The organism is Escherichia sp. E10V5, from assembly GCF_004212315.1.
Classification (GTDB): Bacteria; Pseudomonadota; Gammaproteobacteria; order Enterobacterales; family Enterobacteriaceae; genus Escherichia.
Map to the genome: position 1 here is coordinate 343,447 of NZ_RHJM01000009.1, position 101,776 is coordinate 445,222.

At 49.4% G+C, this 101,776-nt stretch carries 86 protein-coding genes, 2 pseudogenes and 1 riboswitch; of the genes and pseudogenes, 30 read left to right on the forward strand and 58 right to left on the reverse strand.

What is annotated here, in order from left to right:
* Positions 1-17 precede the first annotated feature (17 nt).
* The 8 genes from hisG to hisIE are packed head-to-tail and all read left to right on the forward strand — an operon-like array spanning position 18 to position 7,051.
* Complete coding sequence (hisG, locus tag D9738_RS08730; protein WP_000131780.1) at positions 18-917, forward strand: ATP phosphoribosyltransferase; 900 nt, start codon at positions 18-20, stop codon at positions 915-917.
* Positions 918-922: 5 nt separating this feature from the next.
* Positions 923-2,227 carry a histidinol dehydrogenase gene (gene hisD, locus D9738_RS08735; RefSeq protein WP_130259985.1) on the forward strand — a complete coding sequence of 435 codons (1,305 nt, stop codon included), beginning with the start codon at positions 923-925 and terminating at the stop codon, positions 2,225-2,227.
* Positions 2,224-3,294, forward strand: a complete 1,071-nt coding sequence (hisC, locus tag D9738_RS08740; protein WP_130259986.1) for a histidinol-phosphate transaminase — start codon at positions 2,224-2,226, stop codon at positions 3,292-3,294. The genes hisD and hisC overlap by 4 nt, the downstream gene beginning before the upstream one ends.
* Entirely contained in the window at positions 3,294-4,361 is a 1,068-nt protein-coding gene (gene hisB, locus D9738_RS08745) for a bifunctional histidinol-phosphatase/imidazoleglycerol-phosphate dehydratase HisB (protein ID WP_000080136.1), read from the forward strand. The genes hisC and hisB overlap by 1 nt, the downstream gene beginning before the upstream one ends.
* A complete protein-coding gene (hisH, locus tag D9738_RS08750; protein ID WP_130259987.1) occupies positions 4,361-4,951 on the forward strand; it encodes an imidazole glycerol phosphate synthase subunit HisH in 591 nt (196 codons plus the stop codon). The genes hisB and hisH overlap by 1 nt, the downstream gene beginning before the upstream one ends.
* On the forward strand, positions 4,951-5,688 hold the full coding sequence (gene hisA, locus D9738_RS08755) for a 1-(5-phosphoribosyl)-5-[(5-phosphoribosylamino)methylideneamino]imidazole-4-carboxamide isomerase (RefSeq protein WP_130259988.1): 738 nt from the start codon (positions 4,951-4,953) through the stop codon (positions 5,686-5,688). The genes hisH and hisA overlap by 1 nt, the downstream gene beginning before the upstream one ends.
* Positions 5,670-6,446, forward strand: a complete 777-nt coding sequence (hisF, locus tag D9738_RS08760; protein WP_000880156.1) for an imidazole glycerol phosphate synthase subunit HisF — start codon at positions 5,670-5,672, stop codon at positions 6,444-6,446. The genes hisA and hisF overlap by 19 nt, the downstream gene beginning before the upstream one ends.
* A complete protein-coding gene (gene hisIE, locus D9738_RS08765; RefSeq protein ID WP_130259989.1) occupies positions 6,440-7,051 on the forward strand; it encodes a bifunctional phosphoribosyl-AMP cyclohydrolase/phosphoribosyl-ATP diphosphatase HisIE in 612 nt (203 codons plus the stop codon). Before hisF ends, hisIE begins: the two co-directional genes overlap by 7 nt.
* A gap of 96 nt (positions 7,052-7,147) precedes the next feature.
* Here the strand turns inward: hisIE and wzzB are convergent, their stop codons facing one another.
* From wzzB to wza, 36 genes are all read right to left on the reverse strand, one after another.
* Positions 7,148-8,125 carry an LPS O-antigen chain length determinant protein WzzB gene (wzzB, locus tag D9738_RS08775; RefSeq protein ID WP_130260050.1) on the reverse strand — a complete coding sequence of 326 codons (978 nt, stop codon included), beginning with the start codon at positions 8,123-8,125 and terminating at the stop codon, positions 7,148-7,150.
* 146 nt (positions 8,126-8,271) lie between these two features.
* Positions 8,272-9,438, reverse strand: a complete 1,167-nt coding sequence (gene ugd / locus D9738_RS08780; RefSeq protein WP_000704798.1) for a UDP-glucose 6-dehydrogenase — start codon at positions 9,436-9,438, stop codon at positions 8,272-8,274.
* Positions 9,439-9,686: 248 nt separating this feature from the next.
* Positions 9,687-11,093, reverse strand: a complete 1,407-nt coding sequence (gene gndA, locus D9738_RS08785; protein WP_000043483.1) for an NADP-dependent phosphogluconate dehydrogenase — start codon at positions 11,091-11,093, stop codon at positions 9,687-9,689.
* A 163-nt stretch (positions 11,094-11,256) separates the two neighbouring features.
* Positions 11,257-12,627, reverse strand: coding sequence for a colanic acid biosynthesis phosphomannomutase CpsG (gene cpsG, locus D9738_RS08790; RefSeq protein WP_130259990.1), 1,371 nt, complete (start codon positions 12,625-12,627; stop codon positions 11,257-11,259).
* A 13-nt stretch (positions 12,628-12,640) separates the two neighbouring features.
* Positions 12,641-14,077, reverse strand: coding sequence for a mannose-1-phosphate guanylyltransferase/mannose-6-phosphate isomerase (locus D9738_RS08795; RefSeq protein WP_088209945.1), 1,437 nt, complete (start codon positions 14,075-14,077; stop codon positions 12,641-12,643).
* Positions 14,078-14,079: 2 nt separating this feature from the next.
* Positions 14,080-14,901 (reverse strand): glycosyltransferase, encoded by an 822-nt coding sequence (locus tag D9738_RS08800; protein ID WP_088209944.1) that lies wholly within the window; start codon positions 14,899-14,901, stop codon positions 14,080-14,082.
* A complete protein-coding gene (locus D9738_RS08805) occupies positions 14,898-16,016 on the reverse strand; it encodes a glycosyltransferase family 1 protein (protein WP_130259991.1) in 1,119 nt (372 codons plus the stop codon). The genes D9738_RS08800 and D9738_RS08805 overlap by 4 nt, the downstream gene beginning before the upstream one ends.
* Complete coding sequence (locus D9738_RS08810; RefSeq protein WP_088238518.1) at positions 16,013-16,834, reverse strand: sugar polymerase; 822 nt, start codon at positions 16,832-16,834, stop codon at positions 16,013-16,015. The genes D9738_RS08805 and D9738_RS08810 overlap by 4 nt, the downstream gene beginning before the upstream one ends.
* A gap of 11 nt (positions 16,835-16,845) precedes the next feature.
* Positions 16,846-17,985 (reverse strand): hypothetical protein, encoded by a 1,140-nt coding sequence (locus D9738_RS08815; RefSeq protein ID WP_130259992.1) that lies wholly within the window; start codon positions 17,983-17,985, stop codon positions 16,846-16,848.
* Complete coding sequence (locus D9738_RS08820) at positions 17,966-19,231, reverse strand: oligosaccharide flippase family protein (protein WP_130259993.1); 1,266 nt, start codon at positions 19,229-19,231, stop codon at positions 17,966-17,968. The genes D9738_RS08815 and D9738_RS08820 overlap by 20 nt, the downstream gene beginning before the upstream one ends.
* Before the next feature lie 43 nt (positions 19,232-19,274).
* Positions 19,275-20,366, reverse strand: a complete 1,092-nt coding sequence (locus D9738_RS08825) for a glycosyltransferase family 4 protein (protein WP_130259994.1) — start codon at positions 20,364-20,366, stop codon at positions 19,275-19,277.
* A gap of 1 nt (position 20,367) precedes the next feature.
* Positions 20,368-20,907 carry a dTDP-4-dehydrorhamnose 3,5-epimerase gene (rfbC, locus tag D9738_RS08830; RefSeq protein WP_088209883.1) on the reverse strand — a complete coding sequence of 180 codons (540 nt, stop codon included), beginning with the start codon at positions 20,905-20,907 and terminating at the stop codon, positions 20,368-20,370.
* A gap of 4 nt (positions 20,908-20,911) precedes the next feature.
* A complete protein-coding gene (gene rfbA / locus D9738_RS08835) occupies positions 20,912-21,790 on the reverse strand; it encodes a glucose-1-phosphate thymidylyltransferase RfbA (RefSeq protein ID WP_130259995.1) in 879 nt (292 codons plus the stop codon).
* A 57-nt stretch (positions 21,791-21,847) separates the two neighbouring features.
* On the reverse strand, positions 21,848-22,747 hold the full coding sequence (rfbD, locus tag D9738_RS08840) for a dTDP-4-dehydrorhamnose reductase (RefSeq protein WP_130259996.1): 900 nt from the start codon (positions 22,745-22,747) through the stop codon (positions 21,848-21,850).
* Positions 22,747-23,832 carry a dTDP-glucose 4,6-dehydratase gene (gene rfbB / locus D9738_RS08845; RefSeq protein WP_130259997.1) on the reverse strand — a complete coding sequence of 362 codons (1,086 nt, stop codon included), beginning with the start codon at positions 23,830-23,832 and terminating at the stop codon, positions 22,747-22,749. Before rfbB ends, rfbD begins: the two co-directional genes overlap by 1 nt.
* Before the next feature lie 372 nt (positions 23,833-24,204).
* The gene (gene galF, locus D9738_RS08850; RefSeq protein WP_000183029.1) at positions 24,205-25,098 is read right to left on the reverse strand and encodes a UTP--glucose-1-phosphate uridylyltransferase GalF; all 894 of its coding nucleotides are present in this window, start codon (positions 25,096-25,098) and stop codon (positions 24,205-24,207) included.
* A 174-nt stretch (positions 25,099-25,272) separates the two neighbouring features.
* Complete coding sequence (gene wcaM, locus D9738_RS08855) at positions 25,273-26,667, reverse strand: colanic acid biosynthesis protein WcaM (protein WP_130259998.1); 1,395 nt, start codon at positions 26,665-26,667, stop codon at positions 25,273-25,275.
* A gap of 10 nt (positions 26,668-26,677) precedes the next feature.
* Positions 26,678-27,898, reverse strand: a complete 1,221-nt coding sequence (gene wcaL / locus D9738_RS08860; RefSeq protein WP_130259999.1) for a colanic acid biosynthesis glycosyltransferase WcaL — start codon at positions 27,896-27,898, stop codon at positions 26,678-26,680.
* Positions 27,895-29,175 (reverse strand): colanic acid biosynthesis pyruvyl transferase WcaK, encoded by a 1,281-nt coding sequence (gene wcaK, locus D9738_RS08865; RefSeq protein ID WP_130260000.1) that lies wholly within the window; start codon positions 29,173-29,175, stop codon positions 27,895-27,897. Before wcaK ends, wcaL begins: the two co-directional genes overlap by 4 nt.
* 179 nt (positions 29,176-29,354) lie before the next feature.
* A complete protein-coding gene (gene wzxC / locus D9738_RS08870) occupies positions 29,355-30,833 on the reverse strand; it encodes a colanic acid undecaprenyl disphosphate flippase WzxC (RefSeq protein ID WP_130260001.1) in 1,479 nt (492 codons plus the stop codon).
* Between the two features lies 1 nt (position 30,834).
* On the reverse strand, positions 30,835-32,229 hold the full coding sequence (wcaJ, locus tag D9738_RS08875; RefSeq protein WP_025670468.1) for an undecaprenyl-phosphate glucose phosphotransferase: 1,395 nt from the start codon (positions 32,227-32,229) through the stop codon (positions 30,835-30,837).
* Between the two features lie 54 nt (positions 32,230-32,283).
* Entirely contained in the window at positions 32,284-33,654 is a 1,371-nt protein-coding gene (gene cpsG / locus D9738_RS08880) for a colanic acid biosynthesis phosphomannomutase CpsG (protein ID WP_130260002.1), read from the reverse strand.
* Between the two features lie 192 nt (positions 33,655-33,846).
* Positions 33,847-35,283: a mannose-1-phosphate guanyltransferase gene (cpsB, locus tag D9738_RS08885; RefSeq protein WP_130260003.1), complete on the reverse strand. Its 1,437-nt coding sequence runs from the start codon at positions 35,281-35,283 to the stop codon at positions 33,847-33,849.
* A gap of 2 nt (positions 35,284-35,285) precedes the next feature.
* Positions 35,286-36,509, reverse strand: a complete 1,224-nt coding sequence (wcaI, locus tag D9738_RS08890; protein ID WP_130260004.1) for a colanic acid biosynthesis fucosyltransferase WcaI — start codon at positions 36,507-36,509, stop codon at positions 35,286-35,288.
* Positions 36,506-36,985: a GDP-mannose mannosyl hydrolase gene (gene gmm, locus D9738_RS08895; RefSeq protein ID WP_130260051.1), complete on the reverse strand. Its 480-nt coding sequence runs from the start codon at positions 36,983-36,985 to the stop codon at positions 36,506-36,508. Before gmm ends, wcaI begins: the two co-directional genes overlap by 4 nt.
* Before the next feature lie 2 nt (positions 36,986-36,987).
* On the reverse strand, positions 36,988-37,953 hold the full coding sequence (fcl, locus tag D9738_RS08900) for a GDP-L-fucose synthase (protein ID WP_130260005.1): 966 nt from the start codon (positions 37,951-37,953) through the stop codon (positions 36,988-36,990).
* 2 nt (positions 37,954-37,955) lie between these two features.
* Positions 37,956-39,077 (reverse strand): GDP-mannose 4,6-dehydratase, encoded by a 1,122-nt coding sequence (gene gmd, locus D9738_RS08905; RefSeq protein ID WP_000048207.1) that lies wholly within the window; start codon positions 39,075-39,077, stop codon positions 37,956-37,958.
* A gap of 26 nt (positions 39,078-39,103) precedes the next feature.
* Complete coding sequence (gene wcaF, locus D9738_RS08910) at positions 39,104-39,652, reverse strand: colanic acid biosynthesis acetyltransferase WcaF (RefSeq protein WP_130260006.1); 549 nt, start codon at positions 39,650-39,652, stop codon at positions 39,104-39,106.
* 15 nt (positions 39,653-39,667) lie between these two features.
* Positions 39,668-40,414, reverse strand: coding sequence for a colanic acid biosynthesis glycosyltransferase WcaE (gene wcaE / locus D9738_RS08915; RefSeq protein WP_130260007.1), 747 nt, complete (start codon positions 40,412-40,414; stop codon positions 39,668-39,670).
* A 125-nt stretch (positions 40,415-40,539) separates the two neighbouring features.
* A complete protein-coding gene (wcaD, locus tag D9738_RS08920) occupies positions 40,540-41,760 on the reverse strand; it encodes a colanic acid polymerase WcaD (protein ID WP_130260008.1) in 1,221 nt (406 codons plus the stop codon).
* Positions 41,735-42,952, reverse strand: coding sequence for a colanic acid biosynthesis glycosyltransferase WcaC (wcaC, locus tag D9738_RS08925; protein WP_130260009.1), 1,218 nt, complete (start codon positions 42,950-42,952; stop codon positions 41,735-41,737). Before wcaC ends, wcaD begins: the two co-directional genes overlap by 26 nt.
* Positions 42,949-43,437, reverse strand: a complete 489-nt coding sequence (gene wcaB, locus D9738_RS08930) for a colanic acid biosynthesis acetyltransferase WcaB (RefSeq protein ID WP_130260010.1) — start codon at positions 43,435-43,437, stop codon at positions 42,949-42,951. The genes wcaC and wcaB overlap by 4 nt, the downstream gene beginning before the upstream one ends.
* Positions 43,438-43,439: 2 nt before the next feature.
* Complete coding sequence (wcaA, locus tag D9738_RS08935; protein WP_130260011.1) at positions 43,440-44,279, reverse strand: colanic acid biosynthesis glycosyltransferase WcaA; 840 nt, start codon at positions 44,277-44,279, stop codon at positions 43,440-43,442.
* Positions 44,280-44,371: 92 nt separating this feature from the next.
* Positions 44,372-46,534 (reverse strand): tyrosine-protein kinase Wzc, encoded by a 2,163-nt coding sequence (wzc, locus tag D9738_RS08940; protein WP_130260012.1) that lies wholly within the window; start codon positions 46,532-46,534, stop codon positions 44,372-44,374.
* Positions 46,535-46,536: 2 nt separating this feature from the next.
* Positions 46,537-46,980 carry a low molecular weight protein-tyrosine-phosphatase Wzb gene (gene wzb, locus D9738_RS08945; RefSeq protein WP_130260013.1) on the reverse strand — a complete coding sequence of 148 codons (444 nt, stop codon included), beginning with the start codon at positions 46,978-46,980 and terminating at the stop codon, positions 46,537-46,539.
* A 5-nt stretch (positions 46,981-46,985) separates the two neighbouring features.
* Positions 46,986-48,125, reverse strand: a complete 1,140-nt coding sequence (wza, locus tag D9738_RS08950) for a polysaccharide export protein Wza (protein WP_000978094.1) — start codon at positions 48,123-48,125, stop codon at positions 46,986-46,988.
* Between the two features lie 658 nt (positions 48,126-48,783).
* Here wza and D9738_RS08955 point away from each other — a divergent pair.
* From D9738_RS08955 to D9738_RS08965, 3 genes and pseudogenes are all read left to right on the forward strand, one after another.
* Positions 48,784-50,367, forward strand: coding sequence for a TerC family protein (locus tag D9738_RS08955; protein WP_130260014.1), 1,584 nt, complete (start codon positions 48,784-48,786; stop codon positions 50,365-50,367).
* A gap of 74 nt (positions 50,368-50,441) precedes the next feature.
* Positions 50,442-50,780, forward strand: a pseudogene (locus D9738_RS08960) (type II toxin-antitoxin system RelE/ParE family toxin).
* Positions 50,770-51,060 carry a helix-turn-helix domain-containing protein gene (locus D9738_RS08965; RefSeq protein WP_130260015.1) on the forward strand — a complete coding sequence of 97 codons (291 nt, stop codon included), beginning with the start codon at positions 50,770-50,772 and terminating at the stop codon, positions 51,058-51,060. Before D9738_RS08960 ends, D9738_RS08965 begins: the two are co-directional and overlap by 11 nt.
* A 52-nt stretch (positions 51,061-51,112) precedes the next feature.
* Here the strand turns inward: D9738_RS08965 and asmA are convergent, their stop codons facing one another.
* From asmA to udk, 3 genes are all read right to left on the reverse strand, one after another.
* The gene (gene asmA / locus D9738_RS08970) at positions 51,113-52,966 is read right to left on the reverse strand and encodes an outer membrane assembly protein AsmA (protein WP_130260016.1); all 1,854 of its coding nucleotides are present in this window, start codon (positions 52,964-52,966) and stop codon (positions 51,113-51,115) included.
* 21 nt (positions 52,967-52,987) lie between these two features.
* On the reverse strand, positions 52,988-53,569 hold the full coding sequence (gene dcd / locus D9738_RS08975; protein ID WP_001234777.1) for a dCTP deaminase: 582 nt from the start codon (positions 53,567-53,569) through the stop codon (positions 52,988-52,990).
* A gap of 91 nt (positions 53,570-53,660) precedes the next feature.
* Positions 53,661-54,302 (reverse strand): uridine kinase, encoded by a 642-nt coding sequence (udk, locus tag D9738_RS08980; RefSeq protein ID WP_064529458.1) that lies wholly within the window; start codon positions 54,300-54,302, stop codon positions 53,661-53,663.
* 318 nt (positions 54,303-54,620) lie between these two features.
* On the opposite strand from udk, the gene D9738_RS08985 reads away from it, so the two are divergent.
* A complete protein-coding gene (locus D9738_RS08985; RefSeq protein WP_130206946.1) occupies positions 54,621-57,938 on the forward strand; it encodes a diguanylate cyclase in 3,318 nt (1,105 codons plus the stop codon).
* 96 nt (positions 57,939-58,034) lie between these two features.
* On the opposite strand, the gene alkA is transcribed toward D9738_RS08985, so the two are convergent.
* Positions 58,035-58,883, reverse strand: a complete 849-nt coding sequence (gene alkA / locus D9738_RS08990; RefSeq protein WP_130260017.1) for a DNA-3-methyladenine glycosylase 2 — start codon at positions 58,881-58,883, stop codon at positions 58,035-58,037.
* Positions 58,884-59,016: 133 nt separating this feature from the next.
* On the opposite strand from alkA, the gene yegD reads away from it, so the two are divergent.
* Positions 59,017-60,369, forward strand: coding sequence for a molecular chaperone (gene yegD / locus D9738_RS08995; protein ID WP_130260018.1), 1,353 nt, complete (start codon positions 59,017-59,019; stop codon positions 60,367-60,369).
* 12 nt (positions 60,370-60,381) lie between these two features.
* Here yegD and yegI read toward each other — a convergent pair whose 3' ends face one another.
* Positions 60,382-62,328, reverse strand: a complete 1,947-nt coding sequence (yegI, locus tag D9738_RS09000; RefSeq protein WP_130260019.1) for a protein kinase YegI — start codon at positions 62,326-62,328, stop codon at positions 60,382-60,384.
* 200 nt (positions 62,329-62,528) lie between these two features.
* On the opposite strand from yegI, the gene D9738_RS09005 reads away from it, so the two are divergent.
* Positions 62,529-62,990 (forward strand): DUF2314 domain-containing protein, encoded by a 462-nt coding sequence (locus D9738_RS09005; protein WP_130260020.1) that lies wholly within the window; start codon positions 62,529-62,531, stop codon positions 62,988-62,990.
* 64 nt (positions 62,991-63,054) lie between these two features.
* Here the strand turns inward: D9738_RS09005 and pphC are convergent, their stop codons facing one another.
* The 5 genes from pphC to D9738_RS09030 form a co-directional block, all read right to left on the reverse strand.
* Positions 63,055-63,816, reverse strand: coding sequence for a protein-serine/threonine phosphatase PphC (gene pphC / locus D9738_RS09010; RefSeq protein ID WP_130260021.1), 762 nt, complete (start codon positions 63,814-63,816; stop codon positions 63,055-63,057).
* Positions 63,813-64,472 carry a VWA domain-containing protein gene (locus D9738_RS09015; protein WP_130260022.1) on the reverse strand — a complete coding sequence of 220 codons (660 nt, stop codon included), beginning with the start codon at positions 64,470-64,472 and terminating at the stop codon, positions 63,813-63,815. The genes pphC and D9738_RS09015 overlap by 4 nt, the downstream gene beginning before the upstream one ends.
* Before the next feature lie 220 nt (positions 64,473-64,692).
* Complete coding sequence (gene ibsA / locus D9738_RS09020; RefSeq protein WP_010723109.1) at positions 64,693-64,752, reverse strand: type I toxin-antitoxin system toxin IbsA; 60 nt, start codon at positions 64,750-64,752, stop codon at positions 64,693-64,695.
* 272 nt (positions 64,753-65,024) lie between these two features.
* Positions 65,025-65,081: a type I toxin-antitoxin system Ibs family toxin gene (locus D9738_RS09025; protein WP_001386899.1), complete on the reverse strand. Its 57-nt coding sequence runs from the start codon at positions 65,079-65,081 to the stop codon at positions 65,025-65,027.
* Between the two features lie 271 nt (positions 65,082-65,352).
* Positions 65,353-65,409, reverse strand: a complete 57-nt coding sequence (locus tag D9738_RS09030) for a type I toxin-antitoxin system Ibs family toxin (protein WP_100249771.1) — start codon at positions 65,407-65,409, stop codon at positions 65,353-65,355.
* A 279-nt stretch (positions 65,410-65,688) separates the two neighbouring features.
* On the opposite strand from D9738_RS09030, the gene mdtA reads away from it, so the two are divergent.
* The 9 genes from mdtA to yegS all read left to right on the forward strand — a co-directional run bounded on the left by mdtA (position 65,689) and on the right by yegS (position 80,106).
* Entirely contained in the window at positions 65,689-66,936 is a 1,248-nt protein-coding gene (gene mdtA / locus D9738_RS09035; RefSeq protein WP_130206958.1) for a multidrug efflux RND transporter subunit MdtA, read from the forward strand.
* Positions 66,936-70,058 carry a multidrug efflux RND transporter permease subunit MdtB gene (gene mdtB / locus D9738_RS09040; protein WP_130260023.1) on the forward strand — a complete coding sequence of 1,041 codons (3,123 nt, stop codon included), beginning with the start codon at positions 66,936-66,938 and terminating at the stop codon, positions 70,056-70,058. Before mdtA ends, mdtB begins: the two co-directional genes overlap by 1 nt.
* Positions 70,059-73,136 (forward strand): multidrug efflux RND transporter permease subunit MdtC, encoded by a 3,078-nt coding sequence (gene mdtC / locus D9738_RS09045; protein ID WP_130260024.1) that lies wholly within the window; start codon positions 70,059-70,061, stop codon positions 73,134-73,136.
* Positions 73,137-74,552, forward strand: a complete 1,416-nt coding sequence (locus D9738_RS09050; protein WP_130260025.1) for an MFS transporter — start codon at positions 73,137-73,139, stop codon at positions 74,550-74,552. It abuts the gene before it with no gap.
* The gene (gene baeS / locus D9738_RS09055) at positions 74,549-75,952 is read left to right on the forward strand and encodes a two-component system sensor histidine kinase BaeS (protein ID WP_130260026.1); all 1,404 of its coding nucleotides are present in this window, start codon (positions 74,549-74,551) and stop codon (positions 75,950-75,952) included. Before D9738_RS09050 ends, baeS begins: the two co-directional genes overlap by 4 nt.
* A complete protein-coding gene (gene baeR, locus D9738_RS09060; RefSeq protein ID WP_130206968.1) occupies positions 75,949-76,671 on the forward strand; it encodes a two-component system response regulator BaeR in 723 nt (240 codons plus the stop codon). Before baeS ends, baeR begins: the two co-directional genes overlap by 4 nt.
* Positions 76,672-76,914: 243 nt before the next feature.
* A complete protein-coding gene (locus D9738_RS09065; RefSeq protein WP_130206970.1) occupies positions 76,915-77,247 on the forward strand; it encodes a YegP family protein in 333 nt (110 codons plus the stop codon).
* A gap of 343 nt (positions 77,248-77,590) precedes the next feature.
* The gene (gene yegQ / locus D9738_RS09070; RefSeq protein ID WP_130206972.1) at positions 77,591-78,952 is read left to right on the forward strand and encodes a tRNA 5-hydroxyuridine modification protein YegQ; all 1,362 of its coding nucleotides are present in this window, start codon (positions 77,591-77,593) and stop codon (positions 78,950-78,952) included.
* Between the two features lie 254 nt (positions 78,953-79,206).
* Positions 79,207-80,106, forward strand: a complete 900-nt coding sequence (gene yegS / locus D9738_RS09075; protein ID WP_130260027.1) for a lipid kinase YegS — start codon at positions 79,207-79,209, stop codon at positions 80,104-80,106.
* A gap of 191 nt (positions 80,107-80,297) precedes the next feature.
* Here the strand turns inward: yegS and fbaB are convergent, their stop codons facing one another.
* A complete protein-coding gene (fbaB, locus tag D9738_RS09080; protein ID WP_130260028.1) occupies positions 80,298-81,350 on the reverse strand; it encodes a class I fructose-bisphosphate aldolase in 1,053 nt (350 codons plus the stop codon).
* A 256-nt stretch (positions 81,351-81,606) separates the two neighbouring features.
* Between fbaB and D9738_RS09085 the strand changes: the two genes are divergently transcribed.
* The 3 genes from D9738_RS09085 to D9738_RS09095 are packed head-to-tail and all read left to right on the forward strand — an operon-like array spanning position 81,607 to position 84,847.
* On the forward strand, positions 81,607-82,884 hold the full coding sequence (locus D9738_RS09085; protein WP_130260029.1) for a nucleoside permease: 1,278 nt from the start codon (positions 81,607-81,609) through the stop codon (positions 82,882-82,884).
* Positions 82,881-83,885 carry an ADP-ribosylglycohydrolase family protein gene (locus tag D9738_RS09090; protein ID WP_130260030.1) on the forward strand — a complete coding sequence of 335 codons (1,005 nt, stop codon included), beginning with the start codon at positions 82,881-82,883 and terminating at the stop codon, positions 83,883-83,885. Before D9738_RS09085 ends, D9738_RS09090 begins: the two co-directional genes overlap by 4 nt.
* A complete protein-coding gene (locus D9738_RS09095; protein WP_130260031.1) occupies positions 83,882-84,847 on the forward strand; it encodes a carbohydrate kinase family protein in 966 nt (321 codons plus the stop codon). Before D9738_RS09090 ends, D9738_RS09095 begins: the two co-directional genes overlap by 4 nt.
* Here the strand turns inward: D9738_RS09095 and D9738_RS09100 are convergent.
* The 5 genes from D9738_RS09100 to rcnR all read right to left on the reverse strand — a co-directional run bounded on the left by D9738_RS09100 (position 84,821) and on the right by rcnR (position 88,583).
* The gene (locus D9738_RS09100; RefSeq protein ID WP_130260032.1) at positions 84,821-85,567 is read right to left on the reverse strand and encodes a GntR family transcriptional regulator; all 747 of its coding nucleotides are present in this window, start codon (positions 85,565-85,567) and stop codon (positions 84,821-84,823) included. The two genes, D9738_RS09095 and D9738_RS09100, sit on opposite strands and share 27 nt — an antisense overlap.
* 51 nt (positions 85,568-85,618) lie before the next feature.
* On the reverse strand, positions 85,619-86,437 hold the full coding sequence (locus D9738_RS09105) for a glycoside hydrolase family 25 protein (RefSeq protein WP_130206982.1): 819 nt from the start codon (positions 86,435-86,437) through the stop codon (positions 85,619-85,621).
* 65 nt (positions 86,438-86,502) lie between these two features.
* Complete coding sequence (gene thiD, locus D9738_RS09110) at positions 86,503-87,303, reverse strand: bifunctional hydroxymethylpyrimidine kinase/phosphomethylpyrimidine kinase (RefSeq protein WP_130260033.1); 801 nt, start codon at positions 87,301-87,303, stop codon at positions 86,503-86,505.
* On the reverse strand, positions 87,300-88,088 hold the full coding sequence (gene thiM, locus D9738_RS09115; RefSeq protein WP_130260034.1) for a hydroxyethylthiazole kinase: 789 nt from the start codon (positions 88,086-88,088) through the stop codon (positions 87,300-87,302). Before thiM ends, thiD begins: the two co-directional genes overlap by 4 nt.
* Positions 88,089-88,122: 34 nt before the next feature.
* A riboswitch (TPP riboswitch) is annotated at positions 88,123-88,219 on the reverse strand.
* Positions 88,220-88,310: 91 nt separating this feature from the next.
* The gene (gene rcnR / locus D9738_RS09120) at positions 88,311-88,583 is read right to left on the reverse strand and encodes a Ni(II)/Co(II)-binding transcriptional repressor RcnR (RefSeq protein ID WP_000019944.1); all 273 of its coding nucleotides are present in this window, start codon (positions 88,581-88,583) and stop codon (positions 88,311-88,313) included.
* A 120-nt stretch (positions 88,584-88,703) separates the two neighbouring features.
* On the opposite strand from rcnR, the gene rcnA reads away from it, so the two are divergent.
* Both rcnA and rcnB read left to right on the forward strand, forming a co-directional pair.
* Complete coding sequence (gene rcnA / locus D9738_RS09125) at positions 88,704-89,513, forward strand: nickel/cobalt efflux protein RcnA (RefSeq protein WP_130260035.1); 810 nt, start codon at positions 88,704-88,706, stop codon at positions 89,511-89,513.
* A gap of 217 nt (positions 89,514-89,730) precedes the next feature.
* Complete coding sequence (gene rcnB / locus D9738_RS09130; RefSeq protein WP_130206990.1) at positions 89,731-90,069, forward strand: Ni(II)/Co(II) efflux transporter accessory subunit RcnB; 339 nt, start codon at positions 89,731-89,733, stop codon at positions 90,067-90,069.
* 81 nt (positions 90,070-90,150) lie between these two features.
* Here the strand turns inward: rcnB and D9738_RS09135 are convergent, their stop codons facing one another.
* From D9738_RS09135 to apbC, 6 genes are all read right to left on the reverse strand, one after another.
* Entirely contained in the window at positions 90,151-91,185 is a 1,035-nt protein-coding gene (locus D9738_RS09135) for a putative fimbrial-like adhesin protein (protein ID WP_130260036.1), read from the reverse strand.
* A gap of 15 nt (positions 91,186-91,200) precedes the next feature.
* Entirely contained in the window at positions 91,201-93,681 is a 2,481-nt protein-coding gene (locus D9738_RS09140; protein WP_130260037.1) for a fimbrial biogenesis outer membrane usher protein, read from the reverse strand.
* Positions 93,682-93,696: 15 nt separating this feature from the next.
* Positions 93,697-94,371: a fimbria/pilus periplasmic chaperone gene (locus tag D9738_RS09145; protein WP_130260038.1), complete on the reverse strand. Its 675-nt coding sequence runs from the start codon at positions 94,369-94,371 to the stop codon at positions 93,697-93,699.
* An 87-nt stretch (positions 94,372-94,458) separates the two neighbouring features.
* A complete protein-coding gene (locus D9738_RS09150; protein ID WP_130206998.1) occupies positions 94,459-95,001 on the reverse strand; it encodes a fimbrial protein in 543 nt (180 codons plus the stop codon).
* 291 nt (positions 95,002-95,292) lie between these two features.
* On the reverse strand, positions 95,293-95,574 hold the full coding sequence (locus tag D9738_RS09155) for a DUF2574 family protein (RefSeq protein WP_130260039.1): 282 nt from the start codon (positions 95,572-95,574) through the stop codon (positions 95,293-95,295).
* A 259-nt stretch (positions 95,575-95,833) separates the two neighbouring features.
* Entirely contained in the window at positions 95,834-96,943 is a 1,110-nt protein-coding gene (apbC, locus tag D9738_RS09160) for an iron-sulfur cluster carrier protein ApbC (protein WP_130207002.1), read from the reverse strand.
* Between the two features lie 167 nt (positions 96,944-97,110).
* Here apbC and metG point away from each other — a divergent pair, with 167 nt between their 5' ends.
* Together metG and D9738_RS09170 are read left to right on the forward strand one after the other, a co-directional pair.
* On the forward strand, positions 97,111-99,144 hold the full coding sequence (metG, locus tag D9738_RS09165; RefSeq protein ID WP_130260040.1) for a methionine--tRNA ligase: 2,034 nt from the start codon (positions 97,111-97,113) through the stop codon (positions 99,142-99,144).
* A 140-nt stretch (positions 99,145-99,284) separates the two neighbouring features.
* Positions 99,285-101,663, forward strand: a pseudogene (locus D9738_RS09170) (WGR domain-containing protein); the annotation flags it as partial.
* Positions 101,664-101,776 lie beyond the last annotated feature (113 nt).

Sequence of the window (101,776 nt, forward strand, 5' to 3'; positions counted from 1 at the left end):
TAAAGAGGAAAAAGAAAATGACAGACAACACTCGTTTACGCATAGCTATGCAGAAATCAGGACGTTTAAGTGATGACTCACGCGAATTGCTGGCGCGCTGTGGCATTAAAATCAATCTTCACACCCAGCGCCTGATCGCGATGGCAGAAAACATGCCGATTGATATTCTGCGCGTGCGTGACGACGACATTCCCGGTCTGGTAATGGACGGCGTGGTAGACCTTGGGATTATCGGCGAAAACGTGCTGGAAGAAGAGTTGCTTAACCGCCGCGCCCAGGGTGAAGATCCGCGTTATTTTACCCTGCGTCGTCTGGATTTCGGCGGTTGTCGCCTTTCGCTGGCAACGCCAGTTGATGAAGCCTGGGACGGCCCGCTCTCCTTAAACGGTAAACGTATCGCCACCTCTTATCCTCACCTGCTCAAGCGTTATCTCGACCAGAAAGGCATCTCTTTTAAATCCTGCTTACTGAACGGTTCTGTTGAAGTCGCCCCGCGTGCCGGACTGGCGGATGCGATTTGCGATCTGGTTTCCACCGGTGCCACGCTGGAAGCCAACGGCCTGCGCGAAGTCGAAGTTATCTACCGCTCGAAAGCCTGCCTGATCCAGCGCGATGGCGAAATGGAAGAATCCAAACAGCAACTGATCGACAAACTGCTGACCCGTATTCAGGGTGTGATCCAGGCGCGCGAATCAAAATACATCATGATGCACGCACCGACCGAGCGTCTGGATGACGTCATCGCCCTGCTGCCAGGTGCCGAACGCCCAACTATTCTGCCGCTGGCGGGTGATCAACAGCGCGTCGCCATGCACATGGTCAGCAGCGAAACCCTGTTCTGGGAAACCATGGAAAAACTGAAAGCGCTGGGTGCCAGTTCGATTCTGGTCCTGCCCATTGAGAAGATGATGGAGTGATCGCCATGAGCTTTAACACAATCATTGACTGGAATAGCTGTACTGCGGAACAACAACGCCAGTTGTTAATGCGCCCGGCGATCACCGCTTCTGAAAGCATTACCCGCACTGTTAACGATATTCTCGATAACGTGAAAGCACGCGGCGATGACGCCCTGCGTGAATACAGCGCGAAGTTTGATAAAACCACGGTTACCGCGCTGAAGGTGTCTGCTGAGGAAATTACCGCCGCCAGCGAACGCCTGAGCGATGAGCTAAAACAGGCAATGGCGGTGGCAGTAAAGAATATTGAAACCTTCCACACTGCGCAAAAACTGCCGCCGGTAGATGTTGAAACTCAGCCTGGTGTGCGTTGCCAGCAGGTAACGCGTCCGGTGGCTTCGGTGGGTTTATATATTCCTGGCGGCTCCGCCCCGCTCTTCTCAACGGTATTAATGCTGGCGACTCCGGCGCGTATTGCAGGCTGTAAAAAAGTGGTGCTGTGCTCACCGCCGCCGATTGCCGATGAGATCCTTTACGCGGCGCAGCTGTGCGGCGTGCAGGATGTGTTTAACGTCGGTGGCGCACAGGCCATTGCCGCACTGGCGTTTGGCACAGAATCCGTGCCCAAAGTAGACAAAATCTTCGGGCCAGGTAACGCCTTTGTCACCGAGGCAAAACGCCAGGTAAGCCAGCGTCTTGACAGTGCGGCAATCGATATGCCCGCAGGCCCGTCGGAAGTACTGGTGATTGCTGACAGCGGCGCTACGCCGGATTTCGTGGCTTCTGATTTGCTCTCCCAGGCAGAACACGGCCCGGACTCACAGGTGATTTTACTGACGCCCGATGCTGATATGGCGCGTCGCGTTGCCGAGGCTGTCGAACGCCAGCTGGCAGAGCTGCCGCGTGCCGAAACCGCCCGTCAGGCACTGAGCGCCAGCCGCCTGATTGTGACCAACGATTTAGCGCAGTGCGTAGAGATCTCCAACCTCTACGGCCCGGAGCACCTGATCATTCAGACCCGCAACGCCCGCCAACTTGTCGATGGCATCACCAGCGCCGGTTCGGTATTTCTTGGTGACTGGTCACCGGAATCGGCAGGTGATTACGCCTCCGGCACCAACCATGTACTGCCGACTTACGGTTACACCGCCACCTGTTCCAGTCTCGGACTGGCAGATTTCCAGAAGCGTATGACCGTGCAGGAACTGTCGAAAGAAGGTTTCTCCGCGCTGGCTTCGACCATTGAAACACTGGCCGCCGCCGAGCGTCTGACCGCCCACAAAAATGCCGTTACTTTGCGTGTTAACGCCCTTAAGGAGCAAGCATGAGCACCGTGACTATTACCGATTTAGCGCGTGAAAACGTCCGCAACCTGACGCCGTATCAGTCGGCGCGTCGTCTGGGCGGTAACGGCGATGTCTGGCTGAACGCCAACGAATACCCCACAGCCGTGGAGTTTCAGCTCACTCAGCAAACGCTCAACCGCTACCCGGAATGCCAACCGAAAGCGGTGATTGAAAATTACGCGCAGTATGCAGGTGTAAAACCAGAGCAGGTACTGGTCAGCCGTGGCGCGGACGAAGGTATTGAACTGCTGATTCGCGCTTTTTGCGAACCAGGTAAAGACGCCATTCTCTATTGCCCGCCAACGTACGGCATGTACAGCGTCAGCGCCGAAACTATTGGCGTCGAGTGCCGCACAGTGCCGACGCTGGACAACTGGCAACTGGACTTACAGGGCATTTCCGACAAGCTGGACGGCGTAAAAGTGGTTTATGTTTGCAGCCCCAACAACCCGACCGGGCAACTGATCAATCCGCAGGATTTTCGCACCCTGCTGGAGCTAACGCGCGGTGAGGCGATTGTGGTTGCCGATGAGGCCTATATCGAGTTTTGCCCGAAGGCATCGCTGGCTAGCTGGCTGGCGGAATATCCGCACCTGGCTATTTTGCGCACACTGTCGAAAGCTTTTGCTCTGGCGGGCCTTCGTTGCGGATTTACGCTGGCAAACGAAGAAGTCATCAACCTGCTGATGAAAGTGATCGCCCCCTACCCGCTCTCGACGCCAGTTGCCGACATTGCGGCCCAGGCGTTAAGCCCGCAGGGAATCGTCGCCATGCGCGAACGGGTGGCGCAAATTATTGCAGAACGCGAATACCTGATTGCCGCACTGAAAGAGATCCCCTGCGTGGCGCAGGTTTTCGACTCTGAAACCAACTACATTCTGGCGCGCTTTAAAGCCTCCAGCGCAGTGTTTAAATCTTTGTGGGATCAGGGCATTATCTTACGTGATCAGAATAAACAACCCTCTTTAAGCGGCTGCCTGCGAATTACCGTCGGAACCCGTGAAGAAAGCCAGCGCGTCATTGACGCCTTACGTGCGGAGCAAGTTTGATGAGTCAGAAGTATCTTTTTATCGATCGCGATGGAACCCTGATTAGCGAACCGCCGAGTGATTTTCAGGTGGACCGTTTTGACAAACTCGCCTTTGAACCGGGCGTGATCCCGCAGCTGCTGAAGCTGCAAAAAGCGGGCTATAAGCTGGTGATGATCACCAATCAGGATGGTCTGGGAACACAAAGTTTCCCGCAGGCGGATTTTGATGGCCCGCACAACCTGATGATGCAGATCTTCACTTCGCAAGGCGTACAGTTTGATGAAGTGCTGATTTGCCCGCACCTGCCCGCCGATGAGTGCGACTGCCGTAAGCCGAAAGTAAAACTGGTGGAGCGTTATCTGGCTGAGCAAGCGATGGATCGCGCCAACAGTTATGTGATTGGCGATCGCGCGACCGATATTCAACTGGCGGAAAACATGGGCATTAATGGTTTACGCTACGACCGCGAAATCCTGAACTGGCCGATGATTGGCGAGCAACTCACTAAACGAGACCGTTACGCCCATGTAGTGCGCAACACCAAAGAGACGCAGATTGACGTTCAGGTGTGGCTGGATCGCGAAGGTGGCAGCAAGATTAACACCGGCGTTGGCTTCTTTGATCATATGCTGGATCAGATCGCCACCCACGGCGGTTTCCGTATGGAAATCAACGTCAAAGGCGACCTCTATATCGACGATCACCACACCGTCGAAGATACCGGCCTGGCGCTGGGCGAAGCGCTAAAAATCGCCCTCGGCGACAAACGCGGTATTTGTCGCTTTGGTTTTGTGCTGCCGATGGACGAATGCCTTGCCCGCTGCGCGCTGGATATCTCTGGTCGCCCGCACCTGGAATATAAAGCTGAATTTACCTACCAGCGCGTGGGCGATCTCAGCACTGAAATGATCGAGCACTTCTTCCGTTCGCTCTCATACACCATGGGCGTGACCCTGCACCTGAAAACCAAAGGTAAAAACGATCACCACCGTGTAGAGAGCCTGTTCAAAGCCTTTGGTCGCACCCTGCGCCAGGCCATCCGCGTGGAAGGCGACACCCTGCCCTCGTCGAAAGGAGTGCTGTGATGAACGTGGTGATCCTGGATACCGGCTGCGCCAACCTGAACTCGGTGAAGTCAGCCATTGCACGTCACGGCTATGACCCCAAAGTCAGCCGCGACCCGGACGTCGTGTTGCTGGCCGATAAACTGTTTTTACCCGGCGTTGGCACTGCGCAAGCGGCGATGGATCAGGTACGTGAGCGCGAGCTGTTTGATCTCATCAAAGCCTGTACCCAACCGGTGCTGGGCATCTGCTTAGGGATGCAACTGCTGGGGCGGCGCAGCGATGAGAGCAACGGCGTCGATTTGCTGGGTATCATCGACGAAGACGTGCCGAAAATGACCGACTTTGGTCTGCCGCTGCCGCATATGGGCTGGAACCGCGTTTACCCGCGGGCAGGCAACCGCCTGTTTCAGGGGATTGAAGACGGCGCGTACTTTTACTTTGTTCACAGCTACGCAATGCCGGTCAATCCGTGGACCATCGCCCAGTGCAATTACGGCGAACCGTTCACCGCGGCGGTACAAAAAGATAACTTCTATGGCGTGCAGTTCCACCCGGAGCGTTCTGGTGCCGCTGGCGCTAAGTTGCTGAAAAACTTCCTGGAGATGTGATGATTATTCCGGCATTAGATTTAATCGACGGCACTGTGGTGCGTCTCCATCAGGGCGATTACGGCAAACAACGCGATTACGGTAACGACCCGCTGCCGCGCTTACAGGATTACGCCGCACAAGGTGCCGAAGTGTTGCACCTGGTGGATCTGACCGGGGCAAAAGATCCGGCTAAACGTCAAATCCCACTGATTAAAACCCTGGTCGCTGGCGTTAACGTTCCGGTGCAGGTTGGCGGCGGCGTGCGTAGCGAAGAAGATGTGGCGACGTTACTGGAAGCTGGGGTTGCGCGCGTGGTGGTTGGCTCCACTGCGGTGAAATCACCAGAAATGGTGAAAGGCTGGTTTGAACGTTTCGGTGCCGATGCCTTAGTGCTGGCGCTGGATGTCCGTATTGACGAGCAAGGCAACAAGCAGGTGGCGGTCAGCGGCTGGCAAGAGAACTCGGGCGTTTCACTGGAACAATTGGTGGAAACCTATCTGCCCGTCGGCCTGAAACATGTGCTGTGTACCGATATCGCGCGCGACGGCACGCTGGCAGGTTCTAACGTCTCTTTATATGAAGAAGTGTGCGCCAGATACCCGCAGGTGGCATTTCAGTCATCCGGCGGCATTGGCGACATTAACGATGTTGCTGCCCTGCGTGGCACTGGCGTGCGCGGCGTAATAGTTGGTCGTGCATTACTGGAAGGTAAATTCACCGTGAAGGAGGCCATCGCATGCTGGCAAAACGCATAATTCCGTGTCTCGACGTTCGTGATGGTCAGGTGGTGAAAGGCGTACAGTTTCGTAACCATGAAATCATTGGCGATATCGTGCCGCTGGCAAAACGCTACGCCGAAGAAGGTGCGGACGAGCTAGTGTTCTACGATATCACCGCCTCCAGCGATGGACGTGTGGTAGATAAAAGCTGGGTATCTCGCGTGGCGGAAGTGATCGATATTCCGTTCTGCGTGGCGGGAGGAATTAAATCGCTGGATGACGCCGCGAAAATTCTTTCCTTTGGCGCGGATAAAATCTCTATCAACTCCCCTGCGCTGGCGGACCCGACGTTAATTACTCGCCTGGCCGATCGCTTTGGCGTGCAGTGTATTGTGGTCGGTATTGACACCTGGTACGACGCCGAAACCGGTAAATATCATGTGAATCAATATACCGGCGATGAAAGCCGCACCCGCGTCACTCAGTGGGAAACGCTCGACTGGGTACAGGAAGTGCAAAAACGCGGTGCCGGAGAAATCGTCCTCAACATGATGAATCAGGACGGCGTGCGTAACGGTTACGACCTCGAGCAGCTGAAAAAAGTGCGTGAAGTCTGTCACGTTCCGCTGATTGCCTCCGGTGGCGCGGGCACTATGGAGCACTTCCTTGAAGCCTTCCGCGATGCCGACGTTGACGGCGCGCTGGCGGCTTCCGTATTCCACAAACAAATAATCAATATTGGTGAATTAAAAGCGTACCTGGCAACACAGGGCGTGGAGATCAGGATATGTTAACAGAACAACAACGTCGCGAACTGGACTGGGAAAAAACCGACGGGCTGATGCCGGTGATTGTGCAACACGCGGTATCCGGCGAAGTGTTAATGCTGGGCTACATGAATCCGCAAGCGCTGGACAAAACCATCGAAAGCGGCAAAGTCACCTTCTTCTCGCGCACTAAACAGCGACTGTGGACCAAAGGCGAAACATCGGGCAATTTCCTCAACGTAGTAAATATTGCGCCGGACTGCGACAACGACACATTGCTGGTGCTGGCGAATCCCATCGGCCCAACCTGCCACAAAGGCACCAGCAGCTGCTTCGGAGATACCGCTCACCAGTGGCTGTTCCTTTATCAGCTGGAACAACTGCTCGCCGAACGCAAATCTGCCGACCCGGAAACCTCTTACACTGCCAAACTATATGCCAGCGGCACCAAGCGCATTGCGCAGAAAGTGGGCGAAGAAGGCGTGGAAACCGCACTGGCAGCAACGGCGAACGACCGCTTTGAGCTGACCAACGAGGCATCGGACTTGATGTATCACCTGCTGGTGCTGCTGCAGGATCAGGATCTGGACTTAACGACGGTGATTGAGAACCTGCGTAAACGGCATCAGTGAGTTGCGGGGTAAGCGGATGCGACAACAACATCGCATCCGGCAAAAAAAACGGGCAAGGTGTCACCACCCTGCCCTTTTTCTTTAAAACCGAAAAGATTACTTCGCGTTGTAATTACGCAGAGCGTTACGCCCCAGCACAATCCCCGCGCCAACCATGCCGCCCAGCAGCACCGCCAGAATCAAGGTGATTGCCTTTTTCGGACTATCGCGACGAATAGGTAACGTCGGTTTCATTACATAGCGGTAAGCATGAATATCAAGATCATCAACTTTTAAGCTTTCGATATCCAGCAGGTTTTGACGTGTCTGATAGTAGTTTGGTGAGAACACCAACGGACGGGTCGCTTCATGCTTAATCATCGACTCCAGCGCTTCGCTCCCCAAAAGGAACAACGTATCTTGCGTCACATCTTCAGTCTGCTGAACCTGTGGCTTTGTCACCTGCGCCTGATTCGCATACTGCAACGCTTCCTGAATCTGACGGATACGCAGATCTTTCTGCTCCTGCGCAACCACTTCCTGAGTTCTCAAAGAATCCTGCAAGTTTTTCATACGCAGCGCGATGTTGTCTTTCAGGTCTTTTTCCAGTTCTTCATTAACCTGGTCGTCAACTTGCTGGATATACTTCGCCAACTGTTTCTGCGAACCTTCAGGTGTTTCACCAACATAAGACACCGCCAATGGTAACGACTGGTTTTTAACGGTAGGCTCAATGGTCAGCTTCTCTGCTTCTTCCCGGTTATCCAGCGTTTCCGCCAATGCTGAGAATGCGGTGCTGTAACGTCCGATAAGCGAAGCCTGAATGTCGGAGACTTTCGGTACAGCCGGACCGTAAATCACATTCATCGCGTTGGTATAACCAGCGATTTGCCCCACATCAGGTTGAGTAACGATAGCTGTGGAAGTCCACTTTTCTTTGGCAACGGCCAAATACCCTATAGCCAGGGCAATAGCGACAATGACAGAGATGATAATTGTCATCTTGCCGCGCCACAACTGCACCAGTAAATCAATCAAATCAATCTGTTCCGGGTCATGGTTTTGCCCAGAGACATTATTATTTTCTACTCTCATCATTACCCTAACGGACGAAATAATTTTAAGTCGCCATAGTTTAGCGATAATCGCCATGAATGCTATAGGATAAATGATAAAAATAATGAATTATTACAAAGGGAACATAAGAGAATCAGGGCGAAAATCGCCCTGATAACAGGATGTTAGTCGCTGCCAAAAAGATCGCGGGTGTAGACTTTGTCTGCCACATCCTTAAGCTCTTCTGCCATACGGTTGGAGATAATGACGTCGGCTTGTTGTTTGAAGGTGGCGAGATCACGTTCCAGGCGAGAGTTGAAGAATGAATCTTCTTTCATCACCGGTTCGTAGATGATCACTTCAACGCCTTTCGCCTTGATACGTTTCATAATCCCCTGAATGGAAGACGCACGGAAGTTATCTGACCCGCTCTTCATAATCAGACGATAAATACCCACCACTTGCGGCTTGCGTGACAAAATGGCATCGGCAATAAAATCTTTACGCGTGCGGTTTGCATCGACAATTGCCGAAATCAGGTTATTCGGCACAGACTGGTAGTTCGCCAGTAACTGCTTGGTATCTTTCGGCAGACAATAACCACCATAGCCAAACGACGGATTGTTGTAATGGTTGCCAATACGCGGATCGAGACAAACGCCTTCGATAATCTGGCGAGTATTCAGCCCTAAACTTTCTGCATAGCTATCCAGTTCATTAAAGTATGCTACGCGCATCGCCAGATAGGTATTAGCGAAAAGTTTAATCGCTTCTGCTTCAGTGGAGTCGGTAAACAGGGTCGGGATATTTTGCTTAATCGCGCCTTCCTGTAACAACGCAGCAAAACGTTCTGCGCGTTCTGAACGCTCACCGATGACAATACGTGAAGGATGGAGATTATCGTAAAGGGCTTTACCTTCACGGAGGAATTCCGGAGAGAAAATAAGGTTATCGATACCCAGACGTTCTTTAATTGATTTGGTGAAACCTACCGGAATCGTAGATTTAATCACCATGACAGCATTAGGATTAATTTCTGTCACATCGCGAATGACCGCTTCCACGCTTGAGGTATTAAAATAATTCGTTTTCGGATCATAATCGGTAGGTGTGGCAATAATAACGTAATCGGCATTTTTATACGCGTCATACTTATCTGTCGTAGCGCGGAAATTGAGATCTTTAGTCGCCAGATACTCTTCAATCTCCTTATCAACAATCGGTGACTGCTTCTTGTTAAGCATGTCCACTTTGGCCTGAACGATATCCAGTGCAACCACTTCGTGATTTTGCGCAATCAGAATACCATTTGAAAGACCAACATAACCTGTTCCTGAAATTGTTATTTTCATTAGCTCTGACTTCTTCCGGTTAAACATTTAGAGTGGTCATTAATCCACCACCACAACTTCATCTACTGCGGGATTTTTAACGCTGATGTAGATGAACTGTCAAGGCAGCGATCCTGCTGTGCGGCGCTGTATTATATCGCGTTTTTAACTATAAATTATAAAAAAAGGCCATAACCTGCCGCTTTATATAATAAAAAAGCCCGGAGGTTTTCCCCGGGCCTTGCATTGATTAATTGATTTAAATCAGATTAATCCAGCCATTCGGTATGGAACACACCTTCTTTATCAATGCGCTTATAAGTATGCGCACCGAAATAGTCACGCTGTGCCTGGATCAGGTTTGCAGGCAGAACAGCGGCACGGTAGCTGTCATAATAGGCAACCGCAGCGGCGAAGGTCGGAACCGGGATACCGTTCTGTACTGCATAAGCAACGACATCACGCAGCGCCTGCTGGTAGTCATCGGCAATTTGCTTGAAGTACGGAGCCAGCAGCAGGTTAGCGATCTGCGGATTTTCGGCATAAGCATCGGTAATTTTCTGCAGGAACTGCGCACGAATGATGCAGCCAGCACGGAAAATCTTCGCGATTTCGCCGTAATTCAGATCCCAGTTGTACTCTTCAGACGCAGCACGCAGCTGAGAAAAGCCCTGAGCGTAAGAAACGATTTTGCCCAGATACAGCGCACGGCGAACTTTTTCGATGAACTCAGCCTTGTCGCCTGCTGGCTGCGCTTGCGGGCCAGAGAGAACTTTAGATGCGGCAACACGCTGATCTTTCAGAGAAGAGATATAACGTGCAAACACAGACTCTGTAATCAGCGACAGCGGTTCGCCGAGATCCAGCGCGCTCTGGCTAGTCCATTTACCGGTACCTTTGTTTGCTGCTTCATCCAGAATCACATCAACCAGGTAGTTACCGTCTTCATCTTTTTTAGTGAAAATGTCTTTGGTGATGTCGATCAGGTAGCTGCTCAGTTCACCGTTATTCCACTCGGTAAAGGTCTGCGCCAATTCTTCGTTGGTGAGATTCAGGCCACCTTTAAGCAGAGAATAGGCTTCAGCAATCAGCTGCATATCGCCGTATTCAATACCGTTGTGAACCATCTTCACATAGTGACCTGCACCATCGGCACCAATATAGGTAACACATGGCTCACCGTCTTCAGCCACTGCGGCGATTTTGGTCAGAATCGGTGCAACCAGTTCATAGGCTTCTTTCTGCCCACCGGGCATAATGGAAGGACCTTTCAGCGCGCCTTCTTCACCACCGGAGACACCGGTACCAATGAAGTTAAATCCTTCGGCAGAAAGCTCACGGTTACGACGAATGGTGTCCTGGAAGAAGGTGTTACCACCATCAATGATGATGTCACCTTTATCGAGGTATGGCTTGAGGGAATCAATAGCAGCATCCGTGCCTGCACCTGCTTTCACCATTAACAGGATGCGACGAGGCGTTTCCAGAGATTCAACAAACTCTTTCACCGTATAGTAAGGAACCAGTTTCTTGCCTGGATTTTCGGCAATCACTTCTTCCGTCTTTTCACGGGAACGGTTGAAAATAGAGACGGTATAACCACGGCTTTCGATGTTGAGCGCAAGGTTGCGCCCCATCACTGCCATACCGACGACGCCGATCTGTTGCTTTGACATTGTTTACTCCTGTCAGGGGGTGGTCACCGCCGAGTGTGCGGCTTAAATGTGGTATAGATGTTAACTCACTCATAGAGATGCTGAATAGCATTACCTTGGCTATACCACACTGGATATCTCATCTTTTCCGTCTTTTAAAACCCATTTATATGAAATTACTGGATTACTTACTCAGTAACTCAAGGATAAGTTTTGTTTTTTCTTCCATCAGCGGCACATCACCGCGCGATTCCACATTCAACCGTACCACCGGTTCGGTGTTGGAGGAGCGCAGGTTAAAGCGCCAGTCGGCAAAGGTCATGCTGATGCCATCGGTGCGATCCACCGCCAGCGCCTCGCGGCTAAAATGCTGTTCGACGCGGTTAATCGCCTCAACGGGGTGCGCCAGTTTGCTGTTGATCTCACCGCTTGCCGGAAACGCTGTCATCCGGTCGCGCACCAGTTCACCCAGCGTTTTTCCTTTCAGACACACCAGTTCGGCGACCAGCAGCCACGGGATCATGCCGCTGTCGCAGTAAGCGAAATCACGGAAGTAATGGTGGGCACTCATTTCGCCACCGTAGATGGCGTCTTCCTTGCGCATCCGTTCTTTAATAAAGGCGTGTCCGGTTTTCGACATTACCGGGGTGCCGCCTGCGGCGGTCACCACATCAACGGTATTCCAGGAGAGACGTGGATCGTGGATGATCTTCGCGCCGGGATTTTTTTCGAGGAACGCTTCTGCGAGCAGGCCGACAATGTAGTAGCCCTCGATAAACTGCCCTTTTTCGTCAAACAGAAAACAGCGGTCAAAATCGCCATCAAAAGCAATGCCCATATCCGCGCCGTGTTTGATGACCGCATTGCGGGTGTCGTCGCGGCATTCCGGCAGCAGGGGGTTAGGAATACCGTTGGGGAAATTGCCGTCCGGTGTGTTGTGTACTTTGATTAATTCCACGGGCGTGCCGAGGGCTTTAAAGCGGGCTTCGATAGCGTCCACCACCGGACCCGCTGCGCCGTTCCCGGAGTTGATCACCAGCTTGAGCGGCGTGAGGTTTTTGACATTGATATAACCGAACAGGTGATCAACGTAAGCGTCACGCAGGTTGATTTGCTGATAGCGACCGCGTTTGGTTTCATCGACGGGAGGAAAGTCGTTGGCTTCAGCCAGGCGCTGGACGTCGCGCAGTCCGGTATCACCGCTGATCGGGCGAGCCCCTTCGCGCACCAGCTTCATGCCGTTGTAATCCATCGGGTTATGGCTGGCGGTAACTTCGATGCCGCCATCCACACCGAGATGGAACGTGGCGAAATAGATCTCTTCGGTGCCGGACATGCCAATATCCAGCACATCGACGCCCGCATCCTGTAAACCTTTCGCCAGCGCCAGTTTTAAGGTTTCGCTGGTGAGGCGGACATCACCGCCTAACACAATGGTTTTCGGTTTGAGAAATTCGCCATAGGCACGCCCAATACGCCAGGCAATATCTTCATTCAGTTCTTCGCCTAATTTCCCGCGAATATCATAGGCTTTAAAACAAGTAAGCATATTCATTCTTAAGTAACCACTATTTATCTAAACTATGATAATTATCAAATCTAATAACATCATCTTCTCCAAAATACTCGCCAGTTCTTACTTCGATTATTATTAATGGTACTTCCCCAAAATTTTCCAAACTATGTTTAACTCCCGATGGAATAAATATTGATTCATTTTCACTAATAATTTTTTCTTCTGAGTTTATTTGGACTTTAGCTGTTCCAGAAATGACAATCCAATGCTCTACTCTATAATAATGCATTTGAAGTGACAGTGACTCTCCCGGATTAACTAATATATGCTTAACTTGGTATCCTACGCCTTCACAAAGATAATTATATTTACCCCATGGTCTATGAACTTCTCGATGTAAAGAATACTCTTTCAGATTTTCATTTTTAAGTTTATCAACAATTAGCTTTACTTCTTGAGATTTTTTTTTATCAGCAACAAGCAAAGCGTCTTTCGTTTGAACAACAATTAAGTTTTCGATTCCGAGTGTCGTTACCAGCGATGATTCAGCATATATATAATTATCATGGGCATCAAAACTAATAACGTTTCCTTTGCTAAAATTCCCATGTTCATCCTTGCTGCTAACATCCCATAATGATTCCCATGATCCGACATCACTCCATCCAACGTCCATAGGAACGACAACTGCATCACTTGTATTTTCCATGACTGCACAATCGATAGACTCTGATGGGCTTTTATTAAATTGAGATGCATTAATCCTAATAAAATCCAAATCATGCCCTATATTTTTTACAGAACTCAAACAAATCTGATATATTTCTGGTCTATATTTCTTCAATTCCTTTAAATAAATATCTGCGCGAAATAAAAACATACCGCTATTCCAATAATACTCTCCATTTTTCAAATATTTTCGTGCCAAAGTTAGATTTGGTTTTTCAACAAAATTAGACACTTGATAAGCGATAACGTCATTATTGTTTACTTTATTACCTCTATGAATATAGCCATAACCCGTTTCTGCATATCTAGGGGTAATTCCGAAAGTAACCAGCTTTCCTAATTGAGCTAACGAAATGGTTTTTTTTATAGTCTCAATAAAAACGCTTTCATTCTCTATAATATGATCTGCAGCCAGAACTAACAATATAGCTGATGATATATTTGTAATTTTCTCAGCGATAAACGCAGACAATGCAATTGCTGGCGCAGTATTCTTACCTTCAGGCTCCAGTACAATATTATTCGATAATTTACCGATTTTTTTTAGTTGTTCTGCAACGATAAAGCGATGCTTATCATTACAAACGACTATCGGTTCGGAGCACTTTAGATTAGCTAATCTTGAAATAGTGGCCTGTAACATTGACACATTCCCTTGCAAAGAAAGAAATTGCTTAGGGTATTGTTCCCTAGACAATGGCCAGAGTCTAGTACCATTTCCTCCACATAAAATTACTGGGATAATTTGTTTCTCTTTCATAGTTAGCTCCGAAGAAAGATTTTGTATAAACTCACACGAATTTTATTTGGAATGATTCTGACACTGGTACGACATATAGCATTTGAAACAAACCTTGGAAGAGAAATATAATTCAAAACATAAAAATTCCATTGAGTTCTTAATTCTGATAAAGCATATTTTATCCCTCCCCTGCGTTTCAATGCCTCATCAGAAAAACGCATATCAACTAATATTTCTTGTATATTGTCCCCTTTGCATCCGGAATTAAGCATTTTCATCCATAATGAGTAATCCTCATATAAATGCTCATTACCATAGCCACCGAGTGACAGTATAGTTTTTTTTCTAAAACATACAGCTGGATGATTAAATGGACATCTTTTCTTTGAAAAAATGTCTAATGATTGTTGAGGAGGAACTTTTCTCACTTTAGTTTTATCACCAGGTATCACTGAGAATTCCTCGACCCACGAACTTAATATATCAATATCAGGATTTTGCAATAAATAATTTAGTTGGCACTGAAATCTATTTGGTCGGTTAATATCATCAGCATCGGCTCGCACAATCACTTCATATTTACAATGTTTAAGCCCTTCATTAAGAGCAGCACCTAATCCAGAGTTTCTCTCTAAACCAATACTTTTAATATTTAAAACATTTGACCAACCGTTAATAACTTTTCTTAATTCTCGAGTAATAGGTCCATCTTCGACCAAGATTACCTCTGTAGGTTGTAGACTATTATTTGCAATTGATTTAAGTGCCTCAAACAAAAAGGTTGGATCATCTTTCTTACAGACAGCCATCAAAAGAGAAAAGAACATTGAATTTTCACTCATGAAATAGCCTTTTTAATTACAGAAGTCAGACATTCAATCTGCTTTTCACTTTCAAACCTATCTAACTCATGCTTAAATACTTTCTCTGACAGGTTCAAATTACATACATTTACCATAGCATTTGTTAAATCATTTAGATTCGAGTTAACAACGATTCCAGCATCACCAACTATTTCAGGTAATGCTCCCAGATCTGAAACAATTACAGGTTTGTTGTGGAACATACTTTCGATCACAGGAATCCCGAATCCCTCACTTTTTCCTAGTAATAGGCTAGCAGTACATGAACTATATAGTGAATTTTTTTCGAGTTCTGAAATATACCCTAAGAGAATAACCTTGCCGGATAAATTAAACTCATCAATTAGGTTACATAAGGATTTTTTTGCTCCTAAATCCCCACCAGCAATAAGCAATTTGTAATCTTTATACTGCTCATCCATTTGAATAAATTTATAGAAAGCTTTAATCATCAAATCATACTGTTTATCGGATTGCAATGCTCCAACAGAAAAAAAGTATTTACAATTAATCCAACAATTCATTGATGGATTCTCTATATGTATATTTGGTAACGTATTATAAGTCACTATAACTTTATCACCACTGGTACCAAGAAGACGCATAATCTCCATCTTGGAATAATTAGAAACAGTTATTATTTTATATGCAAACTTTGCAGATAGATAAGTAAATAGTTTCAAATATTGTCTCTGCAATAAACTAAATCTATTCTTTCTCTTGAATGGTAGCAAATCGTGGATAGTTATTATAGATTTTTTTGAAAAAGCTAATATTAATGGATTTATATTATTAGGACTATAAATTACATCATAATCTCTATGATACAAAGGTAACATTATTTGTTCGTAGAAAACTCTTGTGAGTTTACTATTAATTTTTTTTACAGGTATATATTTTATGTTTTCATTTTTTGAAAAAGTAAACATCTTTTGTATCGGAATATGTGCCAAATATAAAATACATATTTCGCATTCTAGTTCTTCAATAACCCTGTTAATACTTTTAATAGCAACATCTCTGAAATAAACTCCCACACCGTAATATTTTTCTTCAGAAAAACTCAATAGATTTATTAAAATTCTTTTTTTCATTTTGAACCAACTTTAAAATTTAGTATCGATAATAATTTTCTTTCCATTTTTGCGATTTGCTCATAAATAAAATGCTGAGTTTTTTGCTTCCACGTGGGAAAGATTGAAACCAATACTCCATGTTTAGAAATATTTCCTGATACATAATGTTCAAGAAAAACACACTTACCTTTAACATTCAATCTTTCTATATTTTTAATATTATTCTTGGATTGGTACCACACAGTAGCTGTGTCTGTATCTATCAGATGACTGATCACAAATTCTTTAAATCTTCTGTCTATATGAGTACTCCAGTTGAAAAGCTCAGTAACTGAATCAACAAATGGAAAAGTTGGGGATATATCAGATAGTAACTTCAAATATAGATCTCTTGCTGGTTTATTCATTATTATACAAAATGAAGATATATAACCAATGTCATTGCTCCATGGGTTTCTATAACAGATATTATTATATGGATCTATTCTTCCACCGATAGCCGGGATTGATAAGCGAGCAACTGTATTTTTATACTTTAATAAATGTTTTAAGAAAAATTTCGCATTATGCCTAGTGAACAAAGTATCATTCAACATCAATATTATGTCATATTCATCTTCAAATTCTTTTTTTAGTAGCTGAAGCCCTTCATTGTATGCTGAGAATTCATTAAGAGTATTTGTGCCAATAATAACAGTTGGATCTGTTATTTGTCTTCTTAAGTTGTTATCGACAATAATAAGTTTATATTTAGTATTATGCAAATGTAACTTAAACCATTTTTTTATATACGCTGGGGGCAGGGTATATACACAAACCACAATATACATATTCATTATATTTTCCTTTATTTTCTTAAACCAGGTACAGCTACACCCAATAAAAAAAACTCCAGAGCCATTATGTTAAAAAAACCATCAAATGCTAAATCTTGCATTAAAGCTATATTTAGAATTAGAAATATTGGAAAATAAAATTTTTCACGTTTCAGAATAACTAATCCTGCCATTAATAAAATGAACAGCCATACAAACATAGTATAGTAACCTGATACCCTAACTATATCTAATAACATATTATGGAACCAGATACCATCATAACCTTCACCATGAACAATTAAACCTCCCCATGGATAATTCATGAAATTCTTTAAACCATATTCAAGCATACTAAATCGAGGACTGCTTAGTCCTCGATTTTCAAACCCTCCAAAATCTAAATAATTTAAAAAATTAAAGTCATTTATATAAATAAATAATGTAACTATGAACGGGATAAAAATAATGAAAGATATTAACAAGTTAGTTTTATGTTTAAAGATTACAAAAATGAAATAAAAAATTAATAATAAGAAGGATGCTCGAGAGCCAAGATAAATAACACTAAAATAAAAAGATGTGATAATTAACAACCCAACCCATATTTTATTTATTTTCCCTGCATTGAGGTGAAGATATAAAATTGTAAATAGAATCAACTGTAATGCATATAATGGAGAATTTTCATCATTCCCATTGAACACATCATATATTCCATTATATCCTGGATAACCGCTAATCTTACTATAGATACAGACAGCATAGACATAAACCACGCTAAATAATGAAAAAAAAGATAAGAGTCGTTCTCTATTTTGAGTTCTAACACATCCCAACCCGTAAAAAAAAACGAAATAAAGATATATTACTAAAGTTCGTGATAAAAACTTATCAGCACCTCTTTCATAATTATCCAACCCCAAAAAAAGATATATTCCAAAAAAAAAAGTAATACTTCCGAACCAAAGCCAACCAGATATATTTTGCTTAAAAGTAGTACCTCTTATAATAATCGCACCTATAATAAATATAAGTGAGGGTATCTGAAGTCGAAATGAGATAAGTAATAGACCAAATACTGAGACATAGTAATAAAAGTTTGAGCCATTATATTTATTAATATGATCACTCTTTAACTCTTGTAGTGAATTATGTATATTTTCTATCATTTACTTTTGCCTGAAATAAAATATAAACTATCAAGACAGCATATGTGACTGCATTGGTTAATGAAAACATAATAATACAAATTATCGCATCTTTATATAAATAATAGCCTAACATTAGGCTTAAAATCCTCAATAAAAAAGAAATAACTTCATATAGAAGAAAGTAGTTTTGAATTTTCAATGGCGGTATAGTATCCATCGCGGGTCTAGCACTTAACCAAAAAATGCAATAAATAGCCATCCATTGAAAAAAAATGCTAGACGTAATCCACCCATCTCCAAAAATAATTTTAAATACAATGCCAGATAACAATATACATGGCAAATAGATAAATAAGGATACAATAAACAGTCCCAAAATTGTTTTTCTTAAGAAATTATAAATAGGTTTTTTTTTGGTAAATTTCTCTGCGATTGTAGGATAATATACATTACTTATCGAAGTGCTTAACAAAGTCACTGGAGCAGTTAGTAACGTTTGAGCAAGCACATAAAAGCCTACTATTTTAGAATCAAAATAATACCCCAACAAAAATATCGGCAAATTTTGAGACAATGCATTGATTAATACTTGCGGAGTTCTATATAGCGGAAAATCATAATAGCCGCGCGCAACCCTTATAAAATTATTCTTTTTTATTTTTGATAAAGGAATTCCAAGCCCTTTCTTATAAGATCGATAAAAGAACTGTAAGCATTGAAAAATTACTCCTGCACCTGTTGTATATATTATCATGATTTGTGTTGGTAAAATCCCGCCCCCGATTACCTTCAAACCATTCATAATTAATGCTTGACTGACAGATACTTTTGCTATTTCTTTAAACTGTTTTTTCCTTATTAGCCATTGCTGTCCACTTTGCTGTAGAGGTAGGAATGCCATGATAAATGGTAATAGTAATATATACCATTCAGGGTATTGACTGAAACTTCCATCTAAATATTCCAATCCCCCTATTACGATTAATAGAACTCCTGCACCCACCAAACCTATACAAATGCTAAGGTAAGCAATATAAATAGCGGTTTTATCAGACTTTGGTAACACAATTGCAATTGGAAAACTTAATGAAGCTATCGGAATCATAATGTTAATAAACGCCATTAAGCTTCCCATCATTCCATAAGACTCAGGACCATACAATCTTGTAATCAAAGGAATAAAACAAAAATTAATTAATTGAGCTACTGCGGTTCCAGAAATAAGCAAAGCAATGTTTTTAAAAACACCATTAATTATGGCCATTATTTTCAACTCATAAAGATAGACATTAAAAAGTTGTCATAAATTATTTGTGAATAACTTCCCTCCATTTATTTGATATATTTTTCTTTTCATAAAACTTTGCCTCAGCAATCGCACAATCCTTGTACTTTTGTAATAAAAATTCATCATTATTTAAATCTGTGATTATCTTCTGTGCCGACTCAACAAATTCATTCTCACTGAAAATGAGCTCTGCTAATAATTTATTCTTTAGTATGGTCCTAGGACCTTTGTGATCAGTAGTAATAGGTACTACCCCACAAGCCATTGACTCTATTAATGCGATTCCAAATAATTCTTCCCACCCGTTAATTTTAATTGATGGAAGTAATATAATATCAGTTTGCCGCAATTGTTCTGCTATTAATTTTTTATCCGATAGGTACCCTAAGTATTCAACATTAGTCTTTGACCTGCTTAACTCAGTTATTTTGCTTGAGTAACTTCCGCTGCCCATTATTTTAAAATTAACATTATCATTATTTTCAATAATATAAATAAGATTTTCAATTCCTTTGTTTTTTTCAAGTCGCCCTAAGTAACATATAGTTAATGTTTTTTTTCGATCTTGCCTTGGCGAAGGATAGAAAATATTTGAGTCATACGAATGATAAACAATGAATGTTTTATCTTTCATATTAAAGTTTGAAATTAAACTATGCGCAGAATCAGGTGTTACACATGCAACCGCTTTAGCATTATTTAAAAAAGTCTTCCACTCATCAATTAATACCTCAGGATTTTTATATGTTTTTTTAGGATAGTCACTGCCATCCCAATAAAGCCATGATGTGTGATAAATATAATCTTGTCCCTTCAATAATTTATTTATTAAAAAAACATATTTATCTAACGGGGCCATGCCTATAACAACCAACTTTCCATTATTCATTCTTGGAAAGAATGAGTATATCATCAATATCAAATAATCTTTGATCGCCTTTATAACGGCATTTATTTTCTTTTTTTTAATTGCAGCATAAATATTATGTAAAATACTGAATTCCAAAAAACGGACCTTAATTCCTCTCTCCTGAGCAATCTCTATTATTCCTTGGTAATGAGTTGGTTCTCCATATTCATGGATTATTAATAATTCACTATAATTTTTCATTTTATAAAATACCGTTGAATTTTGGATGCTTGGTATCTTTAAAAGATAGTATTAAATCTGTAGACAGAGGCCAATCTACCCCTATATTTTCATCATCCCATCTGATCCCTCGTTCACATTCAGGGTGATAATACTGAGTCGTCTTATAAACAAACTCCGCCGTCTCACTCAGCACCAAAAAACCATGAGCAAACCCCTCAGGGATCCACAACTGGCGTTTATTCTCAGCAGATAAAGTCACCCCAACCCACTTGCCAAAAGTAGGTGACGATTTACGAATATCAACCGCTACGTCAAAAACTTCACCAACAACGCAGCGCACCAATTTCCCTTGCGCATAAGGTTCTAATTGATAATGCAGTCCGCGTAAAACACCTTTACAAGACTTCGAATGGTTATCCTGGACAAATTCAACTTTGCGGCCTACAGCTTCCTCAAAAACCTTCTGGTTGAAGCTCTCAAAAAAGAAACCACGCTCATCACCAAAAACTTTCGGTTCAAAAATCAGTACATCTGGAATTTCTGTTTTAATTACGTTCATTTTATTAATAACCTTTAATCATTTTAAGCAGATACTGACCATAAGCATTTTTTTTCAGCGGATCAGCTAATACTTTCACCTGCTCAGAATCAATAAACCCTTTACGGTAAGCAATTTCTTCCGGGCAGGAAACTTTTAACCCCTGACGCTCTTCAATTGTTGCGATGAAGTTGCTTGCCTCAATCAGGCTTTGATGTGTCCCCGTGTCCAGCCATGCATAACCACGGCCCATCATGGCAACAGATAAACGCCCCTGTTCCATATAAATACGGTTAATATCGGTAATTTCTAGTTCACCGCGGGCAGAAGGCTTAAGATTTTTCGCCATTTCCACAACGTAGTTATCATAGAAATAAAGCCCGGTTACCGCATAATTACTTTTTGGTTGTAATGGTTTTTCTTCCAGGCTGATTGCAGTACCGTTTTTATCAAACTCAACAACACCATAGCGTTCAGGATCATTTACGTGATAGGCAAATACCGTTGCACCACTTTCTTTGTTAACAGCGGCATCCATTAACTTCGGCAGATCGTGACCGTAAAAGATATTATCACCAAGAATCAAAGCACAATCATCACCACCAATAAACTCTTCACCGATAATAAATGCCTGCGCAAGACCATCCGGACTCGCTTGCACTTTGTACTGAAGATTCAGCCCCCACTGGCTACCGTCACCCAGCAGTTGTTGAAAACGAGGAGTATCCTGTGGCGTACTGATAATCAAAATATCGCGAATACCCGCCAACATCAGTGTAGAGAGCGGATAATAGATCATCGGTTTATCATAAATCGGTAGCAGCTGTTTACTGACTGCCATAGTCACAGGATAAAGACGAGTACCAGAACCACCCGCTAAAATAATACCCTTACGCGTTTTCATTTCATCATTCCTTTTAATTCATCTTGCTCCACCATCACGAACAAGATGCAAAAACTATTAAATTGCTGTAGTCGTAAATAATTCGTTGAGCATTCGTTTCACGCCAACCTTCCAGTCAGGCAAGACAAGCGCAAAGTTCTGCTGAAATTTTTCTGTATTAAGGCGAGAGTTATGTGGACGATGAGCTGGTGTAGGATAGGCAGTTGTTGGTACTGCGTTGAGCTTGTTGAGTGCAAGGGGAATGCCTGCTTTGCGCGCCGCTTCAAAAACCAGCGCAGCATAATCGTGCCAGGTTGTTGTACCACCAGCAACCAGATGGTACAAACCAGCAACTTCTGGTTTGTTTACTGCCACGCGAATGGCGTGTGCGGTGCAATCAGCCAGCAATTCGGCACCTGTTGGTGCGCCAAACTGATCGTTTATCACAGCCAGTTCTTCGCGCTCTTTTGCCAAACGCAACATTGTTTTGGCGAAGTTATTTCCTTTACCTGCATATACCCAGCTGGTACGGAAAATAAGATGCTTCGCGCAATGTTCTTGTAACGCTTTTTCTCCGGCTAGTTTAGTTTCACCATAAACATTCAAAGGTGCTGTTGCATCCGTCTCCTGCCACGGTATTTCACCTGTCCCCGGAAATACGTAGTCAGTAGAGTAGTGAATAACCCAGGCGCCGACTTCATTAGCTGCCTTTGCAATCGCTTCGACACTTGTCGCGTTAAGTAATTGTGCAAATTCCGGTTCTGATTCAGCTTTGTCTACTGCGGTGTGAGCGGCTGCGTTGACTATAACATCAGGCCGAATGCTTCTTACGGTTTCAGCTACACCTTCGGGATTACTAAAATCACCACAATAATCAGTGGAGTGAACATCAAGAGCAATCAGATTACCCAGCGGTGCCAGAGCACGCTGCAATTCCCAACCAACCTGCCCTGTTTTGCCGAATAGGAGGATATTCATTACTGGCGGCCCTCATAGTTCTGTTCAATCCACGATTGATAGGCGCCACTTTTCACATTATCAACCCATTTTGTATTGGACAGGTACCATTCCACTGTCTTTCGAATCCCGCTCTCAAACGTTTCTTGCGGTTCCCAGCCCAATTCACGGCTAATTTTATCGGCATCGATTGCATAACGGCGATCATGCCCTGGGCGATCAGCAACATAAGTAATTTGCTCACGATAAGATTTCTCTTTCGGTACTATCTCATCCAACAAATCACAAATAGTCAGCACAACATCGATGTTTTTCTTTTCGTTGTGTCCGCCAATGTTATAGGTTTCCCCCGCTTTACCTTCAGTAACTACGGTATACAACGCTCGAGCATGATCCTCTACATACAACCAGTCGCGGATCTGATCTCCTTTGCCATAAATAGGTAATGCCTTACCTTCCAGTGCATTAAGAATAACCAGTGGAATAAGCTTTTCCGGGAAATGATAAGGACCATAGTTGTTCGAGCAATTAGTCACAATTGTCGGTAAACCATAAGTACGTTTCCATGCGCGAACCAAATGATCGCTTGACGCTTTAGAAGCAGAATACGGACTACTTGGCGCGTATGCTGTCGTTTCCGTAAATAACGGCAACGTTTCATTGCTATTTACTTCATCCGGATGGGGTAAGTCACCATACACTTCATCAGTAGAAATATGATGAAAGCGGAAGTTTTTTTTCTTTTCATCATCCAGACCAGACCAATAATTGCGCGCTGCTTCTAAAAGTACGTAAGTTCCTACAATATTAGTTTCAATGAATGCGGCCGGGCCAGTTATTGAGCGGTCAACGTGGCTCTCAGCCGCCAGGTGCATCACCGCATCTGGCTGGTGTTGTGAAAAAATACGAGCCATCGCTGCGGCATCGCAGATATCTGCATGCTCAAATGAATAACGTTCAGAATCAGAAATTTCAGCGAGCGATTCCAGATTTCCGGCGTAGGTTAATTTATCGACATTAACAACACTATCTTGCGTATTATTTATTATGTGATGAACAACAGCAGAACCAATAAATCCTGCGCCACCAGTAACAAGTATCTTCACTTTTTTATTCCATATAGCCAGAGAGCATGCTGTGAAATAGACTGCTCCAGATTTGATTAATAGATGCATTAATGCACGCTACCGCCCCTGGCTTAACAGCTACCAGAGCACTGCGTACATTTCCACGATGTGACGAGCGTAACCCACTCGTGCCAAATCCGAAAAATTCAAACGCTAATTGTCTTACCAAACAGCTGTAGAAACAAGGAAAATCCTGGAAAAATTTGAACTATGATTGCAAGCTAACATACTGTTTTTATTATATTTATAAAAACAACAACGGCAGTGAGATTCAATGAGCAAAACTTATGCTACGAATCTTCACTGCCGTTTTTAATTACTTACTGACCGACACTTCCAGTAAGGAATTTGTTACTCGCTTAACAACTTCTCAATGCCTTTGCGGAACTTAGCGCCTTCCTTCAGGTTACGCAGTCCATACTTCACAAACGCTTGCATATAACCCATTTTCTTACCACAGTCGTAACTGTCCCCAGTCATCAGCATTGCGTCAACTGCTTGTTTTTTTGCCAACTCAGCAATGGCATCAGTCAACTGAATACGTCCCCATGCTCCAGGTTGAGTACGCTCCAGTTCAGGCCAAATATCTGCAGAAAGCACATAGCGACCTACTGCCATGATGTCTGAGTCCAGGGTCTGCGGCTGATCCGGTTTTTCGATAAATTCAACAATGCGGCTAACTTTGCCTTCGCGATCAAGCGGATCTTTGGTCTGGATGACGGAGTATTCAGAGAGATCGCCCGGCATGCGTTTTGCCAGAACCTGGCTGCGGCCAGTTTCGTTAAAGCGCGCAATCATTGCGGCCAGATTGTAACGCAGCGGATCGGCACTGGCGTCGTCGATAACAACATCCGGCAGCACCACGACAAACGGGTTATCGCCAATGGCTGGTCTGGCACACAAAATCGAGTGGCCCAGACCTAAAGGTTCCCCCTGACGCACGTTCATAATGGTCACACCTGGCGGGCAGATAGATTGTACTTCCGCCAGCAGCTGGCGCTTCACGCGCAGTTCAAGGAGAGATTCTAATTCATAAGAGGTATCGAAGTGATTTTCGACTGCGTTCTTGGACGCATGAGTTACCAGGAGGATTTCTTTGATCCCTGCAGCCACAATCTCGTCAACAATGTACTGAATCATTGGCTTGTCGACGATCGGTAGCATCTCTTTAGGAATCGCCTTAGTTGCAGGCAACATATGCATCCCAAGACCCGCTACAGGAATAACTGCTTTTAAATTCGTCATTATTTCATCCACCTGTAAAATGGTTGCTGAATTATAGCTTGTTCGATTTTTTTCGCCAGCATCAATTCCCCTGAATTGATTACTGATTTACTTCCGATGTTACGCCGCTTCGCTCAAGATTGCAGTAGCGTTATTCCTAAGTATGGCTCTATTTTTCCAGGAATGGTCGCAAATCTACCTGCCCCGTTCCGGCAGCTTAAAGTTAATATTTTCCACATTAACGACATGGTGATTAATCCTGTCGATATCGACTGAACTTTGTCCTTTTTCATTCACCGCATGAACATTTACCAGCGACAGTAGCGTCTCGTTCTTTGCCATAAAGACACCACGAACGTCCTTTCGCAGGTCGAAATTCATGGTCAATGCCGGCCCCGCAGTGGATTCTTGCATTACGTTGATATTACGCATAAAAATGTGTTGCGGCTTGTTGTGAAGCTCCAGCGAAGAACGCTTTATTTCAATGTTGGTCAACGCCACGAATGAGACGGCATTCCCTGCGGAAATTTGGATTCCGCGCAATTTCCAGGCAATGTTAGTGTTATCAAGATGAATATTATTCAATCTGAAGTTTTGTGGTATTGAGAGATACTTACCTTTAATGACTCCGTAACCGATTAACATTCCGGCACTCTTTGTCATTTCTATATTGTCAATAACAAAGTTATCACATCCATATATCGCTACCGTGGCGTTATCAATACCCGCTTTCTTGCTGAAAGCTGGCGTAATATTATGAGCCTTGATATTACGAATGATGAAGTGTTTGCCGTTCTCAACATGAATCAGTTGCCGACAATCCGCTCCCGTGATATTCGCCACGACAAAGTTTTTAACCGACTGGTCTTCCGGGTAGTTATTATTGTAAGTACTTCCTGCCAGTCCTATGCCAATACCCCAGTTGATTTTGCCGTTAGTACAGTTGATGCGCTCGATGACATGGTCAGATATCAAAATGTCGCGATCATTGATTGCTACATTCCATTCAATAGCGTCGCCCTGTAAATCGCTGAACTTACAATTGGTGATGTTGGCACCGATAATCTGGTTATGAAATCCCTGGCGTAAAATGGCGTAATTAGCGTGGCTAACAGTCAGGTTATCGATAGTCAGGTTGCGCATGACACGTTTATTTTTGCCGCCGATATAAATCTGCGTTACCGGGCCAAAGCCGCTCATCGCCAACCCTTTAATGGTGCAGTCAGAACCGCGCACATCAAGGGTGATGTTATGCATACGGCCGCCCTCCTCCCCTGTCACCTGGCTGCCGTCCTGTAAGACAAATCGCCCTCTGCCGTTGCCGCGCAGGCTTCCAAGGATGTGTAACGTTTTGCCACGAGGAATGAAGATGCCGGTGTTGATATTGTCACAAACCAATCCGGCAGGCACGACGACCGTTTGCCCTTCGCTGAAAGCCTGTTTAAATGAGGCGATCCAGTCGTGTGGATTGTAGTCGTTGATATTAACGCTTTGTCGGGCAGGAAGTGCACGGGCGAAAGGGGTATGGAGGAAGGCAAGCGCGGAGCTTGCCGTCAGGAAGGTGCGTCGGGAGAGTTTTTTAAATGACATGCGTTCTCCTCTATAAAGCTTGCAACAAGCTGGCGAGTTCTCGGTTAATCACCTGCTGGTTAAAATCGTGTTCGACTTTTTCGCGCGCGCGTTTGACGACCGGAGCCAGTTCGTCGCTGTCCAGTTGGCTAAACGCTGTCAGACGTTGCGCCAGTGCACTGGCATCGTTCTCAGGCACCAACCAGCCGGATTTATCGGCCTCTACCAGTTCCGGAATTCCGCTATGCAGAGTAGAAACCACCGGAATACCGACCGCCATCGCCTCCATTAGCGCCACCGGAATGCCTTCCATATCGCCATCCGCACCCGTTACCGATGGCAGCAGGAAAACATCCGCGTCGTCGAGCATCGCCTTCACTTCGTGGCTCGGTTTAAAACCCGGCATCTCCACCACATCTTCCAGTTGATATTGTTCGATGAGGGTACGCAGCCGTCGTTCCCACGGGCCAATGCCGAGGATGCGATAGCGAAATGCCACGCCCTGCTCTTTCAACTGACGGCAGGCTTCAATCGCCACGTGCAGGCCTTTTTTCTCGGTTAAGCGTGCGACGGAAATGATTTCCAGCGGTGTTGCGGGGGCTTTTACCGGACGCGGGCTAAAGCGCGTCATGTCCACGCCCATGCGCGATACGGCAATTTTTTCCCTTGGGCAGCCCATTTTTTGCAGCCTTCCGGCCCATAGATCGCTTATCGGTAACATCAGGTCGCCACGGCGAAACAGTTGTTGATATTCGGGAGTGTAGTGGTTGAGCACTTCCCGACTGGAGATATCAATGCCATGGAAGATAGTCGCAATTTTGCCACGAATGACACCCAGTTCGCGTAGTTTTGCTGCGGTTACCCCCGCTGGGCCAAAATGAGCGATAAAGACATCGGCATGAAGCGGTGTTGCGACCTGGCCGCAAATAGCAGACAAAATCAGATTCCGCGACTCGGCGCCATAGCGTTTGAGGTTGAGCGCCTGCCAGGTATTTTTACGATGAATGCCGCGTAAGGTCTGGCTGGCGCGGTGGCGCAGTTTCGCTACTTTGCCTTGTGGTTCGTCCTGTAACCAGCGGGTTCTGGCGGCAAGGTTATATTTCGTCCATGCCGAGTGGGTGTTCTGGGTGTCGCCTTTTTGCAGCGCGACAATCTCCACCTCAAATCCCATATCAATAAACGCGGTAATTTGGTTGAGAACGAAGGTTTCCGACGACAGCGGAAATTTCAGTAAAAAGAAGCCGACCTTCATTTCGCCTCCCCGATGCGCTCAAGCACAGATTGCACCACCTGCATTCCTGTCTGACGCTCACGACTGACGGCTTCGCTAAGTCGCGCGTTCAGCGCCGGAAGCTGGCCTAAGGTATCCGCAACCATCGCTTGCAGGCTGCCGTCCAGTAAATGACGGATATCAATTGCCATCTCTGGCAGTCCCAGCTGCTGCATAATCCCGGCGGATTTATGTTCGTAGTTGATGGCAATCGCCGGAGTGGCAAAGTTCATTGAGATAATGGCAGAGTGCAGGCGCGTACCGACGGTGAGTTCACAGGCACCAAGAATTTTGCCCATTTCCAGGTCGTTGAGTTCATCCATCACCACGTGGTAACGAGCAGGATCGCTGATATGCTGGCGCAGATTGAGCGCCACCATGCGGTCGTCTTTGTTATAGCTGTCGATGCCCGTACAGGTGGAGAGCGCAATCACCTGATAGCCTTCGTCGAGAATGCGATTGACCACCCCGGCAAAGGCTTTTTCATACGCTTGCTGAGTGGTGCCGAGACGTTTGTCGAACGGTGCCAGTTCGCGCAGGGTAATTGCCACCGTTTTCTGTTGTGCGGCAACGTCCAGCCAGTGTTGAACAGCATAGCTGGCGGTGAAATCTTCTGTGTGGTGATCGACCAGCCACGCGGTATCGACGCCATGTTCAACTTTTGCGGTAGTGATATTGCTGCGTTTCATCAGTTCAAGACTGACCGATTCGCGCAGGATCAGCGCGTCGCAGTGACCAAAGACGTAGTTCGCCAGTTGGTTAAATTGCTCATCCTGGAATGGACCGACGCTATGACCAATCATAAACAGCGGCTTTTTTGCCATAAACGTGCAAAGTGCGTGTTCAAACTGCGGCACGCCGTAGAGATCGACAAAAAACGATCCGCCGACCTGGATAATGGCGTCGTAACCTGACAGCAGGCGCACGAAGTCGGTGAATCCCTGGGCGATAGCGATATTACGCAGCTTGCCAGTGTCGGTCACACGGGAAAGCAATACCTGATGCTGGTAGCGGCGACGGAGGACTTTTTTAACGCGCCCGACAACGCCCGCCGCGCTGTTGTGTTGTTTCATTTGCAGGAACAGCGGATCGCCCATTACCGGGCGATTGAGCAGCCAGGAAGAACTGACCGGATAGCGGCTCATCACGTCCACTTCGGCGTGTGGATTGAGGATGTTGATGGCATCAAGTAGGCCGCGCAAGATGGCGCTGTCGCCGCGATTGCCGCAAGTGTGGTTGCCCAGAATAAGTAATTTCATTTTTTCCTCATAAATTTGATGCCAGGTGAGGCTGTGTTTGTTGTGTTCGTTGCCGCTTTTTGCCTGATGCAACGCTTGCACGTCTTATCAGGCCTACAGGTCCCTAGCACAGAACCGTAGGACGGATAAGGCGTTTTACGCCGCATCCGGCAACCGTTGCCGGAACTGAAAACAACAATTCACCCCGCCCGTAAAAGCATTTTCATTTTTTCGCTGCGACAAAACTGACGCTTCACTTCCACCACCAGCGGATGGCGCGATAGCACAATCATCACCACAAACGCCAGCACGCCCGTGGCTATTTGCACCGCCAGCAGCATCCCCAGCGCCAGTTGCCCTTTCAGCACAATGCCCAGCACATAACTGACCACCAGCGTCGGCAGCGAGAGATAAAACGGCAGCCACAAACTCAGGATGTACTGGCGATAACTGGAACCAAGAACCGGTTTAATCATCACGAAGTAACTCAGAATGGTGTTGATAATCTGCACCAGCAGGAAGCCAAGCGTGACCCCGATCGCGCCCGCCATTTGCCCACCGATAACAATCGCCGGAATAAACAGAAATGTTTTGAATACGTTGAATTTAAAGCTGATATCGACCCGCGCTTTCGCCATCAGCAGCGAACCAATCGGGTTACCCACGGAGCGCAGAAGCCCCACGACACACAGCAATTGCAGCACCGGAATAATGCTGTTCCACTTATCACCAAAGACCAGCGGTACAAAATTATTCGACACCACCATCAGCCCCAGCAGCGCCGGAAAGTTGATAATCCCCACCACCGACAGCAGCTTGTAGAAGTTAATGCGCAGCTTTTCGGTGTCGTCCTGAATTTTGGCAAACGCCGGAAACAACACGCGGGTAATGATTGGGTTCAGCTTCATCGGCGGCACAACGGCCACGTTGTACGCCAGGTTGTATCCCCCTGCCACGCCCGCGCCAAGAATACGCGCCAGCACCAGCGTCGAAAGGTTGGTGTTGAGATAGTTGATGATGCTGTCCGCCGTCAGCCAGGCCCCAAAGCGTAAGTTCGGTGCCACCGACGCCAGCGAGAAATGCAGACCGGGGCGATAAATTTTGCGACCAAAGTAGCCAAACAGCAGCGTTCTTACCGCACTATTGACCAGATAACCGAGGATCGCGGTCATCGCCAGCGGCCAGAAATGGGCGCTAACCACCGTAAAAGTGAAGCCCGCCAGCACCGCGCTGGTTTCGATCATGCCGATTTTGTTGAACTCCAGCTCCTTCTGCATCAACGCGCGGAACTGCTGCCCGTGGGGGATCACCACAAACGCCAGCGACAATGTTTTAATCAACGGTGCCAGGTCCGGGTTATTCAGCACGTCACCAATGGCATCACTCAACAAAAACACCGCCACGCACACCACGATCCCCAGCCCGACGTTCAGCCAGTACAGCGTGGTGAGTTCCAGGTGGCTGATTTCTTTTCGCTGAATAATCGAGTTAGCGATACCGAAGTCAGAAAGCGTATCTGCCAGCGCGATGATCACCAGCGACACAGTAAGCAAACCGAACTGGTGGTTGTCGATAATCCGCGCCAGCACGGTCATCTGCACCAGCCCGAGGCCGATAATGATCACCGTGGCAATCGCCGACCACTTTGCGCCGCTGATGGTTTTTTCACGTAAGCTCATATCAATATGCCGCTTTGTTAACGAAGCCTTTGAATACCGTCAGGAAAACGATTTTGATATCGAACCAGACGCTCCATTCACGGATGTACTCAAGGTCGAACTCGACGCGTTTTTCCATTTTCTCCAGCGTGTCGGTTTCGCCGCGCCAGCCATTAATCTGCGCCCAGCCAGTAATGCCCGGTTTCACTTTATGGCGCAGCATGTAGCCTTCAATGAGCTGGCGATATTGTTCGTTATGCGCCACCGCGTGCGGACGTGGACCCACAATCGACATCCCCCCGGTCAGCACATTGATAAACTGCGGCAATTCGTCCAGCGAGGTGCGACGCAGAAAGTTCCCCACTTTGGTGACGCGCGGATCGTTCTGCGTCGCCTGAGTCACCACTTTGTCGTTCTCCATCACTTTCATGGAACGGAACTTCCACACTTTGATCGGTTTGCCATCCATGCCGTAGCGAGTCTGGCGGAAAATAACCGGCCCCGGTGAACTGAGTTTCACCGCCAGCGCAATGCAGCACAGCACCGGGGAGATCAGCAGCAGGATCAGCGTTGCCAGCACAATGTCTTCCGCACGTTTTAGCAGGCGGTTAACTCCGGAAAGCGGCGTGTCATATAGCGGCACCACCGGTACGCCGTTCATCTCTTCGATACGGGAATGAAGAATATTGAAGGTAAAAACATCAGGGATCAGCAGCACCGAACAGGTGGTATCCGCCAGTTGATGGACCAGTTTTTTCACGCGCGCGCCGTCGCACATTTGCATCGCAATATAGACGTTATGAATCTTGCCCGCTTTCGCATCCTCGACCAGCTGTTGCAGATTGCCCGCCCAGTCGTTAGAAACGCCGCCTGGTTTCGGGTCGTGGTATACGCCCACCACTTCAAACCCTAACCACGGCTGATTACGGAAGCTCTCCATCAGCATTTGTCCGGCGGCTAAATCCCCCGCCACCGCGACCATGCGCTTGTTATAGCCATGGTTACGCAGCCAGCCCGCCCCAATGCGAATACACGAACGGCAAACCACCAGTCCGATACTTGTCAGCGCATACCACGCCAGCCAGATTTTCAGTTGCGTGTCGAAATCATTATTGAACGCCACCAGTCCGGCGCTGAAAATCACGCTTAAGGTCCAGTTTTGTAGCAACAGGGCAAATTCTGTCGCTGCCCGAACACCGCGCCATGAGCGATAAAAATCGGTGATGCCGCCCAGCATCTGGAACACCACCAGCGTAATCAGTGCCACCAACAGGTGCATGTAGAGGAATGACAGTCCGCTGACTTCGCAAACCAGCCATAGTCCGGCAAACATGATGGTGATATCTGAAAAGCGTTGCACCATAGAGATTAACGATGCATTGGTTTTCGCTCGCTCGCGCTTTTTTAGATTTGTCATCGTTGTTCCTGTTATTAGCCCCTTACCCGCAATGGGGTAAGGGAAGATCCGACATTACTCGTTCAGCAACGTCAGCAGAGTTCGCGTTCGCGCTTCCATCAGCGGCACATCACCGCGCGATTCCACATTCAGGCGCACCACCGGTTCGGTGTTGGAAGAGCGCAGGTTAAAGCGCCAGTCGGCAAAGATCATGCTGATGCCATCGGTACGATCCACTGCCAGCGCCTCACGGCTAAAGTGCTGTTCGACGCGGTTAATCGCCTCAACGGGTTGCGCCAGTTTGCTGTTGATCTCACCGCTTGCCGGAAACGCAGCCATCCGGTCGCGCACCAGTTCGCCCAGCGTTTTCTCTTTCAGGCACACCAGTTCGGCGACCAGCAGCCACGGGATCATGCCGCTGTCGCAGTAAGCAAAATCACGGAAGTAGTGGTGGGCGCTCATTTCGCCACCGTAGATGGCGTCTTCCTTGCGCATACGTTCTTTAATAAAGGCGTGTCCGGTTTTCGACATCACCGGCGTGCCGCCTGCGGCAGTCACCACATCAACGGTGTTCCAGGAAAGACGGGGATCGTGGATGATCTTCGCGCCGGGATTTTTTTCGAGGAACGCTTCTGCCAGCAGGCCGACAATGTAGTAGCCCTCGATAAACTGCCCTTTTTCGTCAAACAGGAAACAGCGGTCAAAATCGCCATCAAAAGCAATGCCCATATCTGCGCCGTGTTTAATGACTGCATTGCGAGTGTCGTCGCGGCATTCCGGCAGCAGCGGGTTAGGAATACCGTTGGGGAAATTGCCGTCCGGCGTGTTGTGCACTTTGATTAATTCCACAGGCGCGCCGAGGGCTTTAAAGCGGGCTTCAATGGCGTCCACCACCGGACCCGCTGCGCCATTCCCGGAGTTAATCACCAGCTTGAGCGGCGTGAGGTTTTTGACGTTGATATAACCGAACAGGTGATCAACGTAAGCGTCACGCAGATTGATTTGCTGATAGCGACCGCGTTTGGTTTCATCGACGGGAGGAAAGTCGTTAGCTTCTGCCAGGCGCTGGACATCGCGCAGTCCGGTATCACCGCTGATCGGGCGAGCCCCTTCGCGCACCAGTTTCATGCCGTTGTAATCCATCGGATTATGGCTGGCAGTAACTTCGATGCCGCCATCCACACCGAGATGGAACGTGGCGAAATAGATCTCTTCGGTGCCGGACATGCCAATATCCAGCACATCGACGCCCGCATCCTGTAAACCTTTTGCCAGCGCCAGTTTTAAGGTTTCGCTGGTGAGGCGGATATCACCGCCTAAAACAATGGTTTTCGGTTTAAGAAATTCGCCATAGGCACGACCAATGCGCCAGGCAATATCTTCATTCAGTTCTTCGCCTAATTTTCCGCGAATATCATAGGCTTTAAAGCAGGTTAATTTTTTCATGTCGTTACCCTTTTTCAGGCAATAGTTGGCCCTGACCGAAGCGGCCAATTTTGTTTTTGTCGTTATTTACATCGTGGTTTCGCATTCATTGCCTGATGCGACGCTACCGCGTCTTATCAGGCCTACAAATCCGAGCCGTAGGTCGGATAAGGCGCTTACGCCGCATCCGACAAACTGCGCCTGATGCGACGTTTACACCCGTCCGTAGCGATCCGCGAAGCGCACCACATCATCCTCTTCGAGATAAGAGCCGGAGCGCACTTCAATTAAATCGAGCGGAATTTTCCCCGGGTTTTCCAGGCAGTGCGTCGCCCCCAGCGGAATATAAATGGACTCGTTTTCACCAAGCAGTTTGATATCACCGTTGATGGTGACTTTTGCCGTTCCCGCGACCACGACCCAGTGTTCCGCGCGGTGATGGTGCATCTGTACCGACAAGCCCTCACCCGGTTTCACGGTGATGCGTTTCACCTGGTAGCGATCGCCCGCGTCGATAGAGTCATATTTACCCCACGGGCGATACACTTCGCGATGCACCCGATGCTCATGGCGACCATCGGCTTTGATCTGCTCGACCACTTTTTTCACATCCTGCACCGCATTACGGTCGGCAATCAGCACCGCATCTTTGGTCTGTACTACCACCAAATCTTTCACCCCGACGGTGGTGACCAGGCCAGATTCGGCATACACATAGCTGTTTTCAGTTTTGTGATTAATCACATCGCCGTGGCAAACATTGCCTTCCGCAGTGTGAGCGCTGATCTCCCATAAAGAGGACCAGGAACCGACATCGCTCCAGCCCGCATCCATCGGCACCACAACGGCGTCTGCCGTGCGTTCCATGACCGCGTAATCCACCGACTCTTCCGGACAAGCGAGAAACGCCTCTTCATCCACACGAATAAAATCGAGATCCGGATCGACGGCGCTCATCGCTTTTTCACAAGCATCGAGAATATCTGGGCGATACTTTTTCAGTTCTTCGAGATAGCGTCCGGCACGGAACAGGAACATGCCGCTGTTCCAGTAATATTCGCCGCTTGCCACATAGGCCTGCGCGGTTTCCAGATTCGGTTTTTCGACAAACTGCGCCACTGCAAAGGCCACCGTATCCTGCTCACCCGCCGACACTTCACCGCGACGAATATAGCCATATCCGGTTTCTGGTAGATCCGGCACAATGCCGAAAGTCACCAGTTTGCCCGCTTCGGCATACGGCATGGCGTTACGCACGGCGGCGCGAAAAGCATCTTCATCGGCAATCACATGATCCGCCGCCAGCACCAGCATTAATGGGTCGCTCTCCGGGCTATGACGTTTTGCCGCCAGTGCTGCCAGCGCAATGGCTGGTGCAGTGTTTCGCCCTGCCGGTTCGAGAATAATGTTCTCGGTGAGTTTGTTCAGTTGACGTAGCTGTTCCGCGACAATAAAGCGGTGCTGCTCATTGCAAATCACCACCGGGCTTTCGCACTCCACGCCGTTCAGGCGGCAGATAGTGGTTTGCAGCATGGTGAGATCGCCTTTCAGGCATAAAAACTGCTTGGGGTAAAGTACGCGGGAAAGCGGCCATAAGCGGCTACCGGAGCCACCAGCCATCACAACTGGATAGAGTTTCGACTGCGCCATAATTATCCCCGAATATCATTTATAAATTGACGTAACACGTTCTCTTTATCGAGCGTGCGTTCGGCATATTCACGTGCCACCGTGTTGTGTTTGGGCAGCAGGAGCGCCTGACGAATCCCCGCCACCAGCGCCTCGACCGATTCCGGTTCTACGCAAACCGCGATCCCCGGAAAGGTTTTGCAAAGCTGCCCCAGTTCTGTGTGGGCTTCTGCGGTAATCACCGCGTTACCGCCTACCGCCAGAATATTGGTCAGTTTCGACGGCAATACGGCATCTGCCGCGCCGCGTTTTTGCACCACCAGATGGCAATCGCCCATCTTCAGCAGTGCGGGTAAAACGTCATACGATTGCAGCGGGAAAAATTGCATGTTGCGCAGTCCACGCTGCTGCGCCATTTTTTCCAGCCGCGCTTTGCCGCCGCCCTGCCCGACAATGGCAAAAATCAGCGGTTCATCGCGCAGGCGATCGGCAGCTTCAATAACGTTTTCCAGCCCCTGCTTTTCCCCAATATTGCCGGAGTAAAGAATGATTGATTTGTTATCCGGCAGGCCAAGTTGGTTACGAAGGGCATCAACATCGGCGTCTGCAACATGTTGAAAACGGGCGATTTCCGACCAGTTGGGGAAGAAGATGACGTTTTCCGCCGCCACGCCTTTTTCGATGGCTTTATTCATCATCGAACGCGAAATCGTGGAGACGTTATCAACGTGATGCAGTCCGCTACGTTCGAAGGCCGTCGCCAGCTGTGCCACTTTGCCGCCTTTGCCTTTTCCGGCAAGGCCCAGCCCCAGCATGGCGTCCACTTCGTAATCCTGAATATGCAGCACGGTACGCGCACCAGAGAGTTTCGCCAGCAGGCGCATTCCCGGCGTGCAAAACAGCGTTGGCACCACGCCAATAATGCGATCCGGCTTCCAGCGACGTTGCGCCATCAGCGGAAAGAAACTGCTGACGGCAAAACTGCCGAGATGCAACAGGCGTTTCAGGGTGCTCGGCTGTTTTGGCACGTACAGCGGGCAGCGCCACACCGTGGCGGCCCCCTCTTCTCGTTTGTACCACCAGGCGGAATAGTTCTCGCCCACCTGCCATTGCGGGTAGTAAGGCGGTGCGGTAATGACCCGCACCTCATGACCTTGTGCCGCCAGCCAGTCCACCATCTCGCCGGTGTATTTGCCGATACCGGTTAACTCCGGCGAGTAGTTAATGCCGTAGACCAGTATTTTCATAAGCCGGATACTCCGGCACGCTTCTCAGCGAGAAAATAGGCGCGGCTGTTAGCGTGAACTTCGTCACTGGCCAGCAGCGCATCCGGCGTCAGCCAGCGGTAATCGTCATGCTGCTCATCCGGCAGTAACAGCTCTTCTTCCGCGACTCTGAAGCGAAAACCGAGCACCACATAGTGAGTGGTGAAATCCGTGCCGGAGAAGTTATCGTCATAAAAGTGCTGCCAGACACCGTAAAACTGGCCTGCTGTTATCGGCAGACGCAGCCCCAGTTCCGCCATCGTCAGCCGCTCAAATGCGGCTTCCAGCGTTTCGTCTTTCTGCACGCGCCCTCCCGGCACAAACCAGTAACCCTGCGCCGGGCGGTTGGTTCTTTTGCCAAGCAGAAACTCGCCGCGACTGTTCTCGACGATGAAGTCGAGAGAGACAAGCGGAGTGGAGCGCACTACCGTGGCAAAGTCTTCCTGACGTAAAAACATCATTACCCCCGAAAGCGGTCTTGATTCTCAAGGAACCACTGGTAAGTGCTGGCAAGCCCCGCTTCCAGTGAGATTTCGTGATACCAGCCAAGCTGATGCAGGCGGGTCACATCCAGCAGTTTGCGCGGCGTGCCATCCGGTTTACTGGCATCAAAAACCACCCGACCTTTGTAACCCACCACTTTGGCGATGGTTTGTGCCAGCTCGCGGATAGTGCAGTCAACGCCCGTGCCGACGTTAATGTGCGACAGCATCGGCTGGGTGTTCTCCAGCCAGACTTCGTGCGCCAGCTCCATCACATGAATGCTTGCCGCCGCCATATCATCGACGTGCAGAAATTCGCGCATCGGTGTACCGCTGCCCCACACCACCACGTCCGGCGCATTCTGTGCCGTCGCCTCGTGGAAGCGACGCAGCAATGCAGGGATCACGTGCGAGTTACTCGGGTGGAAGTTGTCGTGCGGCCCGTACAGGTTGGTCGGCATGACTGAGCGGTAATCGCGTCCATACTGGCGGTTGTAAGATTCGCACAGTTTGATCCCGGCGATTTTGGCAATGGCATAAGGCTCGTTGGTCGGCTCCAGCGTGCCCTGTAACAGCTCGCTTTCTGCCATCGGCTGTTTTGCCAATTTCGGGTAGATACAGGACGATCCGAGAAACAGCAGTTTGTTCACGTCGTTCTGATGCGCGGCGTGAATGATGTTGCTCTCAATCATCATGTTCTGGTAGATGAAATCCGCCGGATACGTGTTATTGGCAACAATACCGCCCACTTTCGCCGCTGCCAGATAAACCTGGTCAATGCGCTCGCTGGCAAAGAAATCATGCACCGCGCAGCTGTCCAGCAGGTTCAGTTCGTCGCGGGTGCGTAATACCAGCTCCACATCACCGCGCTGTTCGAGCTGACGCTTGATGGCGGAACCGACCATCCCGCGATGACCAGCGATAAAAATGCGTTGTTTACTCATGCTTATGACTCCAGCGCGATCGCCACGTCGTAGCCGTGAGATTTCAGCAGAGAATGTTTTTTCGCCGCTTCGAGATCATTAGCCACCATTTCAGACACCATCTCTCTGAGAGTGATTTCCGGTTTCCAGCCCAGTTTTTCATGCGCTTTGGTCGGGTCGCCGAGCAGCGTTTCAACTTCAGCCGGACGGAAGTAGCGCGGGTCAACGGCGATAATTACATCACCCGGTTTAACGCCCGGCGCGTCATGCCCGGTGACGGAAACCACAATGCCCTTTTCTTCAACGCCCGTGCCTTCAAAGCGCAGTTTGATGCCCAGCTGTGCTGCCGCCATTTCCACGAACTGACGCACGGAGTACTGAACGCCGGTAGCAATAACGAAATCTTCCGGTTGTTCCTGTTGCAGCATCATCCACTGCATTTTTACGTAGTCTTTAGCATGGCCCCAGTCACGCAGGGAATCCATATTGCCGAGGTACAGGCACGACTCCAGCCCCTGGGCGATGTTGGCGATTGCGCGGGTGATTTTGCGGGTAACGAAGGTTTCGCCGCGGCGCGGGGATTCATGGTTGAAGAGAATACCGTTGCAGGCGTACATGCCGTAGGATTCGCGGTAGTTAACGGTGATCCAGTAGGCATACAGTTTGGCGACCGCATACGGAGATCGCGGGTAGAACGGCGTGGTTTCTTTCTGCGGAATTTCCTGCACCAGACCGTACAGTTCAGAGGTGGAAGCCTGATAGAAACGGGTTTTCTTTTCCAGACCGAGGAAGCGGATCGCCTCCAGCAGGCGCAGCGTACCCATCGCATCAACGTCTGCGGTATATTCCGGTGACTCAAAAGAAACCGCAACGTGGCTCATTGCGCCCAGGTTGTACACTTCATCCGGCTGCACTTCACGCAAAATGCGCGTCAGGTTGGAGGTATCACTCAGGTCGCCATAATGCAGATGGAATTTCGGGTTGCAGGTGTGCGGATCCTGATAAATGTGATCCACGCGCTCGGTGTTGAATGACGATGCACGACGCTTAATACCATGCACCTCGTAACCTTTTTCCAGCAGAAGCTCTGCCAGGTAAGAACCGTCTTGTCCGGTTACACCGGTGATGAGAGCGACTTTTGACATGTCTTATTCCTCTGTATTTTTTGAATTTATTCAGTTTCAACGCGTTCGCGTATCACCACTGCGGGATTCCCCCGGCAAACCACATTTGCCGGAAGCGATTTAAAAACACTGCTTCGCGCACCCACGACGGTGCCGTCGCCGATCGTGACGCCAGGCGCGACAAAGACATCTGTCGCCAGCCAGCATTTCTCGCCAATCACAATAGGCGTGGCGTTAATGGTGAAATGTCGACTTGCGTGGTCATGGCTACCGGTGCACAAATAACTTTTTTGTGAAATCACTGAATGTGCACCAATGGTTATTTCGCCGAGGGTATATAAATTGACGTCATCGCCGACCCACGCGTAATCACCTAAGGTTAATTTCCACGGATAGGTAATTTTTACTGACGGACGAATAACTACGTTTTTTCCTATTTTTGCGCCGAATAAACGTAATAAAAATGCCCGCCAGCGATACAATACTTGTGGCGACCAGGCAAATATTGTCGCCTGTACTGCCCACCACAATTGCACTTTAATAGCGTTGCCGCCCCGGAACCCTTTCGGCACCGAGAAACCGCTTAAATCTTGCATTGTTTTCCCTTATATTCAGCTTTTGTTATATAAGGCTTTCGTCTTTGAGGTAGTACGTTGGCGTAAATGCCAGGATAATTCTGCCCAGAAGCCAGGCACATGTAATATTTGTCGTTGGACTTTTTTCGCATCGGCACACAATTCCATATTATTGGTGGTAGATACCCCACCCATGGAAAATTCAGACACCAGGCCATTGAGTTTTTTAAATGCATAACCAGCTTTATACATTTTGGCCGCCAGCGCGTAATCGGAAGAAACTTTATATTCCAGGTCATAACGCCATTTTTTCAAGCCTGATACCGGGAAAAATATCGCCTGATGACTGGCGGGCAAGCTGTGATAAATATACCAACCCGGTTTGGCGCTACGTTTAATTTTATGTCCGTCGCCAAAATCCAGCAGCGCATCGCCGGTGATCATCACGTTATCTTTTTGCATTTTTAACTTACGGACAAAATGTGCGGCATCCTGATGGAAAATATCGCCCGAGTTGAGAAACAACGCGAACTTGCCTTGCGCCATTTCTATGCCTTTGTTCATAGCGTCATAGATACCGTTATCTGACTCGCTGACAAAGCGTAGGTTATAGATACCATTGAGATTTTGCAGATACTCACGGGTACCGTCGTTGGAACCGCCATCGACAACAATCCATTCGAAGCTGATATCGTCCGCCTGCGCCAGATGCGCCAGCGAGGCATGTGTTTTGACTATCCCTTCGAGGTTACGAAACGCGACAGTGATTATGCTAAGCAACATGTTTTACCTCGTTATCCCCGTCATACTTCAAGCTGCATGTGCGTTGGTTTTCCTCGCTCACCCCAGTCACGTACTCGTGTACGCTCCTGGGGATTCGCTGCGTTACCAACTTCCTGCAACTCGAATTATTTAGGGTGTATATTTAACGCTTTTCGCAAAATAAACGGACAGACGATTAAAAATGCATATTCCGGGCTAAATATCGATCCGGTAAAAAACAGCGATACCGGAGTAAAAAGATATAATTGCACGCGAAAATTGCGGTTATCACCAAAAGCGTTGATCATCATTTTCATTACTTTCCCCATGTACCACAGCGATAAAAACACTGCGAACCAGGAAAAATAAATAATCAGCAGATACAAACCATTGTCTATGGTTTTTCCAACATCCGCACCGTTAAATATTCCGAATGATGCGACATATTCATAAAGTGAGCCAAATCTGACTACACCGTCAATATGGGTCAAAGAATAACCGACCATCACCAGCGGACCGACAATACGATAATATGATGACGATCCTTCTGTGCCCAAATCTCCCAGACGGGTGGAAATATAAGGAAACGCGATTACCACACCAACCAGGAATACAGCCAGAGAAATCAATGCTAACGGTAACTTTTTCTTAATCGCCTCTTTATTCAGATATTGAAATGCCCACTCCAGCAAATAAAACAGGATAAAGGTCATAACCCCTGAAAACGATCCAGATAATATTATTCCTGCGAGAATCATAGCATCGGTTTTAGGCGTTTTGATACCAAACTGTTTGATGCTGAGCCAAATTGAGATTAATGCCAGAGCGAAAAATGCCGGTTCGAAATAAAGTGCTGTCGTGCGCTTGCCGCCGAATTTAATGAAATTCAGTACATAGCTGTTGCTGTAAATCAGATATTTCGAAATCGACTCCATAATACTGCTGCCGCCGGTGAGGATAATTTGCGCCATCTCCACCGCCGCCAGCGCCACCACCAGCCCGACCACCAGATAAAAGAAACGCAATATCTTGCGATGGTTGTGTGGCGAAATTGTTTTAAAACGAATACTCCACACCATACCAATAATGATCACAATATAGACAAACAGCATGGTTGAAGTGACGTATTTACTGGCATCCAACGACTGACCAAACAGGTAGTTAAACGCCGTGAGTCCCGCACCAATCCCCAGGGCAATCATCAATTTTTTAACGCTGATGCGCTCTAAAAACAGCAGTAACAAGACAGGTAAAAAAGTGACGATGGTGATGGGGAAACTTTCGCCAAGCTGGGCGATTTTGACGTTAACCAGCAGGTAAATCAGCGGCAGCAGCAGGTAGCTACAGATTCTGATAGACGTTGACATACTCCTCCAGCATCTGTTGTCCACTGTAGGCAGCGCGGCTGCGTTGGCTGAACCCGGCCAGCGTGGTACAAAATATCGCCTGCGCGATTTCCGGTTTGCTTAACTGCACCAGTTGCAGCACGTCTTCTTCGCTAACGGTTTTACCGCCGGATTTTTGCAGCACTTCCCGCGCCGCGTCGCTATGGGTAGCGATTACAGGCACACCAATCGAAAGCGCCTCACACAAAATCAGCGGGTAGTTATCGACGCGAGAACTGAACACCAGCGCATCCATCTGATTGAGCGCGCTCATTAACTTACGTTTGTCGGTTTCAAAGCCGTGATTGACCACGTTACCAGCGGTGAACGGCGAGAACTTACCGAAGGTATGCAGTTCGATTTTGTTGCCCAGCGCCATCATCTCGCGCACCAGTCGCTGGTTAGTTTTGCCGTCGTAACGCAGGTCATGCGCCACCACCGCGATTTTTGGCTTACCCTGAGTTTCGCGCACCGGAGGCAGATCCGCCAGAATCGCCTCGGTTGCCATATCAATGCCATTATTGATAATCCGACAACGCCCTGGACCGTACAGGCTATTGAAAGCATCAGCCACATGCTGGCTGGGGGAAATAAACTGACAGCCCAGTGCCAGCATCTCACGGAATAACCGGCGTTTGCCCGCCACCAGCTGGTGCGCGCGATCAATCTTCACCGGCGGATAGTTATTTAAGGTCGGGCATTTCTGGCAGCCCGTTTTCCAGCCTTCGCAACCGTCGGTAAAGGCGCAGCGCCCGGTAACACTCCAGTGGTCGTGCAGCGTCCAGACCAGAGTGACGTCCGGCTTATGGTTTTTCACCTTTTCGCAAAAGCGCACCACGCTGTTAAGATTCAACCAGTAGCTGTGCAGCACATGAAAATGCAGGACCACCGGCCCCGATGTGCGGGTAATGGTGCGATATAACTCATTGAAATTGCCAAACAGATCGCGATTAAACAGACGAAACAGGGCAATGTTCGCCATCGCGGTCATCCGCGGCGTATGTTTGATTACCTGCGGATAGTTTTGATGGCTGACGCTCTCTTTGCCGCCTTTGCCGTAGCCGTAGACAAAATGTGACGCCAGCCCCTGTTGCAGCGCGCGCTGGTGGAGATCTAACGCCACACCTGCCGCCCCGCCTTCCGCCAGTCGCACATTAAATTGCAGAATATTCATTTAATTACCTTCACTCGCGCTTTTTCTCCCACCACCAGCGCGTTGTCCGGGACAGAGTCGAGCACCACGCTGCCCGCACCCACGGTGACGTTGTTACCAAGCGTGATATCACCAAGAATAATGACGTTGGCACCGAGCTCGACGCCGTTGCCAATGTGTGGACATGCCATGTTATTGGCACCCCGATTGCCGATAGTGACGCCGTGGCGAATGGTGAAATCATCCCCCGCTACCACGTTTTTATTGATCACTACGGCGTAACCGTGATGGATAGTAAAGCGGCGGCCAATGGTTGCGGCAGCCTGGATTTCATAACCGAAAAAGCATTCGGTGATAATGCGATACAGCACCAGCAACGGGACCGCCCACAGATTGTTGAGGACGTTCTTTTTGCGCCACACCGAACAAAAATGAGCGACGCGATAGGCAAGAACCATGCAGCACGGGCGTAAACTCCAGCTGTTGGCGCGCAGATCTTCCAGCATCCTTAACGCCCCCGAATACCATCAGCCAGACGTTTGCCATTCCGCACCGACAGCAGTGTCAGCAAAGTGCGCCAGGTCATACGTTTATTGCGGATCTGGTAGAGGGTAAACAGCTGGTATTTTTTGCTGGCACGGTCGAATTTGTCTTTGTGCTTGCGGTAAAAGTGGAAGTATCCGGAGAATTTTTTCGGTGACGAGGTGATCTGCATTTCGCCGTGATTGATATGCAGGATCTGCGTCGCCTCTTCCACTTTCCACGGTTCGCCGTACTCCACCACCATCCGCAGGAAGATGTCGTAATCCTGTGCCGCTTTCAGTTCGGTATCGAACAAACACTCTTTGAAACGCCATGCCCAAGTAAAAACCTGATTGCCAATGATATTGCGTTTGTAAAACAGGCGGCGTGAATACGGCGATTTGGGATACAGCGGTAAGCTTGCCGGTTGGGAATAGACTTCGCCCTGGCAAACGTAGTCGTTAGCGTACAAAAAGGCGTGAGTGGCCAGTTGCTGTTTATGGGCGAGGAAGACGCTCAGGCGGTTGGGTGTCCATTCATCATCATCATCGATCCCGGTGATGTATTCCCCTTGCGCCAGCATAATCGCCTGGTTACGTACCGCGCACGCCCCGCTGTTAATGTCGTTGTGGATGTAAGTGATACGCGGATCGTTGAGGGCGGTGACGTACTGTTGCAGCTGTTCCCAGGAGGTGGAGCAATCATCCACGATGATCATCTCCCAGTTGTTGTAGTCCTGGCGCAGGACCGATTTTATCGCCCGAATCGCCAGTTGTTGGCGGTTCCAGGTCGGCATATAGATTGAGATCAGCGGATTGTCTTTCATAGTTTGTTCTCCCGGCTTATGAGCTGGTTTGCTTGCCGGATGCGGCGTGAACGCCTTATCCGGCCTACGGGGCGGTGCGAATGCAGGTGTCGTTATTTCGCGTCCGACTTATATTCGTATTCGTAATAGCCATAATCCTGATACGCGCTGGCGCGGCGGAAGATGGAGTTCAGAATCACCCCTTTCACCGGAATACCGTTTTGCTCAAAGCGGCTCAGACTGGTTTCCACTTCTTTCAAGGTGTTGACCGCATAACGCGCCACCATCAACGTGGTTCCGACATGACGCCCGACAATTGCCGCATCGGTCACTGCCAGAATCGGCGGCGTATCAATCAACACCAGGTCGTAGTTTTTACTCGCCCAGTTCACCAGTTCGGCAAAGCGTTCGCTCATCAACAGTTCAGAAGGATTTGGCGGCACCTGACCGCGCGGGATCAGGTCAAATTTGGCAATAGAGGTCGGTTTTGCAGCGGTAGTAATATCGCCCTGACCAATCAGAATTTCAGACAGGCCATTAACGTTATTGGTGCCCAACAGCTCGTGGGTGTAGCCTTTGCGCATATCGCAGTCGATCAACAACACCCGTTTATTGGTCTGGCTGATCACCGCCGCCAGGTTGGCGCAGACAAAGGTTTTACCGATTGACGGGCTAACCCCGGTCATCATCAACACATTGTTCTGCGCCTGCATCATCGCGAAGTGCAAACTGGTACGCAGACTGCGGATGGCTTCAATCGCCAGATCGGTTGGATTCCCCACCGCCAGTAGCTGGCTCTGTTTATAGCGTTTAATCCCTTTGATGGTTTTGACGCTATCGCGCGCTTTTTGCCATTCCGACAGCGGGATGCTGGCATAGACGCTGATACCGTGCTCTTCCAGCACCTGCGGGCTTTCGATACCGCGATTAAACAACGAGCGCAGCAGTACACCCACGATAGAGAGCATCAGGCCAAGGATAATCGCGCCGAGGATAATCAGCCCTTTCTTCGGTTTCAGCACGCCAGGCTGGGTGATTGCCGGGTCAACAATGCGCACATCGCCGACGGTGCTGGCTTCGGTGATTTTCAGCTCCTGCTCTTTATTCAGCAGTTGCATATAGACCTGCTGACCAGACTCGACATCGCGGGTCAGACGGACAATTTCCTGCTGGGTTTTCGGCATCGCCGTTACGCGACCGTTAAGTTTGGCCTTTTCATCTTCCAGCGCCTGACGTTTCTCCAGCAGCGTGCGATACGCCGGGTGAACTTTGGTGAACAGCTTGGAGATTTCCGCTTCTTTAAAGGTCAGTTCGTTCAACTGCGCGTCGATGTTCACCATCGAATCGAGCACCGCTTTCGCTTCCAGCGGCAGATCAACAGAATCTTTATCCTGACGGAAGGCATTCAGTTTGTTTTCGGCAACATCGAGGCGGCTACGTACTTCCGGTAACTGTTGCGCGAGGAAAGCGAGGCTTTTCGACGCTTCCGCCGATTTGCGCTCAATATTTTGTTCCTGATAGTTACGGGCGATGCTGTTAAGAATGTCGCGGATCTGTTCGCGATCTTCACCGGTATAAGTCAGGCTCAGTACGCCTGCGTCTTTGCCGTTCTCCGTTACCGTCAGGCTGTTTTGCAGTTGATTGATCATCCCCAGCGTGGAGTATTTGGTGACGGTAAACTCACTGCCCGGGCTGGCGTGAATAGCTTCAACCATCAGCGTGACGCCTTCTTTTGTCAGCATCTGGCCCGCTTGCCCACGGGCGCTAAAGCCGCCATCGCTGCTCAGAGTGTAGTTTTTATCGTCCAGCACATTAAGCGTAAACACCTGATCCGCCATCTCTTTCGGACGGTTAAAGGTAGTCACTTTCACCGTCTCGTTCTGACGACCCATCAGGCGATCCCAGCCCGCACCGAAAATCGGGAACGTGTTTTTGCTCACCGCAATATCGAGGTCGAGATCGTCCACCGTTTTACCAAGCACCAGACGCGAACGAATCAACTGGATCTCGGCATCCGATGCTGGCGGTTTGTTAGCTAATGCCGAGCCGATATCCTGCACCAGCGAATTGCCACCGCTTTGCTCGATTTGTACCAGTGCGTCGGCGCTATAAATCGGCGTAGCGAAGAAGGTGTAAACCACGGCACAGAGGGCGAATACGGCGGTGATGCCAATCACCCACCAGCGCGCTTCAATGACGGTGCCGACCAGGCGACCGATATCGATTTCATCACTGCCCGTTACCGGAGCGGCATGTTGTTTTACTTTTTCTGTCATTCTTATACCTGCTCTGCGTTCAATGCCTGCGCCCACTGGCGGGCAGACCGTTCAAGTAATGTGTACACCGCTGCAAACGTTTCCCGACTTTTGCGATACGGATCGGGGATTTCACATTCGTTATCCCAGTGACCAAACAGCATCACTTTGCCGCGCATCTCAGGTGCCATGTCACATAAGCGTTCGATATGGCGCTTTTCCATGGTCAAAATCAGGTCATAGTTGCGACACAGGCGGCGGCTGATTTGTCGTGCACAGTGGCCTTCCAGAGACAGTTGATGTTCTGCGGCGACGCTGATAGCGGTAGGATCAGCGCCCTTACCGACCAGCGCGCCGAGTCCAGCGGACTCCACTTTCAGCTCCGGGTGATAACGTTGCAGTAAGCGTTCCGCCGTCGGGGAACGGCAAATATTGCCGACACAGACAACTAAGATGTTGTTAAACATGACGATTACCAGTTATGAATGTCGCTGGCTGTATCCGTCATGTAACGGACACCGCTAATAGTTGGCAGCAACTGATTGATCAGACGGTTCCAGCGGGAAACCGGAGCAGTGGTGACATACACCACGTCATAAGGTTGCAGGCGGAATTCTGTCGCCATCACCAGCGACGTGGCATCGGACATATCCAGCTGGTAGATATTGGCAATCTTGCCGTTACGCCCCCCCTCGCCTTTCAGCGGACGAATGACAAAGATGCCGCTGGCGTTGGAGGTGGTCATGTCGATGCCTTCAGCATTGCCCAGGGCTTCAGTCAGGGTCATGCCGCTAAAGTCCATTTTCAGGGTGCTCTGTTTCTTCACTTCACCCATCACAAATACTTTCAGATCATCATTACGCGGCACGTAGAGAATATCGCCGGGGTAAAGCAATCGGTTCTGATTGAGGTCGCCGTTTTGCATCAGCGCCTGCAAAGAAATGCGTTCTTCACGACCATTGTGTGTTAGCACCACGTTGCGCCAGTCAGCGGTGTCGGTCAGGCCACCTGCGGCGTTGATGGCATCGAGAATGGTCAGTGGTACGTTGGTGATCGCCTGTTGACCGGATTTATTCACCTGACCGGAGATATACGCTTTTTGCGAGCGGAAGGCGGCGATATTAACGTCCACCTGCGGGTCAGCGATGTACGTCGCTAAGCGCCCGGTAATATCACTGCGGATTTCAGCGAGCGTTTTCCCCACTACGTGAACCTTGCCGATATACGGGTAGAACATGGTTCCGTCAGGCTGTACCCAGTTGCCGGTGTCGCTGGAGCTACGATACTGACCGGCTGGCGTGGTGAGTTCCGGGTGATCCCAGACGGTGACATTAAGAACATCGCCCGGCCCGACGCGATACTGGTAATTCGCGATCTCACTTTCCAGCGTCATATTGGGGCGCGCTACATTCGGGCGTGGGCGTAATTGATCAATCAGGCGCGGGGTCAACGGATAAACATTCACCATTTTGTCGAGATCAAAATCAGCGTCCTGCTGTTTGATGACGTCTTTCCCCATCGTCGACATATTGCTGCCCGGAAGTACTGTGCAACCGCTTATCAAGGTTACTGACACCAATAATGGCATCAATTTCATTTTGGATTTCATCATTGTTTATTTATCACTTTGGCAGATTAATTATCCTGTGCACTATTAATAGCAATGTCGCATGCACATTTACCTTGCAGTTAATTGAATAAGAATTTAACTGGCATCAGTCCTAAAAAAATTGATTTCATCCGCTGGCTATTGACAGAATAATTCAGACTGGTCTTTCAGGCATCCAGACACGCTACCGCCCCTGGCTTTTTAGCTACCAATACACTGATTTAGCTTATATTTTCCAACTCTCTCATCATGCAGTCGTTTATGAAAAAGCGTTATTCGGTGAATTAATTTTCCAGATATAAGGTGGCATTATGATATTTGAATATTGGCGCTCCAATAATGCAGGAGGAAGTGTTACAGCTAACGGAATAGCAGGCAAGGTAACAATTCGGCAATTGGCTATTTTTAAGAATTATATTAAGTGTCATTCGTGGTATTTTTTAGGAGTTTCTTTAGGTTGACAATATTTAATATAGCGTCTCTATATGCGATATTTCTTAAATAATATTTAATCATTCCCGCTTTTAATTCAGGGATAATGCGATGTTATAATCCTCAAATAATGTGAGATAAATAGTGCTGTGACATTGCATTTTTGCCCTGATTTATCCATGATCGAATTGTGACATTTGTCATACAACGAATAGGTTTTGTACTTACTATGGAATGGATTGCCGATCCGTCTATCTGGGCCGGGTTAATCACGCTGATTGTGATCGAACTGGTCCTCGGCATTGATAACCTGGTCTTTATTGCCATCCTCGCCGAAAAACTACCGCCGAAGCAGCGCGACCGCGCACGGGTTACCGGACTGCTGCTGGCGATGTTAATGCGCCTGTTACTGCTGGCGTCAATCTCCTGGCTGGTCACCCTGACCCAACCACTGTTCAGCTTCCGCTCGTTTACCTTTAGCGCCCGCGACTTAATCATGCTGTTTGGTGGTTTCTTCCTGTTGTTCAAAGCCACGATGGAGCTAAACGAACGGCTGGAAGGGAAAGACAGCAATAACCCCACACAACGCAAAGGCGCGAAGTTCTGGGGCGTGGTGACGCAAATTGTGGTGCTGGACGCTATCTTCTCACTCGACTCGGTGATTACCGCCGTCGGGATGGTTGATCATTTACTGGTCATGATGGCCGCCGTCGTTATCGCTATCAGCCTGATGTTGATGGCCAGCAAACCGTTAACCCAGTTCGTTAATAGCCATCCGACCATCGTCATACTCTGTTTAAGTTTCCTGTTGATGATTGGCTTTAGCCTGGTGGCGGAAGGTTTCGGATTCGCCATTCCGAAGGGCTATCTGTACGCTGCCATTGGTTTCTCGGTGATGATCGAGGCACTCAATCAGTTGGCTATCTTTAACCGGCGACGTTTTCTCTCCGCTAACCAGACGCTGCGCCAGCGGACTACCGAAGCGGTAATGCGTCTGCTTAGCGGGCAAAAAGAAGATGCGGAACTGGATGCCGAAACTGCATCAATGCTGGTGGATCATGGCGACCAGCAAATCTTTAATCCGCAGGAACGGCGGATGATTGAGCGGGTACTTAATCTTAACCAGCGTACTGTCAGCAGTATTATGACGTCACGCCACGACATTGAGCATATCGATCTCAACGCACCAGAGGAGGAAATCCGCCAGTTGCTGGAGCGAAATCAGCACACACGCCTTGTGGTCACCGACGGTGACGATGCGGAAGATTTGCTCGGTGTCGTTCACGTTATCGACCTGCTACAACAGTCACTGCGTGGCGAACCGCTCAACCTGCGGGTACTGGTTCGCCAGCCGCTGGTGTTCCCGGAAACCTTACCGTTGTTACCGGCTCTGGAGCAGTTCCGTAATGCCCGCACGCACTTTGCTTTTGTGGTGGATGAGTTTGGTTCAGTGGAAGGGATTGTGACATTAAGTGACGTCACTGAAACCATTGCCGGTAACTTACCGAACGAAGTGGAAGAGATTGACGCCCGCCATGATATTCAGAAAAACGCCGACGGTTCCTGGACGGCGAATGGTCATATGCCGCTGGAAGATCTGGTGCAATATGTGCCGCTGCCGCTGGATGAAAAACGTGAATATCACACTATCGCCGGGCTGCTGATGGAATATTTACAGCGCATTCCAAAACCTGGCGAAGAAGTTCAGGTAGGGGATTATTTGCTTAAAACGTTGCAGGTGGAAAGCCATCGCGTGCAGAAGGTGCAGATTATTCCGCTGCATAAGGATGGCGAGATGGAGTATGAGGTGTGATAAAACATCAAATGCGCAGGTTCAAACTGCGCATTTTATTTATACAAAATTTAGTATAATCTAAGGATGGAGTAATGAGAAAAAAGCTGGCTTTTCTTGATACCAGTCTTGACGATTTACGCGCATTTCCAGAATCGTCTCGACAGGAAATTGGCTATCAACTCGACAGGATCCAACAAGGGTTAAACCCATACGACTGGAAACCTTTTTCAACTATCGGCCCTGGTGTGCGAGAGATTCGTACTCGCGATGCTGATGGGATCTATCGCGTCATGTATGTCGCAAAATTTGAAGAAGCGGTTTACGTATTGCATTGTTTTTAAAAGAAAACACAGACTACCAGTCAATCGGATATTGATTTAGCCAAACGACGCTATAAAGAACTTGCTCAGGAGCGAAAAAATGAAAATTGAAACCTTTGATAGTGTGTGGGATGCGGTGAGTGACACCCCTGAACAAGCGGAAAATATGCGGATCCGTGCCGAGCTTGTAACGATCATTAATAACTGGATTGAACAACAAGGGTTTAGCCAGACTCAGGCAGCGTCTGCTTTAGGGGTCACTCAACCTCGCATATCTGAACTTGCCAGAGGTAAAATCCAGATCTTTAGTATCGATAAATTGATCACCATGATGGCTCATGCAGGATTGCATATTCAACGTATTGAAGTTCAATATCCACATGCTGCTTAGTGCTATAAATACAGATGGCGACAAATCGACGCCGCCATCTGCATAACTTGTCTTACATCTTCTCCAGCAACTTCTTCACATCTTTGCCATTGCGGGAATCTTTATTGCGCTCGGCCCAGTCGTTAAGACGGCGTTTGGCTTCGTCCTGTAAGTGTTTACGCAGTAACTGATCCACTTGCAGGCTGTAATTGAGTTGCTGCCAGTTGCCATAAACCCGCAGAGGAACCGGCGTTTCTTTGAGGAAATCAATCAGTTTGCTTTCCCCGTTCCAACCGCCTATCACACGAATGTCAAACTGGGTGTCGCAGGTTTGCTCCGCCAGATTCAACGTACCGGCGCCGGAAAGCGCCAGCACTGGCGATTGACCTTGCATGTCGTTTAACGTCACGACACCATCCATCAACGTCAGATCGGTGGTAAAGCTATCAAGCCGCGTCACGTTATCGAAGTTTTCAGCGGCCTTCACATCACCGCCATTACGTTCTACCGCTTGTTGGATCATCTGCTGGAAGTTCATGCCTTCCATGCGCGTATCGGCCATTTCGACATGCGCCGTCCCCTGCCAGGTGTGGCGGAATGCGTTGGCATCAATGTCAGCACCAGAGAAATCCCCCGCCAGCGACATTTTCCCCGTTAGTGATATGGGGTAGTTGAAGGCATTCAGGATGGTGCCAATCTCGACATTTTCCAGCCGGGGATGGAAAACTATACGCGGATGTGAGGCTGTGGCATCCAGCGTACCCGGTAACGACACGACACCGTCGTTAAGTTTGCCCTGCAACTGGATAATCTCCAGCAGCCCCGCCTTGTTAGTCATTTGCGCAGTGACATCGGCAAAATCCATTCCACGCCAGCGCACGTTATTGGCCTGCAACAAAATATCTGCCGCAAAGCCCTTCAGCCCCTGATACGCAGGTTCATCAATGCGTGAGGAAATGACCGGACGTGGCAGCGTCGGTTGGCTTTGCCCCTGTTGAGCAACACCATTTTGCTTAGTCATCACCTCATTCATCGGCAGCAAATTATCCAGATTTAACTGGGCAAATTGCAGTCTGAGCAGCCATTCTGGCTTCTCAAGCAGCGCTACCTGCGCCTGACCGGTCAGATTACTGTCGTTAGCGGTTAAATTGATTTGTTCAAAGGAGAGACGTTTTTGCGCTTCCTGCCACTGAGTCCTGAACTGACCATGGCCCTGAATCCCCTGCTTCGGGAGATCAGCGCCCTGCAGTTGCCAGTCAATCTGTTGAATATCTGCCGTTAAATCATGCGGGTAATCAGAAGCATCAACAGTCCCCTTGAGCGCTAACGTGAGATCGCGTTGGTCGCGATTTACCCGACCAGAGAATTCAAACGAACCGCGATGTTGTGGGTCCTGCTCCATTTGCAGGCGGATATCACGTACCGTAACCTGTTCGTCATTTTCATGCTGGAACACCAACACGCTGTCACTGACTCGCAGACTGGCGATATCGAACGACCAGCCACGATCTTCCGCATCATCAGGTAATGTATTGTCTTTCGGGGCTATTGGGGCGTCTTCACTGCGCACTGCTTCTGTTTCCGGCGTCAGTTGAATGACTGCCCCTTTGAGCATGACTTGCTTAACGCTGAGTTGATGACTCAATAAAGGCCACAAGGCCACATCAAGGCGCATATTATCGGCACGTACCAGCGGTTGGCTGGCCCCGTTGGCCGTTAATATCATGCGACCAGAGAGGATACTAAGCTGCGGCCAGACGTGCCAACGCAGTGGCCCGTCAAGCTGCAATTGATAACCGCTACGTGCAGCAACCTGCTTGACCATATAGTCACGGAAATCATTCGGATTCACCAGCAACACTAACGCAGATAGCCCAGCCACCAGCACGACCAGGAGTATCATCAGCGTCGTCAGAAATCGTCTCATGGTATCCTCAATGGGCCTGAATTAGTCTTTATCGATACGGCTAGCGACTGCGCCCTGCTGGTTGCGATATTTCGCATCTTCACGGCGGTTATACGGACGCGCTGCCGGACCTGAAAGCGGCTCAAAGCTCAGCGCGCCAATCAGCATACCCGGACGCAGGGCCAGCGGCAGCTTACCGGAATTGTAGAACTCCAGCACAATACAGCCAGACCAGCCCGGATCGATACGGTGCGCAGTGACGTGCACCATAAGTCCCAGACGCGCCAGTGAGGAACGGCCATCCAGCCAGCCCACCAGATCGGCTGGCAGCGTCACTGACTCCAGCGTCACCGCCAGTGCCAACTCCCCCGGATGAAGATAGAAAGCTTCGCTTTCATCAAGCACAATTTCATCGCTCATCACACGGTCAAGCGCGGCGCTCACTTCGTCTTTGGGACCGCTCAGATCGATAAACGCTGCCGTGTGGCCACGGAAGGTACGAAATTTATTGCCCAGGCGTACATCCACCGTCGCGCCATTAATACGCTCCACGGGTGGACGTGGGTTGATCGACAAACGGCCTTCATCAAGCCAGGCTTCAATATCTCGGTCACACAGACGCATGGCATTTTCTCCTTTCGCGCATCACTCCCTTAACGCCAGTTACGTCAAGGGCATACCAGGTTATCACTGAACGGTACACAATTTACCAAGCTTATTCAAAGAACTGACTTATTTTCGCTTTCAATATATCGATCGCGATGCGGTTTTTACCGCCGCGCGGCACAATGATATCTGCATACTGTTTAGACGGTTCAATGAATTGCAGGAACATCGGGCGCACGGTTTTTTGATATTGCGCCATTACAGAATCCATCGAACGACCACGCTCATTAACATCACGCTTAATGCGACGCATCAGGCAGATATCCAGTGGGGTATCCACAAAAATCGAGAAGTTCAGCTCGTCGCGCAGACGCGCATCCGTCAGCAGCAAAATGCCTTCGAGAATAATGACTTTCTTCGGTTCAACCTTCACCGTTTCTTTCATACGCGTATGTTCAACGTAGCTGTAAACCGGCAGGTCGATAGCCGAGCCACGTTTCAGCGCCTGCAAATGTTGCAGCAGCAGGCTGTGATCCATCGCGCTGGGATGGTCATAATTAGTTTTAACCCGTTCTTCCATCGACAGATGGCTTTGATCTTTGTAGTAACAGTCTTCCGGAATAACGCCGATGTGTTCATCACCGACTTGTTCACGTAATTCACGATAAAGGGTACTGGCAATGAGACTCTTGCCGGAAGCCGATGCGCCTGCAATACCGATAATGACGCACTGATGAGACTGATCAGTCATAAATTTAGCGACCTGAATAACCTGGATGTTAGGAAGGGGGCGCCGAAGCGCCAAACGCGGCAATTATAGGGATTTCATCCGCGTGATACCAGTCGAATAGCGTTGCCTTGCTCTCAGAGTTAATTGTTGACGATCAATTCCCTGATGCAAATTTAATTGCTCAGTTATGACGCAAGGTGAAAAATGTTATGCATAGTTGCGCAAATTATCCGCCATTACGTCACTTTATGAGCAATTTGCATATAAAATGTAAAACTTTTGTACTAGCATAAACACAGATACTAATACTGACGGCCTGGCCATGCGGAAAGAGCGGTAATGAGTAAACCATCACAGCGTGTTTTAATTACCTTGCCCCATCCTCTGCTTCACCTCGTCAGTTTAGGTTTAGTCTCGTTTATCTTTACCCTTTTCTCGCTTGAGCTTTCGCAATTTGGCACTCAGCTTGCGCCGCTATGGTTCCCTACTTCCATTATGATGGTGGCGTTTTACCGCCATGCCGGACGCATGTGGCCTGGTATCGCGTTAGCCTGCTCACTGGGCAACATAGCCGCATCCGTGCTGCTCTTTTCCACCAGTTCGCTCAATATGACCTGGACGGCTATCAACATTATTGAAGCCGTCGTGGGCGCAATGCTGCTGCGAAAATTATTACCGTGGTATAACCCGCTACAAAATCTGGCTGACTGGCTTCGTCTTGCATTTGGCAGCGCCATCGTTCCACCTCTGTTGGGGGGCGTTCTGGTTGTCCTGCTGACACCCGGAGACGATCCTCTCAGGGCATTTTTGATATGGGTACTTTCAGAATCCATCGGCGCCTTGGCGCTGGTACCGCTGGGCCTGTTGTTTAAACCGCATTATCTATTACGCCATCGTAACCCACGACTGTTGTTTGAAACGCTGCTGACGTTAGCGATCACATTGACATTAAGCTGGCTTTCGATGCTGTACCTGCCGTGGCCTTTTACTTTCATTATTGTGCTGCTGATGTGGAGCGCCGTGCGCCTGCCACGAATGGAAGCCTTTTTGATCTTCCTCACGACAGTGATGATGGTGTCGTTAATGATGGCTGCCGATCCCACCCTGCTTGCCACGCCGCGAGCGTACCTGATGAGCCATATGCCGTGGCTGCCATTTTTGCTGATTCTGCTTCCCGCCAACATCATGACCATGGTGATGTACGCCTTTCGCGCGGAACGTAAGCATATTTCCGAAAGCGAAACCCGCTTTCGGAACGCCATGGAATATTCTGCTATCGGCATGGCGTTAGTGGGTACTGAGGGACAATGGCTGCAAAGCAACAAAGCCCTGTGCCAGTTTCTCGGCTACAGCCAGGAAGAACTGCGTGCTCTCAGCTTTCAGCAGCTGACCTGGCCGGAAGACCTCAATAAAGATCTGCAACACGTTGAGAAGTTGATTAGCGGTGAAATCAATACCTACTCGATGGAGAAACGCTACTACAACCGCCACGGCGACGTAGTTTGGGCGCTGCTTGCCGTCTCACTGGTACGCCACACCGATGGCACGCCACTCTACTTCATTGCGCAGATAGAAGACATTAACGAGCTAAAACGCACCGAGCAGGTGAATAAGCAACTGATGGAACGCATCACGTTGGCTAACGAAGCGGGCGGGATTGGTATCTGGGAATGGGAGTTGAAGCCGGATATTTTCAGTTGGGATAAGCGGATGTTTGAACTTTACGAAATTTCCCCGCAAATCAAACCAAACTGGCAGGTTTGGTATGACTGCGTGCTGCCGGAAGATCGAGAACACACCGAGAAAGTCATCCGCGATTCGCTGCAGGCTCGCTTGCCTTTTAAACTGGAATTTCGCATTACGGTAAAAGACGGTATTCGTCATATCCGCGCACTCGCCAATCGGGTTCTGAATAAGGAAGGTGAAGTCGAACGCCTGCTTGGCATCAACATGGATATGACCGAAGTAAAACAGCTCAACGAGGCGCTGTTCCAGGAAAAAGAACGTCTGCATATCACCCTGGACTCTATCGGTGAAGCTGTGGTCTGTATTGATATGGCGATGAAAATCACCTTTATGAATCCAGTCGCGGAGAAAATGAGCGGCTGGAAGCAAGAAGAGGCGTTGGGCGTTCCGCTGCTGACGGTATTGCATCTTACAACTGGTGACACCGGGCCGTTAATTGAGAACATTTACAGTGCCGACACCTCTCGTTCTGCTATTGAACAGGACGTAGTTCTCCACTGCCGTAGCGGTGGCAGCTATGACGTTCATTACAGTATTACGCCGTTAAGCACCCTGGATGGTAGCAGCATTGGTTCGGTACTGGTGATTCAGGACGTCACCGAATCTCGCAAAATGCTACGTCAGCTTAGCTATAGCGCCTCTCACGATGCCCTGACGCATCTGGCGAACCGTGCAAGTTTTGAGAAACAACTGCGAATACTGCTGCAAACCGTTCACAGTATGCATCAGCAACATGCTCTGGTATTTATCGATCTTGATCGCTTTAAAGCGGTAAATGACAGCGCCGGGCATGCGGCCGGCGATGCTTTGCTGCGCGAACTGTCTTCGTTGATGCTGAGTATGCTGCGCTCCAGCGATCTACTGGCACGACTCGGTGGTGATGAATTTGGTCTGTTACTGCCAGACTGTAATGTCGAAAGTGCTCGTTTTATCGCGACGCGCATTATCAATGCGATTAATGATTATCACTTTATGTGGGAAGGTCGGTTACATCGGGTAGGAGCAAGCGCCGGGATGACGTTAATAAACGACAGTAATCACCAGGCAGCAGAAGTTATGTCCCAGGCCGATATCGCCTGTTATGCTTCGAAAAATGGTGGTCGTGGTCAGGTCACAGTTTATGAACCACAGCAGGCAACTGCACATAATGAACGGACAGTGATGTCGCTCGATGAACAGTGGCGGATGACTAAAGAGAATCCGCTTATGATGATTGCCCACGGCATCGCTTCACCACGAATCACGGAAACGCGGAATTTGTGGTTGATTTCGCTTAAGCTCTGGAGCAGCAAAGGCGAGTTGATTGATGAACAGGCATTCCGCCGTAGCTTCAGCGATCCGGCACTCAGCCACGCGCTTGACCGCCGGGTATTACGTGAATTTTTCCAACAAACAGCAAAAGCGGTTGCCAATAAAGGTTTAAGCATCGCCCTCCCCCTTTCCGTTGCGGGGCTAGGCAGCGTCACTCTGGTAGACGAATTGCTTGAGCAACTGGAACAAAGTTCATTACCACCACGGTTGTTCCATTTGGTAATTCCGGCAGAAGCGATTTTCGACCACGGACTGGCTGTGCAAAAACTGCGGCTGGCCGGCTGCCGGATCGTACTCAGCCAGGTAGGGCGGGACCTACAAATATTCAATATGCTCAAAGCAAATATGACGGATTATCTACTGCTTGACGCCGAGTTATGCGCCAGCGTACAGGGCAATTTAATGGATGAGATGCTGATTTCGATTATTCAGGGGCATGCCCAGCGGTTGGGTGTGAAAACCATCGCTGGGCCAGTAGCGTTGCCATTGGTATTGGATACGCTTTCTGACATTGGTGTTGATCTGATTTATGGCGATGTCATTGCCGAGAGCCAGCCTCTGGATTTGCTGGTTAATAGCAGTTATTTCGCGATTAATTGAGGGAGCGTTTCCCCATCGCCTGATGCAACGCTAACGCGTTTTATCAGGCCTACAATTCGTCCGTTCCGTAGGCCGCGCCGCATCCGGCAACCAGCGTCATACTTCTTCTGGTTGCCAGCCTTCCGTATACCAGATATGCAACAGCGCATAAGAACGCCAGGGCTTCCAGCGTTCGGCATAACGGCGGATTTGTGCCGGTGTCATTCCTGGAAATCGCTGTTTAATCAAATAATCATCCGGCAGAAAAACATCTTTCGCTTGCCAGCCACGCAATGCGAAATAATTCGCCGTCCAGCGCCCAACGCCAGGATATGTTTGCAGCGTTTTCATCGCTTGTTCTACGTCGTCCGGAATTGTCATCGGTAAGGTGCCATCCAGTGCTGCATTGGCTAAATGAATCAGTGCCTCTGCCCGTTTCAACGGCATACCCAACGCTTTTAATGCCTGCGGGTCGGCGGCTGCCAGCCGCTGAGGCGTGGGGAAGCAGACATAATCCGGAAAATCATCCAGCCGTTCGCCATAAAGCTGTGCCACTTTGGCGGTCAATTTTGCCGCCATCGCCACGCTCACCAGTTGGCCTAATATAGCGCGCACGCCCTGCTCAAAAGCATCAACACAGCCGGGTAAACGCAATCCGGGCCGGGCCGCGCCTAACTCGCCCAACGCCTCGTTCACAATCTGCGGGTTACATTGCAGATCAAATAAGCGGCTCATTTTCGCCAGGCACTCAGCGGCAACGGATTCTAAACCTGCACTTAAATTTATGTGCAGAGTATGGCGGGCTATATCCGGAATAGCAGTCACCACGCCGCGATATTCGCCCACCGCCAGACTACGGGCATAATAATCGTCAGCGATCGTTTCCACACCGCTCACCGCACGGGCGGCGAGAAATCCCAACATCCACGACCAGTCATACGGCGGCTGCCAGTTCAGGGTATACATCGCATCTCCTTATTCATCCGCTTTCAGCATAAACGTTATTCAGACGCTGCGCTTTGCTTTCATATTCCGGTTGTCGCGACGGCAACATTTCGCTAAAGTCACGCCCCTTCTTCACCGGCATGGGGATTATTTCGTGTTTATTGGTTTTGATTACGGTACAGCAAACTGTTCAGTGGCGGTCATGCGCGACGGTAAACCGCAATTACTGAAAATGGAAAACGACAGCACGTTGCTGCCTTCAATGCTTTGCGCGCCAACGCGTGAGGCGGTTAGCGAATGGCTGTACCGCCATCATGATGTTCCGGCAGACGACGATGAAACGCAGGCGATGTTACGTCGGGCGATTCGTTATAACCGCGAAGAAGATATCGATGTTACGGCGAAAAGCGTGCAGTTCGGTCTTTCCTCACTGGCACAGTACATTGATGATCCGGAAGAAGTGTGGTTTGTAAAATCACCAAAATCGTTCCTCGGTGCCAGCGGCTTAAAACCGCAGCAGGTAGCGCTGTTTGAGGATCTGGTCTGCGCAATGATGTTGCACATTCGCCAGCAGGCGCAGGCGCAACTGCCAGAAGCGATTACTCAGGCGGTGATTGGTCGCCCGATCAACTTCCAGGGTCTGGGCGGCGATGAAGCAAACACCCAGGCGCAAGGGATTCTGGAACGCGCAGCGAAGCGTGCCGGGTTTAAGGATGTGGTATTCCAGTACGAGCCGGTCGCGGCTGGGCTGGATTACGAAGCCACCTTACAGGAAGAAAAACGGGTGCTGGTGGTGGATATCGGCGGTGGTACGACTGACTGTTCATTGCTGCTGATGGGGCCGCAGTGGCGTTCACGTCTCGATCGTGAAGCCAGCCTGCTGGGTCACAGTGGTTGTCGTATTGGCGGTAACGATCTGGATATCGCACTGGCGTTTAAAAACCTGATGCCGTTACTGGGCATGGGTGGCGAAACCGAAAAAGGCATCGCCCTGCCGATTCTGCCGTGGTGGAATGCGGTTGCCATCAACGACGTACCTGCGCAAAGTGATTTCTACAGTAGTGCCAACGGTCGCCTGCTTAACGATCTGGTACGCGATGCCCGCGAACCGGAAAAAGTGGCCCTGTTACAGAAAGTCTGGCGTCAGCGTTTAAGCTATCGCCTGGTGCGCAGCGCGGAAGAGAGCAAAATTGCGCTTTCCAGCGCAGCGGAAACCCTCGCATCGCTGCCGTTTATCAGCGACGAACTGGCTACGCTGATTAGCCAGCAGGGTCTGGAAAGCGCCCTCAGCCAACCACTGGCGCGGATTCTGGAACAGGTGCAACTGGCGCTGGATAACGCCCAGGAAAAACCGGATGTCATCTATCTGACCGGCGGTAGCGCCCGTTCCCCGCTGATTAAAAAAGCGCTGGCAGAACAGTTGCCGGGCATTCCAATTGCCGGCGGCGATGACTTTGGCTCCGTCACCGCCGGGCTGGCACGCTGGGCGGAAGTGGTGTTTCGTTAATTGAAAAATGGCTCAGCAACGGCTTAAATCAGCCTGCGCCTGAGCCAGTTTTTCTGCCGCCTGACGTAACGGTTCCATCAACGGCATGGTCCGTGCAGAGGCATGGAGATGGAATCGCTGCAACTCTGTCGCGCCCTCTGTCAATGCGGCTTCCAGCCGATGTCGTTTGGCGGCCATTTTTGCCATTACCGCTTGTCTGTCTGCTGGCATTACCGCTTCATTCGGCCTGAACACAAAACGGCGTTCGCAACTCGCTTTCCAGTCGATAACTGCCTGGGTCAGATGATCACCAAACCCTTTCACTTGCTTAACGCCACGACGGGTAACATCTGCCGCCGTTTCAATACCAAAGGACCGTAACGCCGCTTTACGAGCAGGGCCAACGCCGGGAATAGAGGCAACATCAATAAAAAATCCCTCCAGAAACTTCTGCTTCTGCCGTTCCCTTGCGGTGTCCTGAAGTGCTGCCAGATCGCGCTTTTCTTCTTCCGGTAACCCCAGAATTTCGTCCTTCATTTTTTCGAGCATCGTCCGTTTGGCGATAAAACCTTCCAGTCCGCCCAACTGTTGGATCTGGCTGACTAAATGGTCATAATCCATTTTCGCACGATTAAAAGCCTCACGGCGTTGCTGGATTTCTGCTTTGTACGCTTTGCTTGTCAGACTGCCAATAATCCAGATAGCCGCCAGCACCGGAACCAAAATAATATAACGCGGTTCTGCCTGAAGGCCGCAAAGCAGTAGAGATAACGCTGACAGTGCGATCTCAATCAGAATGATGTATTCGCGCCGTAACAGGCCTAAAGGAAGCGGCCTGCCCCCAGGTTGGAAATGAGCGGGTAATGGTAACTTTAGCGGTGGCGGTGCTACTGACGACGTTACCATCGCCCAGACTTTCGCCAGCACAAAATCACCGCCGGTGGTAATGACCTCTTCGCCGAGATCAATAAAATAGATAACGCCTTGATTATCCAGCGCACACCACGGGCAGTCGGTCAAATGAGCGGGGTAAACATGCCTTGCCGAAACGGGACATTTCTTTAACTGTTGGCGTAGGGAATCAAGTGCCGCTACCCACGCTTTAGCCGTCGGACGCCCGGTTGCTACGCCACTTTCCGTGAATGCCTGCTGAAACATGGCTTCAACATCACCCGGTAACATCGATAGCGGAATAGATCGTGGCGGCGGTTTTAAACCACGTCGCTGATTATCTGACGCGTAGGCATAACGGAAATGGGCAATATCCGTCTCCAGCACATTACCCGCTTCAGAGATAAGCGGCACACCGGAATAAGGATGCCGACCACCAAACAAGACGTGAAAAATCAGCAAGGCAAGGCCAAAATTATCGTGATTCGCGGTGCGTTCAAAGCCGACAAATGATGGCAAGGTTTGTAGCTCTGGCGGCGTAAAATGCGACACGCCGACTTCGCATAAATGCAGTGTGCCATTGGCGTTAATCTGAAAGGAGTCGCTATCGATCAACACCACTTTGCTGTCACGGCCTACCATAAAGCTGTTCTGGTTTACGTCACCCACGACGTGCCCGTGCTCGTGAACCGTAGCAAAAGATGAAGCAATATTGCGGGCAACATAGAGTAGAAAATCCCACGCACAATGAGGGTAACTCTGGCGGCGATGTGCCGGGCTATAGATCATATGAATCGGTTCTTTACCAGAAACTTTTGGCATCATAAAACCGATAACTTTTCCGCCTCGTCCACCATGAAGCGTTGCCTGCGGCCAGGCGACATAATTCAGCAACTGTGCGTCAGCTGTCGCAGCCATAAAGGCAAGTTTGTCCTGTTTTAAGGCGGGTGGCGGTGTGTGATAAATCTTGGCGACGCTATCGACAAACTCCTCGATATCATAAACCGCGCCTTCACCACCTTTGCCCAGTTCACGGCCAAGAGTGGTCAATTCACCTGTCGATGTAAATACTTTTATATTTGTCTTCATAATATTTCGCAGGTAGCTATATTATATTTTAATGATTAACGATAACTAACCATTAAAGATATTTCTATGTAAGTGAGTTCGGTTCAAGAATAAAAAGGATAATGCACTTTTATCAGGATACAATTCAATTCCAACCTGATAATGATTAAGTCCCATAGGTTTTTGCTAACTTTTACTACACAGAGATTCTGGAGAAAAAAATGAAAAAGATATTACTTATGTTGAGCCTGCTATTTTTTACTACCGCAGGCTATTGTGAAGTTTCGGATACGTTAGTGACGGGAGGTTATGATAAACAAGCGATGTCTGACGCGATTAAACATGCGCGGAAAGAAACCGATCAATTCATCGAGGTTATGAATAAAAAAGATGCAGATTCTTACGCGGTTAAAGCACCGATAACCGATCACGGAAGAACCGAGCATTTCTGGCTAACAGAGATCTCTTATGCTGACGGTATGTTTACTGGAATAATAAACAATGACCCCGGTATTGTTACAAACGTAGAATATGGCCAGGAGTGGAAAATAAAGAAAGAAGATATTTCAGACTGGATGTATACCCGTGGGGATAAAATTTACGGTGGTTATACCATTGATCCTTTATTGGTCACCTATCCAAAAGAAGAAGCCGACGAGCTAAGAGCAAAATTAGTTCGCTAATCAGCCGTTATATTGATTGCTTAAACTGGCGGTTGATCTGTTGACTTCAACCGCCATGCGATGTTCATTCTGTCCACAGTGCCAGTGCTAACGTTTTATCATCATCGGTACGCTCATTTACCGCCGGGCTGGACAAAAACTGCTTTAGCAATTCAGGTAATAAATCGAGTTGTTCCCGCGTTGCTGACGCCAGTCCATTGAAAAACGGGGTAAAGAAAGGCACGTGCGGAGAATTATCCAGCATATTTAACGCCAGTCGCTGAATACCATCCGTAAATGCTGCAACTTTATGCGCACGCTCAGTGCTGGTGAAAGTTTCCAGTCTGGAAACGGCATCTTCATCGGTAATGAAGTGCGTCATATTGGCATATTCACCTACCATCGGCGTGAGAGGCAGTTGCAGACCATGCCCAAAATCTACCACCACGCCGCCATCGCCAATCTGCATAATCAAGGTGCCATTAGCCGATGAAATCAATCCCAAAAACGTGCAGGCAAAATCGCGAACCGCTAATTCTTTGGCTTCCGCCTCGGCAAAAAGCCGCTGACGAATGGTCAGCACAATATCCGTTGCGAGGACATCATTGAGCCCCAATTCCCCGCCCTGCACTTTTTGCGACATATAAGCCATCGCTTCATTGACGGCGAGCATCGCGCCTTCGCCCCCCTGCGAGACGCTGCCTGCACCATCAGCAAGAAACATCACCAGTAATGGTTGCTGGTCGTTTAACCAGGCAGCCTGCATCTGGCAGGCATCCTGACAAGGCAAATCAGCGCTGATGTGCGACGTTCCGACGGCTGATGCATAGACCAGACGCCAACTCACACTGACGTCCAGCCTTTTGGTGCGTCCAGTACAACTTCCGTTCCCGGCGTGGAGCGGGAAACCGAACGTAACGAACTGGATAACCAGCTAAACAGTTCACGGAATTGTAATCCCTGCAATGGCAAAGGCTGACGGACGCTGATTTGTGCCAGGGTCTTCATATCCGCCCCCTGAACACCGATGGTAAAGAAGGCAAACTTTTTATCTTCTTCCCCCTGAAACACTTTGTTGGCGGCAGCCTGCCACTCATCGGTTGGTGCGCCATCGGTGATCAGGAAAATCCACGGACGATAATACGAAATGCCATTGGCGCGGTACTCACGTTTCCGCTCTTCAACCATATCCAGGGCTTTGGTAATGGCGGCGCCCATTGGCGTATCGCCCTGAGCAAACAGGATAGGTGGGAAAAAATTAGCGGCGCTGGTAAAGGGTTGTTCCACATGCACCGGGCCGAACGTCACAATGCCGAGTTCCACTCTTTTTAAGGCCAGCGAATCGGCAAGCAGCTCATCGCGAAAGGTAACCAATCCGGCGTTAAGTTCATTAATGGGTCTGCCGCTCATCGAGCCAGAAACATCCAGCAGCAAAATGCAGGGGCAACGTGGTTCCGGGTTACTGGCAAAATCGCTGGTAGCAAACGTGATTTGTTCGCTCATAAGAGGTCCTTTCTTAGAGAGTTATTGAGGTCCGGTATCATACCGACTGCAATAATGAAATAAGAGCAAACGAAGACATTTTCAGAATTAGGCCCGGTGGCGCAGATAATTTTGCTATTCGCCTCGCAAGAACGGAGAGCCGTCGATTGACACTAAGGGCGGAGTGACATAATTTCAGGAGTGAGGGTTAGGGAGAGGTTTCCCCCTCCCCCTGGTGTTCTTAGTAAGCCTGGAAGCTAATCACTAAGAGTATCACCAGTATGATGACGTGCTTCATCATAACCCTTTCCTTATTAAAAGCCCTCTTCTCCGGGAGAGGGTTTCCCGTTTCAGCGTCCCGCTGAAATCGTCGGCTTACCTCCTTTCGCCCTGTATGCAGTCTATCGCTGACTTGCGGATAAAATAGTTTCCTCTGTGATTATTGCGTAACGACTCGCAAAGAATATTTGCTGGCAGGATCGCAGACTACAAAGCCTGCGGATTGACAATCTTATCGTGAAGGCATACTTTCAGGAGTGAGGGTAGAGCGGGGTTTCCCCCGCCCTGGTAGTCTTAGTAAGCGGGGAAGCTTATGACTAAGAGCACCACGATGATGAGTAGCTTCATCATGACCCTTTCCTTATTTAAGGCCCCTTCCTCGGGAGGGGCTTTCCCGTTTCAGCGTCCCGCTGAAATCGTCGGCTTACATCCTTTCGCCATGCACGTAGTCTATCGCTAACGCGTGAACAAAATAGTTTCACCCGTGATTATTGCGTAACGTCTCGCAAAGAATATTTGCTGGCAGGATCGCAGACGGCAAAGTCTGCGGATTGACAATCTGACCGTGAGGGCATACTTTCAGGAGTGAGGGTAGAGCGGGGTTTCCCCCGCCCTGGTAGTCTTAGTAAGCTGGGTAGCTAACGACTAAGAGCACCACGATGATGAGTATCTTCATCATGACCCTTTCCTTATTTAAGGCCCCTTCCTCGGGAGGGGCTTTCCCGTTTCAGCATCCCGCTGAAATCTTCGGGTTACCTCCTTATTGCCATGTACGCAGTCTATCGCTAACCTGCGTATAAAATAGTTTCCTGTGTCATTACTGGATGCATGCTCGCAAAGCGCACCGTCATTCAGACGATTCCCGAAACTGTTTCATAATTCCTCCATTTTTCTCCCTTATTGGCTGGCTACACTAGTATCATTCCGCGAAACGTTTCAGGAAGAGAAACTCTTAACGATGAAAGGCAGTTATAAATCCCGTTGGGTAATCGTAATCGTGGTGGTTATCGCCGCCATCGCCGCATTCTGGTTCTGGCAAGGCCGCAATGAATCCCAGAGCGCAGCACCAGGTGCGACGAAACAAGCGCAACATCCACCTGCGAGTGGTCGCCGTGGTATGCGTTCCGGCCCATTAGCCCCGGTTCAGGCGGCGACCGCCGTAGAACAGGCAGTTCCGCGTTACCTCACCGGGCTTGGCACTATTACCGCTGCTAACACCGTTACGGTGCGCAGTCGCGTAGATGGTCAACTGATGGCGTTACATTTCCAGGAAGGCCAGCAGGTCAAAGCAGGCGATTTGCTGGCAGAAATTGACCCCAGCCAGTTCAAAGTTGCATTAGCACAAGCCCAGGGCCAACTGGCAAAAGATAAAGCCACGCTTGCCAACGCCCGCCGTGACCTGGCGCGTTATCAACAACTGGCAAAAACTAATCTCGTCTCCCGCCAGGAGCTGGATGCTCAACAGGCGCTGGTCAGTGAAACCGAAGGCACCATTAAGGCTGATGAAGCGAGCGTCGCCAGCGCACAACTCCAACTCGACTGGAGCCGGATTACTGCGCCAGTCGATGGTCGCGTTGGCCTGAAGCAGGTTGATGTTGGTAACCAAATCTCCAGTGGCGACACCACCGGGATTGTGGTGATCACCCAGACGCATCCTATCGATTTAGTCTTTACCCTGCCGGAAAGCGATATCGCTACCGTTGTGCAGGCACAAAAAGCCGGAAAACCACTGGTGGTTGAAGCCTGGGATCGCACTAACTCGAAGAAATTAAGTGAAGGCACGCTGTTAAGTCTCGATAACCAAATCGATGCCACTACCGGTACGATTAAAGTGAAAGCACGCTTTAATAATCAGGATGATGCGCTGTTTCCCAATCAGTTTGTTAACGCGCGCATGTTAGTCGACACCGAACAAAACGCCGTGGTGATCCCCACCGCCGCCCTGCAAATGGGCAACGAAGGCCATTTTGTCTGGGTACTGAATAGCGAAAATAAAGTCAGCAAACATCTGGTGACACCGGGCATTCAGGACAGTCAGAAAGTGGTGATCCGCGCAGGTATTTCTGCAGGCGATCGCGTAGTGACGGACGGCATTGATCGCCTGACCGAAGGAGCGAAAGTGGAAGTGGTGGAAGCCCAGAGCGCCACCGCACCGGAAGAGAAAGCCACCAGCCGCGAATACGCGAAAAAAGGAGCACGCTCCTGATGCAGGTGTTACCCCCGAGCAGCACAGGCGGCCCGTCGCGCCTGTTTATTATGCGTCCTGTCGCCACCACGCTGCTGATGGTGGCGATCTTACTCGCCGGGATTATCGGTTATCGCGCCCTGCCCGTTTCGGCACTGCCGGAAGTGGATTATCCGACTATTCAGGTGGTCACCCTCTACCCTGGCGCCAGCCCGGATGTCATGACCTCCGCCGTTACCGCGCCGCTCGAACGCCAGTTTGGGCAGATGTCCGGCCTGAAACAGATGTCGTCGCAAAGTTCCGGCGGTGCGTCAGTTATCACTTTGCAGTTCCAGCTAACATTACCGCTGGATGTCGCCGAGCAGGAAGTGCAGGCCGCGATTAACGCTGCGACCAACCTGTTGCCGAGCGATCTGCCTAACCCGCCGGTTTACAGCAAAGTGAATCCGGCAGATCCGCCGATCATGACGCTTGCCGTCACCTCTACCGCCATGCCGATGACGCAGGTAGAAGATATGGTGGAAACCCGCGTCGCGCAGAAAATCTCACAGATTTCCGGCGTCGGACTGGTGACGCTTTCCGGCGGTCAGCGTCCGGCTGTTCGCGTCAAACTTAACGCCCAGGCGATTGCCGCACTCGGTCTGACCAGCGAAACCGTGCGCACCGCCATTACCGGCGCTAACGTTAACTCAGCTAAAGGTAGCCTTGATGGCCCTTCCCGTGCGGTCACGCTGTCAGCGAACGACCAGATGCAATCCGCCGAAGAGTATCGCCAGCTAATCATCGCCTACCAGAACGGCGCGCCGATTCGTCTGGGCGATGTCGCAACTGTAGAGCAAGGTGCAGAAAACAGCTGGCTCGGCGCGTGGGCGAACAAAGAACAGGCCATCGTGATGAATGTTCAGCGCCAGCCCGGTGCTAACATTATCTCCACCGCCGACAGCATCCGGCAGATGCTGCCACAGCTCACCGAGAGTTTGCCAAAATCGGTGAAGGTGACGGTACTTTCTGACCGTACCACCAATATCCGCGCATCGGTCGACGATACCCAGTTTGAGCTGATGATGGCTATCGCGCTGGTAGTAATGATTATCTACCTGTTTTTGCGCAATATTCCGGCGACCATCATTCCCGGCGTCGCAGTGCCGCTGTCGTTAATCGGCACCTTCGCGGTCATGGTGTTTCTCGATTTTTCAATCAATAACCTGACGTTGATGGCTTTAACTATCGCCACCGGATTCGTGGTCGATGACGCCATCGTGGTGATCGAAAACATTTCCCGCTATATCGAAAAAGGCGAAAAACCGTTGGCGGCGGCGCTCAAGGGCGCGGGTGAAATCGGCTTTACCATTATCTCGCTGACCTTCTCACTGATTGCGGTGTTGATCCCACTGCTGTTTATGGGCGATATCGTCGGGCGACTGTTCCGCGAATTTGCTATTACTCTGGCAGTCGCGATTTTGATCTCAGCCGTGGTGTCGCTGACCCTGACACCGATGATGTGCGCGCGGATGCTCAGCCAGGAGTCGCTGCGTAAACAGAACCGCTTCTCCCGTGCCTCGGAAAAAATGTTCGACAGGATAATCGCCGCCTATGGACGTGGACTGGCGAAAGTGCTGAATCATCCGTGGCTGACCTTAAGCGTGGCGCTCAGCACGCTGCTGCTTAGCGTTCTATTGTGGGTGTTCATTCCGAAAGGCTTCTTCCCGGTGCAGGACAACGGCATTATTCAGGGCACCCTGCAGGCGCCGCAATCCAGCTCCTTTGCCAATATGGCCCAGCGGCAACGCCAGGTCGCGGATGTGATTTTGCAGGATCCGGCAGTGCAAAGTTTGACCTCATTTGTTGGCGTTGATGGCACTAACCCGTCGCTGAACAGTGCGCGTTTACAGATCAACCTCAAACCGCTGGATGAACGTGATGATCGGGTGCAAAAAGTCATCGCCCGTCTGCAAACGGCGGTAGATAAAGTGCCGGGCGTCGATCTCTTCCTGCAACCAACGCAGGACCTGACCATCGATACTCAGGTCAGCCGCACCCAGTACCAGTTTACCTTGCAGGCCACGTCACTGGATGCGCTCAGTACCTGGGTGCCACAGTTGATGGAAAAACTCCAGCAACTACCACAGCTTTCTGATGTCTCCAGCGACTGGCAGGACAAAGGGCTGGTGGCGTATGTCAATGTTGATCGCGACAGCGCCAGCCGTCTGGGGATCAGCATGGCGGACGTCGATAACGCCTTGTACAACGCGTTTGGTCAGCGACTGATTTCCACTATTTATACTCAGGCTAACCAGTATCGCGTGGTGCTGGAGCACAACACCGAAAATACTCCTGGGATTGCGGCGCTGGATACTATTCGCCTGACCAGCAGCGACGGTGGCGTAGTGCCGCTAAGCTCAATTGCCAAAATTGAGCAGCGTTTTGCCCCGCTCTCCATCAACCATCTGGATCAGTTCCCGGTAACGACCATCTCCTTTAACGTGCCGGATAACTATTCGTTGGGCGATGCGGTGCAGGCGATTATGGACACCGAAAAGACGCTGAATCTGCCAGTGGATATCACCACGCAGTTCCAGGGCAGCACCCTCGCCTTCCAGTCGGCGCTGGGCAGCACTGTCTGGCTGATTGTCGCAGCGGTGGTGGCGATGTATATCGTGCTCGGCATTCTGTACGAGAGCTTTATTCACCCCATCACTATTCTCTCGACGCTACCCACCGCAGGGGTCGGCGCACTGCTGGCGTTAATGATTGCCGGTAGCGAACTGGATGTGATTGCGATTATCGGCATTATTTTGCTGATCGGTATCGTGAAGAAGAACGCCATCATGATGATCGACTTCGCGCTGGCTGCCGAGCGCGAGCAAGGCATGTCGCCGCGCGATGCTATTTACCAGGCTTGTCTGTTGCGTTTTCGTCCGATCCTGATGACCACCCTGGCGGCTCTGCTTGGCGCGCTGCCGCTGATGTTGAGTACCGGGGTCGGTGCGGAACTACGTCGTCCTTTAGGCATCGGTATGGTCGGCGGTCTGGTTGTCAGCCAGGTGCTGACGCTGTTTACCACGCCGGTGATTTATCTGCTGTTCGACCGCCTGGCATTGTGGACCAAAAGCCGCTTTGCCCGTCATGAAGAGGAGGCGTAAGTGAAGTTTTTTGCCCTCTTCATTTACCGCCCGGTGGCGACGATTTTACTGTCGGTTGCCATTACCCTGTGCGGCATTCTGGGCTTCCGTATGCTGCCGGTCGCCCCGCTGCCGCAAGTTGATTTTCCGGTGATTATGGTCAGCGCCTCGCTGCCCGGTGCATCGCCAGAGACAATGGCGTCTTCCGTTGCCACGCCGCTGGAACGTTCGCTTGGGCGCATTGCCGGAGTCAGTGAAATGACCTCCAGCAGTTCGCTCGGCAGCACGCGCATTATTTTGCAGTTTGATTTTGACCGGGATATCAACGGCGCAGCGCGCGATGTGCAGGCGGCGATCAACGCCGCGCAAAGTTTGCTGCCCAGCGGGATGCCAAGCCGTCCGACCTATCGCAAAGCGAACCCGTCGGATGCGCCAATTATGATCCTGACGCTAACCTCCGATACTTATTCGCAAGGTGAACTGTACGATTTCGCCTCAACACAGCTTGCCCCGACGATTGCGCAAATCGACGGTGTCGGTGATGTCGATGTCGGCGGCAGCTCGCTACCTGCGGTACGCGTCGGGCTGAACCCGCAGGCGCTGTTTAATCAGGGCGTGTCGCTGGACGATGTACGCTCCGCCATCAGCAATGCCAACGTGCGTAAACCGCAGGGGGCGCTGGAAGATGATACCCATCGCTGGCAGATCCAGACTAACGATGAACTGAAAACCGCCGCCGAATATCAGCCGCTGATTATTCATTACAACAACGGCGGCGCGGTTCGTCTGGGCGATGTGGCGACGGTGACCGACTCAGTGCAGGATGTGCGCAACGCCGGGATGACCAACGCCAAACCGGCTATTTTGCTGATGATCCGCAAACTGCCAGAAGCCAATATTATCCAGACGGTAGACAGCATCCGGGCGAAATTACCGGAGTTGCAGGAAACCATTCCGGCGGCAATTGATCTGCAAATTGCCCAGGATCGCTCCCCCACCATTCGCGCCTCGCTGGAAGAAGTCGAGCAAACGCTAATTATCTCGGTGGCGCTGGTGATTCTGGTGGTGTTTTTATTCCTGCGCTCGGGTCGCGCCACTATTATTCCCGCCGTTGCGGTGCCGGTTTCGCTGATTGGTACGTTTGCGGCGATGTACCTGTGCGGATTCAGTCTCAATAACCTTTCGTTAATGGCGCTCACCATTGCTACTGGTTTCGTGGTGGATGACGCCATCGTGGTGCTGGAAAACATTGCCCGTCATCTGGAAGCGGGGATGAAACCACTACAGGCCGCGCTACAAGGTACTCGCGAAGTCGGTTTTACGGTGCTGTCGATGAGTCTGTCACTGGTGGCGGTGTTCCTGCCGCTGCTGTTGATGGGCGGATTGCCGGGCCGCCTGTTACGCGAGTTTGCCGTGACGCTTTCTGTCGCCATTGGTATTTCGTTGCTGGTTTCCCTGACGCTAACGCCGATGATGTGCGGCTGGATGCTGAAAGCGAGCAAGCCGCGTGAGCAAAAGCGACTGCGTGGTTTTGGTCGCATGTTGGTAGCCCTGCAACAAGGCTACGGCAAGTCGCTGAAATGGGTGCTCAATCATACCCGTCTGGTGGGCGTGGTGCTACTTGGCACCATTGCGCTGAATATCTGGCTATATATCTCGATTCCGAAAACCTTCTTCCCTGAGCAGGACACCGGCGTACTGATGGGCGGGATTCAGGCTGACCAAAGTATTTCGTTTCAGGCGATGCGCGGCAAATTGCAGGACTTCATGAAAATTATTCGTGACGATCCGGCAGTGGATAATGTCACCGGCTTTACCGGCGGTTCGCGGGTGAACAGCGGGATGATGTTTATCACCCTCAAGCCACGCGACAAACGCAGCGAAACGGCGCAGCAAATTATCGACCGTCTGCGCGTGAAGCTCGCAAAAGAGCCAGGAGCGAATCTGTTCCTGATGGCGGTACAGGATATTCGCGTTGGCGGACGTCAGTCGAACGCCAGTTACCAGTACACGTTGCTGTCCGACGACCTGGCGGCACTGCGCGAATGGGAGCCGAAAATTCGCAAAAAACTGGCAACGTTGCCGGAACTGGCGGACGTGAACTCCGACCAGCAGGACAACGGCGCGGAGATGAATCTGGTTTACGACCGTGACACCATGGCACGGCTGGGAATCGACGTACAGGCCGCCAACAGTCTGTTAAATAACGCCTTCGGTCAGCGGCAAATCTCGACCATTTACCAGCCGATGAACCAGTATAAAGTGGTGATGGAAGTGGATCCGCGCTATACCCAGGACATCAGCGCGCTGGAAAAAATGTTCGTCATTAATAACGAAGGCAAAGCGATCCCGCTGTCATATTTCGCTAAATGGCAACCGGCGAATGCCCCACTATCGGTGAATCATCAGGGATTATCGGCGGCCTCGACCATTTCGTTTAACCTGCCGACCGGGAAATCGCTCTCGGACGCCAGTGCCGCGATCGACCGCGCAATGACCCAGCTTGGCGTGCCTTCGACGGTGCGCGGCAGTTTTGCTGGCACAGCGCAGGTGTTCCAGGAGACGATGAACTCGCAAGTGATCCTGATTATCGCAGCGATCGCCACGGTGTATATCGTACTGGGGATGCTGTATGAGAGTTACGTACATCCGCTGACGATTCTCTCCACATTGCCTTCGGCGGGCGTCGGGGCGCTGCTGGCGCTGGAGCTGTTCAATGCCCCGTTCAGCCTAATCGCCCTGATAGGGATCATGCTATTAATCGGCATCGTGAAGAAAAACGCCATTATGATGGTCGATTTTGCGCTTGAAGCCCAACGCCACGGTAACCTGACGCCGCAGGAAGCTATTTTCCAGGCCTGTCTGCTGCGTTTTCGCCCGATTATGATGACCACCCTGGCAGCACTGTTTGGCGCGCTGCCGCTGGTATTGTCGGGCGGTGACGGCTCGGAGCTGCGGCAACCCCTGGGGATCACCATTGTCGGCGGTCTGGTAATGAGTCAGCTCCTGACGCTGTATACCACGCCGGTGGTATATCTCTTTTTCGACCGTCTGCGGCTGCGTTTTTCGCGTAAACCTAAACAAACGGTAACCGAGTAAATGACAGATCTTCCCGACAGCACCCGCTGGCAATTGTGGATTGTGGCTTTCGGCTTCTTTATGCAGTCGCTGGACACCACCATCGTTAACACCGCCCTTCCCTCAATGGCGCAAAGCCTCGGGGAAAGCCCGCTGCATATGCACATGGTCATTGTCTCTTATGTGCTGACCGTGGCGGTGATGCTACCCGCCAGCGGCTGGCTGGCGGATAAAATCGGCGTGCGCAATATTTTCTTTACCGCCATCGTGTTGTTTACCCTCGGTTCACTGTTTTGCGCGCTTTCCGGCACGCTGAACGAACTGTTGCTGGCACGCGCGTTACAGGGCGTTGGCGGTGCGATGATGGTGCCGGTCGGCAGGTTGACGGTGATGAAAATCGTACCGCGCGAGCAATATATGGCGGCGATGACCTTTGTCACGCTGCCCGGTCAGGTCGGCCCGCTGCTTGGCCCGGCGCTCGGTGGTCTGCTGGTGGAGTACGCCTCCTGGCACTGGATCTTTTTGATCAACATTCCAGTAGGAATTATCGGTGCGATCGCCACATTGATGTTAATGCCGAACTACACCATGCAGATGCGGCGCTTCGATCTCTCCGGCTTTCTGTTGCTGGCGGTTGGCATGGCGGTATTAACGCTGGCGCTGGACGGCAGTAAAGGTACAGGACTGTCGCCGCTAACCATCGCCAGACTGGTGGCGGTTGGCGTGGTGGCACTGGTGCTTTATCTACTACACGCCAGAAATAACCACCGCGCTCTTTTCAGTCTGAAACTGTTCCGCACTCGTACCTTTTCGCTGGGCCTGGCGGGGAGCTTTGCCGGACGCATCGGTAGCGGCATGTTGCCCTTTATGACGCCGGTTTTCCTGCAAATTGGCCTTGGTTTCTCACCGTTTCATGCCGGATTGATGATGATCCCGATGGTACTCGGCAGCATGGGGATGAAGCGAATTGTGGTGCAGGTGGTGAATCGCTTTGGTTATCGTCGGGTACTGGTGGCGACCACGCTGGGTCTGTCGCTGGTCACCCTGTTGTTTATGACCACCGCGCTGCTAGGCTGGTACTACGTTTTGCCGTTCGTCCTGTTTTTACAAGGAATGGTCAACTCGACGCGTTTCTCCTCCATGAACACCCTGACGCTGAAAGATCTCCCGGACAATCTGGCGAGCAGCGGCAACAGTCTGCTGTCGATGATTATGCAATTGTCGATGAGTATCGGCGTCACCATCGCCGGGCTGTTGCTGGGACTTTTTGGTTCGCAGCATGTCAGCGTCGACAGCGGCACCACACAAACTGTCTTTATGTACACCTGGCTTAGTATGGCGTTTCTTATCGCCCTTCCGGCGTTCATCTTTGCCAGAGTGCCGAACGATACGCATCAAAATGTAGCTATTTCGCGGCGCAAAAGGAGCACTGAATGAAGTTCTGGCGGCCCGGCATTACCGGCAAACTGTTTCTGGCGATCTTCGCCACCTGCATCGTCTTGCTGATCACGATGCACTGGGCGGTACGTATTAGTTTTGAGCGTGGTTTTATTGATTACATCAAGCATGGCAATGAGCAACGGCTGCAAATGCTTGGCGACGCGCTTGGCGAGCAATACGCCCAGCACGGTAACTGGCGTTTTCTGCGTAATAACGATCGCTTCGTATTTCAGATCCTGCGTTCGCTTGAACACGATAGCAACGACGATAAGCCCGGCCCCGGTATGCCACCACACGGCTGGCGTACCCAGTTCTGGGTGGTCGATCAAAATAACAAAGTGCTGGTTGGCCCACGCGCACCCATTCCACCGGACGGTACACGGCGACCTATTCTGGTCAATGGTGTGGAAGTCGGCGCGGTGATCGCTTCCCCCGTTGAACGCCTGACGCGCAATACCGATATCAATTTTGATAAGCAACAGCGGCAAACCAGCTGGCTGATTGTGGCTTTATCTACTTTATTGGCGGCGCTGGCGACATTTCCACTGGCACGCGGTTTGCTGGCTCCGGTAAAACGGTTAGTTGACGGCACGCACAAACTGGCGGCGGGCGATTTCACCACTCGCGTGACGCCCACCAGCGAAGATGAACTGGGGAAACTGGCACAAGACTTCAACCAGCTTGCCAGCACGCTGGAGAAAAACCAGCAAATGCGCCGCGATTTTATGGCCGATATTTCTCACGAACTGCGTACGCCATTAGCGGTGCTGCGCGGTGAACTGGAAGCCATTCAGGATGGCGTGCGTAAATTCACGCCGGAGACGGTGGCGTCTTTACAGGCGGAGGTCGGCACACTAACCAAACTGGTTGACGATCTCCATCAGTTGTCGATGTCTGATGAGGGCGCTCTCGCCTACCAAAAAGCACCGGTAGATTTGATCCCACTGCTGGAAGTGGCGGGCGGCGCATTTCGCGAACGATTCGCCAGCCGTGGCCTGAAACTGCAATTTTCCCTGCCAGACAGCATTACCGTATTTGGCGATCGCGACCGTTTAATGCAGTTGTTCAATAATTTACTGGAAAACAGCCTGCGCTACACCGACAGCGGCGGCAGCCTGCAAATCTCCGCAGAACAGCACGATAAAACGGTGCGCCTGACCTTTGCCGACAGCGCGCCGGGCGTCAGTGATGATCAGCTGCAAAAACTGTTTGAGCGTTTTTATCGCGCCGAAGGTTCCCGCAACCGTGCCAGCGGCGGTTCCGGGCTGGGGCTGGCGATTTGCCTGAACATTGTTGAAGCGCATAATGGTCGCATTGTTGCCGCCCATTCGCCTTTTGGCGGGGTAAGCATTACAGTAGAGTTACCGCTGGAACGGGATTTACAGAGAGAAGTATGACCGAGTTACCTATCGACGAAAACACGCCGCGTATTTTGATCGTGGAAGATGAACCCAAGCTGGGGCAGTTGCTCATTGATTATCTGCGTGCCGCGAGCTACGCGCCAATACTTATCAGCCACGGCGATCAGGTACTGCCGTACGTGCGCCAGACGCCGCCGGATCTGATCCTGTTGGATCTGATGCTCCCAGGCACCGATGGTCTGACGCTGTGCCGGGAAATTCGTCGTTTTTCCGATGTCCCAATTGTGATGGTGACGGCGAAAATCGAAGAGATCGATCGCCTGCTGGGGCTGGAAATTGGTGCTGATGACTATATTTGCAAGCCGTACAGCCCGCGTGAAGTAGTGGCGCGCGTCAAAACCATTTTGCGCCGCTGCAAACCGCAGCGCGAGTTGCAGCAACAGGATGCCGAAAATCCGTTGATTATCGACGAAGGTCGTTTTCAGGCTTCATGGCGTGGCAAAATGCTTGACCTGACGCCTGCGGAATTTCGTCTGCTGAAAACGCTCTCCCATGAACCGGGTAAAGTATTCTCCCGCGAGCAATTGCTCAATCATCTTTACGACGACTACCGCGTGGTAACCGACCGAACTATCGACAGCCACATTAAAAACCTGCGCCGCAAACTGGAATCTCTCGACGCCGAACAGTCATTTATCCGCGCCGTTTACGGCGTCGGTTACCGTTGGGAAGCTGACGCCTGCCGTATTGTTTAGCCTGTTCCTTTTAATGGCAGTCTCAAACTACAACGCGTACCGTTCCGTCGCCCACTAAGTATTATTACCCTCTCTGAAAAAGAGAGGGATAAAGCCGTGCTCGTATTCAGATTTCAGCATATTTATCAGTAATCTCCCCCATGCATTAGAGGGTATTCCCCTGATTGGCAACCACCTGAATATCACCCATACTTAAATCGTTACATACTGTTTTCGATACGCAATTTCAAGCAAGGAGTCAATATGGCTGGTTGGTTTGAACTTAATAAGAGCAGTGATAATCAGTTCCGTTTTGTGTTAAAAGCGGGAAACGGAGAAATCATTCTCACAAGCGAATTGTATGCCTCAAAAGCCTCTGCGGAAAAGGGCATCGCCTCGGTACAAAGCAACAGTCCGCAGGATGAACGCTATGAGAAAAAGACGGCGAGCAACGGCAAGTTTTATTTCAATCTGAAAGCGGCCAATCATCAGATAATTGGCTCCAGCCAGATGTATGCTACCGCTCAATCACGCGAAGTCGGAATTGCCTCTGTAAAAACCAATGGCGTAAGCCAGACGGTGAAAGATAAGACTTAATCATTGTGCCGGGCGCGGATGACGCGCCCGGCTTTATTTCTAATAAACACTGGCTTATTGATGCTAAGGATCAATCCGCGCCATTAAAATAATGAGAGGATAAGTTTCATATTCGGTGAAAGAATTTTTGTTCTTCTTTTTGAACACCACGTTATTTATTTCCTGCAAGTGCCGAAGAAATTATCGTTATTCGCATCCTTACCAAAACCAGGAGACGACCAGACATTTACACTGGAGCCAACCCCACCGATTGCGCTACAATGCCCGCCCTTAAAGTGGGGACACTCCCCTAACCGCTTCATCAGGTGAAGCGGATCTGACCTGTCATCAGAACGAGAGAATTATGTTTAAACCGGAACTCCTTTCCCCGGCGGGAACGCTGAAAAATATGCGTTACGCTTTCGCTTATGGCGCAGATGCTGTTTATGCGGGCCAGCCGCGTTACTCCCTGCGTGTGCGCAACAACGAATTCAACCACGAAAATCTTCAGCTCGGCATCAATGAAGCCCATGCGCTGGGGAAAAAGTTTTATGTCGTGGTCAACATTGCGCCGCACAACGCTAAGCTGAAAACCTTTATCCGTGACCTGAAACCGGTAGTGGAAATGGGGCCGGATGCGCTGATTATGTCCGATCCTGGGCTGATTATGCTGGTGCGTGAGCACTTCCCTGAAATGCCGATCCACCTTTCCGTGCAGGCTAACGCCGTAAACTGGGCGACGGTAAAATTCTGGCAGCAAATGGGCCTGACCCGCGTGATCCTCTCCCGTGAACTATCACTGGAAGAGATTGAAGAGATCCGCAATCAGGTGCCGAATATGGAGCTCGAAATCTTCGTTCACGGCGCACTGTGCATGGCCTACTCCGGTCGCTGCCTGCTCTCTGGCTATATCAACAAACGCGACCCGAACCAGGGCACCTGCACCAACGCCTGCCGCTGGGAGTACAACGTCCAGGAAGGTAAAGAAGATGACGTCGGCAACATCGTACACAAATACGAGCCGATTCCGGTGCAAAACGTTGAACCGACGCTGGGTATCGGCGCGCCAACCGACAAAGTGTTTATGATCGAAGAGGCCCAGCGTCCGGGCGAGTATATGACCGCGTTTGAAGACGAACACGGCACTTACATCATGAACTCGAAAGATCTGCGCGCTATCGCACACGTTGAACGCCTGACCAAAATGGGCGTGCATTCGCTGAAAATCGAAGGCCGCACCAAATCTTTCTACTATTGTGCACGCACCGCGCAGGTTTATCGTAAAGCTATCGATGATGCCGCTGCGGGCAAACCGTTCGACACCAGCCTGCTGGAGACGCTGGAAGGTCTGGCGCATCGCGGCTATACCGAAGGTTTCCTGCGTCGCCATACGCATGATGATTATCAGAACTACGAATACGGTTATTCCGTTTCTGACCGCCAGCAGTTTGTTGGTGAGTTTACCGGTGAGCGTAAAGGCGACCTCGCGGCGGTAGCGGTTAAAAACAAATTCTCCGTTGGCGACAGCCTTGAGCTGATGACTCCACAGGGCAATATCAACTTTACCCTTGAGCATATGGAAAACGCCAAAGGCGAAGCGATGCCGGTTGCGCCGGGCGATGGTTATACTGTGTGGATCCCAGTCCCGCAGGATCTCGAACTGAACTACGCGCTGCTGATGCGTAATTTCTCTGGGGAAACCACGCGTAACCCGCACGGCAAGTGATTAATTTCAAGTATTTTTCCCAGATAGAAAATTCTTAGAAACCGATCACATACAGCTGCATTTATTAAGGTTATCATCCGTTTCGCTGAAAAACATAACCCATAAAATGCTAGCTGTACCAGGAACCACCTCCTTAGCCTGTGTAATCTCCCTTACGCAGGCTTATTTTTTTGCACCTGACCCGTCCTGTTCTGACTCCACCTTCTCTTTTCTGCTCTACACTTTCTAAAGATCAATAATAAAGGCATACGACGATGGCCGATTTTCCCGCCAGTTTGCTGATTCTTAACGGCAAAAGTGCTGACAATGAAACATTGCGCGAGGCGATTATGCTGTTGCGTGAGGAGGGAATAACGATCTATGTACGGGTCACCTGGGAGAAAGGTGATGCCGCGCGTTTTGTGACTGAAGCGCGCCAACTCGGCGTCGCGACAGTGATAGCAGGCGGTGGTGATGGCACCATTAATGAAGTCTCCACGGCGTTGATTCAGTGTGAAGGCGATGACATTCCTGCTTTGGGGATTTTGCCGCTAGGTACAGCGAATGATTTCGCCACCAGCGTGGGGATCCCTGAGGCGCTGGATAAGGCGTTGAAACTTGCGATTGCCGGTAACGCTATTGCAATTGATATGGCGCAGGTTAACAGGCACACCTGTTTTATCAATATGGCAACGGGCGGGTTTGGTACGCGCATCACCACCGAAACACCGGAAAAATTAAAATCCGCACTAGGGGGCGCCTCTTACATCATTCACGGCTTAATGCGCATGGACACGTTACAACCAGATCGTTGTGAGATCCGTGGTGAAAATTTTCACTGGCAAGGAGATGCCCTGGTTATTGGCATTGGCAACGGGCGTCAGGCCGGTGGCGGACAGCAGTTGTGCCCAAATGCGCTGATTAATGATGGCTTGTTGCAGTTGCGTATTTTCACCGGAGATGAAATTCTTCCGGCCCTCGTATCCACATTAAAATCTGACGAAGATAACCCGAATATTATCGAAGCCGCTTCGGCGTGGTTCGATATACAAGCACCACACGAAATTACGTTTAATCTTGATGGCGAACCGTTGAGTGGACAAAACTTTCATATTGAAATACTTCCGGCGGCGCTGCGTTGTCGATTACCACCGGATTGTCCGTTATTGCGTTAATCAAATTATTCTCTCTTGAATTAGGGAAAATCAGTTATGCCGGATGCGGTGTAAACACCTTATCCGGCCTACGGGGCTGTGCTGTGCGTAGGCATGATAAGACGCTTCAGCGTCGCATCAGGCATAGGTTGCCGGATGCGGCGAGAACGCCTTATCCGTCCTACGGGGCTGTGCTGTTCGTATGAAGCGTATCAGGCGATAGTAATTTTGCTATCGAGATAAACGTCCTGCACGGCGTTAATCAGTTTCACGCCGTCGGCCATCGATTTCTTGAACGCTTTACGTCCAAGAATCAGCCCCATTCCGCCTGCGCGTTTGTTGATAACCGCAGTACGCACCGCATCACTAAGGTCGGTTTCACCGCCTGCAGCACCGCCGGAGTTAATCAGCCCTGCACGCCCCATATAGCAGTTAGCTAACTGATAACGCACCAGATCAATCGGGTTTTCACTGGTCAGCTTGCTGTACACGCGATCGTCGGTATAACCGTAATTAATCGCTTTATAGCCGCCGTTATTTTCCGCCATTTTTTGTTTGACGATATCTGCACCGATGGTCGCCGCCAGATGGTTCGCCTGACCAGTCAGGTCGGCGGAGACATGGTAATCAACGCCATCTTTCTTAAAGGCGGAGTTACGCAAATAGGCCCACAGCACTGTCACCATGCCCAGCTCGTGCGCACGTTCAAAGGCCGCAGAAATTTCTTCAATCTGGCGACGTGACTCTTCCGAGCCAAAATAGATAGTCGCACCAACCGCCACCGCGCCCATGTTGAACGCCTGCTCCACGCTGGCATACAGCGTTTGATCGTAGGTGTTCGGGTAACTTAGCGTCTCGTTGTGATTAAGTTTGACGAGGAATGGAATGCGGTGCGCATAACGCCGCGATACCGATGCCAGCACGCCGTAAGTTGACGCCACACAGTTACAGCCCGCTTCGATCGCCAGTTCCACAATGTTCTTCGGGTCAAAGTAGAGCGGATTGGCGGCGAATGAAGCTCCGGCGGAGTGCTCGACGCCCTGGTCAACCGGCAGAATAGAAAGGTATCCTGTGCCGGCCAGACGCCCGGTGTTGTAGAGCGTCTGCATATTACGTAACACCGCTGGCGGACGATGATTGTCAATCATCACGCGGTCTACGTAATCATGTCCGGGGAGATAAAGCTGGTCAGAAGGAATAGTCATACAACGGTGCTGTAAAAGGTTGTCGGCGTCTTTGCCAAGCAACTGCGCAATATCTGTCATTACTATGCTCCCGTAAATTCCGATTGGATATCGGCTATGGATTGTCCTGGCCCACCTTTTGCGGGCAATCATAATCCTGGTCGTTACGGGCTGGTTTTGCCATCTTTTGGATGTTTTTTCAGCGTTTTCTGTTGGCACGATTCATCAGAAAAAATGTTACAGCGGTCAAGCTTTCACCGCAAAGGTATTTAAAAGGTATTGTTAAGTGGTATTGTCAGCGCGTACCTTACATTACCTGTCATGAAGGAATTAAAAGATGAAAACAACAGCAAAGCTGTCGTTCATGATGTTTGTTGAATGGTTTATCTGGGGCGCGTGGTTTGTGCCATTGTGGCTGTGGTTAAGTAAAAGCGGTTTCAGTGCCGGAGAAATTGGCTGGTCCTATGCATGTACCGCCATTGCGGCGATTCTGTCGCCTATTCTGGTTGGCTCCATCACTGACCGCTTTTTCTCGGCGCAGAAAGTGCTGGCGGTATTGATGTTCGCCGGTGCGGTGCTGATGTATTTCGCCGCGCAACAGACCACCTTTGCCGGGTTCTTCCCGTTACTGCTGGCCTACTCGCTAACTTATATGCCGACCATTGCGCTGACTAACAGCATCGCGTTTGCTAACGTGCCGGATGTGGAGCGTGATTTTCCGCGCATTCGCGTACTGGGGACTATCGGCTGGATTGCCTCTGGCCTGGTCTGCGGATTCTTGCCTCAGATGCTGGGATATGACGATATCTCACCGACCAATATTCCGCTGTTAATTACCGCAGGAAGCTCCGCATTGCTCGGTGCGTTTGCCTTATTCCTGCCAGACACGCCGCCAAAAAGCACCGGCAAAATGGACATTAAAGTCATGCTCGGCCTGGATGCGCTGATCCCGCTGCGCGATAAAAATTTCCTCGTCTTTTTCTTCTGTTCATTCCTGTTTGCGATGCCACTGGCGTTCTATTACATCTTTGCCAACGGTTATCTGACTGAAGTCGGCATGAAAAACGCCACTGGCTGGATGACGCTCGGCCAGTTCTCTGAAATCTTCTTTATGCTGGCATTGCCGTTTTTCACCAAACGCTTTGGTATCAAAAAGGTATTATTGCTTGGTCTGGTCACCGCCGCGATCCGCTATGGCTTCTTTATTTATGGCAGCGCGGATGAATATTTTACCTACGCGTTACTGTTCCTCGGCATTTTGCTGCACGGCGTAAGCTACGATTTTTACTACGTTACCGCCTACATCTATGTCGATAAAAAAGCGCCCGTGCATATGCGTACCGCCGCGCAGGGGCTGATTACGCTCTGCTGCCAGGGCTTCGGCAGTTTGCTCGGTTATCGTCTTGGCGGCGTGATGATGGAGAAGATGTTTGCTTATCAGGAACCGGTAAACGGGCTGACCTTCAACTGGGCCGGGATGTGGACTTTTGGCGCGGTGATGATTGCCATTATCGCCGTGCTGTTCATGATTTTTTTCCGCGAATCCGACAGCGAAATTACGGCTATCAAGGTCGATGATCGCGATATTGCGTTGACACAAGGGGAAGTTAAATGAAAACAGAACGTATTCTCGGTGCTCTTTACGGGCAGGCGTTAGGGGATGCGATGGGGATGCCCTCTGAGCTTTGGCCACGCAGCCGCGTTAAAGCACACTTTGGCTGGATTGACCGTTTTCTGCCTGGACCAAAGGAGAATAACGCGGCCTGTTATTTTAACCGCGCCGAATTCACCGACGATACCTCGATGGCGCTGTGTCTGGCGGATGCGTTGCTGGAACGTGAAGGCGAGATCGATCCGGATCTGATTGGGCGTAATATTCTCAACTGGGCGCTGCGTTTCAACGCCTTTAACAAAAACGTGCTTGGCCCAACCTCGAAGATTGCTCTCAACGCCATTCGCGACGGTAAACCCGTTGCAGAACTGGAAAACAACGGCGTGACTAACGGTGCGGCGATGCGCGTCTCACCATTGGGGTGTTTACTTCCGGCACGCAATGTTGATTCCTTTATTGATGATGTGGCGCTGGCGTCCAGCCCGACTCATAAATCCGATCTGGCGATTGCGGGGGCGGTGGTTATTGCATGGGCGATTTCTCGTGCCATTGACGGCGAAAGCTGGTCAGCGATTGTTGATTCTCTACCCTCGATTGCGCGACATGCTCAACAAAAACGCATCACCACATTCAGCGCCTCACTGGCGGCACGTCTGGAGATTGCGCTGAAAATTGTGCGCAATGCCGATGGCACCGAATCCGCCAGCGAACAGCTTTACCAGGTCGTTGGCGCAGGCACCAGCACCATTGAGTCCGTGCCGTGCGCCATTGCGCTGGTTGAACTGGCACAAACCGATCCGAACCGTTGCGCCGTCCTGTGCGCCAATCTTGGCGGCGACACAGACACCATCGGCGCCATGGCGACGGCAATTTGCGGCGCGTTGCATGGCGTTAACGCTATCGATCCTGCATTAAAGGCGGAACTGGATGCGGTAAATCAGCTTGATTTCAACCGCTATGCCACAGAGCTGGCGAAGTATCGCCAACAACGGGAGGCGGTATGAGCGGCGCTCGATTACACACGCTGCTGCCTGAATTAACCACGCGTCAGCCGGTTATGGTGATTGGCGCGGCGGTCATTGATGTGATCGCCGACGCTTACGCCCTGCCCTGGCGCGGGTGCGATATCGAGCTGAAACAGCAGAGCGTTAACGTTGGCGGCTGCGCACTGAATATTGCCGTGGCGTTAAAGCGCCTCGGCATCGAAGCGGGTAATGCCCTGCCGCTCGGTCAGGGGGTGTGGGCGGAGATTATTCGCAACCGGATGGCGAAAGAGGGGTTAATCAGCCTGATCGATAACGCCGAAGGCGATAACGGATGGTGTCTGGCGCTGGTTGAGCCGGATGGTGAACGCACGTTTATGTCGTTCAGTGGTGTGGAAAATCAGTGGAATCGCCAATGGCTGGCGCGATTAACCGTTGCGCCTGGCAGCCTGCTCTATTTTTCCGGTTATCAACTGGCCTCGCCCTGCGGCGAATTGTTAGTGGAATGGCTGGAAGGGCTGAAAAACGTGACGCCGTTTATCGATTTTGGCCCACGTATTGGCGATATCCCGGATGCATTACTTGCGCGGATCATGGCCTGTCGACCTTTAGTGTCACTCAATCGTCAAGAGGCTGAGATTGCCGCCGAACGTTTTGCTTTATCCGCAGAGATAACAACGCTTGGCAAGCAATGGCAGGAGAAATTTGTCGCGCCGTTGATCGTCCGTCTCGATAAAGAAGGCGCATGGTATTTCAGCAACAACGCTTCTGGCTGCGTTCCGGCATATCCAACGCAAGTTGTAGACACCATTGGTGCAGGCGACAGTCATGCAGGTGGCGTACTTGCCGGACTGGCCTCTGGTCTGCCACTGGCGGATGCCGTATTACTGGGCAATGCAGTGGCGTCGTGGGTTGTCGGGCATCGCGGCGGTGATTGTGCGCCAACGCGCGAGGAACTACTCCTCGCACACAAAAACGTATAGATCGCTGCGACAGTGGCTGATGCTGTACTCAATAGGCCGTTGCTGTTGGTCAAGTGCCACTTGCTTGATCACCAGCACCGGTATTTTGCTATCTAACTGAATATGTGACTGAAACTCAGCATCCGGCATTCGGGCGCTAACACGGGAACGGGTACGCTTAGGAAAAATATGCTGACTGCGGAAGTAGTCATAAAGAGAAATCCCGATGGCATCAACATCATGAATTAAATGCGCCGGAACCCACGATTCCTCAATGGATACCGCGTCTTCATCGACATAACGAATACGCTTCAATAAAAAGACATCACTTCCCGCTTCGACCGCCAGCTGCTGTGCGACTTCTTCAGGACATTTCACGACACGCTTGTGAACCCATAGCGTATCGGGCTTTTTCCCGCGCAACACCACCTGTTGAGAAAATCCTCGCGCTTCTTTCAACGAGTATTCAAAGATGTTGTTGATCTGCGTGCCGTAGCCACGCGAACGCGTCACCACGCCCTCTTCTTCCAGCGCCTGCATCGCCTTGCGCACCGTAATACGCGAAACGCCGGTTAACTGACTTAAATCACGCTCGCCGGGTAAAATATTGCCATGTTCCAGCACCCCGCTGCGCACGGCATTTTTTACCGTTTCGGCAAACTTAATATAAAGCGGCGTGTTGTCCGCCGCTAAAATACGCTCATTCAGTTGAGCGATAAGCTGGGTATGCGCTTGTTCCATTTGTCTTTTTCCTGCCGGGGAGTCTGGTAGGAGTATATCACTGCTGGTTATTTAAGGCGTTTCTTTAATGCCATCAACGAAAGCCTGCAACTCCTCCGCCTTGCCATTAAACACATTAAAATCCACCGGACCATTAATGCCATCTACCTGTCCACGGTCGGAATGCTGCCAGAAGCGCCAGGCCATGCCGTCATTGTCCGGGCGACGTTGGTAGTAGTGCGCTACCCACCACGGATACTCATTGAAATAGCCCGCCAGGTTCGTGTGATAAAACACGGCTCCGGAGTAAATAATCGGCTTTTTTCCCGTGCTTTTTTCGACCATTTTTAGCCACTGACTTACCCGCTTGCGCAATTCTTTTGCCGATAATTTTCCTCGCTCTTCTACGTCCAGCACGGCAGGGAAATCGCCGTGGGCAAAATCCACCGTTTGCAGAAATAATCTGGCCTGAACTGAAGCGGATACCGACGGAGAAAAATAGTGATACGCCCCACGCAGCAGGCCATTTTCACGGCTTCTTTGCCAGTTGCGCGAAAAATACGGGTCAACCAGCTTTTCACCTTCCGTAGCCTTAATAAAAGCAAACTGTAAGCGGATACCGTTGTCGCGCATTTTTGCGACACGCTGCCAGTCGATCCGCTCCTGCCAGCGTGAAACATCAATACCATGAATGGTGTAATTGGCAGGAATGCGAATAGCAAAAGATTTGACCGGGCGATAACCATAAAAGTGGATGTAGTCTTTAATCTGAATTGCTGTCGAATAGAAAAAATTCACCGTCTGACGGGGATGAATCGCAACGATGGAAATTAGCCCCAGAGCGCATATCAAAGCGGTGAATTTTTTTCGACTGGCGATTCTTAGCTGCATTGGTTTCATCCCTGAATTTCAGCGCGAAAAAGCTGAAAAATGCCAAAGCAGCTATACTACGGTGCTCACCACCAGGCGTGAAAGTGGTGAACCGGACCAATCCCGTGGCCAACTTCCAGCGTGTCTGCCTGCGCTAACGCCGCAGAAAGCCAGCTTTTTGCCTCCAGTACGGTGTCAGCCCAGTTTGTATGGCGCGGGCTTAGTGCAGCCAGCGCCGCAGAGAGCGTACAACCGGTGCCGTGGGTGTTTTTGGTCATAATACGCGGTGCGGTAAACCGTTGTTCACCTTCGCGGGTAAACAGCCAGTCCGGGCTTTGCTCGTCATCCAGATGACCGCCTTTCATCAGCACTGCACCGCAGCCCATCGCCAATAATTCACGTCCCTGTTCCAGCATTTCCTGTTCGTTACGCGCGTGTGGCGCATCGAGCAAGGCGGCAGCTTCGGGCAAGTTTGGCGTTATTAATGAAACCAGTGGCAATAATCGACCGCGCAGCGTGGCAACCGCCGAAGGTGAAAGCAGCGGCTCGCCACTTTTTGCCAGCATAACGGTGTCGAGTACCACGTTTTGGATCTGATAACGTTGCAGCCGTTCTGCCACCGCTTCAACAATATCGGTTTCCGCCAACATACCAATTTTAGTGGTGTCGATTCGCACATCGCTGAACACCGAATCGAGCTGGGCGGCGACAAAATCAGGCTCAATGCGATACACCGACTGTACGCCACGGGTATTTTGCGCCACCAGTGCAGTAATAACTGAGCAACCATAAGCGCCAAGTGCCGAGAAGGTTTTAAGATCGGCCTGAATCCCCGCACCACCACTCGGATCAGTACCGGCAATCGTCAGAGCGTTAATCCGTTTCATGCCTGCACCTCCTGCGTCAGCTGCCAGAGCGCGTCAAGGAAATGTGGAACAAAACTACCCGGCCCCTCGCTTCTGGCGACTGCGCGTTCTCCCGCTTGTTTCATCCAGTGACAGGTAGATGCGACATTTTCCAGCGTATCACCCGGTAATGCACAACTGGCGGCGACGACTGCCGATAATGCACAGCCAGTTCCTACCACTTTGGTCATTAACGGATCGCCGCCGTGAATGCCAACGGTGCGACGACCATCGGTAACATAATCTACTTCGCCAGTGACCACGACGACTGCGCCAGTTTCCCGTGCCAGAGTTTGTGCGGCGGGCAACGCGTTAGCTGCGGCGTCAGTGGTATCCACTCCCCGTCCGCCATTAGCAATGCCAGCTAATGCCATGATTTCCGAAGCATTACCGCGTATCGCTGCCGGTTTAAAAGATAAAAGTTCATGACAAAAATGGCGGCGATAATCGAGCGCACCAACCGCAACCGGATCAAGCGTCCAGGGCGTTTGTGATCGTGTTGCCTGCTCAACGGCGGCACGCATCGCCTGCGCGCGTGGCTGCGTCAGTGTGCCAACGTTAATCAACAAGGCACTGGCGATGGCCGCAAACTGACTGGCCTCTTCGGCTTCGATAACCATCGCTGGCGATGCACCGAGTGCCAGCAAGGTATTGGCAGTAAAGGTTTGCACCACATCATTGGTCATGCAGTGCACAAGGGGAGAGTGTTGGTGAAAGAGGTGTAACGCGTGCGCAGATTGCGCGGAACTCAGCAGGTCGACTTGCATAGTTTGCTCCTGCCATAACGTGAAGAAGCAATGACCTGATGGTCTGTGACTTCCCTACGCTGGCATTATCCAGATCAGGTGATACGGGTATTTCTCAGCCTTCACAAAGAAGGGCACCCCGAGTCGTTTGGTTGCGATGATAAATCGCAGAGGAGGATGGTAATGTCCAGCGCACGTGTTGTAAACGAGGAAAAACCGCAGTTTTACAATCGCGTTAATAAATTATTTGATATAAGAATCCAGCACCTTCAGAACGACATCCAGATCTTCTTCACGTTTTAGCTCATCCCCCTGGTGAACGATGTGTTCCGTCAGATGACCTTTAATCACTTCCCGCATCAGACCGTTTACCGCGCCACGGATAGCAGCAATCTGTTGTAAAACTGCAGCGCATTCATGCGGTTCGTCGAGCATTTTCTTGAGCGCCACGACCTGGCCCTGAATCTTACTGGCACGCGCTTTCAGTTTCTGTTTATCACGGATTGTATGAGACATGGCAACACCTGGTTAACAAGAACATGAAAAATCATAGCACTATTAATCTACTGGGGGGTAGTATCAGGTACTGGGGGGGAGTAGAATCAGATTGCCGAATTAATACTAAGAATTATTATCATGACCGAATTTACCACTCTTCTTCAGCAAGGTAACGCCTGGTTCTTCATCCCTAGCGCCATCTTACTTGGTGCGCTTCATGGCCTGGAACCAGGGCACTCAAAAACGATGATGGCGGCGTTTATCATCGCCATTAAAGGCACCATTAAACAGGCGGTGATGCTTGGACTGGCGGCAACCATTTCGCATACGGCAGTAGTCTGGTTGATTGCTTTTGGTGGGATGGTGATCAGCAAACGCTTTACTGCTCAGTCAGCGGAGCCGTGGCTTCAGTTGATTTCCGCGGTGATCATTATTGGCACCGCTTTCTGGATGTTCTGGCGTACCTGGCGCGGCGAACGCAACTGGCTGGAGGATATGCACGGGCATGATCATGAGCATCATCACGACCACGAACATCATCATCACGAACATGGTCAGAGTGACGAGTATCAGGATGCTCATGCGCTGGCCCATGCCAGTGACATTAAACGACGCTTTGATGGTAGAGAGGTCACCAACTGGCAAATTTTGCTGTTTGGCTTAACCGGCGGGCTTATCCCCTGCCCCGCAGCGATAACAGTACTGTTGATTTGTATTCAGTTGAAAGCCCTCACGCTGGGAGCAACGCTGGTCGTCAGTTTCAGCATCGGCCTGGCATTAACGCTGGTAACAGTAGGCGTTGGGGCGGCAATCAGTGTTCAACAAGTTGCAAAACGCTGGAGCGGATTTAACACTCTCGCTAAACGCGCCCCCTATTTTTCCAGTCTGTTAATTGGTTTAGTCGGGTTGTATATGGGAGTGCATGGTTTTATGGGTATTATGAGATAAAACAAACACCTGGGCTTCGTTATCCCTTTAGCCCAGGATGATTCTTAAATCAGCTTATTCCGCTCACTTCTCGCTCAATGAGGATGCTTTTGCTGCATCCTTTCATTTACACTTTTTACGAAATCATGGGATCACTAACAAAATATCTCTTGTCGGTTATATTGTATGGCAGGAAAGATATGCGACTGATTTTACTGATCCCCAAAGTGGAGAGTATATGACCATAAAAAATAAGATGTTGCTGGGTGCGTTTTTGCTGGTAACCAGCGCAGCATGGGCCGCACCAGCCACCGCGGGTTCGACCAATGCCTCGGGAATTTCGAAGTATGAGTTAAGCAGTTTCATTGCTGACTTCAAGCATTTCAAACCAGGTGACACCGTACCAGAAATGTACCGTACCGATGAGTACAACATTAAGCAGTGGCAGTTGCGTAACCTGCCCGCACCTGACGCCGGAACCCACTGGACCTATATGGGCGGTGCATATGTGCTGATCAATGATACCGACGGAAAAATCATTAAAGCCTACGACGGTGAGATTTTTTATCATCGCTAAAAAAAGCCCCCTCGGAGAGAGGGGGAAATGCAGACACCTTATTATTTTTTATTATTAGCCACTTGCTCGTCTTACTTGTTATTAGTCGTATTTCACGTTGATTAATGCAGTTGCCTGTAGTGCGCCAGATTTTACTTTATTTTTATCATAAACATAGTAGCTGGCAGTTACCGGAATTGAGACCGTTGTATCTGTAATTTTTGACTTCGCCGCAATTTCTTTTAAATTTGTGTATCCTTTACTGCTGTCAGTGATATTTAAAAATGTGACTGGCGAACCATTACTTTCAAGAATAAATCCTACACCATTATCTTCCGCACCTTTAAGGATCGTGTTACTACTGCCCAACAAATCAGAACTTGATAAATACACCTGCATTTTCCGTGATGTTTGATTCTGTTGGCCTAATAAATTTTTACAACGCAGAACAATATTCCCTTTGTTACTGTTAATTGATGTTTTATTGCCAGCTTCTGGTAGTTGTGAAACAGGTATACTCTCTAAAGCAATTAATAAATCATCAGGTTTGCAGGTTGTGTTTAACGGGTTGTATGACAATGTCAGATTAAAGGAATAGACACCTGCATTTTGGGCCAAGGCATTTCTGTAGCTATTTACACATGCATCCCATGACTTCCCACCTAATAAACACAGTAAAAATTGTACTGCGGCACTCCCACGCGTTGTTGAGGAAGCACTGGATAATGTCGCGACTCCATTAATCATCACTGAACCGCCGCCCCCCGCAGAAACATTCACTTTTGCATTACTGGTCGCAGGTGTCACCGTTACCGAATAACCACTGGTGAAACTGGTCTGGTTATTTGACAACGTGATGTTGTTTTTGTTGGTCCATTCAAAATGTAAATTTAATTTAATGGTATCGTTATAAAGCCCAACAATAATATCCGACGGACTCATGGGAGTGATAGTATTTGTACTCACGCATGACGAATCATTAAAATTATGCTCATATGTCGCCGTTTGTGTTTGAGTAAGTGCAAAATCCCCCTGAACAACCAAATTGTGCTGCACGGATAGTTCACCATAACATGCCGCATAGCTCACGGGGATAACCATCATCATTAATATAAATAGCATTATACGAATTTTCATAGAACCACCTGACTATTACTGGCAAATATAATTTCTACTTTCATCAATCTCTTTACCGAAGGTGATTGTGCATGAAAGCCCTTGTTGCTTATCAATTGCCACATTAACCGATGGCGGTACGTCATTAGTACGAATAAATATCTGACTTCCCTGGCCGACAACACCAATATTGTGACCGTGGATATCATTGACTTCATAACCAAACGTTAATGGTTGCCCATCCGCTCTTGACGCTTTTATAAACCAGGGCTTGCGCTGATCGGTATCAAAATTAACCAATACAACCGCGCCGCGATAAGGTGCGGCAATTTTCCGGTTACCGCGCAATTCTGCTTCGCTATCGCTTTGCGACACATCCAGCATCAGGTGATTTTCCCGATAAGGTGTCATTCCGTCGTATACCACCACTCCATTACGGTTTGTTGTGCGATATTTTTGCCCATTGACATAAGCATCTTTAATTCCTGGCGCCTTCATCACAGCAAACGTTTCGGAAAGACAGTTCGCCAGATTAACGCCACCCGACCAGGCGACAATGCCCCCTGAAACACTGGCTCCAGCCTGTCGATAAGTACTCGACTGACTATAGCTGCCATTCACTGTTGCCACCGGCGCGTTCCAGGTTAAATTCGCTCCAGCTGTCGTTTCATTTCCCTGGTGTTGATGGCTCAAGTTGATCCCATAGTTAAACTGATCGCGATTACCAACGGTTCCCGATAATCCGGTATTATTTGAGGAAAAACCCTGATCATCAAAGGTCGTTGAGTTAGACATATATATTTGCCGCCGCGACGTCGTAACGTCATCACCCCAGTCAAAGGGAATCGATATAAAAATATTAAAACGTTTCTCTTCGGCGTGGTTCTCGTCATACGCCTGACTTGCCGCGAGGGTATAGCTTATCCGCCGCCAGTTATTGGAATAACTCAGTTGATAATCTTTACTACTGCCACTGCGCCCCCAGTAATCACGCCATAAAGTACTTAATGACACAGATCCCCAGCCTTCTGGCATTGACTGACTCATATTAGCGGAAAAGCTATTTTTGCGACCAAAATCATTCTGGTAATAATCGGCAATGTCATAGACATCATTTTTATCACGACGATAATTATCTTTATTATTTGCCCACACATAATCGTTAAACGTCCGGTAATCACGCGACGAATAACGCCAGGCCGCCAGACCAAAACGCGTCGACGTTTGGCTCACAAATTTGTTGTAGGCAATTTGATAACTTTGCCCGTCAAACACATCACCATTGTCTTGTTTACTGTGCGATTTAGTTGCATCGACTGAAATTGCGCCAATGCGCGTGTTCCAACCTGTTCCGAGGGTAAACGCATAGTAATTATTAGCAACCATCGTGCCGCCATACAGCGTCAATAAATTATTAAAACCATACTGATAACCTGCCTGGACAAAATCACTTTGCTTGCTCGCACCTTCAATATGACTACGGCCCGCCGCAAAATCATATTTTGATACGCCAGGTTGCAGCATATTAGGTACTGCCGCATAATGCACCAGATATGTAGTAACTGAACCATCGGCTTCCTTAACACTCACATCAAGATCCGCACCTCCGCCCGCTAACTGCAAATCACTAATCGAAAACGGGCCAGGTGGAACCTCTTTCTGATAAACGACAAAACCGTTCTGTTCAATAGTTACCAACGCGTTACTCTGGGCAATCCCCTGTACCCGAGGGGTAAAATTTTGCCTCGAGTTTGGCAACATCTGCATATCACGAAATAAGCGAACCCCGTTGAAGCGAACGGAATCAAATATATCGGCTGACGTGTACATATCACCAATACGCAGCGTACCGAGAATTTGAGAAAATCCACGTTCCAGATACAGTGTGTTGCTCTTCCACTCCCCTGGATTATTATCCGTTTTGCTAAAACTGGCATCAGAATGCAGCTGCCATCCCAGCAAATTTAGCCCACTGTTAAAACGCACATAGGTACTCTTACTATTACCCGAGGCTTTATAGTCACTGTAATACTGACTTACATAATAAGACGTATAAAACGCATTAATTCCCCGTTCCCAGTTTTCTGGCGGAACGTAACCATTTTCCAGTTCTTCGACCCAGGCTTGCGGGACAGCAAGATCCAAACGAAAAATTCCAATATCCCAGGCGTAGCTTCCACCCTGTACAAGTTGCTCAAATGTTAAACATTGTTTGTCGCGTGCAAAATTATCGCTATTTATACCTAACCGTTTGACTATTTCACGCGTCAGGCAAGTTTCATCTGGGTTATCTTTTACGATAATCTCATATTTTCCACGCCATTGCTTATTGACATAAATATCAATGTCGTACTGGCCCGGTAAAGGCTGATTATCATCAAGACGCAAATTTGTTACTTGCTCACCTTTCATTCCTCCCATCATAAAATGGGTGTCAAAGGTTTCTTCTGTTGCATGTGCTTCAATGCCGAGCAATAACGCGACTATTGCTGATGCAAGCGGGGTCATTCTCAACATAGGAAGCTCCTGCAATTAAATTTTGTCACTAATATAGTTGCCGTGATCATCGATAATGGTCAGTTGCCAGCCATCCGTATTATTATTTTTTACACTGACATTCTGACTTTCTAGTGGTGCAATCATGATAGTTTCATAATTCACTTTGACATTATTAGCTTTAACGTCAGAAATCGTTACCCAATTTGGCGAGTCATTTTTTATGACTACGTTATTACCGCTACGACTCACCCGCAATTTTTTAAAGGTCGTTTTATTTACTGGGGCAACACCTGCAGGTCGGTAAAACAACTTGATTCTGTTTTGCATGGCAAATTTTAACGCATTCTTTCCTTCATCTTCTGGGCTATTCGGTGGAATATCCAGAACGTTTAGATAGAAAATACTCTCCTTATTAACAGGTAATTTATTAGGCATGATTTTAATTTTTATTTGTTGCCCAGAATTGGCCGCTACTTTCACTACTGGTGGCGTTAACATGAAAGGAACCTGAATCTTTTCTGGCGGCAGAGACGTGTCACCATCATCAATCCACGTCTGCACCAGCGAAGAGCGGTTTCCCTGATTCATCAGTTGTACCATGACTTCTTTCTGCTCTGCCGGGTAAATGATACGTGTCCCGAAAATAACCATTCCGGCATGCGCAGGAAATATCATAGAAGAGATGAGTAAAGATAATAATCCTTTCATCTTAATGCCTCTTATATTTATTCTGACCACCATGAACATGGCGGCCATTTTAATTTGCTGAAAAAATAAGATGATTATTTTAAATGTTTAATCCTGGGCAACACGCATAACCAATGAAGAGTTAACAGTACCAGATGCAACACTACTGTCAGTCAACTTCAGATATTTTGCCTTAAACGGTATGGCATATTGTCCATCAGCAGTTTTATAACTTTCAATATTAAACGGTGCGGAAATATCCAGTACGTCACTACTATCACCCAAATAGAGATAGTATCCAACGGTGTCATTACTACTGGATATCGCCTTATCATTACCAAGAATTTTCTCGTTGGTGATCAATGAAAGTTTTACGCCATCAATAGTCTTCGGACAAGAAATTTTCAGCATACTGCTGGTTACACCAACCGCGTTATCATAAGTTGAATATTTCGCTTTACCATCAAATACAGTGGTTGGTACAGTCGGCATATTAATACTGACTGAATCACCACCAGCGACAAATGTACATGGAGATTCAGCAATATTACCTTTAATGGTTAAAGTTCCGGTATCTACTTCAGCAGCGAAAATACCAGCACTCATAAATACAGAAGATAAGACAGCGGCAGCAATAATTGAATTTTTCATGATGCATTCCTTAATAGGTTTATTTTGTTTTGTTAAGAGTCTGTATCTCTTGGAAACAAATTTCTCACACCCAAAAGGTTGCCGCAATGTAAACATATTGTTTTGTTGATTTAAAACAAATTAACTAATGCAATATAATTACAACAAATAATTCGCTATAACAAACATTTTTGAAACTGATTAATTACCGCAAATTACCGTAAATAACATTTATTAAATAAATAAAAAAGCCAAAATCATTCACGAGAATGATTTTGGCTTTCTAAATATGCTTAAAACGGTGTTGCCAAATTAATCGTAACGATTTAACACGATTTTGCGTTTGTCATTATTACCCACAGCAACCACTTCTGTCGTAACGCCTTTTGCAGTAGAAGAAGCGCGATAGTTGGTTTCAACTCGTTGTACCAACCGCCCACAACGTTGCTGAAGATGATTATTAACAACATCCATACTGCATGTAGGGGAACTAATCCTGCCATTGATGGTTAATGTTGCAGTATCAGAAGAGAACGCGGGTGATGCTAGTCCATAAGCAAGAAAAAAAACTCCTGACAACCAATACTTATTCATTGAACGTTATCCCTGTAGTAAAGGTTATGCCGGGTAGATTGAGTGCATAACAAACTATAGCTGTACATCCGCTACACAGCCACGAGGGATGATAAAGAGACAGTGTTTGCACAATCAATCGCCTTTGTACAGTTTCGGACTAAGATCCACTGAATATTCGCAGCATTAAAAAAGGGGTTATTAAGGCTGCAAAAAAATTCACCGCATCAATTTAACATTGATGCAGTGAATGAAGAATAACCAGAAAGGTTAATACGCGTTATACGGCGCGAAAGGCAATCTCGCCAGGGATGACTTCGCCCTGCCAGTAGAGCTGGGCTGCAACACGGTCTGCCAGCTGGCGGTAGATAGCGGTAAATTCGCTCTCCGGACGGCTGATAACCGTTGGCGTGCCTTTATCGAGATCTTCACGTAAGGAGATGTGTAACGGCATCTGCCCCAGCAGTTGCGTGTGGTATTTCTCTGCCAGTTTCTCTGCGCCGCCAGTGCCGAAAATCGGCTCGTGGTGACCACAGTTACTGCAAATATGCACACTCATGTTCTCGACAATACCGAGCACAGGAACTTCGACCTTTTCAAACATCACGATGCCTTTTTTGGCATCAATCAGCGCGATATCCTGCGGGGTGGTGACCACGACAGCACCGGTTACCGGAATGTTCTGCGCCAGCGTCAGCTGAATGTCACCAGTTCCTGGCGGCATGTCGAGCACCAGATAGTCGAGGTCTGGCCATAAGGTTTCTTGCAACATCTGCATTAGCGCCTTGCTGGCCATTGGACCCCGCCATACCATCGCATTGTCGTCAGTGACCAGATAACCAATTGAATTGGTTGCCAGGCCATGAGACATAATCGGTGCCATGTGAGTACCATCCGGCGAGGTTGGACGCTGATTTTCCGCCCCCAGCATGGTTGGGATTGATGGGCCGTAGATATCGGCATCCAGAATACCAACTTTCGCCCCTTCTGCCGCCAGTGCCAGCGCCAGGTTTACCGCCGTGGAGGATTTACCCACGCCGCCCTTACCGGAACTGACTGCAATAATGTTCTTCACGCCATTAATACCCGGCTGATTCTTCACGCGTTTCAGAGTGGCGATGTTATGCGACAATTTCCAGTCGATAGCTTTCGCCCCGGTGATACGCAGCAATTCGGCGCTACATTGCTCTTTTAACTCTTCAAACGCACTATGCCAGACAAACGGCATAACCAGTTCCACATGCAACGTGTCGTCCATCCAGGCAACATGGTGCAACGCTTTTAGCGTAGTGAGGTTATGCTTGAGGGTTGGGTGCTGAAAATTGGCCAGTGTCCCGGCGACCATTGCGCGCAGGGCTTCTGGTGATTTGGCCTGGGATTGTTCGTTCATCCCGACTCCTTATTTATAAAGATAACTTATCGCTATTAGTTTACCTGAAGTTAACAGCTAAGTACTTACCTAATAATGCATCATAAGATGCTTGCACAGGACTTACGTAACCATGCCCCATTTGGTACTATCTAAGCCCTTTTCACTACAAAGAAGTAATGCCTACTATGACTCAAGTCGCGAAGAAAATTCTGGTAACGTGCGCACTGCCGTACGCCAACGGCTCAATCCACCTCGGCCATATGCTGGAGCACATCCAGGCTGATGTCTGGGTCCGTTACCAGCGAATGCGCGGCCACGAGGTCAACTTCATCTGCGCCGACGATGCCCACGGTACGCCAATCATGCTGAAAGCCCAGCAACTTGGTATCACACCGGAGCAGATGATTGGCGAAATGAGTCAGGAGCATCAGACTGATTTCGCAGGCTTTAACATCAGCTACGACAATTACCACTCTACGCACAGCGAAGAGAACCGTCAGCTGTCGGAGCTTATATACAGCCGCCTGAAAGAGAACGGTTTTATTAAAAACCGCACCATCTCTCAACTGTACGATCCGGAAAAAGGCATGTTCCTGCCGGACCGTTTTGTAAAAGGCACCTGCCCGAAATGTAAATCACCGGATCAGTACGGCGATAACTGTGAAGTCTGCGGCGCAACATATAGCCCGACTGAATTGATCGAACCGAAATCGGTGGTTTCTGGCGCTACGCCGGTAATGCGTGATTCCGAACACTTCTTCTTTGATCTGCCCTCTTTCAGCGAAATGTTGCAGGCATGGACTCGCAGCGGCGCGTTGCAGGAGCAGGTGGCAAACAAAATGCAGGAATGGTTTGAATCCGGCCTGCAACAATGGGATATCTCCCGCGATGCGCCTTACTTCGGTTTTGAAATTCCGAACGCACCGGGCAAATACTTCTACGTCTGGCTGGACGCGCCGATTGGCTACATGGGTTCCTTCAAGAATCTGTGCGACAAACGCGGCGATACCGTAAGCTTCGATGAATACTGGAAGAAAGACTCCACCGCCGAGCTGTACCACTTCATCGGTAAAGATATCGTTTACTTCCACAGCCTGTTCTGGCCAGCCATGCTGGAAGGCAGCAACTTCCGTAAGCCGACCAACCTGTTTGTTCACGGCTATGTGACGGTGAACGGCGCGAAGATGTCCAAGTCTCGCGGCACCTTTATTAAAGCCAGCACCTGGCTGAATCATTTTGACGCTGACAGCCTGCGTTACTACTACACGGCAAAACTCTCTTCGCGCATTGATGATATCGACCTGAATCTGGAAGATTTTGTTCAGCGTGTGAATGCCGATATCGTGAACAAAGTGGTTAACCTGGCATCCCGTAACGCTGGCTTTATCAACAAGCGTTTTGACGGTGTGCTGGCAAGCGAACTGGCTGACCCGCAGCTGTATAAAACCTTCATTGATGCCGCTGAAGTGATTGGTGAAGCGTGGGAAAGCCGCGAATTTGGTAAAGCAGTGCGCGAAATCATGGCGCTGGCTGACCTGGCTAACCGCTATGTCGATGAACAGGCTCCGTGGGTAGTCGCAAAACAGGAAGGTCGCGATGCTGACCTGCAGGCGATTTGCTCAATGGGCATTAACCTGTTCCGTGTGCTGATGACATATCTGAAGCCGGTTCTGCCGAAACTGACTGAACGTGCAGAAGCATTCCTGAATACGGAACTGACCTGGGATGGTATCCAGCAACCGCTGCTGGGCCATAAAGTGAATCCGTTCAAGGCGCTGTATAACCGCATCGACATGAAACAGGTTGAAGCACTGGTGGAAGCATCCAAAGAGGAAGTAAAAGCCACTGCTGCACCAGTTACTGGCCCGCTGGCAGACGATCCGATTCAGGAAACCATCACCTTTGACGACTTCGCCAAAGTTGACCTGCGCGTGGCGCTGATTGAAAACGCAGAGTTTGTTGAAGGTTCTGACAAACTGCTGCGCCTGACGCTGGATCTCGGCGGCGAAAAACGTAATGTCTTCTCCGGCATTCGTTCTGCTTACCCGGATCCGCAGGCACTGATCGGGCGTCACACCATTATGGTGGCCAACCTGGCACCACGTAAAATGCGCTTCGGTATCTCTGAAGGCATGGTGATGGCTGCCGGTCCTGGCGGGAAAGATATCTTCCTGTTAAGCCCGGATGCTGGTGCTAAACCGGGTCATCAGGTGAAATAATCCCCCTTCAAGGCGCTGCATCGACAGCGCCTTTTCTTTATAAATTCCTAAAGTTGTTTTCTTGCGATTTTGTCTCTCTCTAACCCGCATAAATACTGGTAGCATCTGCATTCAACTGGATAAAATTACAGGGATGCAGAATGAGACACTTTATCTATCAGGACGAAAAATCACATAAATTCTGGGCGGTGGAGCAGCAAGGCAACGAGTTGCATATCAGTTGGGGCAAAGTCGGCACCAACGGGCAAAGCCAGGTAAAAAGTTTTGCTGATGCTGCGTCGGCGGCAAAAGCGGAACTAAAGCTTATCGCAGAGAAAACGAAAAAAGGCTATGTGGAAGGCGATTCGGCAAACGTATATATCCCTCCAGTCACCAAAGCCACTCCTGAAGTTAAAAGTCCCCCTGTGAGTCAAAATAAACGCCCATGGCTGGCTGATGATGCAGTCATTCCGGTCACTGACGATATTAATCGATTTGCTTTTCCACATCGCTCTCGCCCCAGGGAGATCAATTATCTGCACAAAGATGGTCAAATATGGCAGCGCATTGCGAATAACACCAGGGCATATGACCCCGACAATAATTACCGTGCTTATCCAGAAAACTGGCAGCAGGCTTTTGCTGAGTTACAAATGCGAGTTCAGGGTAATCAACAGACAGGGAGTGCGCAATCTGATGCAGCATTGCTCTGGAGTTTCTGGAATTTTAGCTCCACAGATGAACTGGTCGATGACTTAGTCATTCGCTGTGGTCTGGAAACTACCGTTGAAATTGCCCTTCTCGCTCTTCAACTTAGATATAAACCAGTAAAAGGCGCAGTAACCACCATCATTCCACCTAATCACAAAGCAGAATCGCTACCGCGTTGGCATCAACGTCTATGTCATCATCTTTCACTCGCTTCAGAAGATGAGTGGCAACGCTGTGTAGATAAAGTACTCGCGGCTATTCCCTCGCTATCCCAAGCACGGCAACCTTTTGCGGCGTTACTGCTCCCTGAACGCCCGGATATTGCCAATGCTATGGCTCTACGCTATGCAGACCAAAACGTTCCGGCGATGACCTGGTTAAGACTGGTGGTAACCGATGACGCCGCTCTGACTACAGCAGAAAAATACGACTTCCCACCGTTATCTCGTGATTTTCGCGCTTATCTGGCAATGTTGTTGGCAAATAATGGGGTGCGCGGTGTAAGCCGGATACTTCTTGAGTTAACGGAAGAGCATTCTGATAATCCCACTTATCTCTTCGAGCGCATCAGCGAGACTGAAGATCTTGTCAAATGGTTATGGAAAACGAATCACCCGGATGCGATTCAAATTCTGATCCTCGGTGTAGTTGGCAAGAAAAAGCACCTGGAATACCTAAGCAAAGCCTGTCAAAAGCATCCCGCTGCGGCTATTGCCGCTTATGCAACTTTGCTGGCTATACATGAAGATGCACAGTGGCGCAACGCACTTGTCAAACTGATTACCGCCACGCCAGAGTTGGTATGTGACGTCATTCCCAGGGTTAATGCTAAAGCGGCAGGCATCTTATCTGAATGTCGTCCGCAGCCAGTCGCTGAAAAATGTGAATACGCCACTGTGGATATGTTGCCGGAGCTGCTTGTCGCTCCACCGTGGGTAATAAATAAGAAAAAAAATGTCATACCCGTATTTAATTTACCGGTACTTCCCATTCCTGCCGTCACGGATATCACACCAGGAATTACAGAGTTAATCAGTCATACTGACATATCCAGATTCTATGAAATCGCGCAATATCAGGCATCACAGCAAACCTTATTTACCGACCTGCCACTAATTGAAAAAGAAAGCTGGGAGACATCTTTCATTCCTTTTACTCCAGAACAACAAATCCTTTGGCAATTAGGTTTTAATGAATGGCTGCATTGCGAAGATGACTTACATGAAAAAAAATATATACCGCAAAGCGCTGTTGATGCCTTGTTGCGCTTTGATTTTCCAGCACTAAAAGCTGAGTTTGCGAAATATCACAACAATGCCAACAAAAGCTGGAATCTATCTGCGCTTTGTTACTTACCGGGACAACAGGCGATTTCATTTCTCAACCAAATAATCATTGAGGAGCGATATTCAGGTGAGAAAGAGATTCTGGGGATTTTTGGCAGTACGGCCATTCCTGCGTTTATGACCTGCTTGCAACGAGATCATCAACGACTGTGGATATTCACCCTCTTTATTGGGGCCAGTGAACTAGCCTTACCAATGGCGCAGCGGTTACAGAAAAAAATGGCTTACAAGGATGCCGTTAATTGGCTGGCAAATAACCCGCGCCATGCCACCGCCGGGCTACTACCTTTGGCGCTGGGCAAACCGTGCCAAAATCGGGAATATGCCCGCCAGGCACTCCTCCTGCTAGTGAAATTAAACCAGCGAGAAACGATTGAGGAAATCGCCCAAGGATATAATCAACCTGATGTTTTAGCTGCGCTGGCAACATTATTTGATAGCGACCCACTGGAAGAATATCCTGCAAAAATCGCCCCACTGCCCCAATGCCGATCAGTTAAGGATCGGTTGACCGATCCTTAAACTGCGGCACTATAACGGCTTCCACAACAGGGAGCCGTTTTCTTATGCCACTTCTCAAGGATCGGCTCGATTTC

What these genes read in the sequence shown, in the direction of transcription:
- wcaC (WP_130260009.1), bottom strand. Translation starts at nt 42,952, where the DNA reads ATGAATATTCTGCAATTTAATGTGCGACTGGCGGAAGGCGGGGCGGCA.
- D9738_RS09065 (WP_130206970.1), top strand. Translation starts at nt 76,915, where the DNA reads ATGGCTGGTTGGTTTGAACTTAATAAGAGCAGTGATAATCAGTTCCGT.
- ugd (WP_000704798.1), bottom strand. Translation starts at nt 9,438, where the DNA reads ATGAAAATAACAATTTCAGGAACAGGTTATGTTGGTCTTTCAAATGGT.
- D9738_RS09095 (WP_130260031.1), top strand. Translation starts at nt 83,882, where the DNA reads ATGAGCGGCGCTCGATTACACACGCTGCTGCCTGAATTAACCACGCGT.
- wcaJ (WP_025670468.1), bottom strand. Translation starts at nt 32,229, where the DNA reads ATGACAAATCTAAAAAAGCGCGAGCGAGCGAAAACCAATGCATCGTTA.
- apbC (WP_130207002.1), bottom strand. Translation starts at nt 96,943, where the DNA reads ATGAACGAACAATCCCAGGCCAAATCACCAGAAGCCCTGCGCGCAATG.
- D9738_RS09005 (WP_130260020.1), top strand. Translation starts at nt 62,529, where the DNA reads ATGAAAAAGATATTACTTATGTTGAGCCTGCTATTTTTTACTACCGCA.
- udk (WP_064529458.1), bottom strand. Translation starts at nt 54,302, where the DNA reads ATGACTGATCAGTCTCATCAGTGCGTCATTATCGGTATTGCAGGCGCA.
- rcnA (WP_130260035.1), top strand. Translation starts at nt 88,704, where the DNA reads ATGACCGAATTTACCACTCTTCTTCAGCAAGGTAACGCCTGGTTCTTC.
- mdtA (WP_130206958.1), top strand. Translation starts at nt 65,689, where the DNA reads ATGAAAGGCAGTTATAAATCCCGTTGGGTAATCGTAATCGTGGTGGTT.
- D9738_RS09150 (WP_130206998.1), bottom strand. Translation starts at nt 95,001, where the DNA reads ATGAAAAATTCAATTATTGCTGCCGCTGTCTTATCTTCTGTATTTATG.
- wzxC (WP_130260001.1), bottom strand. Translation starts at nt 30,833, where the DNA reads ATGAGCTTACGTGAAAAAACCATCAGCGGCGCAAAGTGGTCGGCGATT.
- gmm (WP_130260051.1), bottom strand. Translation starts at nt 36,985, where the DNA reads ATGTTTTTACGTCAGGAAGACTTTGCCACGGTAGTGCGCTCCACTCCG.
- rcnB (WP_130206990.1), top strand. Translation starts at nt 89,731, where the DNA reads ATGACCATAAAAAATAAGATGTTGCTGGGTGCGTTTTTGCTGGTAACC.
- yegQ (WP_130206972.1), top strand. Translation starts at nt 77,591, where the DNA reads ATGTTTAAACCGGAACTCCTTTCCCCGGCGGGAACGCTGAAAAATATG.
- D9738_RS09140 (WP_130260037.1), bottom strand. Translation starts at nt 93,681, where the DNA reads ATGTTGAGAATGACCCCGCTTGCATCAGCAATAGTCGCGTTATTGCTC.
- D9738_RS09155 (WP_130260039.1), bottom strand. Translation starts at nt 95,574, where the DNA reads ATGAATAAGTATTGGTTGTCAGGAGTTTTTTTTCTTGCTTATGGACTA.
- wzzB (WP_130260050.1), bottom strand. Translation starts at nt 8,125, where the DNA reads ATGAGAGTAGAAAATAATAATGTCTCTGGGCAAAACCATGACCCGGAA.
- wcaD (WP_130260008.1), bottom strand. Translation starts at nt 41,760, where the DNA reads ATGTCAACGTCTATCAGAATCTGTAGCTACCTGCTGCTGCCGCTGATT.
- cpsG (WP_130260002.1), bottom strand. Translation starts at nt 33,654, where the DNA reads ATGAAAAAATTAACCTGCTTTAAAGCCTATGATATTCGCGGAAAATTA.
- baeS (WP_130260026.1), top strand. Translation starts at nt 74,549, where the DNA reads ATGAAGTTCTGGCGGCCCGGCATTACCGGCAAACTGTTTCTGGCGATC.
- D9738_RS08805 (WP_130259991.1), bottom strand. Translation starts at nt 16,016, where the DNA reads ATGAAAAAAAGAATTTTAATAAATCTATTGAGTTTTTCTGAAGAAAAA.
- D9738_RS09015 (WP_130260022.1), bottom strand. Translation starts at nt 64,472, where the DNA reads ATGAGCGAACAAATCACGTTTGCTACCAGCGATTTTGCCAGTAACCCG.
- rcnR (WP_000019944.1), bottom strand. Translation starts at nt 88,583, where the DNA reads ATGTCTCATACAATCCGTGATAAACAGAAACTGAAAGCGCGTGCCAGT.
- hisC (WP_130259986.1), top strand. Translation starts at nt 2,224, where the DNA reads ATGAGCACCGTGACTATTACCGATTTAGCGCGTGAAAACGTCCGCAAC.
- wcaB (WP_130260010.1), bottom strand. Translation starts at nt 43,437, where the DNA reads ATGCTGGAAGATCTGCGCGCCAACAGCTGGAGTTTACGCCCGTGCTGC.
- hisB (WP_000080136.1), top strand. Translation starts at nt 3,294, where the DNA reads ATGAGTCAGAAGTATCTTTTTATCGATCGCGATGGAACCCTGATTAGC.
- wcaE (WP_130260007.1), bottom strand. Translation starts at nt 40,414, where the DNA reads ATGTTGCTTAGCATAATCACTGTCGCGTTTCGTAACCTCGAAGGGATA.
- dcd (WP_001234777.1), bottom strand. Translation starts at nt 53,569, where the DNA reads ATGCGTCTGTGTGACCGAGATATTGAAGCCTGGCTTGATGAAGGCCGT.
- alkA (WP_130260017.1), bottom strand. Translation starts at nt 58,883, where the DNA reads ATGTATACCCTGAACTGGCAGCCGCCGTATGACTGGTCGTGGATGTTG.
- D9738_RS09050 (WP_130260025.1), top strand. Translation starts at nt 73,137, where the DNA reads ATGACAGATCTTCCCGACAGCACCCGCTGGCAATTGTGGATTGTGGCT.
- thiM (WP_130260034.1), bottom strand. Translation starts at nt 88,088, where the DNA reads ATGCAAGTCGACCTGCTGAGTTCCGCGCAATCTGCGCACGCGTTACAC.
- D9738_RS09085 (WP_130260029.1), top strand. Translation starts at nt 81,607, where the DNA reads ATGAAAACAACAGCAAAGCTGTCGTTCATGATGTTTGTTGAATGGTTT.
- hisIE (WP_130259989.1), top strand. Translation starts at nt 6,440, where the DNA reads ATGTTAACAGAACAACAACGTCGCGAACTGGACTGGGAAAAAACCGAC.
- wcaK (WP_130260000.1), bottom strand. Translation starts at nt 29,175, where the DNA reads ATGAAATTACTTATTCTGGGCAACCACACTTGCGGCAATCGCGGCGAC.
- D9738_RS08795 (WP_088209945.1), bottom strand. Translation starts at nt 14,077, where the DNA reads ATGAAAGAGAAACAAATTATCCCAGTAATTTTATGTGGAGGAAATGGT.
- hisA (WP_130259988.1), top strand. Translation starts at nt 4,951, where the DNA reads ATGATTATTCCGGCATTAGATTTAATCGACGGCACTGTGGTGCGTCTC.
- hisD (WP_130259985.1), top strand. Translation starts at nt 923, where the DNA reads ATGAGCTTTAACACAATCATTGACTGGAATAGCTGTACTGCGGAACAA.
- D9738_RS09090 (WP_130260030.1), top strand. Translation starts at nt 82,881, where the DNA reads ATGAAAACAGAACGTATTCTCGGTGCTCTTTACGGGCAGGCGTTAGGG.
- D9738_RS09135 (WP_130260036.1), bottom strand. Translation starts at nt 91,185, where the DNA reads ATGAAAATTCGTATAATGCTATTTATATTAATGATGATGGTTATCCCC.
- galF (WP_000183029.1), bottom strand. Translation starts at nt 25,098, where the DNA reads ATGACGAATTTAAAAGCAGTTATTCCTGTAGCGGGTCTTGGGATGCAT.
- rfbC (WP_088209883.1), bottom strand. Translation starts at nt 20,907, where the DNA reads ATGAACGTAATTAAAACAGAAATTCCAGATGTACTGATTTTTGAACCG.
- D9738_RS08820 (WP_130259993.1), bottom strand. Translation starts at nt 19,231, where the DNA reads ATGGCCATAATTAATGGTGTTTTTAAAAACATTGCTTTGCTTATTTCT.
- metG (WP_130260040.1), top strand. Translation starts at nt 97,111, where the DNA reads ATGACTCAAGTCGCGAAGAAAATTCTGGTAACGTGCGCACTGCCGTAC.
- wcaM (WP_130259998.1), bottom strand. Translation starts at nt 26,667, where the DNA reads ATGTCATTTAAAAAACTCTCCCGACGCACCTTCCTGACGGCAAGCTCC.
- D9738_RS08825 (WP_130259994.1), bottom strand. Translation starts at nt 20,366, where the DNA reads ATGAAAAATTATAGTGAATTATTAATAATCCATGAATATGGAGAACCA.
- fbaB (WP_130260028.1), bottom strand. Translation starts at nt 81,350, where the DNA reads ATGACAGATATTGCGCAGTTGCTTGGCAAAGACGCCGACAACCTTTTA.
- yegS (WP_130260027.1), top strand. Translation starts at nt 79,207, where the DNA reads ATGGCCGATTTTCCCGCCAGTTTGCTGATTCTTAACGGCAAAAGTGCT.
- wzb (WP_130260013.1), bottom strand. Translation starts at nt 46,980, where the DNA reads ATGTTTAACAACATCTTAGTTGTCTGTGTCGGCAATATTTGCCGTTCC.
- D9738_RS09105 (WP_130206982.1), bottom strand. Translation starts at nt 86,437, where the DNA reads ATGCAGCTAAGAATCGCCAGTCGAAAAAAATTCACCGCTTTGATATGC.
- asmA (WP_130260016.1), bottom strand. Translation starts at nt 52,966, where the DNA reads ATGAGACGATTTCTGACGACGCTGATGATACTCCTGGTCGTGCTGGTG.
- wza (WP_000978094.1), bottom strand. Translation starts at nt 48,125, where the DNA reads ATGATGAAATCCAAAATGAAATTGATGCCATTATTGGTGTCAGTAACC.
- gndA (WP_000043483.1), bottom strand. Translation starts at nt 11,093, where the DNA reads ATGTCAAAGCAACAGATCGGCGTCGTCGGTATGGCAGTGATGGGGCGC.
- D9738_RS09100 (WP_130260032.1), bottom strand. Translation starts at nt 85,567, where the DNA reads ATGGAACAAGCGCATACCCAGCTTATCGCTCAACTGAATGAGCGTATT.
- hisH (WP_130259987.1), top strand. Translation starts at nt 4,361, where the DNA reads ATGAACGTGGTGATCCTGGATACCGGCTGCGCCAACCTGAACTCGGTG.
- yegI (WP_130260019.1), bottom strand. Translation starts at nt 62,328, where the DNA reads ATGAAGACAAATATAAAAGTATTTACATCGACAGGTGAATTGACCACT.
- rfbD (WP_130259996.1), bottom strand. Translation starts at nt 22,747, where the DNA reads ATGAATATCCTCCTATTCGGCAAAACAGGGCAGGTTGGTTGGGAATTG.
- D9738_RS08810 (WP_088238518.1), bottom strand. Translation starts at nt 16,834, where the DNA reads ATGAATATGTATATTGTGGTTTGTGTATATACCCTGCCCCCAGCGTAT.
- thiD (WP_130260033.1), bottom strand. Translation starts at nt 87,303, where the DNA reads ATGAAACGGATTAACGCTCTGACGATTGCCGGTACTGATCCGAGTGGT.
- rfbA (WP_130259995.1), bottom strand. Translation starts at nt 21,790, where the DNA reads ATGAAAACGCGTAAGGGTATTATTTTAGCGGGTGGTTCTGGTACTCGT.
- baeR (WP_130206968.1), top strand. Translation starts at nt 75,949, where the DNA reads ATGACCGAGTTACCTATCGACGAAAACACGCCGCGTATTTTGATCGTG.
- cpsG (WP_130259990.1), bottom strand. Translation starts at nt 12,627, where the DNA reads ATGAATATGCTTACTTGTTTTAAAGCCTATGATATTCGCGGGAAATTA.
- wcaI (WP_130260004.1), bottom strand. Translation starts at nt 36,509, where the DNA reads ATGAAAATACTGGTCTACGGCATTAACTACTCGCCGGAGTTAACCGGT.
- fcl (WP_130260005.1), bottom strand. Translation starts at nt 37,953, where the DNA reads ATGAGTAAACAACGCATTTTTATCGCTGGTCATCGCGGGATGGTCGGT.
- cpsB (WP_130260003.1), bottom strand. Translation starts at nt 35,283, where the DNA reads ATGGCGCAGTCGAAACTCTATCCAGTTGTGATGGCTGGTGGCTCCGGT.
- wzc (WP_130260012.1), bottom strand. Translation starts at nt 46,534, where the DNA reads ATGACAGAAAAAGTAAAACAACATGCCGCTCCGGTAACGGGCAGTGAT.
- D9738_RS08955 (WP_130260014.1), top strand. Translation starts at nt 48,784, where the DNA reads ATGGAATGGATTGCCGATCCGTCTATCTGGGCCGGGTTAATCACGCTG.
- mdtB (WP_130260023.1), top strand. Translation starts at nt 66,936, where the DNA reads ATGCAGGTGTTACCCCCGAGCAGCACAGGCGGCCCGTCGCGCCTGTTT.
- D9738_RS08800 (WP_088209944.1), bottom strand. Translation starts at nt 14,901, where the DNA reads ATGAGTGAAAATTCAATGTTCTTTTCTCTTTTGATGGCTGTCTGTAAG.
- D9738_RS08815 (WP_130259992.1), bottom strand. Translation starts at nt 17,985, where the DNA reads ATGATAGAAAATATACATAATTCACTACAAGAGTTAAAGAGTGATCAT.
- wcaL (WP_130259999.1), bottom strand. Translation starts at nt 27,898, where the DNA reads ATGAAGGTCGGCTTCTTTTTACTGAAATTTCCGCTGTCGTCGGAAACC.
- wcaA (WP_130260011.1), bottom strand. Translation starts at nt 44,279, where the DNA reads ATGAAAGACAATCCGCTGATCTCAATCTATATGCCGACCTGGAACCGC.
- hisG (WP_000131780.1), top strand. Translation starts at nt 18, where the DNA reads ATGACAGACAACACTCGTTTACGCATAGCTATGCAGAAATCAGGACGT.
- gmd (WP_000048207.1), bottom strand. Translation starts at nt 39,077, where the DNA reads ATGTCAAAAGTCGCTCTCATCACCGGTGTAACCGGACAAGACGGTTCT.
- wcaF (WP_130260006.1), bottom strand. Translation starts at nt 39,652, where the DNA reads ATGCAAGATTTAAGCGGTTTCTCGGTGCCGAAAGGGTTCCGGGGCGGC.
- hisF (WP_000880156.1), top strand. Translation starts at nt 5,670, where the DNA reads ATGCTGGCAAAACGCATAATTCCGTGTCTCGACGTTCGTGATGGTCAG.
- D9738_RS09145 (WP_130260038.1), bottom strand. Translation starts at nt 94,371, where the DNA reads ATGAAAGGATTATTATCTTTACTCATCTCTTCTATGATATTTCCTGCG.
- D9738_RS08965 (WP_130260015.1), top strand. Translation starts at nt 50,770, where the DNA reads ATGAAAATTGAAACCTTTGATAGTGTGTGGGATGCGGTGAGTGACACC.
- D9738_RS08985 (WP_130206946.1), top strand. Translation starts at nt 54,621, where the DNA reads ATGAGTAAACCATCACAGCGTGTTTTAATTACCTTGCCCCATCCTCTG.